Raw genomic sequence first — 95,611 nt, forward strand, 5'->3', positions numbered from 1 at the left:
ATGCAGACTGAATTTTTTCCACCTACGTCTGGTAAATATGTCCACCAGTACAGTAAAACCAAGACCCCCGAAAATAATCAAGGCAGCAATCATCAAATTTACCACAACATCGTCGGCGAAAGACGTCAGACTTCTAAATTCGCCAAATAAGTCAAAACCCGCATTGTTAAAAGCCGATACGGCGTGAAATAACCCGTAATAGAAGGCCTTGGCCGGGCTCATATCCTGCATGAATCTTAGACCGAGAACAATCGCGCCAAACCCTTCAAAACAGAAGGTCATAATAAGAATGTACTTGGTTAGCCGGACCACACCTTCCATGGTCAACTGATTCAAAGCTTCCTGCATAATCAGGCGTTCCTTGAGTTTGATGCGCTTGCCCATCAGCAATGCAAATAAAGTAGCTGTGGTCATAAACCCCAATCCGCCTATCTGGATAAGAAACATGATAACCAACTGTCCGAAAATAGAGTAGTGGGTTCCTGTATCCACAACAACCAAACCTGTTACACAAACGGCCGATGTAGCGGTAAACAAAGCATCCAGAAAAGGAGTGGGTTTACCGTCAGCTGCCGCTGCAGGCAATGATAAAAGTATGGCGCCCATCAATATGACTGTAGCAAAACCGATTACCAGGACCTGGGGGGGACTTAGTTTTATCTTTGGTTTATTAAGATCCATCTGGAGGTCCCCTTTCAATTACTCTCAATAAGTAAGTATTGTCATAAGTCGAAAAAAATAAAATCTAGTTTATCATAAATCGTATAATTTAAAATGTCCAATCTTAATTTCAACGAAATTGTTCACAATTTTCAGCATTAAGCAACCCTTTGGCAATTTAAGGAGATATTCTTAGCAATACTTATTATTCCATCATTTTACTTAACATAGCTTTTTAAACGGAAGATGTCCACCGGGTTGTTTGGAAAAAGGAATAATAAAAAGCATGGGTAATATATCCCATGCCTCATTCTGATCTTTTGAATTTACGCGTTAACTTTGGCTTTGGCAGCTTCCACGAGCTTCCCAAAAGCCTGTTGGTCGTTCACAGCCAGGTCCGCAAGCATTTTACGGTTTACTTCAATGCCTGCCTTTTTCAAGCCGTTAATAAGTTTGCTGTAAGAGATGCCGTTAATTCTGGCTGCCGCGTTAATTCTGGCGATCCACAGCTTGCGGAATTCTCTCTTTTTGGTCCGCCTGTCTCTGTAAGCATAAGCCAAAGATTTAAGCACCTGTTCGTTGGCAGGCCGAAACAGTTTACTTTTTGCACCCCGGTAACCTTTAGCCAGTTTAAGTATTTTTTTATGTCTTTTACGGGTTGTAACCCCACCTTTAACTCTCGGCATTCTATTACCTCCTTTGTACAGATTATTTCCGGAACAATGCCCTTCTAAGCCGCGAGATTAAGCGTAAGGAAGCAGAAGTTTTACCTTTTTGGTATCTGCAGCGCTCACCAAACCAGGCTGCCGCAAATTACGCTTTCTCTTGGCGGATTTCTTTTCCAGAATATGGCTTTTATAAGCTTTCGCTTTTTTCACCTTTCCGGAGCCGGTAACCTTAAACCTTTTGGCTGCGCCCCGGTGAGTTTTCATTTTGGGCATAAAATTTCCTCCTCTCTAGTCTTGTTTTGGTGCTAGAATCATTACCATGTTACGGCCTTCCACCTTAGGCTGTCTTTCCACAATGGTGATATCTTTTAACTGATCAACCACTTTATCGAGAAGCTGCTTCCCCAAATCAGTATGAGCCATTTCACGGCCTCTGAACATGACAGTCACTTTCACCTTATCGCCGTCTTTGAGAAACCTGACGATGTTATTGGTTTTAGTAACCAAGTCATGGGCCTCAATATTGGGCCTCAGCTTGATTTCCTTAACATTAATAATTTTTTGTTTCTTACGGGCTTCTTTTTCGCGTTTGCTCTGCTCATACTTATATTTCCCATAATCCATGATTCGGCAAACAGGAGGCTTAGCGCTGGGAGCTACCTCGACCAGGTCAAGATCCTTTTCCTGGGCAAACCTTAAAGCTTCTTTAAGGGGAACTATCCCTAACTGTTCCCCGTCAGAGCTGACCAGCCGTACCTCTTTAGCTCTTATTTCCTCATTAATTCGCAAATCCTTGCTAATAATTGTCACCTCCTGGATTATTACCCATCCAAAACTAAAAACGGATGGACATACTCCATCCGCTGCAAATCAACAGTTACAACTAAACAAATGCTGTACGAACCTTATTAACAACCGTAAGGCGTCATAAGGTGAGAAGCGGATGGCTTCTGCTTAAAATGATTATTATTTATTAAATTTTACTTTGTTATTATAGCATTGCTCCCATTACTTGTCAAATATTTTGTCACCTGACTTTTTCTTTTATTTCTTTGGTTATTAGGGCCACAAAATCATCTGCACTTACAGCGCCTTTGTCGCCTTCGCCACGTTTTCTGACGGCAACGGTCCCGGTTTCCATTTCCTTATCCCCAACAACCAGCATGTAGGGTACTTTTTCCACCTGAGCTTCCCTGATTTTATACCCGATCTTTTCATTACGAGCATCAACCTCAACCCGGACGCCCTTTTCTTTTAACCGGTCGGCTACTTTTTCGGCGTATTGTTTACTCCTGTCTGTTACCGTCATGATTTTTGCCTGAACAGGTGACAACCAGACAGGCAGAGCTCCGGCAAAATGTTCGATTAGAATCCCGATAAAGCGCTCAATACTGCCAAAAACAACCCTATGAATCATGACCGGCCTGTGTTTCTGTCCATCTTCACCTACATAAGTCAGGTCAAATTTTTCCGGCATGAGGAAATCCAATTGGATTGTACCGCACTGCCAGGTTCTGCCTAGGCAGTCCATCAGATGGAAGTCTATTTTGGGTCCATAGAAGGCACCGTCACCCTCGTTAATCTTGAAATCCATACCTTTGGCTGCCAGTGCTTCTTTCAAAGCATTTGTGGCCAGGTCCCAAATTTCATCGGAACCCATTGCTTTTTCCGGTTTGGTACTCAGCTCCACGTGGTATTTAAAACCAAATACTTTGTAAAAATTATCTATCAGATCAATAACCCTAATGATTTCATCTTTTATCTGGCTCGGCAGCATAAAGATATGGGCATCATCCTGGGTAAAGCATCTTACACGCATCAAACCGTGCAGCACGCCGGACATTTCGTGCCGGTGCACCAGACCCAATTCTGCCAGCCTGATCGGGAAATCCCGGTAGCTGTGCAGCCTGGTTTTATAAACCAGAATACTGCCGGGACAGTTCATGGGTTTAACGGCAAAATCAATGTCGTCAATTTTGGTAAAGTACATATTTTCACGGTAGTGGTCCCAGTGGCCCGATTGTTCCCATAAAGACCGGTTCAGGATTATGGGAGTCCTGATTTCCTGGTATCCGGCCTTTTCATGCTGTTCGCGCCAGAATTTCTCCAGTTCGTTCCTGACAATCATCCCCTTGGGATGGAAAAAAGGAAAGCCGGGCCCTTCTTCCTGAATGGAGAAAAGGTCTAACTCAGCGCCCAGTTTGCGGTGATCACGTTTTTTCGCCTCTTCCAGGCGGAATAAGTATTCATCAAGTAAACTTTTCTTGGGGAAGGAAGTTCCGTAAATCCGTTGCAGCATTTTATTCTTTTCACTGCCGCGCCAATAAGCGCCCGCCAGGCTCATGAGTTTAATTGCTTTAAGTTTTCCGGTACTGGGTACGTGCGGACCGGCACACAGGTCAACAAAATCTCCCTGTTTATAGCAACTGATAACGGCGTCTTCCGGGAGGTCATTAATCAGTTCTACTTTATAGGGTTCCCCCATTTCGTTAAACAGCTTCAGGGCTTCTTCCCTGGACAGTTCGGACCTTTCAAAGGGGAGGTCCTGCTGAACGATTTTCTCCATCTCTTTTTCTATCTTCTCTAAATCTTCCGGAGTAAAGTTTTCTTTCACATCAAAATCATAATAATATCCGTCGGTAATAGCCGGGCCGATTCCCAGTTTTGTTTCAGGAAACAAATGCTTGACTGCCTGTGCCAACACGTGGGAAGAACTGTGGCGAAATACCTCCCGCCCCTCTTCGTCATCGAAAGTAAGAATTTCCAAGGTACTGTCTTCGTTAACCGGTCGGGACATATCCACCAATTTGCCGTTAAGCCTGGCAACCAAAGCGTTCTTGGCTAAACGGGGGCTGATATCACCTGCTATATCGGTAATAGTTGTGCCGGCTTCATATTCTCTTATACTACCGTCTTTTAAAGAAATTTTGATTTTTGCCATTTTTCTACCTCCAGGTCCTCAAATAATGAAAATATTAAAACCTCCCGCCACTGAATTATAATTCCAGGGACGAGAGGTATGTTTCCCGCGGTTCCACCCAGGTTCCTAATAACCCCTGCGGATTATTAAGCACTCATCACAGGATAACGGCCTGTCCGTCCCGGTTTAGTGTTATTTCCACCGGGATGCTCCAAGGCGGTTCTTCGATATTTCCCCCCTACCGGGGCTTCCAGCCTCGACCCCGGCTCTCTGTAAGGTTAAAAATATCTACTCTTCCTCTTCCTCGCATTTGATTACTTATCAACCACTTTCAATGCCTTCATTATAATCTCTGGTCAAAGGGCTTGTCAAGCTCGTATCTGCAGTAAAATAACCTGCAAACACCCAATAAAGAAGCCCAGTACTCCGCCTAAAACTTCAATATGTTTAAGTTCCCTGGAAGCAATGCCAAAAATAAGCTGTTCAAGTTCCTGCAGGTTGAAATTATTCACCTTTTCCTCCACTATCGGAGCCACATGTAAATCCTCCCTGAGATGCTCCGCCATTTTATCCATAACACGGTCAATAATTTTCGGCATTTCTCTGTCCAAAATTTCCTCGGCCGCCTGTCCCAGCAAATGGCGGATTGAAATAGGCAAGAAATTCGGGATCTTTTGCATGATACGGCTTTTGATAATTTCCTTAGCCGATTTTTCAAAATTGGCCGTTACCCGGTGGCTGCTGAACTGGGCCAGTACATCTTCAACACAGAGCAATTGTCCTTCAATTATCTCGCCCAGGTTTTTGGCCATCTCCTTTTGTCTTTTGGGAATAACCCCCTGAAAAACCCAATTAGTCAAAGGAATTTTAACAGGCTTATATGGCCAAAACAGCATTTTTATGGCCAAAACATTGGTAATCCAGCCGATTAAAGCGCTGATCACGGGTATCGTTAAAAGCTTCCAGTCCATATCCATTCCTCCGGCTTCCGATACTGACTAAACTATACCAGATATTCAGAAACCGCGCAATATGTCGAAACAAACCAAAAGAATTACCGCTGTAAGGTAAAACAACCGTTGCTCTGAAGCTCCGGGCAAAGACAGTGTAAACTTCGTTCAGTTGAAATCACTGAACCCGGCCAAATCGTCGTCCGTGACTCAATGGCCGGGTTTCCTGCGTCCATGCCGGAAACAGTGATTTCAAGCCTTCACTGTCGTTAACACTGTCTACCCTCCCTCCGCCAGGTCACAACTTATTGTTTTACCTCCACAGCATTATCTGCGACTACAAGACACTGGCTGTTTCACTAATAAAGCAGCTACCCACAGGAACGGAAGGATGGAAGGGGTGCTGAGGCTACCGTTAAGGAGCGACTGCGTTCGCAAAACCGCAGGCAGGAAGGCGGGGAGTTCCCGCATGTTTGAAGATAGCGAAGGCCGCCGGGAAGTCCGGCGCTCAACTTATGTTGAGTGCCTATTTAGAAATATGCGGCATCGGTCAATGTTTCTGCAAATGCACCTCGTTTTCCCGGCAAAGTTCACAACCACCACAATACTTGACCCGCTCCCCGAAAACACCGACAATTGTGTCAATACTGGTTAACATTTTATCCTCTTCCCGGCAATGTAGGATTATGGTAGTAGGCGCTATTGTTATCAAGGCGCTTATCAGCAGGTCTTCATAATTAAGTTCACTGTCCCCAAGCTCGACAATAAATCCATCCAGGTATTCGCAGTTAATGCTTTTGTTTGATGCGTCCAGCAGTTTAAACATACCTGAAGGTTGGATAAGCACCTGTACCACATCCAGCCGGGGTTCCTGAATATCTACAAAGTATTTGAGCAGGCGAAGAAATTCTTTATACTCTTTATCCAACAGATAATCGTCAGCAGCTTTTTCCGCGATTTTCGTCAATTCCTCAATATACTCTTTTAAGCGAAACCTGATAAACCCTTCGATAACTATGTTGTTGTTCGTCTGCAGGTATTCCAGAACCCGTCTTAAAATGAGACTCTTCCGACTTAATTGCTCATACATGGCTTCTCCGTTTTCGTGACCTAAATTTAAATGTTTTAGGGCAAATTCAGAAATAGTCTGCTGTTCTTCCTTGGAAAAATAATAATAATTCTCCCTAATTATTTCTTCTAAAAGGGTGCGCTCCCAGTTATTTACAATAATATCAGAAACAGCATTAGCCACATAATGCTTGAAAATATTTTTTGTGTCTTCTTCAGAGTAACCGGCATCTCCATAATCAGCAATATTATATTCCAGGAATACGTAGTCGCCCTTTTTTCCCTCTTCACAGGAAATTTTTATACCGTCATTTTCCAATAACCGAAATTCTTGATCCAGTTTTTCCTTTACATAATCTATATGGTTAGCAGCACCAATACAGAATGATGCCGACATCAATATCACCACCCCCATCTTTGCTACTAGTATATGTGTAAGATTTTTTTTGTATACAGTAGCCTTTCAGGGGAAGAATGGAATAAAAAATGACAAAAATAAAAGCTCCGGAAATCTCCGAAGCCTTGATTTTTTATGGTGGGCATACGTGGAATCGAACCACGGACCTCTTCCGTGTCAAGGAAGCGTTCTCCCTCTGAACTATATGCCCATTTTTTTGAACCACGTATATATATTATAGCTGATTCAAATTAAAAGTCAAGCTTGCAATTGTAATGATGAGACAATGAATTTATTCCAACATTAGCATGGTTTCCATTATTTCCCTGAATACCGGCGCCGCCGATTTGCCTCCGCTCTCGCCGCCTTTAATCAGCACTGTTACTGCATATCTGGGCGCATCCAGGGGAGCATATCCCGTAAACCAGGCATCAACGATGCCCTGGTTCTTGTCAACCTGGGCCGACCCTGTTTTACCGGCGCTGCCCCATCCGGGTACATACGCCAGTTTTCCCGTTCCCATAGTAGTTACACCCTTAAACATCTCCCGTAGGGTACGGCTGGTTTCCGGACTGAGTGCCCGTTCACCTGCATCAGGCGCGAAGGCCTTTGTCAAATTATAATTGCTGTCAAGAATTCCCATAACCAGGCGCGGCTTTTTGTATATTCCGTCCCCGGCAATAGCCGCCATCATGGCCGTCACCTGGACAGGCGTAACCAGCACAGGTCCCTGTCCAATACTGCTGTTAACAATGGTGTAAGGTTCTGTTAGTTTGGCCAGGTTTTCACCGGCATCCCCGGCGTGTGGGATACCAATGATCCCGTTCTCGGCAAAGCCCAATTTGCGGGCATACTCAATCAAGTTAGCGGCGCCGATTTTCTGTCCTACCCGGGCAAAAGCAGGATTGCAGGAATAAGCCATTGCTTCCGCAAAACTGATCAGCCCATGGCCTTCCTTACGGTAGCATTTAACCGGTTCATCTCGTTCACCCAGGCACAAAAACCTGGAATCGGGCCTGACAGCTCCCAATTCCAGCGCCGCTGCCGCGACAACAGGTTTAAAGACAGAACCCGGCTGTAAAAACTGGAGGCAGTTATCCAAAAAAACATTCCCCTGATCATTGTTTTGTAAAGCGGAACTTATGTTATTCGGGTCAAATACAGGTCGGCTGGCCAAAGCCAGGATATCGCCGCTCCGGATATCCATTACAACTACGGCGCCTGCCACAATTTTATGCCTGTCCAGAGCCTGTTCCACAATCAACTGGATGCGCTTATCTATGGTTAATATTAAATGATTTCTTCCGGGGTCTTTTACCTTGTTAACTTTCACGTCCAGCCCTTTAAGCGGCCTGTTTTTAGCATCAGTTGGAATTTGCAGGTACGTTTCGTAACGGGTACCTTTTAACCAGCGTTCATAATATCGTTCCAAACCGATTTTCCCTACCAAATCAGTCCTGGAGTAGGCTTTTTGCATTGGGTTGCTTGCATACCTGGCCAATTCCGCCCCGGAAATTTTCCCTAAATGGCCAATCAGGTGGACGGCCAGGGGATTTACGTCGTATCTTTTCTTTATATAATATACCTGTACACCCTCCAGCCTCATCCTTTTTATGGCCTGGGCCTGCCTTAATGAAATCTCGTTCGGAAGCATTCCCGGCCGGCGGGCAAACCGTTCCAACAAAACCTGGGGGTCCGCCTGCAGTATGCTGCCCAGACGTTGAGCTGTGGTCACCTTGTCTTTCATCAAATAGGGTAAGACTATTACTTTAGGTACAAAACCGCTTCCCGTTAGAGGCACTTTATTTCTATCCAATATATCTCCCCGCGCCACTTCTTCCAGGGGGATAATCTGGTTTTGCTGGGCTTCGGCCTTGGCGGCATAATCGGCGGCATGCCGGATTTGTACAACAAATAAACGGCACAAAAGCAGAGCAAAACAAAAAATAAAAATCCAAAAGGTCTGAATAATGCGTTTTTGTCTGCGGAATTCCATTCCGTCAACCCCCTTGCCTAATTTTAGCATCGGCAAAAAGGCTGTTTTTTAAACAAACATTAAATAAAAGGGTTGGGTTGTTTTACCGGGTTTTCTGGCTCGCCGCATGTTTATCTAACTGCAAATTCTTCCGCAACAGAGCCTTTCCCCGAACTCGACGGCTGATCAAGCATTCTAAAAGGTCAGGCCGCCTCACGTTTCGGATAAACCGAAACTTCCCGGCGGCCTTCGCCGTCTTCAGACAAGACGGGGAATCGAGCCCTGTTACGCGGAACTTTTGCAGTAAGATGCACCACAGCGGCAACGCAATGAAAATCCTTTTTAAAACAACCCAACCCTTTATAGTGCCCTCGGACCCCTGCCTGCTGCCCGGACAGGTTGCAACTATTTCCTCAATAATGCTATACTTTGATAAGGAATGTTAACCAAAAACGGTTTTTTCACGGAGGCTCGGCATGGTACGTTTATCAGGCTTGATTAAAACCAAAAGCCCTTACATAGTCCTGGTCCTGGTTTTCTTGCTATGTTTAATTTTATTGGTTGTCGTTGGCGGCCGGGTAGCCAGCGATGGGTATAATTATTTCGCTTATCTCCGTTCTGCCGTAATTGACGGGGATTTGGATTTTCACAATGATTTTCAGCACTACCCCAAAGCCTTCTGGCTTACTTATAATCCGAAAGATACCGTAACGGGCCATTTTACCAATGTTTTTTCCGTTGGGCCAGCCATCCTCTGGTCGCCTTTTTACCTGGCTGCCCACCTTTTTGTGCTGGTTATAAACCAACTGGGCGGTTCCATACCCGCCGACGGGTTTTCCGCGCCATACCAGTTGGCCGTATCTTTGGCCAGCCAGGCCTATGCCTTTGCCGGCATCCTTTTGGTTTACCGTTTGCTTACCAGGTATTTTTCGGCTTCCATTTCACTGCTGGCCACTCTGACGGTCTGGCTGGGCAGTTTTTTGCTATACTACATGATTTTTGAACCGTCTATGTCCCATTGCGTTTCCTTTTTTGCCGTAACCCTTTTCATCTACCTCTGGCACCGGTCCCGGAAACACCGGGATATCCGGGACTGGTTTTGGCTCGGGCTGGCCGCCGGTTTAATGATGCTGGTCCGATGGCAAAACGGTATCTTTATGCTTCTACCGGCCCTGGACGCGGCAGTTGACTATTATAAGCTACAGCAACAGCGCAATTATGGCGATATCAGGCATCTGTTGGCCGGTCATATGGTGTTTCTGGCCTCAGCCATAGCAGCCTTTCTGCCCCAAATGATTGTCTGGAAAATTATTTACGGAGGGTTTCTGACCATTCCCCAGGGCAGTTCCTTTATGAAATGGACAACTCCCTTTATGTTGGAAACCCTGCTTTCCTCCAGGCACGGGCTTTTCAGTTGGCATCCCGCTTTATATCTCGGCGCTTTGGGCTGGTTTATCCTGTTCAAGCGCGACAAAGGATTAACCATAAGAATCTTTCTCCTATTCCTGGCCATGACTTACGTAAACAGCGTGGTCAAGGACTGGTGGTCCGGATGGGCCTTCGGGATGCGCAGGTTTGACGGCTTCCTGCTTTTCCTGGCCCTTGGGCTGGGCAGCCTTTTAACGGCAGTCACCGATTACATAAAGAAAAGGCCTGCCGTTGCGGTGTACCTCTGCATGGCAGCCTTAATTGCGGGCAATATCCTGTTCATGAATCAGTTCAGGGGTCGCGTTATCCACCAGGGCGGTGTGGTGGCTTTCGATACGGTTTTTAAGAACATGGTTGAACAAATATACAAAAGGACGGGTAATCCTTTTTCCTTCCCGGCCAACCTGTATTTTGCCGTTAAATACGGCGAACCGCCGCGGCGCTATGATTCCCTGGTTGGTGTTTATGTGGACGACCCTTATTTCTTCGGCCCGAAAATGGACCTGGGACGCCAGCGTTTTTACCTGGGCAAGGGCTGGTCCCAAACTTCGGAAACCTGGCAGGGACAGTTCGACTACCTGCGCAGCCTTGCAGTCAATCCCACAGTATACATGCCCCTCCGCAGCAAAGGCAACTATGTGATGCGAATACGTATGGCGCCACTTCAGGAAAACCTTGTGGGTGTACAGGCATTCAGTGACAATTTTTCTTCTCTGAGAATAAAAATCAATAAAAAAGCCAGTGTGGAAATCCGACTGGACAAAGCATGGAAAACCTATGAGATTTCCCTGCCCGAGCAAAACCTCTCGGCGGGAATTAACGTGCTGGAATTTTCCCTGCCGAAAGGCCAGGTAATAGGTATCGATTACATCGAATTTTCCCCCCGCCCTTCTCTGTCCAGGGAATAAACAAGCGGCCTGGGGAAATTTTGCAAAATTTCCAGCACCTCATCCCTGGTATCAGGCGTCACATGGATATATACTTCACCGGTTTTGGGGTTGCCCGTACTGACTATGCCCAAGCCGTCAAACCCCTCCATAATATTGTCCAGGTATATAATGTCCCGAGGGTCCATCTTGATATAAATCTTATTTTCCATCATTTACCCCCTTTAGGGCAGTTTGTGTTCCGCTTCCGGCTTGGCCCGGCGTATCAATGAAAAGGGCTCTACCCTGACCGGCATTTTTATTTTCACAATTTGCTGCGGGTGTGGTGCCGCTTCAATCGGTTGTCCGTCCTCATCCCACATCTCATTTATTTCTACTTCCATAGGCCCCATGTTAGGTCCCACAATCTCCACCCGGTCTCCCCGAGCAAACCTGTTCCGTTGTTCAACAACGGCTGTCTGCTCCTCCGCAAGGTACTCTTTGACCAATCCGACAAAATCATAGGTCCGTTTATAGGAACAGGAATAGTTTTCGGCTGCCGGCTGCCGGCCAAAATAGAAACCGGTCGTATATTCACGGTGGCTTACCTTCATGATTTCCTCCAACCATTCTTCCCGAAAACGATACTGCTCAGGGTTTTCCATAAAAGTATCAATAGCTTGCCGGTAGGCCTTGAGCACCGTGGCCACGTAGTGAATACTCTTCATCCGGCCTTCTATCTTAAAGCTCCTGATACCGGCAGTCACCAGTTCAGGGATGTGCCGAATCATGCATAAGTCCTGCGAATTAAAGATATAGCTGCCCCGTTCATCTTCCATAATGGGGAAATATTGTCCCGGCCTGTTTTCTTCCACCAGGGCATATTTCCACCGACACGGCTGGGTACATTCACCCAAATTGGCCGACCGCCCGGTCATGAAGTTGCTCAAAAGACACCGTCCGGAATAGGAAATGCACATGGCTCCGTGTACAAAGGCTTCCAGCTCAATATCCACCCTGTCATGAATCTCTTTTATCTCTGCCAGGGACAGTTCCCTGGCCAATACTATTCTTTCTACTCCCTGCCGGCGCCAAAAGTCCGCGCTGGCCCAGTTGGTGGTATTGGCCTGAGTGCTCAGATGCACAGGTATTTCCGGCGCAATATCCCGGCAGATGGCAAAAATTCCGGGATCGGACACAATCAGGGCGTCCACGCCTATATTCCTTAACTGCTTTAAATATGCGGGCAAACCGGGCAGGTCCCGGTTATGGGCAAAGATATTGACGGTAACATAAACCTTGACACCTCTCGTATGGGCAAATTCCACACCCGTTTTCATGTCTTCAATGGTGAAATTACCCGCTGCTGCCCGCAACCCGTAGCGGTGTCCTCCAATATATACGGCATCGGCTCCATACATAATAGCAATTTTCAGTTTTTCCAAATCTCCTGCCGGAGCTAACAGTTCAGGTTTGTTAAACACATGCTGAAACCCCTTTCCGTTAATACTTGGTTAGCCCGTTTTATAGCCCACTACCAACCCGTCCCCCATGGGGATGACTGACGCTACCAATCCGGGGTATCCGGTAATCATTTTTAAAAATTCACGTAAACGGCGTACCATCGTCCGCTGCCGCCTTTCGATATCTTCATCATTGCATACAACCAGGCCGTCGGCCAGAACATTATCGAATATGATCAGGCCGCCTGTCTGCAGCCTGGGGTACAGTTCTTCAAAAAAGCTGCTGTACTGGCCTTTGGCGGCGTCAACAAAAATAAAATCATATGTCCCGCTTAAGGTGGGCAGTATGTCGGCTGCGTGGGCTTTGATAACTGAAATTACGTCCTCCAGCCCGCTCTGTTTGATACTGTTTAATGCCTTTTCATATCTCCTCTGGTTAATTTCTATAGTCGTCACCCGGCCGCCATTCTGTTTGGCAACCCGGGCCAGCCAAATCGTAGAGTACCCTATGGCGGTCCCAATCTCCAGAATATTTTGGGCCCGGCTCTGCAAGGCCATCAAATGCAAAAACTGCGCTACTTCCGGCAAAACAATAGATACATACTCCTGTTCAGCTTTTTCTTCCAGTGATTTCAAGAGCAGGTCCCGTTCCGGAACCAGTTGCCGAAGGTAATTTTCTATTTCCCTGTTTACAACGTGCGCCAATTAAACCACCCATTCGTCAGTCCCATACATGGAAAATGTGTGGCCCAAACCACACACTCAGCCACATTATTTATATTATACCACAGTTCGTCAGGATTACCAGCAACACTAATCATTAAAGGTTTCCTTTATATATTTGGCTTTAGCCCGGTTGTGTTCGGCCAGGGTCCTGCTGAATACGTGCCGACCATCCTGCGAGACAACAAAGAAAAGATAATCCACATTGGCAGGATTCACAGCAGCCTGCAAGGAAGCCCTGCCCGGCGAAGCAATAGGAGTCGGTGGCAATCCGCTATATTTATAAGTATTATATGGTGAATCTATCTGCAGGTCCTTGTTCAGCAGCCTGGCCTTTGGCTGGCCCAAGGCATACTGTACCGTTGCACATGATTCCAGTTTCCATCCCTTTTTCATGCGGTTTAGAAATACAGCAGCCACTTTGGGCCGTTCTTTATCTACTTTGGCTTCCCGCTCCACAATAGAAGCCAGGGTCACGGCCTGGTGCAGGGTAAGGCCCAGTTTCTGAGCTTTTTGCCTGAATTCGGGCGTAGCTTCACGGGCAAAACGGGCCAGCATCATATCAATTATTTCTCTTTCTGTGGTTGTGGCCGTAACTTTATAAGTATCAGGAAAGAGATAGCCTTCCAGCCTTTTTTCATTGTTGGGCAACCCGTTTAAAAAATCATAATCAAAGTCACCGTTAGCTACCAAATCAAAAAACACTTCTTTGTTAATCAGGTTTTTGGCAGCCAACCGGTCAGCTATCTGCCTGGTATTGAACCCCTCAGGAATGGTAAAAGTGATATACTCCACCGAACCCCCAGTTATTTTAGACATTATTTGCGGCAAACTCATAGAAGTATTCAGGGTATAATTCCCTGCCTTCAGTTTACCGTCAAACCTGTGCAGCCTGGCATAAACCCGGAAAATAAATGAATTTTTGATCAATCCCTTTTCCTTAAGAAGGTCAGCAATTTGACCCGTTGTGGCCCCGGTGGGAACAGTCAGCTTAATCTCAGCGCCATGATCTGAAGCAACGGGTTTTAATCCATTTACATATTGGTTATAACCAACACCGGCGGTTAACCCTAAAAATAGGGCCAATAAAAAAAATGTTTTGGTCACTAACCTGAAAATAAACTGCGGACCCTTTTTTACAGGGGCTTGTCCCAAATGTGCCACCAATATCACTTCTTCCACATAAATTCGATTTTCTACATTATTATACAATGTTCGGCACTGGTAAACAATGAAAAACCACAAAAAATCGCCCATCGATACCCTGCCCTCTCGGGGCCACAGGAGATGGACGAAGGAATAATCAGGCCTCGTTAACTTCTTCTTTTTCCTGCAGGTCCAACAGTAAAAGTGGATCAATAAACCGCTTCAAAAGTTCATCAAGCACCAAATCCATATGTACACCCTGCGTGGCCACTACAGGTATAATTGGTTTGTGGCTGTAGATTCGCTTTAACAGTTTTAATGTGGTAGTCACAACATCCCGCGGAGTTTCATCTATTTTGGTGACCACAATGATATCGGCTTCGTCTAAAAGAATGCTTCCCGTTTCCATAATAATTTCATTTTTAATTCCGGCCGGTACAACCGTAACAAGGATATCGGCCAGTTTTCTGGTAGCTGTTGATTTATAACCGTCATTTATTCCTACAGCTTCTATCAGGGCAATATCAGGTAAAGCAGCCTCCCTGGGGATGTCTTTTTGACTTAGTGCTCCCAAATCCAGTACCGACCTGACTTTGTTCAATTCATCCAGGGCTTTTCTGGCGTGCTGAATCAGCGAGTTCCGTTCCTTAATCTGGTTGACAGCGTTTTTCGTTACGCGTTCAATATCTCCAACAACATCTTCACCCGGTGCCGGTATGGCAATGGTAAGATAAGTGGCATCAATCCCTTTCAATAAATAGGGCTTTTCATCCTGCACCCCGGATCCTATAGCCAAAGGCTGGATATCCTTTGCTTTCAGGCCTTTATACAACTCACCCAAAATGGTAGATTTTCCACTGTCATTTCGACCGGCTATCACTATTTTTTTCATGGCCGCACTCCTTTCAAACAGGTCGTTATCATTAAAGTATATGCCGGCCGCAAAAACTACATGCAAAAAATGCTTCGCGAACGCGAAGCATTTTTTAGCCTGCCGAATTGACCACGCCCGTATTGTTTTGGTTTCCTTGCGGCGCCTCGGGCTGGGGCCCATTGGCAGGCGGTGCCGCAGGAGGCTGGCCGGGTGATAGGGTCCCCTGGCCGGCCACGGGCTTTTTATGGTTATTGGTATTAGTAGAAATGGAAGTTTTGGTTTTAGCCACAACTTTTTTGGTTCCAACCAGTATGATCTGGTCCAAAGGCTTATAGTAACTCGAAGGCAATTTTTCAGCCCGAACTTCCTTTCCGTTTACGAATATGTGCCGCTGAGAAGCGACCTTGTACCCGTTGACGCCCTTTTGTTTAATTACCTGCTTACCTTTATACATTGTCGCATCTTGTTTATAAACCACCTTAAAGGGATAAGTCTTCAATATCTGATTGGTTATTCGAACATCTTTTTTCAGGGCAGTGTCTCCAAATATCTTGACAGTCAGCCTGTTGCCGACCACTTCCGTTTTGAGAACAACCCAGGAGGACAGGTTATTTTTGAATTTAAAGTCCTTTCCCCCGTAAGCTACCGCCGCGTCCTGCCCCATAGGAACGTAACTGACCACCAGGGAATGGTTGGCCCTTTCTATAATGGGCAAACCGGCCAGCAGGACAGCGTTGTAAAGGGTAGTCGATGCCTGGCATACGCCCCCGCCCAGGCTGTCAATAAACTCATTGTTTAAAATGGTAGGCGCCAGTTTATACCCTGCTTCTTTGCTCCTTGGTCCAACTACCTTGTTAAACGAAAAGGTTTCGCCGGGTTTGATAAAAGTCCCGTCTAAAGCGCCGGCGGCAACTTTAATGTTATATACCCTATTGGTTTTCTGGACATTGAAAAAGGTGGAAAAATGGGAAATAATGCCGTTTACATGCATGTTTTCCACCTCTTGAGTGGTCATTTCGGGCTCTTTGGTTTTCAGAACCAGGTTTAAAACAGGTTCCTGCTTTTTATTGAGTATGTCTTCTATTTGCGCCAGGGCATTCTGGGTATCAATAACTTTTCCCTGTTTTCCCGGAATAATCTGTATTGTATCCTGCCGGGTAATAACCAGTTTGGCATCCTGCGGCTCTATTGTGGCGCCAGCCCCCAGTTTTTGGGCCAGCTTTTCAAACTTAGTCCTGGAATAGTTAATTTTTAAAGGAATAATTACCCCCTCACGGGCAATCCTTCTTCTTTCCTGCCATTGGTCCAGAAGAGACCCTTTTCTGCCATACTCCCAGGCCTTTTTTAAAATTCCCTCAACGTCAATGGAGGCATCTATTTCTGCTAATTTAAAGGCCGCTTCTCCTCCAGGGTATTTGACCTGAACCTCTTTTCCACGAATTTGATCATTCAGCTCTTCTAACTTATTCCTGGCTTGTTCCCTGGTTAACATCCCCAGACTGATATCTTCCACCCAGACCCCGGAATAAATTTGGTCTTCCTGAGCTGAAACCGCTATAGCAACAAAAAAAGACAGAACAGCCGATATTGCCACGACTATTGTTGTCAACAAGAAAACTTTTAGTGTACTTAATGACACGGTTTCACCCCATTTCTACAAAAAACATAATTTTTGACCAAATTTCATTTTTATTATATTATACGCCGGTAAGAAAATTCCTTTTATAATTGGGCTATCATACTTCTAATTGGGGTATCATACTTCGGCATGAAAAAGGCGCTGATGACAAAAAATAAAGGCCTATGTATCCGGCAGGATAACAAATGCCTTAATTCACTTAAAATAATTTATTTGCCATATGGCGTAACTATTATTCGTCCTCTTCAACCATGCTGGCCCATGTATCTGCTACTTCTTCCCACTCTTCGTCATCTTCGATATCGACAAGAATTTCTTCTCCGTTCTCATCCTTTGTGATCTTCAGAATTATTGCCTCCTCGTCCTCATCGTCACCCATAGGTAGAAGAATAGCATATTCGGAATCTTTTACCTCGATTACGTCAATAACCGTAAAATCATGCTCTTGCCCTTCTTCATCCGTAAGGGTGATGACATTGTTATCTTCGGTCATTTTTATCACCTCAATTCACTTTAATATAAGTATTGTATATTAGATAATAATAAGTGTCAACAAATGGCAGTAAAAAGTGTTATATTGCTATTGTTTCCTATTGTGGCCCCTTTCATACTAATTTTGGCAATTTCATCTTGTTGAATCCAAATAGCCCTGTAATATTAACACAGCCGCAGTCTTGTCTACTACCTGCCTGCGTTTGGCCCTTGATAAGTCGGCCTCCAGCAGTATCCGTTCCGCTGCTACCGTTGTCAAGCGCTCATCATAGGTATGAACGGGCAGTTGTAAAGTTTCCCTTAACTTTTCAGTCAATTCCAATATTTCCTGGGCTTTTGGCCCCAGGCTGCCATCCATGTTTTTAGGTAAACCCACCACTATTTCGCTTACTTCCATTTGTTCGATTATCCTGGGCAGTTCGGTTAATTCCTCACCCTTTTTGATAACCGTCAACCCCTGGGCTGTCAACCGCAAGGGGTCACTGACGGCAACCCCTATTCTTTTTGTGCCTACATCCAATCCCATTACCCGCATATTTCCACTCCATTTTTAATTTTGCAAACCACAGAGTACACAAAGCACACAAAGATTAAAGTCTCTAATTATTATGGTAATAGTATTTCAATCAATTAAGGTGGGAATTCAGTTTACCCTTTTCTCTGTGTTTTCTCTGTGCTCTCTGCGCCCTCTGCGGTAAAAGCCGAATTAAATTATCTTCAAACAAAACTCCGGGCACACGGCGCCACAATATCCGCATAACAGACATTTTTCCCTATCCACGGAAACTTTCCCTTTTCGGATGGCCAGAGCTCCTACGGGACACTTTTCCGTGCATCGTGCGCAGCCCTGGCACCAGTCTTCCACGTGGAGCCGTTTTGGTATCTGTTTTACCTTGTGGTAAATCTCGTTGGTCAACGGCTCGCCGTTAAAGATGCTGACGTTCATGTCCACTTCCTCTTTAGTATACATGCCCAAAGCTATGGAATGCAAACAATCCTGCTGCAAAACAAAGGCCAGCGCCTCCGGTACCCGTTTATACAAATGCCCTCCGCCCAACGGCTTCATGCCATATATACCTTTGCCCGCCGCAGCAGCATCCTTTATGGCCTGCAGCATGTCTTGCGCTGAACCGTCAGAAATACCGATTCCGTCTCTGTTAATTAACGGGTGGATGACGTCTATTTCCTTAATCCGCGTTGCAGCATGAACACCGGCCACCTTGTGGGTAGAAATGCCTACAGCCCTGACGATACCTTTTTCTTTGGCCTCCAAAAGGTATTCAAAGGCCTCCCAATGGCCTCTGATGGTGAGTTCCGATTCCTGTTCGTGCAGCATAAAAATGTCTACCACATCCCGGTCCAGTTCCCGGCGGGCTTTTTCTACACTTTTCCGCATTCCTTCACGGGTATAATCGTAAGACTTGGAAGCAACAATGATTTCTCTGCCCATACCCCTCAAAGCTTCCCGAATATAAGGGTATGTTCCATACAGGTCAGCCGTATCAATGAAATTAACTCCCATGCGGAAAGCATGCCTTAAAACCTCTGCTCCCTCCCGTAGGGGCAGGTTGCGCTGCAGCGGCCCGATGGTCAAAGCGCCGAAACACAGGCGCGACACCTGAAGACCGGTCTTGCCAAGCTCTCGATATTCCATGCCATCCTCACTCTTTTCATCAGACATCAAGAAAGGGCGGTTAAGCCGCCCGCAAGCTTTCTATAAGTATTCTAACCGTTACTTTTGCAAATAACTCCTTACCAATTCCTCCATCAGGTCATCCCGCTCCAGTTTTCTGATTAGACTCCTGGCATTTTTATGGCTGGTTATATAGGCCGGGTCGCCGGAAAGCAGATAGCCCACAATCTGATTTATGGGATTGTATCCTTTTTCCCTCAAGGCTTCATAGACCTGAAACAATATATCTTTGGCCTCATTAATGTCTTCAATTTTGGCCTTAAATAACATGGTTTCCTCGAAAGATCCTTTGTTCATGGTCGCCCCCTCCATTCTGAAACTGGATAATATAAACTAGTATTCTCCAATGGGGAACTATTTCCTCCAGCTCGCTGAAAAATTTGTTATTTTGTTTTCTTGCATGCCTCCACCCCAATGGCCGTGGCAAAAAGGATTTTAGCAGTACCTACATTGCAGGAAAATCTTGTTTAAACTAGAAAATAATATTAAAGGAAATTGCTTGAGAATGTTTTCTTTAAGGAGTGATTAACTTGAAGAAAAAACTATTTTTCAGTGTGGCAATTATTGCTATCCTCACTGTAACCATATTTTTAAATAATTCGTCCACTAAAGTTGTTCAGGCTGGATTAAATAACGATATTAATCAAATGATGGAGGAAGTTGCCGATAATTCCGCAGATCCCAAAATTGCCATGAGTTCCAATCCCTACGATTATATAAAAAATAACGAAGGGTTTAATAACTTGGTTGCGTACGGTTTTGACGGTCTTCCAGAATTAAGAAATAAGATAAGAAACAGTCCGAACAATGGTTTAGAAGAGTACCTGCTGGCCATAGCAATAGAAAAAATAACCAAACTTAACTTAAAAGGAGAAAATTATGGCTGGACCAATGCCAAGGAATTTTCTAAAGCCTTTGACAATCATTTAAAATCAATCCCAAACCAGGTAACAAATATAGTCAAATCTTCCGATCCCGATGATATTAAGATTAAGAATCTCATTAGGTTGGGTACTCCGGCAATACCGTACATAATGGACCAGATTGAAGCGGGAGACCTGGTTCAATCAGCCAATCAATAAACCGTTGGTAGTAAAAACCCTGTCCGGTCTATTACCGGGACAGGGTTTTTGCGTGCTTATTTTCCTTGCAACTGCTGTTCAATAACCTCGTAGGCCTTCTGTAACGCTGCCTCCAGCTTCGCCGGGTCTTTACCGCCGGCCTGCGCCATATCGGGCCGGCCGCCGCCCCCTCCACCGGCTACCCTGGCTACCTCTTTGATGATATTGCCGGCATGGGCCCCTTTGGCCACCAGGTCCTTGGTAACCATAGCCACAAAGTTTACTTTATCGCCTAGAGTTGCACCAAGCACGACTATACCACTGCCCAGTTTGTCCCGCAGCATATCCCCCATATGGCGCAAGGCATCCATATCCGGTGCGCCGGTAGGTACCGCAAGTACTTTTACTCCGGCGACCTCCTTGACCTTGTCCATCAGGTTTTGGGATTCTTCCCTGGCCAGCCTGGCTTGCAGTTGTTCCAATTCCTTTTCCTTTTCCCTGAGGTTGTCCACTATGTTCTCTACCCGCTTCACAACTTCGGCGGGAGACGATTTTACCAGTCTGGCAATATCTTTTAACCTGGCTTCTTGTTCAGCAATATACCTTAAAGTCCCTTCGCCGGTAACAGCTTCAATCCGGCGTAATCCAGCCCCTATACCGCTTTCGCTCAAAATCTTAAACAGGCCGGCTTCACCGGTACTGCGCAGGTGGGTACCACCGCAAAGCTCCATGCTGTAGTCACCCATCTTGACAACCCTGACCTTTTCGCCGTATTTTTCGCCAAAAAGGGCTGTGGCGCCCAGGGCCTTTGCCTCATCGAGGGAAGTTTCAAAAGCATGCACGTCCAAATTGGCCAATATCATTTCGTTTACCCGGTCCTCTACTTTTTGCAGCTCCTCGGGCGTTACTGCCCGGAAGTGGGTAAAGTCAAAACGTAAGCGTTCGGGTTCCACCAAAGACCCGGCTTGGTTTACGTGGTCGCCAAGTACTTCCTTCAGGGCTTTGTGCAGCAGATGAGTAACGGAATGGTTCCGGGCAATCTGTTTCCTTCTCCGGGCGTCAACCCTGGCATCCATCACGTCGCCAAAGGATACACTACCCTTTTCTACCACACCCAGGTGGACTGTCAGCCCGTTAAAGGTCTTTTTAGTGTCAGTTACTTTAATTACCGCGCCACGATTGGACTCCAGTATCCCCCGGTCGCCCACCTGACCGCCGCTTTCCCCGTAGAAACAGGTCCTGTCCATAATCACTTCGACTTGTTCGCCTGCCCTGACTTCATGCCGGAACTTTTTGTCAACAATCAAGGCCACCACATTGGCTCTGGTTTCCAATTCACTGTAGCCGGTAAATTCTGTAGCCCCCAGCTTCTGACCCACCTCGGCATATAACTCCTGACCGGCAAGCATGGCTTCATCCTGGCGGGCAGCCCTGGCCCTGGTTCTTTGCTCCTCCATAGCGGCGGCAAATCCGTCTTTATCAACAGTCAGCCCATGTTCTTCAGCAATGTCTTCCGTCAAATCCAGCGGAAACCCATAAGTATCGTACAAGAGAAACGCTTCCTGCCCGGAAATGGATTGCCGGCCTTCGGCCTTGACCTTCTCAACTATGTCGCTGACCAGCCGCATACCTTCATGGAGGGTTTCATGGAAACGTTCCTCTTCAATTTTGATAACCTGCTCCACGTAAGTCTGCTTTTCCCTGATCTCAGGATAAGCATCACCCATCAAATCAGCAACAACGCCAACCATCTGGTAAAGGAAAGGCTTTTCTATACCCAGAACCTTCCCAAATCTTACGGCCCTCCTGAGTATCCGGCGCAGCACATAGCCACGGCCCTCGTTGCTCGGGAGTACGCCGTCGCTGATTAGGAAGGTGCAAGCCCTGGCATGGTCGGCAATCACCCGGAACGGAAAGCCCCGTTCGTCTTGATAATATACAGAGCCGCTCAATTCTTCGACTTTGGCCATGATGGGTTTAAATAAATCAGTATCGAAATTGCTATTCACCTTTTGCATAACAGAAGCAATTCTCTCCAAGCCCATGCCGGTATCAATACTTGGTTTCGGCAGAGGCGTCATTTCCCCGGATTCGTCGCGGTTGTACTGCATAAATACCAGGTTCCATATTTCCAGCCAGCGGTCGCAATCACATGCGCCGATAGCGCAATTATCGGCTGCACACTTGAACTCTTCACCCCGGTCAATAAGCACCTCGCTACAGGGCCCGCACGGTCCTGTATCGCCCATGGACCAGAAATTGTCTTTCTCCCCCAGCCTGATAACCCGCTCAGGCGGTAAACCGGCGATTTCCTGCCACAGTTGGGCTGCCTCCTCATCATCCCTGTAAACAGTCGCATAAAGCCTGTCCTTCGGCAGACCCAACTCCTCCGTCAGGAACTGCCACGCATATGTAATGGCTTCTCGCTTAAAGTAATCCCCAAAGGAGAAATTACCCAGCATCTCAAAAAAAGTATGGTGTCTGGCCGTACGTCCCACCGTGTCCAGGTCGTTGTGCTTGCCCCCGGCCCTTACACACTTCTGGGAAGTAGTGGCTCTTTTATAGGGCCGCCGGTCCAGGCCCAGAAATACTTCCTTAAACTGGTTCATACCGGCATTAGTGAACAATAGCGTTGGGTCATCATGGGGAACCAGCGAAGAACTGGCGATAATGGTATGTCCCCTGTTCTCAAAAAATTTCAGGAATTTTTCACGTATTTCATTTCCTGTCAAAACCCATTCCTCCCTTACCAAGACATTGAAAAAATTTCAAACTAAAAAACCTTTCGTCTGGAAGGGCAAAGCCACTCCAGGGACGAAAGGTCTGTTTCGCGGTACCACCCTGGTTACCGGCTGCGGCCGGTCCCTCTGTTGGCTGTAACGTGCCACCACGTTTATACCTAACTTTCGTCTTTTCGGCATAAAAACTCAGAGCCTGCTTCCCCTGACCCGGTATAGAAGCCTTTCAGCATTTAGCCTCCTCTCTGGGATACCAATGGTAAGAGTACTCCTGCCCGTCATAGCTTTACCTATTTCCAGTTCGGTATCAATTATACAGAAAAGGCCAATTAATGTCAATTTTCAATCCACTAATTTCAGGTACATATATCTTATGAGGCATTTTAATACCGCAGTAACCGGAACAGCCAGAAGCAGCCCCAATAGGCCGTACAGTTCCCCGCCGGCCATGAGAACAATAATGACTACCAGCGGAGACAACCCCAAACTGTCTCCGATAATTTTGGGGGAAATTACAGAATTCTCTATTTGCTGGATAACCAATACCATAATTAACACTTTCAAAGCCATTACCCTTGATTCTAATAAAGCCAGCATAAGAGCAGGCAAAGCCCCTATAAAAGGTCCGAAATATGGAACCAGATCGGCAATGCCCGCAAAAATGCCTAATATAAAAGCATATTCGAGGCCTACCAGAGCATAGCCCACACCCGTAAGAAACCCTACTATGACACAAACCAGCAAATGCCCCCTGATGTATTTGCTGAAGATTTCGTTTATGTCCACCGTTAAGGCCTGCACGTCATTTCTCCATCCCGCCGGCAGCAAAGCGAGGAAATTTTTTTTAATGTTTCCCGAATCTTTGAGCAGGTAAAAAGCAAAGACCGGGGCGATAATAAGGCTGAAAAGGTGAGAAAATATGCCGACCACTCCTTCGGCAAGTTCCCCGGTCAGTGAGATAAGTTGAGCTTCCACCAGTTTTATCTTTTGGTCAAAAACCTTTTTTACCGGGTCCGGCAGAACAAAACGGGAATACCTGGCTTCCGCTTCGTGCACAATCGACTGTACCTCCCCGGTAAAGTGCGGTACTGCCCGGGCAAAGGAAGTCAATTCATCCATGATGGCCGGAATCCCTACAGTAACCAGCCCGGTAATAAATACAAATACGAGGGCATATACCAACAGAATAGCTATCCCTCTGGGGAGGCGCCTACTTTCAAGCATGTTGACAAATGGGTTTAACAAATACGCAATTAATACGGCCAGGGCAAAGGGTATTATGATCCGCCGCACCCTGTATAATAGGTAACCCGTTAATACCGGAACTGTTATCAAGAAAATTAATCTGTAAATTTTTTTCCTGGTTAACTGCAATCCCTTCACAGCCTTATCCCCGTTGAAAAGAGGTGAGGATAACCCCACCTCTAAGATTTATTCCAAGAAATCTCTGAAAGTTTTTTTCATTCCTTTCATCGTCCTGCGGGCCTGTCGTTTAACAGTTCTGCCCTCAGCCAAGATATCTCTTTTCAGTTGGGGCGACATAAACATTCCCATGATCGCGCCTAAAATTCCGCCGGCAAGTAAACCGTTGAAAAAGCCTTTCCGCATCTTTTCACCCCCTTGAAATACTTAACCTTCGAATTTGTCCTGGCCATAAGCAATTAAAGACCCGTCTTCCGCAACTTCAAAAATGTTGAGTTCGTTTTTGTTTTGCCTGAACTCCACACAGCAATCCCAGCAATAATACTGATCCATGCCTACCTTGCCAACTGCTTTGCTTCCACATACAGGACAGCCCATCCGGGTACACTCCTTTCGAGACTAAATACTATTTTTTACATTAGTGCCGGCGGTGACGATCACCACATCATCGGAAATAACCATATTATCAGGAACCGCCAAGACTTTTCTGCCCTTCAGGATATCGTCAATTACTCCGTTGGAAAGTTCGTAACCGGTAATCCTTCCCGCAGGGTTTATAATTATATCCTGAATGGTACCCATTATTTCCCCGGCGCCCGATATTAACTGACAACCCCTTATGTCTATTCTATCCTGATACATCTTGTTATAATCAGAATGGTATTTGGTATTATGAATTTTGCCGGCATCACTGACCATCACCATATCCCGCCCAATATAAAGGGCCTCTTCGTAGGGGAGAACTTTGGCTCCCCAGAACCAGCCGTTATCAGCTATCAAGAAGGCCATAACTTTATTTTCAATAGGACTGTATAAAATGTCTTTTACTTCACCCAGGTTTTTTCCCGAATTTAATTCAACTACAGAAAGTCCTATTAATTCACGGCCTTTTCTTAATTTTTCCATAATCGCAAGTTACGGACCCTCCTCTGGTCGGCCGGTACGTTTATCCGGCTTCTGAACAGCAGTAGGATTAACAATGTCCAAACAACATAAGCTATAAACGGGAAGATAATTAATAGCACAGTGGCCGCCAAAGCCAGCAGGTCCATAAATGTTTCGGTTTTTTGTGTATCGCCTACTTTGAGTACTGTTGGAATTACTTTCATAACTGCCAAATAAGAAACCAAGGCCACGGCTCCGCCAAAAAGAAAACCGATAAACAGGGAAAACAAATTGACAAGACCCGCAAAAACTATTGCGCCGGCCAACACTCTGATAACAACTTTTATCCCTTCATAGCCAACAGCGCCTTCAGAAAACATGGCAGCATAAAAGTCCAAGATTAATGCCGTGACCGCCAATAATAAGATAAACCAACTGCCTAAAAAACTTATAGGTTCTCTCAAAAATACCTTATCGGTATAACGAGTCAGCAGGCCCAAAAACAACAGCGGGTACCTGGCTCGAATACCAGCCGCACCGGCCAATCCCAGCCCCATAGCCAATTCAGCCAATACTCCCATAATGTTCTGCCACCATCCTTCAGTGTTAGTATGGCCCTGTAGAAAACAAAACATGCGCTTATAAAAGCGCATGTTTTTGGCACCCTAGCTGATTCGCTGCTTGATGGTGCCACCGCCGACAACGTAGTCATCCTTATAAAAAACGGCTGCCTGACCCGGTGTCACGGCCCGTTGGGGTTTTTCAAATTCTACCCTCACCCCATCGTCGTGAGGATAAATTATGGCTTTGGCCGGCTGGGCGCTGTACCGTATTTTCACCTCTACTTCCATGGGGTCCTTCAATTCTGGAATATAAATAAAGTTATTGTCCGTTGAGATTAATCCCCGGGCGAAGACATCCTCATTACTGCCCAAAATTACCGCATTGCGTTCGGGGTCAATATCTACCACGTACATGGGCTTCCCCAGGGCAATGCCCAATCCCTTGCGCTGTCCTATTGTATAAAAAGGAATGCCCTCATGCCGGCCCAGTACGTTACCTTCCAGGTCCAAAAAGGGTCCGGGTTTAATTTCCTGGTCAACGTTTTCTTCCAGGAACCGGCGGTAGTTGTTATCAGTAACGAAACATATCTCCTGACTATCAGGTTTATTGGCAACTCTAAGACCTAATTTAGCCGCCATCTCCCTGGCCTCGGCTTTTGTATAATTTCCCAAAGGCATAAGGGTATGTTTCAACTGGTACTGGGTGAGGTTATACAAGGCATAGGTCTGGTCTTTACCTCTGTCCAGGGCACGCCTCATCAGATAACGGCGCCGGGCCTCATCATAAGATAGCCGGGCGTAATGCCCCGTAGCAATGTACTCGGCGCCCAAAGCAAGAGCCTTTTGTAACAAGGCTTCAAATTTGACTTTACGGTTGCAGACAATGCAGGGATTAGGCGTTCTCCCCGCCATGTACTCAGCACAGAAATCGGCAATCACCGTTTTCCGGAACAGATCCCGGAAATTCATCACATAATAGGGAATTCCCAAAGTGTCGGCTACCCTGCGGGCATCTTCAACAGCCGCCAGGGAACAGCAGCCGCCCTCGGCCTGTTCTTCAGCAGGCCAGATCTGCATGGTGACACCGATGACATCATAACCCTGTTCCTGTAAAAGAGCAGCGGCGAGAGAACTGTCAACACCGCCGCTCATAGCTACAACCACTTTGCTTTTTGGCATAATACCTCCTGTCACTGGCCACCGGCCGCTTTGTTCTTATAATCTTCAATTGCCTTATGTAGGGCGTCAGCCGCCAGGTTAGAACAGTGCATTTTTTGCGGCGGTAACCCGCCCAAAGCTTCGGCCACCGCTTTATTGGTAATTTCCAGCGCTTCATCAATGGTTTTACCTTTAACCATTTCCGTTACCATGCTACTGGTGGCGATGGCCGCGCCACAGCCGAAAGTCTTGAATTTTATATCCTTGATTATGTTGTCCTCTACTTTTATAGAGATGCGCATAATATCGCCACAGGTAGGGTTGCCGACCTCGCCAATTCCGCTGGCCTCTTCAATTTCTCCCACGTTCCGGGGATTGGTAAAATGGTCCATTACTTTTTCATTATACATTCGGACAACACTCCTTTTTCTTTTGGTATAAAGGAGACATGGCCCTGAGACGGTCCACAATCTCTGGCAAAACCTCCAAAACGTAATCTATCTGTTCCTCCGTATTATCTTTCCCAAGGGTCATCCGTACCGACCCATGAGCTATTTCATGGGGCAGTCCTATGGCCAGCAAGACATGCGAAGGGTCAAGAGAACCGGAAGTGCAGGCCGAACCACTGGAAGCGGCTATTCCTTTCATATCCAGGCTTAAAAGCAGAGATTCGCCTTCAACAAATTCAAAACTCATATTAACATTGTTCGGCAAACGTTTGGTCGGGTGGCCGTTGAGCCTGACGTGCTCTACCCGCTCCATAATGCCTTTGATGAGCTTGTCTCGCAGTCTGGTCTGGTAAGGGATCTGCTCATCCAGGGAATTTACGGCTTTTTCCATAGCCAGGGCAAACCCGACAATCCCCGGAACATTTACTGTGCCCGGGCGCTTGTTACGCTCCTGGGAACCGCCAAAGGTAATCGGTAAAACCCTGGCGCCTTTGCGCATATACAAACAGCCAACCCCCTTGGGTCCATAGAACTTGTGGGCAGAGACGGAAAGCATATCCAAATTTAATTCATCAACATTAACGGGTATTTTACCTACTGTCTGTACGGTATCGGAGTGAAACAATATTCCCCTTTCCCTGGCTAACGCCCCGATTTCCTTAATAGGTTGAATGGTACCGATTTCATTATTGGCATGCATGATAGTAATCAAAATTGTCTCATCGGTGATGGCCTTTTCCACGTCAGCGACATTTACCAACCCGTGTTCATCCACGGGAATATAGGTTACCTTAAATCCTTCTTTTTCCAGTGATTTGCAGGTATCCAATACGGCGTGATGTTCTATGGTTGAAGTTATGATATGGTTACCCTTTTTCCTGTTGGCATAGGCCGCGCCTCTGATAGCCAAGTTGTCAGCTTCCGTACCGCCGCTGGTAAATATTATCTCGCTGGGTTCGGCCCCAATACACCTAGCAACTCGTTCCCGGGCATCTTCCAGGTGTTTCTTTGCTTCCCGCCCAAAGGAATGGACGCTCGCCGGGTTGCCAAAATGATTAACCATAAAATCACACATCACTTTGGCCACTTCGGGGTCAGTTTGTGTTGTTGCACTGTGGTCAAGGTAAATCTTTTCCAACGTAGTCAACTCCTCCTATAATATTGGGTCTCATACTTTAAATATAATACATGTAACCCTGAGCCATTTGGGCTTCTTCTGCATCCTTTAGCATATCTGCCAATGTGATTGAATCCAACACTTCCTCAATACTTTTTTTTACCTTTTCCCAAACACTTTTCGTCACACAAAAATCAAATTTCAGGCAGTGTTCCGGGTCATCCTGGCTAACACACTCCACAGGAGCTATAGGTCCTTCCAAAACCCTGATTATGTCTCCAACTTTAATATCTCTGGGCTCCCTGGCCAAAATGTAGCCGCCCTGCGCACCCCTTACACTTTTTACCAAACCGGCCTTACGTAAAACGGCAATCAACTGCTCCAAATAAGGCTCCGAAAGCCCCTGTCTTTCGGCAATGCTTTTCAGGGAAACGGGGCCTTCACCGAAATGTTGCGCCAGGTCAAACATTGCTTGCACCCCATAGTGCCCTTTAGTAGAAACTTTCAAGGCCTCTCCCCCTTTTAATCGTTTAATTCCTAGTGTTGCACTCGGTTATGGTTTTAGCAATATATTAGCATACAGTTATTTTCTGGTCAAGAAAAATTCCAACTAAAATACTAAGATTTTTTATAATTGTTCAATCTTATTTTGGTCATCTACGCTTTTTCTTATCCAAAGACATCGTCAAGATGTCTCATGCTGTTGACAGTCGTTAGGATAAATCTGGGGAGGTTAAATGTTGTCCAAAACCATTTAACCTCCCCTGTTTCTACAAACTTCTTTGCCATTAATCGGCGGAGATCAGCAAAATGCCTTTAACTTTGTTTATAAATGCCGTCCAGCCGTTCGTCACCGGAACCCTTTCTGACAAAGGTTTTACAACAGGTCTCCATACAATTGCCCGTTGGCGTCTGGTCCAAATTTACGGCCTGGGTGGCATCAACCCTGTCTGGCGTTGCAGCAGCAAAGGCATCGGAAACCACCACTATCTCACTGGCATCGCACTTGTTCCCTGAAGCCCAGTAATGGCAAGTATTCACAGTACAGTGAATATGCTGTTGTTGTGGCATCTGTCATCACCTCCTGAAAAGTAGGTTACCCCTTTTCAGGGTGAGTGATGCCTCCTTTTAATCTCCAAAGCCTTCCTTTTATTTCTACCTCCAGCCCCTGGTCTGACGGATGGTAATATTGCCTGCCCACCAGGTTATCGGGCATGTACTGCTGGTCAACATAATGTCCGGGATAATCATGAGGATACAAATATCCCTTGTGCCCCAATTCCCTGGCGCCTTTATAATGGGTATCCCTTAAGTGCGGCGGCACCTCCCCGGCCCGTTCTTTTTCCGCATCAGCCAAAGCTTTGTCAACGGCGCATATAACGCTGTTGGACTTGGGGGCGGTAGCCAGGTAGATGATACACTGGGCTATCGGAATCCTTGCTTCCGGCATACCCACAGTTTCCAAAGCATTCCAGGCCGCATGAGCCATCAGCATAGCCTGCGGATCGGCCATGCCGATATCCTCCGAGGCATGTACAATCAGCCTGCGCACAATAAAACGCTGGTCTTCGCCGGCATGAGTCATCCTGGCATACCAGTACAAAGCGGCATCGGGGTCAGAACCCCGGATACTTTTGATAAAAGCCGAAATAACATCGTAATGATAATCGCCCGATTTATCATAAAGTACCGCCCGTTTCTGGATAGATTCTTCCGCCACTTCCAGAGTAATTTTGCGCACGCCCTTTTCATCGGGAGCCGTAGTCAATACGGCCAGTTCCAGGGCATTTAATGCTGTCCGCGCATCACCGGAGGAAATGTCTACCAAGTGTTCCAGGGCTTCTTCCGTCAGATCAACTTTGTAATTGCCTAAACCTGCTTCTTTATCCTGCAAGGCTCGCCAAAGCAATTTACGAATATCATCATTGGACAGGCTTTCAAATTTAAATATCCTGGAGCGGGAACGCAGAGGCGCGTTAACTTCAAAGTAAGGGTTTTCTGTAGTGGCACCTATCAAAATAATAGTCCCGTCCTCCACATAAGGGAGCAAAGCATCCTGCTGTGATTTATTGAAACGGTGTATCTCATCAATAAAAAGGATAGTTCTTTGACCGTACATGCCCAATCGTTCTTTGGCATTTTGAATAACTTCCCTTAATTCGGCTACGCCGGAAGTTACGGCATTTACCTGGACAAAAAAGGCCTTGGTTGTATTGGCAATGACTTTCGCCAGCGTAGTTTTTCCCGTTCCCGGCGGCCCGTAAAAAATCACCGAACTCAACTGGTCCGCCTCGATTGCTCGGCGCAAAAGCTTGCCGGGACCAACTATCTGTTCCTGTCCCACAAACTCATCCAAAGTACGGGGCCGCATACGCACGGCCAAAGGGGCTTCTTTTTTTAACTGATTCTGCCGGTTTAATTCGAAAAGGTCCATCTGTATCACCACTGTCAGTATTATTTGTCCCTTAATTTTTAAGTATCTACTTTTTTCGCTGCCGCAAACCAAAACCCTGCTAAATTTTTCATGGTCTAAATCATGCAATTTGGAAGGATTTACAATTTAAATGCAGAAATGTCAAAATATATAGACATATTACAATTAACTACCGGCCTATGAGGAGGTGACAAATTTATAAGGCCGCCACTTTTGTCTATTGCCAAAATCAATTGAGGGAAGGGATCTTTCTTGGACGGAAATTTAATTCAGGCTCTACCGGGGCCGCATAACCTGGACAACTATGAAAAAGTATACAAAAACTTTGACTTTGCCTCCGTGGAAAAAGAATTCAGTTGGTTTGAAACGGGGCGCATTAACATAGCATACGAGGCTCTTGACCGCAATGTGACGGAAAAAGGATTGGCAGACAAAACAGCCCTTTACTATACCAACGGGCCGCGCGTAGAAGAATATACTTTCGGCCAACTAAAAAAATTATCAGATAAATTTGCCAATGTCTTAAAAAAATTTGGCGTAAAAAAAGGTGACCGGGTAGGTATGTTCCTACCCCGGAGCCCCGAGCTTTACATCAGTTTTCTGGGCATTTTGAAAATCGGCGCCATTGTGGTTCCCCTGTTTGAAGCCTTTATGGAAGAAGCATTAAAAGACAGACTCGGCGATTGCGAAGCTGTCGCTGTAGTAACTTCACCGGACCTGAAAAGCCGCCTGCCTTTACAACACCTGCCGGCCTTAAAACATGTCTTTGTAGTTGACAATGAAAAAGGCGGCAATGTCAGCGCCACTGAGATCGACTGGCATCAGGAAATGCAGGCAGCGCCTGATACAGAAGCTATGGTCTGGGTGGACAGGGAAACGCCCATGCTGGTCATGTATGCTTCAGGAGCTGACGGCAAAGCCAAAGGCGTCATTCACGTCCATAATGGTATGGTCGGCCACTACATAACCGGCAAATGGGTGCATGACCTGCAACCGGACGATGTTTACTGGTGTACCGCCGACCCCGGCTGGATAACGGGGATAGTTTACGGTTTCTTAACCCCCTGGATGTTTGGCCTACCCATCGTTATAAAAGGCGGGCGGTTTAAAGCCGAAGACTGGTGCGAAACCCTGGAAAAGTACGGCGTCACCGTTTGGTACAGCGCGCCTACCGCTTTCCGTATGATCATCTCCGGCGGAGACAAACTACTGGAAAAATACGATCTCTCCAAACTGCGGCACATTTTAAGTGTTGGTGAGCCATTGACTCCGGAAGTTATGGAATGGAGCATGGCCAAACTGGGCATCCCCATTTACGATACCTGGTGGATGAGCGAAACAGGCATGAACATGATCTGCAACTACCGCTGCCTGCCCATTAAACTGGGTTCCATAGGTAAGCCATTTCCGGGCATAACCGCCGCCATTGTCGACGATGATGGCAACGAATTGCCACCAAACAAAATCGGCAACCTGGCCCTTAAGGCCGGCTGGCCTTCTATGTTGCGGGGCATCTGGGGCAGTGAGGAAAAATACAAAGAATATTTTAAGTTTCAGCCCTGGTTCATTTCCGGCGATTCCGCTTACAGGGACGAAGACGGCTACTTCTTTTTCCAGGGGCGGGTGGACGGCGTCATCAACACCGCCGGTGAACGGGTGGGCCCGTGGGAAGTGGAAAACAAACTTCGCGAACACCCGGCCGTGAAAGATGCCGGCGTGGCAGGCAAACCCGACGCCCTGCGGGGAGAAATTGTCAAGGCTTATATTGTGTTAAACGAGGGCTACGAATGGAACCCCGATTTATCCGAAGAACTGCGCAACTACGTCAAGAAAGGCCTCGCCGCTCACGCTGCCCCGCGGGAATTTGAAGTAGTCCCGGGCATACCGAAAACAAAAGAAGGCGCCAACGACCGTAAAGCCCTCAAAGGATGGGCCCTTGGGTTGAAATAAACTGTACGCCAATTTAAAAACACCGGCAGAGCTGTGGCTTTGCCGGTGTTAAGCCATACTGTTCATAAGGTTTTGGGCTAAGTTATAAAATCAAAACCTCAGCAAATGGTGTCTTTATACTTGTATTCAAAAACATTGTCTTGGGTTTTATATGATCAGGATAAAGTGCAGCCCCCCTATTAGCTTCGAAGCCTTACTTATTTCCATGTGTAGCGCGTTCTCAAGTGAGTATACTGATTGAATTTCAAAATTTTATCATGCTGCAATCTTCCAACCACTATACCACTATGAATATTTAGCTTCTCGGCAAAAAATATAATGCTGGATTCCGTAATCTTCCCTTTAGCAAGGAAATTTCTATATTCCTTATCAGGAATTAGCTCATTCGCAGCAAACTTATCAGCTTCTTTTTCCTGTTGTTCGTTTTCTGCATTTTTTTCTTGGGTGACAAAAACCTGTTTCTTACTATGCAACAAAATATGGCCCAATTCATGAAAAAAACTAAACCAAAAAATATCAGCAAACGAACCTCTTAAGCTTAACTGAATCATTGCTTTGTTCGGAGTTAACCATTTGGTTGCGCCATTGGCATAGGTTTTTTTGAAATGCGGGACAAATACCAACGCCACTCCGCATGATGCACATATTTCTTGAATTACAGGACAGAACTCATCCGGAGGTTTTATGCTAAGTTTCCGAAATTCAATAATTGCGTTTTTTAATTTATCTCTATCAAAAGGTTTTGTATTAATCTTTTGAGCCAGTATTTCTCCACATCTTAACCAGGCTGCAAGCGAAAGAGCAGAAGCATCTTTAATCCCCGATTTTCTAAATGCTACCGGCATAACATCAGGGATAAGATTTAAAGATGCAACGCCAAAAAAATTTCTTAAGTTAACCACCCTATCCCTGATTCTTCTAGTAGGTTCCACCCAATTCAACCTGGCAATTTCCGAGTATGGGATTTCTTTCGCAATTTCAATTTCTTCGTTTATTTTTTCCTCCGCTTCTATCCGCGCTTTGGTTTCTTGATAGTTGGCCTCTAACTTATTCCAAAAAGATGCCGGAATTCCCAGTACATTTTCTAATTTAAGAGACGTTTCCTGACTTATGGATGCTTTTCCATTAATAATTTCGCTAATATGCTTTTCAGTCAAACCCATTCTCTTAGCTAATTCCTTTTGAGACATACCTATATCTTCTATATGTTCTTTTAGGGTTTCCCCGGGCGGAATTGCTATGCATGCCCTGAAATTTTGATTACTGGCCATGGTAATCAAACACCCCCACCACTCTTACTTTTTTCACTTTATAGTAATCCACCTGATTCAAATTAGCCTCCTCTTCAAAAATTGGCTCAAAAATTAGCCTCAAGGGATGCTCTAAATCCAATGCAAACATGCCCTTGAGGTTCTCCTTCAATTGGTGACAACGTCCTATCCTGAACTCCAACATCAAACCTAAAGATTCTATAGCCGTTAATTCGTTCATCCGCTGGACAATTTTTCTGGCGTTTTGGGGACCGTACTTCCTTATCAATTTTCGCTTGTCCTGGCAAAGCTTTTCAAACTTTTTATCTTTATAATCAATATACACCAAAATCCCCCGTTTTGTCAATTTTTATTAACCTAATGGGTTAATTATTTTCATGCTCATACCGTAAAGCCAGAAATTAGCACATACCGGGTACAGCCCCCAGAGGGTAGCTCACCCCAGAATCTTCCTCACCATCTTTTCAATATAACTGGCCCTGTCGTCTGCCTGAAACAGAATATTCCGCTTCTCCATCTCCTCTTTGCTGAGTTTGGTGCCGGTGTTAATCAGGTTAGCATATTCGGTGTTGGAGATAATAAAAGAGTTCAGGACAATGCTACTGTCGCCAATTTCCTTTTCTTTTTCTTTGATTGTTTTATGAAACTGGATTTTAGGGTCATCTATGGACATGTTGCGGATGCCTTTCGGATCAACAAAGGTAATGTACTGCTTTCCGTTGTAAAGAATCCACAGGATAAAATCCGGAAAGAAATTACCTGCCTCAAAAAAGCCTACCCCTTTACCACGCGTCTGGTTCCTCAGCAGATACAGTTCCTTGTCCTTAAAGAATTCCCGGTTGGTCTCGCAGAAGGCGCGCAGATCAGTAACAAATTGATACTCACCTTTGTTTAACGGCGCGGGGGAGACGGTAGCAACACTGCCTTCCTGATAGGCCAGAGGCTTGTACAAGTGCTGTTCAAACTCAAAAAGCTCCAGTCCGGCAAAGTAGAAATGCTCCATTTTCCTCGATTCAAGAAGCTGCTTTAGGTACTCCAGTTTTTCCTTCAGCGTGGTCTCCGCTACATCATAGGTAACTCTGTACTCATGGATAAAGTTTCTGTCCGCTTCGTTTAAGTCCCGGTACTCCATAAAGGGGGCTTCCCATTCTTTTTTACGGTACATGTAATAACGCTCGCAATATTTTTTCAACAGGGCAACGGCAATCTCCTCCCAGTTTCGGACCCTGGAAAACCTGCTACCAAATTGCAGTTCTTCTTCTGGAATATAAAGGATATACCAATCCTGACGGTACAGCAGTTCTTTGATTTTTTCCCTGGACAGGCTCAGGTTATACCAGGCCCGCTCGTTTTTAAATTTCTGCAGCTCAAAATATATCCGCTCCAGGTTCATAAAGGCCACGTGTCTGGCCTCCAGCTTGCCTTCATTCATCACTTCGGGCGCGGCTTGTGCAGTGGCCTTTTTCCGGCTTTCAGCCCTTTGTATCCTGGGGTACCAGTTGACCATTACATGGCCTATTTTCATGCCTGGCGCCGGGGGCTCCAGCACCGGCCGCGGCCCCTTCTTTTTAAAGGAATTGATATCAATATCCTTCAAGTCCAGGGTTTTTAATTTCAGGCCCCGTCGGGTGTAATCCTTGATGACCGGCAGTTTGATAATTTCCGTATCCTTTTCGGTTTTAATCCCTTCACTTTCCAGAATGTCCCTGAACTGCTGCATGTAGTCGGAACGAACGCCAAAAATATTCAGGGTTTCCAAAACATCAATATGGGCCGGCTTTTTTATGTCAAGCTGCAGCGCTCCACTTCGTTTTAAGGACATGCCATAGCCCTTGAGGCGGACTCCGCGGCCAAACATCTGGATAATTTCCGACCCTTCGCTGCGGCCAATGTTCATCAGGCCCATGGTGCTGACCCGCCAACTGCTCCAACCCTCGGTGAATTTCTTGGATCCGATGAGGACGTTAATCTTTGAATCCCGGTTGTTCAGCCGGTGAAACAGGGATTCGGAAAACTGTTCTTCAGTTACATTCAGCTCAGAGTAATTGTCGCACAATTTGCACAGGGCAGAAGTATCCCCCACGTTAATTACCCCGAAGGGCGGATTATCCCCCAGGCGCAGGGCAATTTCGCTGTCCACTCCTTTCAGATTTACTACGTGCAGCGTGGCCCCGGAATGGGTTGCATGAAAAACAGTCTGGAGTAAGTCGGAGTACAGGGCTTCCGGAGTCATTGCCAGAGACGTCAGATATGTAAAGGCATTCCGGAAAATCTCTCGCCCTTTTTCATCCAGTAGCCCCGGCCTGCCACTCATAAGCCTCTTTATAATTTCAACACTCTCTTTTTCTTCCCTGGCAAAACGGGCTATAAAAAGCAGGATATCAGTGACATCGGACACCTTACGGCCCCGTTCCGTCCGGACGGCATTGACACTGCTGCCCACAAAAACCAGCAACGGTTTTTCCAGCAGAAAGGGACGCAGCGCACTTTCCCGCTCACCGTAAAGCTTCAACTGCTGATAAAAAGTGAGCAGGCAGGCGGTAAGGTACAGGCGGCGGACATCTTCATTGGAATCATCGGGCAGGTTGAGAATATGAAAATCTTTTCCGTAACCATCGTTATAAAAATACCGGTAAGAATAATCAAATAAAATGCACCTGGCATATTCCTGCTGGAGTGCCCGGTTGCCCGCCACGGCCTGGCCGAATGTGGCCGAATACTCAAAGGCAAAGCCCTGTTCGCTCAGGCGGTCCCGCATCTTTTTCCACTCTTCGCCACTGGAACCCCGGTGCCCTTCGTCTACCAGGACCAGGTTATTGCCCTCAAATACCTCTACGGCAACAGTCTTTTCCCCTGATTCTTCCCTGATGCGCTGGATATTGATAATGGACACGCTCTGCTTACGGAACAGGCTGCCCTGGTTCTTATCAAAGAGTTCAGCCTCAATGCCGGAAAGCTCAAACTCACGCAGGTGCTGGACAGACAGGTCTTCCTTGGGGGTCAGCAGGATAACCTGGTTAAGTTCCTTTTCCCTTCCGTGCTGTTTCAGGTAGTGCAGGTACTGAAGGATATTCACATGCATAAGCAGGGTTTTGCCGGAGCCGGTGGCATTCCAATAAGCCAGCTTTTTCAGGTCAGCCGCTGTATATTTTTCGATCCCAGCATTTTCCTGCTCATTAAACTTCTCTACAAAGGCATTTAAATCTTCAAGTAGCCCTTCCGGGTCGGAGAAATAACGGTCCAGGTAAATCTCGGTAAACAGCAGGGACAGGTACTGGAAATATTTCCACCGTACCGGTTCTTTCCGGCGCCGGTTAATGTGCATGGTATGGCGGACAATATTCTCATCATAGCGGCGGAGCATGTCAGCAGTAAGCTTTTCCCGGTCAAAAAGCCGGTTCGTCAGGTAATGGCAATAGTGCGACACGTTATCACTGTCCAACCATTCCAGCTCCGGCCCCTTCATCCCGGCCACCAGGTCATCAAAATTGCTAACTTCAAACAAACTGAGCATATATCTGTTAAGGACCAGCCGCCTGTTAAAGGGAACGGTCTGATTCCCCGGCGATGTTGTTCGGCGAGTCGTTCTGGGCATTTGCTTCCCCCCTTATACGTCCTGTACGTCAAACATCAGGCGTTTGAATTCTTCCTCGATAAGCCGGACCTTCCAGTTGTCCTCGTCCCGTCTCATGTTTTCCAGGTGGTTATCCCCGTTCACATAAATATAATCAAACTCATTGTCTCGCGGATTATACTGGCTTTTGCTTAAAAACCTCTCCAGGTCTTCATTGGTCTTTTCCTTAAGATTGCGCCAGATAATCAGGGCCTTTTCTCCGGAAGGCAGTTCTCCTTTGACCACCTTGAATCCCTGGACCATCTCCGTCTGCCGCACCGTAAGACCAAGCAGGTAGTTAAAAGTCTCTACCAGGTCCACTGTGCGGACCACCGTTTCCGAACCTTCAGTAACTTTCAGCTTGTAGGCAAATGGATTCTCAAAAGCGTCCAGGTTGAGCAGGGAAGCACTCTCCTCAGCTTCAATGTCCAGCATATAGGACAGGATATAGTCCTCCCTGACCTCCTGCGGCATCATATCAAAAGTCACCTGCTGCTCTTCGGTGCGCTGTAGGTCTAGGTTGTTCAGTGTATCCTCGTAGGACTCCAGGCGGATGTATTTGAACATATGGCTGGAACCTTCACGGGATACGGGTTTACCGTTTTTCCAGTCCTTGGAGTAAATTACTTTTTGGATGCGGGGTTTGAGGACGGTATTGAAGTACTCGCCCATTTCAACAAGGATGTATTTGCGGTTGCCCCCGTCTTCGCGGTTGAGGTTGATTACAGCATGCGCGGTAGTGCCAGAACCTGCGAAATAGTCGAGGATTATTGATTCTTCATCTGAAATAAGAAACAGGGCATCATATACTGTGTAGAATGATTTTGGATAACTAAAATGATTCCCTAATCCAAACATGTTTCTTAAAAGCATTATCCCATGACTTGAAGCATCGTATTTCGAATCAGCCCAAATCGTCTTGGGCTTTTTTCCTGCTCCTTCTAGTCTTCGTTTCTTGAATATCTTGTAATCTTCTCCATCTTTTTTTACAACCAACTCAGTTTTACATTTTTCTAGAAATGTTTCCTTTCCCCAGCGCCAAGTTTTTTCTTCTCCCTTAGAATTTATCGGAAGTAATTCTACCCAGCCATCTTTTCTCTCCAAAGATAGTTCGTCAGATTCTGGATTATAGTATATTGGATAGAATAAATTTGGCCTTTCAAATCGATATGAATTATTTCCTGTTCTAATGTAAGGTACAGTGCTATAATTCGATAGTCCATCTGTCTTATTATAAGCAGAAATATCGCTTTCACTTAGCTTAAATAAACCTATCTCAGCACAATCTATATTTTTAGCAAACACAGTCATATATTCATGGGAAGTACCAAAGAACTTGTCGTCGTTTCTTCCTCTTGGATTATGTACTATTACTATGTTAGCAATAAAATTATCTTCTCCGAAAACAGTTTCTAATAATAACAAAGAATGTTTTAGTTCATAATCATCAATGGCAAATTCAATAATTCCATTTTCCGGCATTAATTCCTTTGCTTTTATTAACCCATTAAAAATCATCGTATTCCAAGATGAATGTTTGAAACCATTTTTATACATAATCTCACTTGACTTTGCATTATACGGCGGGTCAATATAAATACACTTCACCCGCTCCCTATACCTCTCCTGCAGTAAATTCAGCGCCTGAAAATTCTCACTGTGTACCAGTAGCCCATCCAACTGCCCGTCAATATCGTCAAAACTCATCAGCAGCTGGTCGATAAAGTCCTGCTCGAAAAACTTCGTATCCAGCACAAGGTACGGATTGGCCTTCAGGAATTCCACAGTCAGAGGATCAGTATACCCCGGTTTAATCTCATTTCCCTCGATTTCCTCAATGGCAAAAAGCCGTTTCCATTCTTCTATCTGTTCCCGATTTTGCACAATTTCGGGGTAGAGCTCTTCCGGTACCCGGTCCAGGGTCACGCAGTAGTTGGTCTCGATGACGAATTTCTTCTTCAGCCACAGCTTTTTCTGGAAGTTCTCCAGTTGTTCCAGGAACCTGATGATTTTGTGGCCAATACTTTTGATTACCCTGATTTTGGACAGATACTGCTCAATCTTGACCTCGTTTTCCGTATCCAGGTCGTCCAGGTGCATGATTTCATTCTTGATGTAGAAATCCAGCTCCCGGCGCAGGAAACCTCCCAGGTCCTTGTGGATGAAATAGTCAAAGGTGTTTTTGGCCGTGTAGTCATTCAGGTGCTTTTCCAGCAGGGTCCGGTCGCGGTTCTTTTCGGTAGGCGCAGGCGCTCCCAGTTCTTTCACCCATTCGGCAAATCCTTCGGTCTTCAGAATCCGCTCCACAGCTTCCTGGTTGAGAGCAGCCTGCTTGTCCGGGTGCACCCGGTACTCAAACCTGATGTGCAGCTCCCCGTCCACCTCAGCCAAGGGATTCTCGTTACAAAGGACAAAGCGGCGTTCTTTGCCTTCCTGCTCCTTGTTGTTATTCTGCTCGGTGGATGCCTCTGTCAGGATAAAATGCACCTTTTTCCCTGAGGGCAGTTTGAAGGAATAGTCACGGAAATACTCCGACGTCTTTATGTAATACTGGTCGTGGTTGGCCCAGTAGAGCTTGACTTCCTCACCTTCGTAGGGAATAGCATAAACGTCTTTCTTGTATCGCCGTTTGGACAGAAAATCACCTTTGTCATAATACCGGCTGAAGAAATTCACCAGGTCTGAATAAACTTCATTTTCCAGGGCCGTCAAATCCACGCTCCCGGCCAGTTTCTCCTGCAGTTCCCGGTACTTGGCAGAGCTTTCCGGGGGCACACCGGCATCCTCCAGGGTTTTCCTGAGCTGCTCCATTTCCTTTTTGATATTGGCCGTATCAATACTGTGGTACTTCTCAAAAGCCTGTTTGACCTGAGGCAATAAATCTTCATGGAGAAATTTTGTTATTTCTTCCCGCTTCTGATTCATTATGCGGTAAATGCCAAAATCCAGGTCCTGATTGTCAAACTGAAACATACTTTCCAATAAACTGATTAACTGTTGGTATTTCGTGCTCATTCCCATCTCCTGCCTTTGTCGGAATTTGTCTTATACAACACACCAGCGGATCATAAAAAGGGTTTCCGCTTCCGTTTCCTGCTTCATCCTTTTTTCCAGCTCATCAATAAGCCGGTCCCTTTTTTCCATGATTTCGTCCTCGATGTCAAAAATCTGCTGTCTCTGCCGGCGCTGCAAACGTTCCGTCTCTTTGATTTTGAGCTGTATCTCATGCTGTTCCGCCAGGGTCTCAGCCTGCCGTTCCCGGCGCTTCAGCTCTCTAAGCCGGGCCTTGGTATCAGCCAGTTCCTTTTCTGCAGCCAGTATCATATCATCGGCCCACTTTTCCAGGCGTTCCCGTTCCTCCTGGAAATGGCGGTTGTTGTTCTCCATGGATTTGGCAATTGTGGCGGCAATGTGGCGTTCAGCCTCCCGCCGGAGCCGGTCCGCTACCGACGGAGCCAGGCCGGGTATAGGACGGTAATCGGCAGAACAGTTGAAGAGTTTTTCGCAGACCTCCTGGTCCAGGGTAACGCCATCGTCAGAAAAACCGTTAAAAAGCAGGTATTCCTCTTTTTCATAGGATTCAATGGTTAACCTTGTCAAGACAAGATAGCCGCTTTTACCCCTCAGTTGTTCCACCACGCTTATTTTTACAGGGTGTCCGGTAATGTGAAAAGTAACTTCCGCCGTTGGAGTGGAATAAGATTTGGCTGTTTCGGTCACATACTCCCCGAGAGGATGTGAAAGGCGGTAAAGAAAGGCATCGTCAACAGGGGGTCTGTCTTTGGTTATCAGCCGGTACCGGCCTGTTTTAATGCGGTTCCGGTCAGGCGAATCAAAAAGGTGAAATGAGAGAGATTGGTCGTCAAACCTCGCTTTGTTCCGGAGTACATAGCGGGTCAAGCCCCAGAACATTTTACCGAACCGGTCCAGTTGTGCTCTGGCGTCCTGCAGGTTTATCCGCAGGCGGGCATGAACATCTTCGTCAAAGTTCTCCAGCAGAGCCCTGCGGGTTTCGGCCATTCGGGAAGCGATCGACTCCTCCAGTTCCTCCTGCAGTTGCCGGAAAGCCTCCTGAATTTCTTCCGGGGTACGGCATTGCTGGTAAATGGCCAGAATGCGCTTTTCAAAATCAACCCCCGATTCTATAGAGCCAAGCACTTCATCAGAAGCCCCCAGCACACCGGTAAACAGTTTGAATTTCTCTTCCAGAAGTTGATAAACCCTTTGGTCCGCCTCGTTGCGCTGATTCAGGAAGTTTATGACAACTACATCATGTTTCTGGCCGTAACGGTGGCAACGCCCGATACGCTGTTCTATTCTCTGGGGGTTCCAGGGCAGGTCATAATTTATCACCAGTGAACAGAACTGCAGGTTAACACCCTCAGCAGCCGACTCTGTGGCAATCATTATCTCCGCATGGTCCCGGAAATGTTCCACAAGGGCAACACGCATGGATGCTGCCCGTGAACCGCCGGATTTTTCCTCGGTGCTGTAATTATGCCTTTCCAGCCAACGCTCTAGAATGGCTTTTGATTCAGGGTCAGTATTGGTTCCATTGAACAACACTATTTTACCGGCATACCCGTTGGCTTCCAGGAACTTTTTCAGATATTCCTGGGTTCTCCGGGATTCAGTAAAAATAAGGGCCCGCCGTTTTGCTCCCATTTCTTCCATCTGGGTAAAACCCGCTTCCAGAGCTTTGAGCAGGACCCGGGACTTACTGTCAACCTGGATAGAACGGGCCCATAAAATGTATTTTTCCAATTCCGCAATTTCTGCTTTTATCTTTTCCCTGTCTGCTTCCAATTGTCCCTGCGTCCCGCTGTTGTCACTGGTCTGCCAGTCATCATCTGGCGGTTCTACTCCTTCATCAATTAAATCGGACCCCATTTCATCCCGGTCAATAATATCTTCAATCCATTGTTCGTCGTCCTGGGCAAGGCCGTCTCTGAGTTTCTCCAACCTCAGTTTCATAGTTTCCAGGGTCCCGGCCACAGCCTGGGATGATGAGGCCAATAACTTTCGAAGAATCAGTGTAGTGAGAGTTTTTTGTTGTCGGGGAATAGCATATGTATCATCCCTTTTCAGGAACGCAGAAACAGCCTCGTAAAGGGCATGCTCATCGTCAGCGGGGGTAAAGGGAAAAGTAATGGCCTTTCTTTCTGTATATTTTATATATTCCAGGACCTGTTTCCGCAAAGTCCGGTGGGCAAAGGTCTTCAACCGGGCTTTTAATGCCTGAAGGTCACTTCTGCTGTTCATGTACTGAGCTCTGAAGGAAGCCAAGTCCCCAAACAGGTAATCATCTATCAGTAGGGACAGTCCATACAACTCATGTAAAGAATTTTGCAGGGGTGTGGCGGTAAGGAGCAGTTTTTTCCTGTCCTCCAGGGCCCATTTTATACCCCGTCCCATCTTATTGTTACTCTTATAAACATTGCGCAGTTTGTGGGCCTCGTCAATTACTACCAGGTCCCACTGTACCAGGCGCAGTTCCTTTTTCATCTTATTGGCAAACTGAAAAGAAGTAATCATTATAGCATCCTGAATAAACGGGTTAGCTATACCCTGTTTTTCCGCTTCCCGGTAAGTTTTTGCCTCCAAAATGACGCTGGGCAGGTTAAACTTTTCTTCCAGCTCCATGCTCCACTGTTTCCGGAGGGAGGCCGGGCAGATTATGAGCAGTTTGCGCTTTCTTTCCGCCCAGTACTGGCATAATACCAGGCCTGATTCAATGGTTTTCCCCAATCCCACTTCATCTGCCAGCAGCACCCCTTTGGCCAGCGGCGACCGGAAGGCAAACAGCGCCGCTTCAATCTGGTGGGGGTTAAGGTCAACACTGGCGTCGAAAAGGGAACGCGACAGCTTCTCAACACCTTCTCCCGTTGTGTGGCGGGTCAGTTCATGGGCATAGTATTTGGCATGGTACGGTGTAGTCACTTATCTACAACTCCTTTGCCAAACTGTCAATACAATATAATTTTCAACAAAAACAGGCTCCCCCCTGCTTGCCGATACATTTTTTTATAATTCATAGCCCCACAGTTCAGGCATATACAGTTTGTTTAAACGTGTCCAAAATAACGGCGATTTTATCGAGCTTATTATAAAAGGAGGGCATATTATTCCGCGGAGCAGGGACTAAAATCGTCCTCCGGCCCGCAATCCACATAGTGGGAGCAACTGCCGGAAGAGATTTTATCCTTGAGTGGAAGAATAATATGCCCTCTTTTTTTACCTTGATTAAAATGATGCTCCTACTTATAAAAATACTGAATAACTATTCCCGAAATAACGCTGGCGGCGTAAAGGATACCGATTATCCGCAGGGTATCCTTCAAATTCCTGTTTTCTTTGACAAGAACCAAAATACCCAATCCGGCGCTGGCGGACAGTCCCGCCACCGCAGCGCCAAATCCTATACCGCCGCTTAAAAATATCTGTGTCACGGCCAGGGATGCAGCACAGTTGGGAATCAAACCTACCAAAGCGACAATTACCGGCTGCCATATACTATTCCCCAGGAGCAGGCCGTGCAGGTTTTCTTCCCCAATTTTAAAAATCAGGAAATTCAATAGCAAAGTCACACCGAACAGAAACACAAATATTTTCAGAGTATGAACCAGAGGGTGTATTATGATTTCCCTGAAGGGAGGTTTTTCAGCACCGCAACTGTGGCCGCAACAGCCCTTCTCATCACTGTCCTCCCCAGGTAAATGGCCGTCTTCTAAAGCCGCACATATTTCACTTTCCATATATGCATTGCTCAAACGACCGCCTACCAAATCAATACTGTATCCGGCCACCACTCCGATGATAATTTTAACCGTTAATAAAGGCAACAGTACTCCCACTTTGTCCGGCTGGGCCAAAATAATCGGTATTGCTTCATCGGACGTAGACAGGTAAACAGCAAGTAAAGTCCCCGTTGTAATAAGCCTTTGCGTATAAAGAGCCGTTGAAATAACAGAAAAACCGCATTGCGGTACCGATCCTAAGGCTGCTCCCACCAGGGGTCCCGCTTTTCCGGCTGTCTTGATTTTTTCCCTGATTTTGCCGCCGAATTTAAATTCTATAAATTCAATTGCCATATAAAAAACAAACAGCCACGGCAGCATTTTCGCCGTATCAACCAACGCATCCACAAAAAGGTCAAACATACTTATCCCGCCTTAATAACTTTTTAGTAAGCGTAGCACCGTCCTTTTTCAACTGCGGCAATCTTTGCAGTAACCGAACAATTCAAACCGGTGGTTTGTTACCTTAAAATCAGTTGGTATATTATTTATATTCAGATTTTCCATGGGACAACCGTCAATTTTCCAGGCACCGCCGCATTTGAGGCAGACCAAATAATGGTGATGTTTCGGACCGCGGTCTATTTCAAAGCGGCTTTTTCCATCGTGAAAATCTAACTGACGGACCACCTGCAGTTCCTTTAAAATAGCCAGGTTTCTATAAACGGTATCAAAGCTCATCTTCGGATTTCTTGTCCTCAGCCGGTCAAAAATTTGTTTTGCGCTCAAGGGAACCTTTGCCTGAATAAGGGTCTTAATTATTTCTCTGCGCTGGGGAGTGATTTTGCAGTTGTGAGTAGCCAGTTCTTCCAAAATTCGCTGATATATCAAGGTTTCATCATCCCCCAATCAGAATCATTCTTATTTAGATTATAGGATTACCCTGACATTAGTGTCAACCAATGTTTATCCAAAAAAAAATTCGTATTTCGTCAATCTTCTAAAGGTTAACCCAATTTCCCCCAATTTAAACAAAGAGCCGGGCTTTTTACACCCGGCTCTCTGTTTAAACATATTTATCCAGTTCTTTTTTCAGGTCTTCCTTGGGCCTGAAACCGACCAAACGGTCAACTTCTTTGCCTCCCTTAAACACCAGTAAAGTAGGGATACTCATAACACCGTATTTGGCAGCAGTAGCCCGGTTTTCATCGACGTTGACCTTACCAATCTTCATCTTACCGTCATACTCTACGGCAAGTTCGTCGATAACGGGAGCAATCATGCGGCAGGGCCCGCACCAGGATGCCCAGAAATCCACCAATACAACGCCTTCGTAATTTTCCACCTGTTCGCCAAAATTAGCGTCAGTTAAAGTAAGTACCTTATCACCGGCCATGATAAACACTCCTTTCTGGTTTTGTTATTTATTCAGCAAACCTGGTTAAAATCTTAACCAGTTTTTGAAGTTCTTCCAATTTACTTTCCATATCGTCAGACTGCATTGACTTGGACATACATTCAACGGCATAATGATTTAGAATCAGGTTACCGACCATTTTCAGCGCAGCCCTGGCGGCAGCCACCTGAGTCAGGATATCCTGGCAGTTTTTGCCTTCCTGAATCATTTTCCTGATTCCTTTGACCTGTCCCTCGACTCTTTTCAGGCGTTTTTCCAACTGGTCTTTAACATCAAGGTTCTGCATCTGGAAATCCTCCTCCAATATCCACCTACCCCTACAGGGTATGCAGGTAACTTTATTATAATAGCTTAGTCTTTGTTTGTCAACGTTTGTTGGCACTTTCTGCCTGCGTACTCCCTGACAGTCATACTCTTTGCATCCCGAGCAAATCCCTGACAACTTCCCCGGCTATGATAAGGCCGGCTACAGAAGGTACAAATGAAATGCTGCCCGGAATCTGCCGCCGCAAGGTACAGTTGGCCGTTTCTTTATTCGTACATATACAGGCCGTTTTGCAATCAATTTCCGTAGCCCGGGGCGTAAGCGGCGGTTCCTCAGAATAAACCACTTTTACACCCCCAGTTATACCCCGCTGTCTCAATTCCTTGCGGATTACTCTGGCCAGGGGGTCCACTGAAGTTTCCGAAATATCCGCCACCCGAAAACGGGTGGGATCCAGTTTATTACCCGCCCCCATAGCCGATATAACCGGCACTCCCGCCTTTAGTGAACGTTCTATCAGATCCAGCTTCCCCGTTACGTTGTCAATCGCATCAACTACATAATCGAGGCCCCGGGCAAAGAATTGCCCGCCATTTTCAGGAGTATAAAACTCCCTGATAGCATCCACCTGAATCCTGGGATTAATATCCTGAACCCGTTCTTTCATTAATTCCACCTTGGGCTTACCCACCGTTGACTGTAGGGCATGCAATTGCCTGTTGATATTGGTAAGACATACATCATCATGGTCAACCAGCACCAGGTGGCCAATGCCGGCCCTGGCCAAAGCCTCAGCGGTGTAGGAGCCTACCCCGCCTACCCCGAAGACGGCCACCTTGCTTGCAGCAAGCCTGTCCAAACCCTCCTGGCCAATAAGCAGTTCCGTTCTTGAAAACCTGTGTAACATCTGTATCCTCCGGTTGTATTGGAATGAAGCGCAATAAAATAACCCCACACATGTCGTGAGCCGCTGTAAATTGAACCTGTCTCTCACAGGTGGGTGCCCTCCTGCCTGCTTTTTGTGTCCACTCGAAGGAGGCATACAAGCCACAGACAGAGTCAGGCTCCCTTAGTATTGGTGTTGGCTCAATACTAATCGGCTTTCACGAACATAGTAGGGTGTTGCTACAATTTGGATATATTCGATTACACTATTAATATATCATACATGTTTTGCCCTTATCAAGAGCCAATAAATGCTATTTTATGGTCTATATATATTATTTCTCTAGGGCTCGCCGATTATTCCACCGAATTGCACTGTTAATTCAGGGAACCACAGACTATTTTGGGGCCACCACATTAAGTTTGATATGTAGTTCTCTTAACTGTTTTGCCGTAACCTCCGAAGGAGCCTGCGTCATCAAATCTGTAGCGCTTTGTGTTTTGGGGAATGCGATTACATCCCTGATAGAATCCCGACCGGCCATAAGCATAACCATGCGGTCGAGACCAAAAGCAATACCGCCATGCGGAGGCGTTCCGTATTCAAAAGCTTCCAGCATGAACCCGAATTTTTCAATAGCTTCTTCCGGCGACAAGCCAAGGAGAGTAAACATTTTTTCCTGTACCTGCCGGGAATGAATCCGGATACTGCCACCACCGAGTTCCACCCCATTGAGGACCACATCGTAAGCCTTGGCCCTGACCACCAACGGATCGGAATCCAACAGGGGAATATCTTCATCCATCGGAGAAGTAAAGGGATGGTGGATGGCCACATACCTTCGTTCTTCCTCGTCATATTCGAGCAGGGGGAATTCAACAATCCATACAAATTTAAATACCTTACCGTCAATCAGGTTTAGCCTCCTGGCCAGCTCGACCCTCAGATGACCCAGGGCATCTGCCACTATCGACGGCTTGTCGGCAACAAAGAAAAGCAGGTCTCCCGGCTCTGCCTCGAACCTTTCCAAAATGACTTTAATTTCTTCTTCTTTAAAAAATTTCAAAATCGGCGACTTGAGTCCGTCTTCCGTTACCACAATATAGGCAAGGCCTTTGGCGCCGTATATACCCACAAATTGCGTCAGGTCATCAATTTCTTTGCGGCTGAACCCGGCACAGCCCTTGGCATTAATTCCTTTGACCTGACCGCCACCGGCAGCTACGGAAGCGAAAACCTTAAAATCAGAGTCTTTGGCTATATCGGTAAAGTCTTTCAGTTCCAGACCAAACCGCAGGTCGGGTTTATCTGAACCATACCTGTCAATAGCTTCTTTGTATGTTAGACGCTCAAAGGGCGTTGTAATCTCTATTCCTGCCGCCCTGAAGGCATGGGCCAGCATTTCTTCTGTTAAAGCCAGGACATCATCTATATCAACAAAAGACATCTCCATATCTACCTGGGTAAATTCCGGCTGGCGGTCGGCACGTAAGTCCTCGTCACGGAAACAACGGACTATTTGGAAATATTTTTCCATGCCCGCCACCATTAAGATCTGCTTGAATATTTGCGGCGACTGGGGTAAAGCGTAAAATTTCCCGGGATTAACCCGGCTGGGAACCAGATAATCACGCGCTCCCTCCGGCGTACTCTTGGTAAGCATCGGGGTCTCAATTTCCAGGAAACCGGCCTTGTCGAGAAACTCCCGGATCGCCATGGTGGTTTTGTGCCTTAAAATCATATTCCGCTGCATATCGGGCCGCCTTAAATCCAGGTAACGATACTTCAGCCTGAGGTTTTCATCCACATCAACATCTTCTTCGATGTAAAAAGGCGGAGTCTTGGCTTTATTTAAAATGCGCACTTCCAGGCAGTTAACATCTATTTCGCCGGTAGGCAGGTTTTCATTAACAGTTCCTTCCGGCCGCGCCACCACCTGTCCCCTTACTGCCAACACATATTCAGACCGGATGATCTCTGCCTTGGCAAAGGCTTCCTTATCCACATCGGGGCTGAAAACCACCTGGACCAAACCAGAACGATCACGCAGGTCAACAAAAATCAGGCCCCCATGGTCCCGCCGGCGTTGTACCCAGCCCATAAGCACAACTTCCTCGCCAATGTTGGTCTTCCTTAATTCTCCACAATGATGGGTCCTTTTTAATCCTTTCAGCGATGCCGTCATTCCTTCTCCTCCTTGCACTTTTCCTGGTCAAAATTACCTTTAGTCTATCTTTTTTAAATAATTTATTAATTCGTCAAGGGCTATTTCTTCCTGCTGCCCGTCGGCCATGTTTCTGACAGCGGCAATTCCCCGGTTCAGTTCGTTTTCCCCGAGGATAACCACATATTTAGCCTTGAGTCGGTTGGCAAATTTCATTTGTGCCTTGAGACTGCGGTTCAGGTTATCTATTTCAGCAGCAAGGCCGCTCCTGCGCAGGATATCCAGTATCCGGAAAGACTTCAGTTTAGCCTCCTCGCCCAGAGGAGCCAGGTAAATGTCACACCTGTTTTCCACAGGAATTTCGATACCCTGCCTTTCCATGGTGGCCAGGATTCTTTCCAACCCGAGAGCAAATCCTATACCGGGCGTGGGCGGCCCACCCACCTGCTCTATCAGGCCGTTGTAACGACCGCCACCGCCAATGGAACTTTGGGCCCCAATATCAGCGGCCATAATTTCAAAGGCCGTTTTTGTGTAGTAGTCCAATCCCCGAACCAGGCGGTCATCAATTATGTATTCGATACCGATGGCATCTAGGTAATTTTTTACTTTTTCAAAATGCTCCCGACAATCGTCGCAAAGACAGCTCAGAGTAGTTGGCGCCCCTTCGCTTACCAACCGGCAGGCTTCTTCCTTGCAGTCAAGAATACGCATGGGATTGCGGTCGTACCTGGACCGGCATAAAGCACAAAGCCTGTCCAATTTCCCAGCCAAAAATTTCTGCAGTTCCTCTCTATGCTTCGGTCGGCAAACAGGACAGCCCACACTGTTGATATGCAGCTCCAGGTCCCGCAAACCTAACCGGTTGTAAAAATCCATGGCCATACTGATTACCTCGGCATCAACCACCGGGTCATCGCTGCCGAAAACCTCCACTCCAAACTGGTGAAACTGCCTGTATCGCCCGGCCTGCACATTGGCATACCGGAACATAGGTCCCTCATAATAGACCTTTATGGGCAGCGGCTGGGCATAAAGCTTGTGTTCCACAAAAGCGCGTACAGCCGACGCCGTCATTTCCGGACGCAGGGTCAGGCTGCGTTTTCCCTTGTCCTGAAAGGTGTACATTTCCTTTTCCACTACGTCAGTGGTATCGCCAACCCCGCGTAAGAACAATTCCGTATGTTCAAATATTGGCGTTCTGATTTCTGCATATCCATACTCACGGCAGATTTCCTTGATAATTTTCTCTAGGAAATGCCATTTTTCCACCTGCCCGGGCAGAATATCATTTGTCCCTTTAGGACCCGTTGTTAACATTTATGACACCTCGCTTACCGAATAATGTGCCGATAACAAAAATTAAACTCCCGTCTCTGACAATAACTATTTATTGACAGGGACGAGAGTTAAAAACCCCGCGGTACCACCCTGGTTGGACAATTTGCATTAATTGTCCCCCTCAGACTTTTTAACGGTAGTCAACCGGAAAAACCTACTAAAATAATGTTCAGTATTCGACTTCCGGGTGTTTTTTCGCTGACATTTTTTAAAGATACTTTCAGTCACGGTATCTTCTCCCTGAAAAAAAGAGGTCAGTTACTCTCCCGTTCATCGTCTTTGCTCTTTATTAATTTACAGATTCAATTTCAATTATAAATTTTATCCAAATATACAGCGCTTGTCAACCTGACCCACGTATGTATTTCCTTGGCCGCTTAGAGGCTCCAACGCCACTTTATCCGGTCGCCCTTTAAAACACCCTTATTTACCGGGAGCCAGGCAAAGTGGGACGGAATTTTATGAGTCGGGTTTTTTAATACGATATGAATTGCTCCTACACAGGCGCCAAAATAGTCGTAGCGCAACATTATAATGTCTTCATCAGGTACCGGTAAACTCTCCCTGAACTTTTTTAAAATCTCTTCTCGGGTGGCAGCTCCTATTTCCGGCCGCCTGGGGTTCCAAACAGATTTATAAACGTACCTCTTTTCGTCATCGGTCAAACGCATCCATTCCTCAAAAGTCAAGTCTTTTGCCAGCTTCGCCCGGTCCAACTGTGTACTTCCCTCAAGCATAGTCAGACTCATAAAATCACACTCCTTTGTGTGGATTTGCCCGCCATTTGTTCTCATTTTCACAAACTATGTAAAAATTTAACCTGAATATCCCGTAATATCTTATTCAAGTACCTTCCAATTAAATGCAAAATGAACAAAAAATATATTACAGCCACTTAGTTTGAAAATGACTTGTCATATTTATACAAATTTTCTTCTTCATAGAGCTTTCTACAAATGGCCATCATTTTCCTTCCCTTGCCTGGTATTTATTTTTTACCTGTTCAAGCCTGGATATCTTTTTTTCGAGCAGTTCATCCACGCGATTTATATAAGCTTCCGGGTCTTTCGGGTTATAAAGATTTGTCAATGTCCAGTCGGCAGGGTTGACAAATTTGGAACCGGCTCCTGCTCCCAAACCGATAACGGTCTGTCTTTCCTCGATAACCTGGATATTATAAATACAGTCATAACCCTCCACAGCATATCCCCTGTTTTCCGTTGGACCGACCATATATTTCTGCCTGTAAAGGTAGTAAGGGTGCATACCCCATTTCTCCGTATATTCCTCTGTAATTGCCAGCATTTTGGTTATTTCCGTTTCTTCAGGCAATTCGTACCGTTCCCTGTTCTCCCGAATCTGGGACGCCCTTTTCACAGCCAGGGTATGTACCGTAAGATTTTCCGGCGCCAGGGGTTCAATTTTCAGTAAAGTATTTTCCACATCAGGCGCTGTTTCGCCGGGTAAACCAATGATGATATCCATATTAATATTATTAAACCCTGCTTGCCTGGCCATTTTAAAGGCAGATTCAATATCTTCGGGCGTATGCAGCCGGCCGATGTTATTTAACGTCCTGATGTTCATGGACTGGGGGTTAATACTTAACCTGGTAACCCCCAATTTCCTGCTTACAGCCAGTTTTTCTCTGGTCAGCGTATCAGGACGTCCGGCTTCAAGGGTTATTTCCCGCACCGTAGTAAACGGAATTGCTTTATCCAAGGATTCCAGCAGTTCTGACAGTATTTTCTCCTCCAGGGCAGTAGGCGTTCCGCCTCCTAAATAAATGGTCTGCACCTGCCAGCCTTCCGCCCGCAGAAAGCCGGCAATCCCAGCAATCTCCTTTTTCAAAGCAACCACAAAAGGAGCAATCATACCGGCGTATTTACTTACCGGGTACGCCGGGAAGGAACAGTAGGCACACCTGGTGGGGCAAAAAGGAATCCCCACATAAAGACTGACGGTTTGTTCCGCCTCTTCAGGCCCTAAAATGTATTTGCGGTTGTTTAACGCCACTTTTAAAAGACCCTCAGCTTTGACTTCGTCCATATCATAACTTTTCAACAGATGTTCTCGTATTGTCTCTTTGTCCCATCCCATATCCAGCAGGCGGTGAACTATTTTCGTGGGACGAATGCCTGTAAGGATTCCATAAGGTAGGGGTTTCAACCCGCATACCTTCAGCACAGACCTGTATACGGCCTGTTTAACCATGCGTTTGAGCTGGTTATGAGCTTCCCCGGCAATCAAAACGTCTTCTTTAATACATTCCATGTCCCGGCTCCCGCCTTTTACTGCCGTTGCCCCGGCGAAAAGTTTCCGCCCGGATGTTGCGGTAATACTTATATCCAGGTCAGCCTGGCTTAAAAAACCAGGCGCCACAAATTCAGCGGGCCCCAGCAGCGCCCGTAATATATCATGGCAGACCCGGTCGAAACCTTTTTCCGCATTAATTCTGACTTTCATGCTTTTTCCCTTCCCCCGGTCCGACCGGGATACCCACTATCGCCGCCAATTCTTTTCGCCGCTGCAGAAAATCTTTTTTCAGCAAGCCCATTAGGATGATATCAATATATGTACCGTTTTTGTAAAGTCCTTCCCGCTGGACTCCTTCCTGGACAAAACCAAGTTTTTCATAGAAGCGGCGGGCCCGTTCGTTATATCGAAATACTTCAACTCCTACCCGGTTAAAGCCCAGCTTGTTAAATAAATAATTGATAACAGTAAGAAGAGCGTCGGTACCATATCCCTGGCCCCAATATTTTTTTTCTCCGATAAGCATACCCAATTCTACTTTCCTGTTAAATTTATCGATTTCCGTTACAGACATAAAACCGATGGGAACACCCTTTTCATTCTCAATTATCAACCGCAGGACGCTGTATTCTTCCAACTGGCGTTCAAATCGCTTCTCTTCCAGCTCCAGTGTAGTTATGACTGGATTGCCACACACCATTTCCCCAATTACCGGGTCGTTTTTCCATTTCACCAAAAGTGGTAAATCTGGCCTGGCTATTGTACGTATCGACGTCTTCTTCCCTTCCAGGTGCATGTGCTGCCTCTCCTTTTCTTGGGAATGTAATCGAAGTTTTCTCATAATTATAGTATATGAGGTCCAGGTCTTTTTTTATCGGAACTTTAATATTAGCTTTAGCTGCGGGCATCAACCGCCTAATGGGGTTCGTGTTTCAGGCGGCAGTTTACCGCTTGATAGGGCCGGAGGGAATAGGCCTTTTCAACTTGGTTTATCCTGTTTATATTCTTATTTTAATCATTACAACGGCCGGAATCCCCCTGGCCGTTTCCAAAATGGTAGCTCAGCATCTCGCCCAAAACAATTTCCGGGCCATCAAAAAAATATTTCGTGTTGCCTTGTTCCTGGTTTTCTTCAGCAGCATCTTTTTTACAACCGTTACCCTGGTCCTTTTCCCTTACCTGGTAAAATACATCTTTTACGACCCCCGTGTATCCCTTTGTTTTGCCGCCACTATTCCAGGGATATTCATTGTATCCCTGAGTTCTGTGTTCAGAGGTTACTTCCAGGGCTTACATGATATGGCTCCCACAGCCACAGCCCAGGTCATTGAGCAAGTAATCCGCATCACAAGCGGGCTGCTTCTTGCCTATTACTTGCTGCCCCGGGGAATAACACTGGCCGCAACCGGCATCGCAGCAAGCGGAATTATCGGTGAGTTTTTTGGTTTCGGCGCCTTAATAGTCATGTACCTGAAACGCCATAGGGGAGGTTTGTCCGGGAGCGGCGCCTATCTGCGCACAAAATATATTCTGCACGAATTTTTTAATTTGTGCGCACCCATTACCGCAGGCAGGTTTATCTCCACATTACTTGTTTCCGTCGATGCTTTTGTAATTCCCAGGCGGCTGGCTGCAGCAGGTTTTACAAGCGTTGAGGCCACCAAGACCTTTGGTCAGTTTACCGGTGTGGCTTTAACATTGATCTCTATTCCCACGCTTTTAACAATCTCCCTGGCTACATCTCTGGTTCCGGCAATTGCCGATGCCGAGGCCAAGAATAACCTCACTTTACTGCGCAGCCGGTCAGATGATGCCATCAGGGTAACATTTTTGGCCGCCCTGCCTTTCTGTCTGTATTTTTACCTGTTTGCCCAAGAATTAACTCAATACATTTTTAATGCCCCGGAAGTCGCCGGACTGGTTCGGATTCTGTGCTTAGGAGCACCTTTTCTGTATATTATACAGACAACAACAGGTATCCTGCAGGGATTGGGTAAACCCCTGGTCCCCGTAAAAAACATGATCATCAGTTCCGTCCTCAAACTGGCAGGCATCTGGCTTTTGACGGCCAATCCTAACTTATCAATCAGAGGTACCGCTTATTCTTTTGTCTTGTTTTTCGTCTCTGCTGCATCCTTAAACATCATGTCCCTGGCACGCCTGTCCAGGTTTCAGTTACCCAGAGGCGTTACCCTGTCCAAAAGCGGTTTAGCGATATTGTGCCTTTGTTTAGTGTCGGCCATATTAAGACAACTATGCTTAACCTGGGACCTTTGGCAACCCGTCTCCCTGGTTATCGTCGCTATCCTAGGTTTTCTGATTTACTTTTTCATCTTGCTGCTAACGGGTTTAATAACCAGACAGGACATCAGGAGGTTCTCTTTCCTGCGCAAATATCTACCCTTCCAGTGAAAGATTCCATTCCTGCAACTTCTTTATGAGCTGATAATTGGTAATGTCAAATACAATCGGTGTAACGGAAATTTCGTTACGTTTAACAGCGTTAATATCCGTATCCGGATCTCCGGCCAGGTCCACTGCCTCACCGGCCATCCAGTAATAATCCCGTCCCCTGGGGTCTTTTCTCTTTTCAAAAGTATTTTTGTATATCCTTTTTCCCAACTTGGTGACGGTAATGCCTTTAATTTCCTTTTCTGGCACAGCGGGAACATTAATATTTAGCAGGGTTTCATCAGGCAGACCCTTCTCGACAACCGCTTTCACAACTTGTATAGCTGCTCTGGCCGCCAGTGTATAATCTTCCTTCTCGTAGCTGGCCAAAGAAACAGCAATGGAAGGTATACCGTGGATTACTCCTTCCAAAGCAGCCGAAACAGTACCCGAATAAAGAACATCGGTTCCCAGATTTGGTCCAAAATTGATACCGGAAACCACGATATCCGGCCTTTTCGTAAGCAATCCTTCCAGGGCCAGCTTTACACAGTCAGAGGGGGTCCCGTTAACTGCATATCCTTTGGTGGAACTGTTGGAATACCTTATTTCGTCAACTCTTAACGGTTTATGCACGGTAATGCCATGCCCTGATGCACTTTTGGGCCGGTCGGGGGCAACAATAACCACTTCCCCAACAGTTTCCATGGCTTCTCTCAAGGCCTGAATCCCTGCCGCATTAATGCCGTCATCATTACTCAATAAAATCTTCATTTGACCACCTCTACGCTAAATGCTTGGGGAAACCCCAAGCATTTTCTTTTAAACTTCATATATAGATATTGTCATAGTTTTCTTTTCTGTATTCTTGGTCAGACCAAACATTACCTTTTTATGTTTCAAGGTTTTGTTTAAAAAATCAATTACCTTGTACATCTGGTCATATTCATCAAAACTTTTAGCCGCAATTAATTCCAATTTATCCTTATCTTTTTTCTCAGTATTTGGATTGGCCTTTTCAAGGTTTTCGTTGTTCGTATCCATGTCACCCTCCGTTTATTTTATTCCTGATATATTTCATTATGCTACTTTTGGCTCCTGATTAATGCAAATGCCTCCGCCCTTGTAGCTTCCTGCGTCTTAAACAGACCGCGCACAGCGGAGGTCACTGTCATGGAACCAGGTTTTTTGACCCCCCGCATGGTCATACACATATGCTCAGCTTCCACAACTACAAGGACACCTAATGGATTAAGGCTTTCCATAATGGCTTCGGCTATCCCGCAGGTCAGCCTTTCCTGAAGTTGAGGCCGTTTGGCAATAGTTTCGACAGCCCTGGCTAATTTGGACAGGCCGGTAATTTTCCCTCTACGGGGAATGTAAGCTACATGAGCCCGCCCGAAAAAGGGCAGTAGATGGTGCTCGCACATGGAATAGAAGGGGATGTCTTTTACCAATACCATTTCTTCATGATCCTCGGTAAATAACACCTTCAGGTGATCTTTCGGATCTTCTTCCAGCCCTGAAAATATTTCCTGGTACATCCGGGCCACCCTTTTGGGGGTATCCACCAGACCCTCGCGGGTAGGATCCTCTCCAATGGCTTCTAAAATCATTTTTACGGCCTGCTCCAGCTTTTGTTGGTCAAACATATTATCCTCTCCTTATTTTAACTGTCCTGGTGGGTCCGGTATAACGCACAGGCAACAAATTTGCGAAATATTTTTACTTTTTCTACGAAAGAATAATATTTCCTCCTGTTTCGCACCGAAAAATTATTGAAAGAAGGAAAATGTCATAAAGAATCGAATATTTTAGGTAAGTACTGGTAAAAGGAGGAATTAAAGTGGTCAGCGCATTTTTCGAGCAAGTAAAAACCTGCCCGGTATGCGAAAAAAAGTTTACTGTTACCAGGGTAAGGAGTTCTGCCTGCTATGTCATGAAAAGAGAATCGGACTTCAATACCATTTACAGGGATGTCAACCCGGTCCACTATACCGTTTGGGTTTGTCCCCATTGCCAGTACGCGGCACCGGATAAAAACTTTTCCGACGAACTTCGCCCGGCCGAACTGGAAAGGCTAAAAAAGGGGTTGGCGCTCCTGCGCACCAATGAACCTGATTTTAGCGGCGAACGGACTCCGGCAGTTGCATTAAGGTCATTCGAGCTGGCTATCCGCACCGCTCAGATAAGGCAGGCGGGTCCGGGTTTTAAAGCCAGCCTCTATTTAAGGGCAGCCTGGATCTGCAGGGAATTGGGCAAAGAAGAACAAGAAAAAGAAATGCTAAAAGAAGCTTTAAATCATTACAAAGAATCTTTTGAAAAAGAAGTGAATCTTGCTTCCAGACTAAGCGATGTCAGATTAATGTACATTATCGGTGAACTTAACCGCCGCCTGGGCTATCTTGACGAGGCTATTCAATGGTTTAGCCGAGCAGTAATGAACAAGGATATTAAACACGAACCTGAGCTGGAAAGAATGCTGAGAGACCAGTGGGACCTGGCCCGTGAGGAAAGAAAAAAAGTGGACAGCGTACCGTTAAAGAAACAATCTAAAGATAGCCAATTCGGTGATAACCAGGCAGAAAAAACAGAAGAGCCATCCCAACCCCTGACTTCTGCCACCCCTAAGCCCAGGCACCGGAATAAGGTAAAGATGTTTGCCAGTATTTATACGGACCAGGTAGAGTGGTTAAAGGAAATGTCCAATTTTTGCTATAATAAAACCCAGGTACTGTTGGGAAAAGAAGCCGTTTTACGTGCCGTCCTTGACGCCATTATAGAAGCAAATATACAAATTGAAGGTTCTGATACCGAAGAAGGCCTGAAGGAACAGATACTGAGTGTAATAAAAAAATAGCCGGTTCATCGGCTATTTTTTTAAGGGGTTTCGGGGTTATAGGGTGGGAGCTTGATTTTCTGCAGTTCTTTATGGTATCCCTGCAGCCTCAGGAAAGCGTCTTCTGCTTCTCTGCCGTTAAAATCAAGGCCCGGCTTGATTAAAGTGGCGTATTCTGTGACCATCCGGTCCAGGACTCGTACTGTTTCATTTAGAGTCTTGATCTGCTGGGGAGTTACCGGTTTTCCTTCATCAATCTGCTTGTTTAATGGTTCCAGCAAATCACTGTATAGGTGAGAAAATACATCCCTTTTTTTCATCACTATGTTCAACATAGGCTGAGCAATAATGTCTTTTTTCATCGCCGGTGATATGCTTTCCAGCTTCGTCAGCCGGTCATATTCGTATTCAGTAGGAAAAACCATCGCCTGCAGTGCGCCAATGGTGATGCCCAAATACTGCGGTTTAGACGGATTAATACTGTATTTATAAAGTGAACCCCTGATAATTGTCAATTGAGTATAATCTTCGGCGATAGCGCCACTGAGTCCTTGAACAGCATCATCTTTTAATGCTTTTTGATAATCCAACTTCTCTCCGTCACCGTTACCGGAGCAGCCAAATGAAAAAAAGAGAAATAAAAATATCAAAAATACTTTTAAAAATCTTTTTCCAGTAATCAAAAATGACCCTCCCCGGGGATACTAGTTTTAATATTCTATTTCTGTGTCTTACTGGCAAACTCCTCTTTTTGCAACCATTACTTTTGGAGGCCCTGACTACATATGAAACCGTTGCCGGAGAACAGGTCCGAACTTTTCATTACCAGAATGCGATGGCTTGTCGTATTGGGAAGTCCGCTTCTTTTTTACCTTTCAGGTTTAAATACAGGCTTGGTTTTATGGGGCGTGGTAATTGGCACTGCTCTGGTTAATTTTTATGTTCATTTTTACATGCTGTCGCAGCCCATTAGCCGAAACTGGTCGCACCTTCTGTCCGTTTTAGATACCCTTTTTGTATCGACCATGCTTTTTTTACGGGGCCAACACCAGACTGACCTCCACCAGTTATACTATTTTCTGATCCTGGTATTGGGAATCCGTTACGGAGTAAAGAAATATTTCGGTCTTGTTTTCGTTATCAGCATTATTTACCTGGCCGTTTCCTTGACAGGCGCAGCTTTTTACCGTACCGGCATTGACAAAGTACAACTGGCTACCCAGTTAATTTACTTTATAGCTTTCGGTATCCTGGCCTCTTTCATTTTGCAGCGGGAATACGAACAACAGCAGGAAAAAGAGGAACTCATCAAAGAACTGCAGGCGGCATACCGCCAGTTATCTGCCTATAATGCACAAGTGGAAGAAATGGCCACCAAAGACCCTTTGACTGAATTATATAATTACCGCTATTTTGTTGGCCGTTTGCGCGAAGAAATCCAGTGGGCGCAAAAGTACAACAAACCTCTTTCCTTAATCCTGCTGGACATTGATTATTTTAAGCAGTTTAATGATACCTATGGCCACCCGGCAGGAGATGCCGCGCTGAAAAAAGCGGCCAAAATCTTCCAGGAAAACATCCGTGACCGCGATATAGTGGCCAGGTACGGCGGCGAAGAATTTTTTGTACTGTTACCGGATACTGCCGTCGATGAAGCTTATCTCTGTGCGGAACGAATCAGGAAAGCCATCGAAAAAACCGATATAAAGGTGGAAGAAAAAAAAGCCACTGCCAAAATTACTGTTAGCGCAGGTGTGGCAGCTCTTTCAACCGGGACCCGTACTGTTAAAGACCTTCTCCAAGTGGTTGACCAGGCCTTGTACCAGGCAAAAAAACTTGGCCGCAATAAAACACAAATTTATAGGCCCGAGGGCTTTTAAATCCCCGAGCCTTTTTCCGCCTTTTACGACGCCTTCCCCGTGAGGCCGAAAGCGCTATTATAACAGTCAACGGCTTCCTTTACCCGGCCCAGCTCTTCCATGAGCGCCCCTTTACTGGTCCACGCCCCCGTATGCCTGGGGTTAAATTCTATAACCCGGTCAAAACAGGCCAGCGCTTCATCATATTTATTCATTTTCGCCAGGCATTCTCCCTTATTTAATAACAGTATATCGTTGCGTGGGTCAATTTCCAGTGCCTGCTCATAAAATCCGAGGGCTTCCTCATGCCTGCCCATGGCATCAAGGCACAAGGCCTTATTATTAATAAGGGTAACGTCTTTAGGTGCAATCTCCAAGGCTTCATCAAAGCATGCCAGCGCTTCTTCATGCCGCCCGGCTTTGCCAAGGCACGTTCCCTTGTTGCTCAGCAGGTCCACATCCTTTGGCGCCATTTCCAACGCCCGGTCATAACAAACCAGAGCCATTTCATACCAACCCAGTTCCACCAGGGAATAACCTTTGTTATTCAGCAGGTCCACAGTGCAATACTCCGCCTTTTCGGCTTCTTCATAATATTCCACCGCTTTTTTGTGGTAACCCACCTTGCTTAAACAAAATCCTATATTAGCCTTCAGAACAGGTCCGTTATCCTTGAGCTGTTCCAGCCGCAGGAAACATTCCAGGGCTTCCCCGTACTCTCCCAGTTCAATCAGGCACAATCCTTTGGCATGCAGGGCTTCCTTGTTTTTCGGGTCATAAATAAGAGCTGTATTGTAACAACTCAGCGCCTCCTTCACCCGCCGTTCAAGGTAATAGCAGTTGCCTTTGGCCAACAAGGTCTTGACAGATTTCGGTTGCAGCACCAAGGCCCGGTTATAGGAACTTATGGTTTTATCCGATGAACCCAGGTTGGAGTATACCTCTCCCAGCCACATGAAATATTTGGGTTTATCATTTCTGATTTCGGCCGCCCTTTGAAAATATCTGGCTGCTTCCCGCAGTTGGCCTTTTTTCAGGTGGACATGTCCCAGCCGGTAGTGGACAATTGACCATGAAGGAGCCATACTCAAAGCTGACAGGTAATTTTCGTGCGCCTTGTCTATTTCGCCCAGGGCTTCATATACAAACCCTGCCATAGTAAGATAAGCCGGTTTACTGAAAATACTCCTGGCCAGCAGGGCTGACTTTTGCAGCACGCCCACCGGATCAGGCTTGAACTCTTCCTTGGAAACCTTACTTTCCAGCACAGATTTATCTCTCCCTTCCATAATTGTTGGGGAGAATTTCTATTGTTTTAGCAAGATTCCCTGCTGATTTTTCCAACTTTCGTACGTCAAATTCTTGCCTGAAACGATAGCAAAAACCCCCGAAAAGTGTAGCTTTTCGGGGGCAAAACCGTTCCTGGCTATAAGGCACCTGCAAATTTGGACGCTGACAATTTTGGATAATTAATTCGGCCCATACAAATTTCATCTTTATATGTCGATACGTCAACCTGTTCTTTAACCAGGGCAGACAAAATTCCCGCTTTTTCTGTGCTTCCCAGCAGTATGAAACCAACCAGCTTGTCGTCACGGAAAACAATTCTCCGGTATTCCGGTTTTGCTGCATTTAAGTACTCGTATATTTTCAACTCCTGACCGGCCCCATTGCTTAAGCCCGCAGCAATAATGGACAGGCCGCCCACATTTACGGAATTCATAGTCAAGGCGCCGGTATATTTTTTCCGCCTCCCGGCCATATTCATACCGGCGGTTTTTCCTTCCTCAACAGCAGCAGGCCATAAAGGAACCAATTCGGCTGCACCGGCGAGTATCTTCCGCTTTTGGGCCACATCTCCGGCGGCATATATGTCGGGTATATTGGTCTCCATGTAATCGTTAACCGGTATTCCCCGGTCACATTTAATAGGAGTGTTCATTACCGGTTCAATATTCGGTCGAACTCCGACAGCCAGGATGACAGCATCTGCCTGCAGGCGGCTACCGTCGGATAACTCCACTTCATTTATGTTGTCGGCCGCATCCTTGGCCACTTTATTGATGGTTTTTCCAGAGTAAAATTTAATACCGACCTTCCGGGCAAGGCATTCTTCAATTAACTTACCGGCCTTCTGATCCAAAAAACCCGCCAGTAAATGCGGAGCCAGGCCCACCAAAGATACATCGATGCCTCGTTGGCCCAATGCCTGAGCAGTAGTTACCGCCACCAACCCATCACCTAAAACTACCGCCTTTTTTATTATTGGCAGGTTCTGTTCTAAGGTTTTGGCATCGTCCAGGGTCCGCAGGGTATAAATCTGTCCTGCTCCCTCAAAGGTCGCCCTGGGGACTATGGCTGATGCTCCTGTGGCAAGCAACAGTTTATCGAACTTAACCGTCTCCCCGTTGGACAGGAGCACCTCCTTTACAGAAGGCCGCACCTGTACCGCCCTGACACCGGTTTTCAAAGTAATGTTTAAAGCCTTAACCTCAGCCTCGGTCAATAAAAACATCTGGTCTTCCCTCACCCGGCCGGACAGATAATAAGTCAACAGGCACCGGGAATAAACGCTATGGGGTTCCTCTGTTATGACGGTGATTTCCGCCCTGTCGTCTGCTGCACGGATAGCCCGTACGGCAGCCAATCCGGCGGCACTAAAGCCAATGATAACGTGTCGCATGGGAATCCCCCCATCTTATATCCCGAGCTTGGCGCGTTTATCTTTAATGTGCGCGATGATTCCCTGGGCCGCAGCTATGGGGTCAGTCTCCACATAGAATTTTCCACCCAGCAGGTTTTCGGCCGTTTCTCCCGTGAGCGCGCCGGCCACCACCTGGCTGCCCAGTACAGGCGGAACAACACCCAGGTGGGTAAATACTCCCAGTGCCACTGCCCAGGTGCCGATAGCAATAGCCTTTTCATGCTGGTATTCGGGGGCCGATGCTGCTACCGGCAGGTCTTTGACGGCTACATTCAGGTAAGCAGCTAATGCTTTGAGCAAGTCGCCGATACGGGAATTATCCACACAACTGCCCATATGCAACACCGGCGGCAACGGCGCCTTTAACCCGGCTGCCTCGCCCACCGCAGTCAGTACAGCCTTAAGGCTGTCACCGGCGTACTGCAAAGTGGCCTCCGGCGTCAGGAAACCTGCCTTCCCAAGGGCATGGGCGGCACAACCGGTGGCAACAACCAGCACGTTGTTTTTCAATAACTCCTTCACCAGGGCTACATGGAAGGAATCCTGCACCACCTTGGCGTTGTTGCATCCCACTACGCCGCAAGCTCCCAGAATATTACCGTTAGCAATATTATCAACCAGCGGCTTTAAAGGATTGTCAGCGTTCAGTTTGGCCAGGGCGCCTACCACAGCCTCTACGCTAAACCCGGCCACTACTTTGGACCTATGACCTGGAATCCTGACCTTCTCCGGGTCTCTGTTTTTAAAAGCTTCAATAGCTATGCGCACTATTTGCCGGGCTGTTTCATCAACTTTTTCTATATCAAAGGGCACGTGCTCGGCACCGGGTACTTTGGCTATGGGCATGGTCGTAATCAGTTTGGTATGATAGCAAGCCGTTATGTCAGCCAGGGACGGCATGATGCACTGTACATCCACCACCATGGCATCAACCGCTCCCGTTGTTACAGCCAGTTCCTGGGCCAGAAAGTTGGTGGCCAGGGGTACCCCCTGCCGCATCAAAACCTCATTGCCCGTACAGCAGATTCCCGCCAGCTTAATCCCCCTTGCTCCGGCAGCTATGGCCTCGTTTTCCAGCTTCCGGGCCCACTCCACCACTTTTTCCGACAAGAGGGGAACATGACCGTGAATAATAATGTTAACATAATCTGCATCAAGCACACCTAAATTTGCGTCCGATACCACAGGGCTGGGTGTCCCAAAGAGGATGTCCTGAATATCAGTAGCCAGGTGCAGTCCGCCGTAGCCGTCAACCAAACCCATTTTAACCGTAGCCAGGATCAGGTTGACAGGGTCAGAATCCACACCCATGCTGGTTTGGTGCATGGCCGTGCGGATCTCCCGGTCAGGATTTTTGGGTAATAAACCCAGCTTACCCCATGTTTCCACTCGCTCGGCGGGAGCAGTGGCAGTTAGCCATTTCATGGGCGCAGCGCCATGGTTGGCAAAATCAGCAAAGGCTGCCTCCGCGACTTCTCTGGCCAGGGTATTTTTGTCTTTTCCATCCACAGAAATACCTAATTTACCGGCAACAGCCTTTAATTTTGCCTCATCTTTTATTTCATAGGGCGCCTTCCCCACGGCAGCTTGGTATAAAGCTTCTACTGCCTCATAAGCGTGGTCAATATGGGCCGCTGCCCCACCTGTCGCGGAACGCAACAGGTTGCGGGCCACCATCAGGTCGGCATTGGCGCCGCATATGCCCTTTTGCGGTCCTTCGCCAAAGGGATCAATACGGCATGGTCCCTGCACGCAATTTCTACAGCAAATACCCAGCAAACCAAAGCCACATTGGGGCTGTTGACTTGCAAATCTATGCCAAACAGTCTCTAATCCGTCATTCTCCGCTTTTTCAAGTAATCCCGGAACTGCCGGATCGATAGAAACATCTTTAACACTCATTTATTTCCCCTCCTCCTGATAGAAAATGTTGGTCAAATAACTTACCCGCCTGTTTTTACTGAAGTCATCAACAGGTAAATACATAATGGCCTTAGTAGGACAAGCCTTTACACATTGCGGATCCCCTGTTTCCGAACACCGGTCGCACTTGACCGCCACCTTGCCTTGCTTGTCCTGGCCCAGGGCGCCAAAAGGACAGGTCATCACACACATCCAGCAGCCCACACACCTATCGGCATCATGTATAACCACACCTGTTTCCGCATCTTTCTTCAAAGCTCCGGCCATGCACGCCTGCACACAGGCAGGTTCCTCGCAATGCCGGCACTGCACAGGAAAATTCAGGCCGTTCCCCTGTTCAACAAAAACCCGTTTCCGCGGCTTATGCGTTTCCACGATGGCGGTAAACAGGATTTTGGTTACCGAATGTCCAACAGCGCAGGCAATTTCACAAGATTTACAGCCAAGGCATCGTTTTACATCGACAAGAATTTGTTTCAAGAAAACCCCTCCCTTCCGTTTTCAATTCAATAGGCGATTATTTTAGGTTAATTATCTATTTTCTGTTTTCTTTTACATTTCCTGTCTGAATTCAACAAAATATTTTTATTTTTCACATAATACAAATTAGGGCGTGTTTTGTGACCAGCGTTTTTTCAACAAGAGAATTTTTTCTTCCAGTGACTGGCCTTCTTCCAGCCCCGGACCAACACCCTTTTCGGTTATTTCCTTCACATAACCCGTTCGTTCCAGATATTGCCGTGCCTTTTTATGGCCGGGTAACCGCTTTAGCACGGCCACAAAGTTTTTGGCAGCCAGTTCTTTTTCCTGCAGGCAAAAATAAGCATACCCCAGGTAATAATAAGCTGCCGGGTTCCGCTTGTTCAGTTGGATGGATTTGTGCAAAGCGGCTACAGCTTCCCAGTATTGTTTATTTTTTATATAGGAAATACCCAGGTTTTTCCACAAGTAGGCAGCTTTGGACGAGCACTGTACAGCCTTCCGGTGATTTTTAATTGCTTCAGTGATGTTATTGGTACGCCAGTGAATGCGACCAATCTGGTCATAGATGTATTCCAGCTTGGGGTTTATTTCGAGGGCTTTTTGGAAAACAGCCAGGGCTTCTGCCGTCTTGTTCATACCCTGAAACGCCAGGCCCAGTTGGTACCAGGCAAAATCAAAATCAGGATTATAAGCTACCGCCTTTTCCAGGTATTCTTTCGCCTTATCCCACTGACCTAAGGTATTATGTACCTTGCCCAGGTAAAAATGTGCCTTGGCGTGGTTACTTTCCAAAGCAATAACTTTTTTCAAAAGTTCCTGGGATTTATCCAGGTCCTTTATTTCCCAATACAGATAACCGAGCCGGTAATAGGCCTGTACGTAATCAGGATTAATATTGATTGCTCTTTGGAATCGAAGAACGGCATCGTCATATCTTTTCTCTTTTAAATATATGTAACCCAGCCCGTACTCCGCCAGGTAGAGGTCCGGTTCCACGGCCAGGGCTTTTTGGTAGGTTTCTTCCGCCTCCCTGTACATGCCGGATTTTGCCAGGGCATACCCTAACCGGAGCAAAGCCGCCGTATCATTGGGGGCATTGGCCACCGCCGTTTTATAAAATTCCACTTGTTGCTTTAAGGAGTTTTCCTTTGATTCTCTCATAGGCCAAAATCACCTCCCTAAAGCATATTAGGCAAAGACCGAAGTTATGAAAGAAAAAATAAACGTCAGGAAGACGTTTTTTTAAGCATTTTATGCAGGGTCTTGTAAAGGGCCACAAACAGGCCGCTGCCCATGATGATCAGCCCGGCGGCTATAAGAAGAGCAATGACGGATACAATTTGCACCCAAAGCATTCGCAACACCTCAATGCTATATATCGGCATTTGCGCAAAATACTTTAGCCATGAAAATTAAGGCGACAAATTACCGCTGTACCGGTGAAACAACCGTTGCTCTAATACTACGAAATGCCGCTGTGGAGGTAAACAACCGTTGATTCACCATACAGCGGCTATTGCTGTTACAAAACAACTTACGGCTACTCAATCCAGACGTTTACTCAGGCGGAGGGCGGCCATGGTAATGATGGAAACACTGAAAGCCGCAAGGATAGAAGCGTTTTTCCAAATGTACTCCAGACCGACACCTTTTAAAATTATGCCTCGCAAAATTTCCAGGAAATACGTAAGCGGCAGTAAGGCACCCAGGAACTGCACAAAAGGCGGCATAGAATCCCTGGGAAACATAAACCCCGACAGCAGTACACTGGGTAACATCAGCAAAATACTCATCTGCATGGCCTGCAACTGGGTTTTTGCTACCGTGGAGATGAACATACCGAAACCTAAAGCCGCCAGTAAAAATACAAACGACAAAAACAAAAGAAGGAAAAGATTTCCCCTTACAGGAACATCAAACCAGAAGGTTCCCACCATGAGGGCCAGCAGGACATCCATAAAGGCTATCACCACGTAGGGAACCAACTTTCCGGCAACAAGTTCAACGGGCTTTACCGGGGTAATAATCAACTGCTCCAGTGTTCCCCGCTCCCTTTCCCTCACCAGGGCAAATCCGGTGAGCATAACGGTAATATTCTGCATAATCAAGCCGATCAACCCCGGGATATTAAATTTTACACTTTCCATGTCCGGGTTATACCATATTCTGTAGCGCAAATCGATGGACTGCCGGGCATCAACGGGCAGCCCCGTTTTTTTGATATCCTGCAGCTTCAAAACAAAGGATTTATGCTGGGCTATTACCTGAGCCGCAGACAGGGCCGTCCTGGCCACCAAGGGGTCGGACCCGTCCACCAGCAACTGCACCTGAGCGCTGTCCTTCCGCTTCAACCGTTTGGTATAATCGGGCGGAATAATCAGGCCCGCCTTGGCCGTACCGCTGTCGATCTTGCTCTCCACATCCCTGTAATATTCAACAAACTCCTGGATAATAAAATATCCCGAATTGGTAAAGGCATCCACTAACTGCCGGCTTTCCGCTGTTTTGGCCTGGTCAAATACTACTATAGATATATTCTCTACGTCTGTCGTAACAGCATAGCCAAACAACAAAAGCATCATTACCGGCATAACAAAAATAATGGCTAAACTGGCCCTGTCCCTTTTTATCTGGATTATTTCTTTCACTATGATAGAACGCAGCCTTTGCCAGTTCATAAAATTATCATCCTTCCCGCCGGAACCTTTTCTGTACGGCTTCCAATTCTTCTTTACCCACAAACGAGATAAACACACCTTCCAGGCTTTCTTGTCCAAATTTCTGTTTTAGTTCTTCAGGCGTGCCAAATGCTACCAGATTGCCAAAATGGATTAATCCAACAGTATCGCATAACTCCGCTTCATCCATATAATGGGTAGTTACAAGAATGGTCATTCCTTTACCGGCCAGGTCCTTGATAATTTCCCAGAAAATCCGCCGGGAAACGGGGTCCACACCGGCTGTAGGCTCATCAAGAAACAAAAGAGACGGGCTATGCAGCAGGGCGCATCCAAGGGCCAGTCTCTGCTTCCATCCCCCTGACAAATTACCGGCTAAATGTTTTTCCCGACCGTGCAAGTTGGCTAATTCGATAATTTCCTTTTTCCTTTTTTCTGCCGTTGCCCCGGAAAGTCCGTATATCCCGGCATAAAATGCGATGTTTTCTTCTACGGTCAGGTCTTCGTAAAGACTGAACTTTTGGGACATATAGCCGATATTCTGTTTAATCTGTTCCGCTTCCCGCACAATATCAAACCCCAATACCCGGCCCTCCCCTGACGAAGGGGTAAGAATGCCGCACAACATGCGGATAGTGGTTGATTTACCGGAGCCGTTGGCGCCCAGAAAACCAAAAATCTGTCCCCGCTGGACCTGAAAAGAAATATTATTTACTGCCGTTAAAGAGCCGAATTTTTTGGTCAGGTTAATGACTTCAATTGCCTTCTCCATCTTACCAACCCCAATCCAAACATGGGCCTTTTTCGTTACGGTTATGGCTGACGCCTACAATTTTATTGTTATATCTGCGGGTAGGCCCGGTTTAAACTTCTCAATTCCTTCTTTAATTTGAATTTTTACGGCAAAGACTGTCTTGACCCGTTCCTCCTTAGTCTGCAGATTTTTGGGCGTGAACTCGGCCTCCGGTGAGATATAGGAGACTTCCCCAGCAAAACTCTGATCAGGATAGGCATCTATGGAAATCAGCGCTTTCTGGCCTAATTTAATTTTTGGTATATCCTTTTCAGGAATATAAACCTGCACCCATAAATTCTCCGGTTGAAGCAATGTAACCACGCTAGCCCCAACAGCGGCAAATTCCCCTTCTTTGAAATTCACGCTGCTTACCACCCCGTCCACCGGAGACGTAATAATTGTCTTCAACTGCTGCACCTTGGCCATTTCCAACGCAGCCTGGGCCTGAGCCACCCCTGCATCGGCCATGTTAATTGTTTCCGCCGTAGCGCCGTTGCGCAGCAAGGATAACTGCTGCCTGGCGGCATTCATTTGCGAAACATAAGCCTCAAGCTGGGCTTTTACATTCTGCAGTTGCGCTTCAGCGTTATCAAGCTGCTGCTCAGTGGCCGCCCCGGCTTTATACAGGGCCTTGATTCTCTGGTAATTTGCCTCGGCATTCCGAACCATAGTTTTAGCTCCGTTCACAAGGGCCGCCACCTGCTGCACATTGGCCTCCGCCTGTTTAATAAGTTCATCCCTGCTGCCGCTTTTTGTCTCCCGCGCCTTAGCTTTAGCGGCCGCAACAAGGGCTTCGTTTTGCTTAACCTGCAAATCATAAACAGAAGTATCTAATTTGGCCAAAATATCGCCTACTTTTACTTTTTGGCCTTCTTCCACTTTTATTTCCTTCAGTTTGCCAGGCACCTCGGCCGCCAGGTCTATTTCGGAAGCTTCTACTGTGCCGGAAGCAAAAATCTCCTTGTCCCCTGTCTTTCCCGCACCGCTCACTTTATAAAGGGCGCCTAAACTGATAAAAAGGACAATAATTAAAATAATAACAAGCGGTTTCCTAGGCATGACCCATTTCCCCTTTCTTTGCCCGCGGGCAATCTTACCCTATCCTTCTTTATTAAACAAAAATACAGCTATGAATATTGCTAACATGCAGAAAACGGCCAAAACAACTATATCCTGGCCTATACCCATCTCATTGGCCCCTATCAGCACCCCTTTAAGAGCATCCACACCGTAAGCCATGGGGTCAATGCGGGCCATCAATTTCATCCACAATGGCAGGTTGTGGATTGGAAACATGGCCCCGCTCAAGAAAAACATTGGCATAATCAAAAAGTTCATGACCAATTGAAAACTATGAAAGGATTGCATTTTAGCCGCAATTACAATGCCACCGGATGTGACGGTGAAAGAAATGAAAAGCAGCAGTAAAATTGTTTTTATAATCACTGGCGCCTGTAAGTTTACCCCTATCAGGGGAGCAAAGAGAAGTACCATTACCCCCTGCAAGGTAGCTGTAGTACTGCCGGCCAGGGCTTTTCCAATTACCACAGCAGTCCTTGGCACAGGAGCCACCAGCACTTCCTTCAAAAACCCAAACTCCCGGTCCCAGACGATTGATATTGCTGAAAAAGAGGCAGAGAATAATACCGTCATGGCTATGACTCCGGGAAACATGAACTGTACATAGTCCACATTCATAGGCCCCCGAAAAGTAGACCCTATCCCCTTGCCCATAATAAACAGCCATACAGCGGGCTGGACCAGCGAAGTAACAATGCGGGCCTTTTCACGCCAAAACTTTATTATCTCTCTCTGCCAGATAACATAAATGGCCCTCAGGGCATCACTCATATTTATCTCCTCCTGGCCCTTCTTTTCTGAATCATTATTTCCCTGCCGGAGGTCAGATTTTCATCTCTGATATTTCGCCCCGTGAGATTCAGGAAAACATCGTTCAGGGTAGGTTTATGTACCAGGACAGAAATAATGTTTCCCTGTAAAACCGCGCCAATTTTATATAACGCCTTTTCCCCTTCACTGATACCTAAAATAATTCTATCCCGGTCCAAAATTACCTTGTCTCCGAATTGCTCTTTCAATAATATAAAGGCGGCCTCGTTATCTATTGCCTTTATTTCAAGAAACTCTGACCCAAATTCACGTTTCAGCTTTTCCGGAGTGCCTTCGGCCACAATTTCACCGTTATCAATCACCGCAATTTGACTGCAGTTTTCGGCTTCTTCCATATAATGGGTAGTTAAAAAAATGGTGATGTTTTCTCTTTTTTGCAGCAGGCCGATATAATCCCAAATATGAGCCCTGGTCTGCGGGTCCAGGCCGATAGTAGGTTCATCCAAAAACAGCACCTTGGGATAGTGCAAGAGACCCCTGGCAATCTCCAATCGCCGCTTCATGCCCCCGGAAAAGGTCTTCACTATGCTATCTTTTCTGTCATAGAGCTCCACCAGGTCCAAAACTTGTTTAATCCGCTCCCGGATAACACTTCTGGGAACGCCGAATAGTACGGCATGAAAAAAAAGGTTTTCCGTGGCCGTAAGGTTTTCATCGAGACTGGGGTCCTGAAAGACAATACCGATTGACCTGCGGACAGCCTTTGGATTTGCCACAACATCGCAGCCATTAAGTATTACCCTGCCCCGGGTAGGTTTCAATAGGGTGCATAAGATCTTGATAGTAGTAGATTTCCCGGCGCCGTTGGGACCAAGAAAACCGAAAGTTATCCCCTCAGGCACATGAAAGGAGACGTTTTTTACCGCTTCCACGTGACCAAAACTTTTCGATAAATTTTCTACCTCAACGATATTTTTCGGCAAGTGTTATCACCACTTTTCTGTAGTTAAAAGAATTAACAATTATTCCACTTCTTTATGACATATTTGCCGTCATTTTTAAATAGTAATTTTTAAAAAGCACAAGGAGGTGACACTTTGTTGACAAAATTTTCATCCCCACCTGTATCAAGGCCCTTCAATTTTAACTCAACTCTTTTAGGTACTGCTCTAGCTTTTATAGTAGCTGTTTTGTTGATAGTTGTCAGCGGTACAATATTATATTTTTCCCCGGCAACGGACAAATGGATTCCTGCATCGGGCCTGTTAATATTCTTCCTGAGTGTTTTTTCCGGCAGCTTCTTTGCAGCCAAAAAGGCCGGGACTAAAGGTTTGTTCCACGGTTTAGGCGTAGGTGTCCTGTTTTTTGTTCTTTCCCTGATAATTGGGCTGTTTCTGGGAGCAGAAATTATGGGCCTGGCCGTAGGCAAAAAACTTATTACAGCCCTTTTGGCAGGAAGTTTGGGCGGCATTTGGGGAGTAGGGGATAAAAGCTGATGGCTCTTATTAACACCAAATGCTTGCTCCCGTTTTTCACTAGCGCTTAAAAACCTTAGTTTTTCAAAACTAAGGTTTTTGTCTTTATATGTATACCACTGCTACTCATTTCACAGCTATGTAAGGGGCAGAATAACCCTGAAGGTTGTACCTTTACCTACCTCACTCCGTACTTCAATCTTCCCTTCGTGGTTTTGTACTATCTTGTAAGATACGGTCAACCCCAATCCGGTACCGTCAGCCCTGGTTGTAAAAAAGGGGTCAAAGATTTTCTCCAGTGTGAAGGGGTCAATTCCCTGCCCTGTATCAGAAATAATAACATGTACTTTGTTCTGGACAGCCTCATATTCTGTCTCTATAGAGAGCAGTCCCCCGTTGGGCATGGCATAAATTCCGTTTTTGCATATATTTAATAAAACCTGCTTAATTTGTTCCCGGTCTATTGCGACCAAAGGTAGCCCCTTGGCATAATTCGTTTGTATCTCAACCCCGTAATGGCCCGCTTCAACCTGTAACAAGCAAACTACCTCTTCTATCAGTTTGTCCATAGCTGTGCCCTTTTTTATTGGCAGTACAGGTTTAGCCAGTAGCAAAAACTGTTTGACTATGGCGTTAGCCCTGTCGATCTCTTTTTGCATTATTTCCAGGTATGCCTTTTTAGGATCTTCCGGGCCAGTATTTTGGGCAAATAATTGTAAAAAACCCTGCACAGAAGTGAGTGGGTTTCTTACTTCGTGGGCTATACCGGCAGCCAACTCTCCGATAGCAGAAAACTTTTCCGTCTGATACATCTGTTCCTCCAACTGCTTTTGCGGTGTAATGTCCCGTAAACTCAAACAAGCTCCAATGACCTGACCTTCGGAGTTTTTCACCAGATCAGTGTAAGCCATAACGTTAATAGGACCGGAAGCGGACTCAATCACAGCCTCCACATGTTCATAAACGGACCCGCTGTGCAGAGTGCTGAGAAGTAAACTGTCCGTATTACCAGTCATATTCTGCAGAACGGAAAAAGGCCGGTAAAGTACCTCCCGCGCAGAAACACCAAATATATTCTCCGCGGCCTCATTAAATATGACCAGGTCTTCATCATTATTGATAGCTACAATTCCAGTACTCGAACATTCAATGGTATAATAATAAAAATCCTTAATGTTAAAACCATCCCGTTTTGATGGCATGGTTAAAGGCCCCCCACCAAAAAAACTCGTCTACAACATTTTCTCCTTTTTTCTACATTCTCCTTCCTATGCTTGGCAATTTTATTAAACTCCCTTTAAATAGGCCGCTGGTCACTTACCATCTTTGCAAGAAAAAATTAATTAATAAAGTGGCCACACCACCGATAATAAAGGCAAATCCCAAATAAAGACGAAATGATCTGGCAGTATATTTTCTTTCCGGACGTTTCTTGGTTTTGGCTAAACCACCCATATAGTCACCCCTGCTCAAATGTTTACTAAACAATATTCCGTTTGGTGACGTATATGAGTAGAAATGTGAAACAATCATTTTACCTCAAAGCATAAGTTTCTAAATACTAAGAAATAGGGCTGTTCTAAAATTTACTGTTAGAACAGCCCCGTGTTTTTCTTTTTAATATTCAGGTGGCAACTTCTGAATCTGGGCCGCGTTAAATACCGGTCCGTCAACGCAGATATACTTCTCGCCAATGTTGCAACGTCCGCATTTACCTACGCCGCATCTCATGTTCATTTCCAGGGTAGTGATGATTTCCTCAGGTTTAAAGCCCATCTTTTTGAAGTTCTCAAGCTGCAGCTTAATCATTATCGGCGGTCCACAGGTCACGGGAACGGTATTCTCAACAGAAGGACAGATTTCCTGCAGCCAGTCCAGGGTGATAAATCCAACCCGCCCGTCCCACTTGGGGTCTTCCCTGTCTAAAGTTACATGCACGTGGGTGTCTTTAATCTTAGGCCACCGGTCAAAAAGGTCATACTTAAAGCACAACATATCATAACACCTGGCGCCATAGACTATGTCCACCCGTCCGTAATCATCACGGTTATCCAGTACGTAATCTATGAGGGAACGGAGGGGTGCCAAACCAACACCACCGGCGACGAAGAGGCAGTTCTTACCTTTCATCTCTTCGAAGGGGAAGTGGTTCCCGTACGGACCACGAATGGCCATTTTGTCACCCACTTCCAATTCGTGGATAACGGAGGTCAAGCGCCCAACCTTCGCAATAGTAAATTCCAACATGCCTTTCCTGGTTGGCGAAGAGGTAATGGAAATCATACCTTCGCCCACACCAAGGATGGATAGCATAGCGCACTGGCCGGGTTTATTTCCAAAGTTTTCCAAAATCCCCGGTTCATCAAAAGTAACCTGAAATGTTTTGATGGTAGGAGTTTCCTCAATTATTTTGTTAACAGTAGCAATATAAGGCAATAAAGGACTGGCTACTTCTCTGGTATTGCAATTGCAGGACATCTTAGCCAACCTCCTTTACTTTGGTAATGATTTGCGCAATGTCGAGGTTGACAGGGCACTTTTCGAGGCATCTGCCGCATCCGACGCAGCCAAAATCACCGTATCTGTCAACAAAGTAACGCAATTTATGCAGGAATCGCTGCCTGATTCTTTCCTTCTTGCTCGGGCGGGGCTGGTGTCCACCGGCAGCCCGGGTAAAGTTAGAGAACTGGCAGGAGTCCCAACAACGGTACCGGTAACCCTCGGCGCTCTGGTCATTGTAATCAACAATGTCGAAGCAGTGGCAGGTCGGGCAAACATAGGTGCAAGTACCACATCCTATGCAGCGCAGAGACTCGTTATCCCAAATGGGATGCTCCCACATGTTGTCTAGTTTCTCCTTAACACCTTCCAGGCTGATCTGCATCTGCTTGGCCTTGGCCATTTCTGTAGCCTTGGCTTTAGCTCCTGCTCCACTGCCATCGTCATCAGCAAAAAATTCCTTGGCAGAGTTAACCAGTTTCTCGCCTTTCTCCGTTAAAACTTCCACCAGGTATTTATCGCCCAGGTCGGTAAAGAGCAGGTCAGCTCCCTCCGCTGTATCGGGGGATATACCAAAGGCGCCGCAGAAGCAGGTATGGCGGCAGTCATTGCAGCTCAATGCCACAATGGTTGTTTTGTTCCTTTTATCCAGGTAGTAATTGTCACGAAACTCAGCATCAAAAACTTTGTCTAACAACAGGATGCTTTTTACATCACAGGGCCTGGCCCCAAACAGCACCCTTTCGGGAACCCCTTCTACCTCCCTGATGTCCCATGTTGGGTCATTGATATTATAAGTGAACATCTTTTCGCTTTGGGGGAAGAAGAAATCTTTCGGCGGAATAACGCCGTTCTGGTAATCCAATACCACTGCCTCTGCCGAGCTCACCGGTCTGAAGGTGGTTATACTGTCACTTTTGATAGGAGCGATGAGCTGGCTACTTTGGGCTACTTTGTTTAACAGGTTTTTGATCTGGTCTTTCTGAACAATCTTATTCGCCATGGTTCTCACCTCTCCACTCTACATAAATTCTTCCGGATCTTCGAGGCGGTACTGTCCCAGATAGGAGCCACCTTCCTCAGTAGAACCGGGAGTTGGCATATTGAACAATTCTTTGCAGTCTTTCAGCAGTTTTTTGTTCAGCAGGCTGATGGGAATGTCCATAGGACATACCCGGTCGCATTCGCCGCAGTCCACACACCGACCTGCTAAATGGAATGCCCTGGTCAAATGGAAGGCTTCATTTTCTTCCACATTAACTTCCTTACCAATCCAGTCTGGTTTGATGGCATCAAAGATACATTCGCGGCAACTGCAGCCCGGGCAAATGTTCCGGCAGGCATAGCACCTGATGCAACGGTCAAATTGCCTCAGCCAGAATTTTGCCTTCTCTTCCGGGCTCATAGCTTCTATTTTCTTGATTTCCTCATAGTTGTCCTGCACATCGGCAACATTAACCTTATCGCCAAGCATGTGGTCAGCAACAACAGGGTTATGGGATTCGCAGAACTTACATTTATCTAAAATGAAGTCTGCCTTTTTCGCGGTAAAGTCACCTTTCGTTGTTTTGATGGCAATTTCGTCGCCCTTGTCTTCAAAATCTATCAACTGACCGGATACATCGAATTTTTCGGCCAGTTTGGCATAAGAGAGCTGACCGCTGCAGGGCGCTCCCAGCACAACAATTTTATCTCTCGGAATGATATTATCTTGAGTAAGCCTGTAAATACCCCTGGAATCACATCCCTTAACAACAACGGCAATTTTGCCGGGGCGCTGTTTCATATCAATCAGGTACTTGGTTAATCCATTTACAGAAAATGGATTAAAAACTAATTTGTCCACATCATCGGGGGAAGTTATGAAGACCGGCTGGGTTCTGACTGCCTCAGAACCGAGGCCGTAACCTATTACTACTTCCACCTCTTTATCCTGTAGTAACTTAGCGGCCGTTTTTCTAAGATTTTCCGTAATCTTCTTCATCAGGCATCCCTCGTTTTCTATTTAGACTCTTTAAATTTCTTGAATCTCAGATTAGGACCCAGGGCCTTGATAGTCTCGGTCATTTCCTTGGTATTATCGGCCCATTTCTGTCCTTCCGATCCTGAAATCCAGCGGGCTTTGAAACGGCCGGGTTCATAGCCCACGTATTCCAGGAGACGTTTCATAACCAGGAACCTTCTCCTGGTGAAGTAGTTGCCACTAACATAGTGGCAGTCACCAGGGTGTCAGCCACCCACCAGCACACCGTCAATGCCTTTCTGGAAAGCCCTGACGATAAAGTGAGGATTAACCCTGCCCGAACAAGGGACTCTGATTACCCTCATTGTGGATGGATGCTGAAAACGGCTGACGCCGCACACGTCAGCGCCTGCGTAACTACACCAGTTGCAGGCAAAGCCTATGATTTTTGGCTGCCAGTTGGAAAGATCCCGTTCTTTTACAGACATGCAGCATCCACCTCCGCCATCATTTGTAAATTAGTGAAGCCTTTAAGGTTAATGGAACCGGAACGGCACTCAGCGGTACAGGTACCACAGCCCTGGCAAAGAACTGAGTTCACCGATGCGACAACACGTTCTTCTTCCTTGCCATGGTTCCAAACTTTAATGGTTTTAGCATCAATAGCCTTATATGGGCAAAGCGGTTTACACAATAAACAGCCCACACAGGTATCTTCATTAACAAAAGCAATCTGTGGGTTGGTAGCCAACTTATCCTTGGAGAACAGGGCTGCAACCTTTGCTGCCGCAGCGCTGGCCTGGCCAACGGTATCAGGAATATCTTTCGGGCCCTGGCAGCATCCGGTCAGGAATACGCCGGCTGTGGTAGTTTCCACCGGTGCAAGCTTCGGGTGAGCCTCGGTGTACCAGCCGTCCTTGTCGTAGGAAAAGCCGACAATCTGGGCCAACTGAGTAGCATTGGCCTGGGGTACCATGGCTGTCTCCAGCACAACCAGGTCAGCTTCCACCTGAACGGACTTGCCAACCAAAGTATCTTCCCCGCAGACAATAACCTTTTTGCCATCCTGGTAAATCTTCGATACCTGGCCACGGATATACTTGGCACCATGTTGTCTTGTTCTCATATAAAATTCATCATACATCTTTCCAGGTGTACGTACATCCATGTAAAAGACGTAGACATCGGAATCCTTGATTTTTTCAAGAACCTGGGTAGCATGCTTGGCAGTATACATACAGCATGCCCTTGAACAATAGGACTTACCTTTCAGTTCATCCCTGGAACCTACACACTTGATAAACACAACAGTCTTCGGAATTTCATGGTCAGAGGGCCGCTTAATCTTGCCGCCGGTCGGGCCGGAAGCATTCACGAGGCGTTCAAAATGCAATCCGGTGATTACATCGGGAATTGTCCCTCCACCATATTCCCCGTAATACTGCGCCCAATCGATCATATCAAAACCGGTGGCTACTACAATAGCACCAAATTTTTCTGTTACCACTTCATCCTGGTCTTCGTAGTTGATTGCGCCGGCAGGGCACACTTTTGCACAAACGCCACACTTGCCCTCAGTAAGCTTACGGCAGCTTTCCTTGTCAATAACAGGTTTATTGGGAACAGCCTGCTCAAAAGGTTTGTAAATAGCAGTTCTTGTTCCAAGTCCCAAGTTGAACTCACTGGGCACCTTTTTGGGACACTTGGTTTCACATAAGCCACAGCCGGTACACTTGGTATAATCGACGAATTTGGCCTTTTTCCTGATGGTCACGTCAAAGTTACCAACGTAGCCCTCTACTTTCTCAACTTCAGAGTAAGTCATAAGAGTAATGTTGGGATGCTGCGCCGCAGCACCCATCTTAGGCGTGAGTATTCAGGCGCCGCAATCCAGGGTGGGGAAGGTTTTGTCTAACTGAGCCATCTTCCCACCGATTGTCGGCAGTTTTTCAACCAAAACTACCTCATAGCCTGTATCTGCTATATCAAGAGCCGCCTGGATACCGGCAATACCTCCGCCAATAACCAGGGCTCTCTTCGTTATTGGCACATATTCTTCGAAGAGGGGTTCCAGTTTGGCAGCCTTGGCAACGGCCTTCCGTACCAGTTCAATTGCTTTTTCAGTGGCTCTTTCGGGCTCAGAAGCATGAACCCAGGAGCAGTGCTCCCTTAAGTTAGCCATTTCAACCAAGTAAGGGTTCAGGCCGGCACGCTGAATAGCTTTTTGGAATGTCCCCAGGTGCATCCTTGGTGAACAAGAAGCAACTACAACCCGCTCGAGATTGTGTTCTTTGATAGCCTCAACTATGGCCTTTTGGCCGGGTTCAGAGCAGGTGTACTTGTTTTCTTGCACAAAGACGACGCCCGGGAAGGTGCGGGCTACTTCGGCAACTTTGGGTATATCAACCACACCGCCGATGTTGGAGCCGCACCAGCAAAGAAAAACGCCAATCCTTCTCATAAGCATCGCTCCCCGTTTTCTTTTTGTATTTTTGCAAAATCTTAAAAGATTTTTTAACCGATCTTAGCAAGAGCTGCTTGGTAAGCAGTATAATTCTTATTCATACCAAGGTCCTGGTCGGAGAATCCCATGGCGTAGCCCATCAACTGGGAAATATACGCAACAGGCATGTTGAAATTGGTGCCCAGCACCTTATTGATATGGGTTTGCTGCATATCAAGGTTTAATTGGCAAACAGGACAGGCGGTCACAATAATATCCGCCCCCGATTTAACTGCCATTTCCACCACTTTACCACTCATTTTATTAGTGGTCTCCAAATCAACAAATGACAAAGACGCTCCACAGCATTCTGTTTTAAACGGCCAATCTACCGGTTCCGCGCCCAAAGCCGCCACGATGTCATCCATAATATGTGGATTCTCAGCATCGTCCACATGAGCTACTTTAGGTGGCTTAACATAGTAACAACCGTAATAGGATGCAACTTTCAAACCCTTTAAAGGCTTCTTGACTTTCTCAGCAATTTTCTCCATGCCTTGATTGGCAAAGGCCTCGAAAACAGTCAGTACTTTGCTGGTACCTTTTAGCTCCGCCCCAATGGCTTTGTTTATTTTCTCTCTCATTTCGGGGCTGGTATTTATTTCATGGTTAACCCAGATTAAGCGCTGCCAGCATGCCGCACAAGGCGCCACAACATCAAGCCCTTCTTTTTCCGCCGGAACCAGGGTTTTCGCCGGAACAGCCAGGCCAAGAAGATGTCCAAAACTGTGGGCCGAACTCGCACCACAGCAAGCCCAGTCCGGAATTTCCCAAAGTTCAATATCGAGAGCCTTACAGACAGCCTTTACTGACATGTCAAAACCTTTAGCCGTTGAGTGGAGAGAACAGCCGGGATAATAGGCGTATTTCACTATTTTTCACCCTCCATTCTCTCGATGTTCTCCATTATTTCTTTGATTACGCCGCGGTTCTTCGTTTTGGGCGGGAAAAACGCAAGATTCCCTTTCAGGAGAGTTTGCGGCCCGAGGTCCACCAGGCTTAATCCATAGCCGGTTTTCAAAGTATACCCGACTATAAAGCTGAACTCATACATACGCCCCCATTTGGCAATATTGTCCATAAACATTTGATGGAAAATATTTGCCGTCTTAGCGTATTCGGTAATATTTTTCTTCTTGGACATAATTCGCAAAGCATCCATCACCCGTGCAATATCAATATCACGCGGGCACCGGGCTGTACATGTGGAACAGAGTACGCAAGTCCAGATGGTTTTGGTCCTTAAGACCTCGTCTTCCATCCCCAACTGCACCATCCTCATGACGCGGTTCGGTGAGACGTCAAATCCCTTGCACCGGTGTACCGCACAGCCGGCCGAACATTTGCCGCACTGGTAGCATTTGCGTACATCCTGACCACTCATCCTGTAAACCCGTTCAACGAAGTCACTGTGGTCTCTTTGCACCTGAGATAAATTTACAGTTTCACTCATCTCCCCTAACCCCTCTTTATAGAAATTTGTTAAGCAAATACATCCGTCTTCCGGCGATCCCCCCTTAAAAGGTTAAATTTTAATATTTATAAGTTTTTTCCATGTGAAATGATGTACATGGTTACCAATTGGGACATACTGTCCTTATATTTCTATTCTATATGGGCCGAATAATTCCTTTTTTATTTTCGATAATTTTGCGAATATTAAATAAAATTGTAAATAAAGCAAAAAAATCCGGTTTTAAACAAGAATTTACATGGTCTAATTTGCAATTTGAAGCAAAAAAATTAGAGGGAATTCCCTCTGTGAAATAAAGTCAGCTCTTAATTGAAAACCTTCATCAGAACCTTTCTCAGAAATTGCGGCAATCTTATAAAGTAAACTCGCAACTCTCTCACCCCTTTTCAGTACGTCTGGATATATAATATTACAGATACGTTTTCGGGGTGACTGTCCAAACTATATGGATTTAATTTTGCAGTTTAAATTGCAGCGAAAACTCTCCGTTCACCCAGTCCCCATCGTCCCACATTCTTTCCAGTTTAACGGTGCTGCGGCATCTATCCCAGAGTTCGCAATGACTGGGGGCTACTGTCAAATAACCGTAGTAACAAATCTCACAAGGATTGATTTTTAACCTCTCTCTAAGTCTCACTGTATCAAGTTCAAACAAACGGGCCAGTATTTCGTTACATTCCGCTTCGGCCGCTTCAAGTTCTTTCTGGACCCGAAGAAGTTCTTCCAGCAAGCCTCGGTATGTCTTTAAGTATTTCAAAGTCTTTCCCAACGAACCCACCTGGCTTCCGGTATTGTCAATATTTTGGTGCTTTGATGTTAATATTTCGGTACTTTGATGTTGCTCACCATGAGAAACGACAAAATTACCATCGCTACAGGATAAACCAACAGAGGCAGTTTATTGCTTAACAGAATCAATAAAGCCATTAAACTGCCTGCCGCCGTAATAGGCACTCCTACAAAATAGGTAGAGATGTTCAATACATTAAAACGGGCCAGGCGAATTGCCCCGCACAGCGAAAAAGCCAAAGCCAGCGCTAAACCCACAAAGCCATGCGGACCCAGTCCCTGTAATTTAGCGGCATAAACCATGATTGCCGGCGCAACACCAAAAGAAACCAAATCAGCCAGAGAATCCAATTCTTTCCCAAAAGGAGAAGCCGCATCCAATCTCCTGGCCAAACGCCCGTCCATAGCGTCAAGAACCATGGAAAACAAAACCATGATAGCAGCCAGTTGAAAATCCCCGGCCATGGTATAAACAAGGGACAAAACACCAAACAAAAGATTGGTTAACGTAAATAAGCAGGGGATGTACTTAGTATTCATTTTTTAACCTCCCAATAACAGTTATGCCGCCGACAACCTTTTGCCCCGGTTTAACTTTTATTTCCACATTTTCAGGTACAATCAATTCTGTGCAGGAACCAAATTTAATTAGTCCGAATAGATCCCCTTGAGCCACTTTATCGCCCGGTTTAACCCAGCAAACTATTCTTCTGGCAATAAATCCTGTAATCTGCGTAACCATTATTTTCAGACGGTCGTTTTCAATCCCCACAAAATTTTTTTCATTTATATCGGAAGCATGGCTTTTAAAAGCGGGTATAAATTTCCCCGGCCGGTAATTTATATATTTAATTTCACCTTCCATCGGACACCTGTTGAGGTGAACATTGAATATTGACAAAAATATACTTACCTTGATAGCCTTGTCACGCAAAAATTCTTTTTCTTCTATTTCTTCTATAGACATAACGGTTCCATCAGCCGGTGAGACAAGCACTTCCTTATCAGTAGGTATAATTCTTTTGGGATTCCTGAAGAAAAATGCAACAAACAAAAATAAAATTCCAGGTATAATGGCAAGCCAAGGGCGGAAAAGATATGTAGCTACCGTTACAACAGCCAGGATGGCCAGACAGGGGAACCCTTCTTTGGCTATAATATAAGGTTGGTTCATATATTTTGGCAACCTCCTGTAAAGTTGATTAAATCTATTCTATCATCATTTCTAAGCATTTAAAAGGGTATAAATCTGTACAAAATTTACATTGCCGTAATTCTACATCGTCTCTTTCTTTTTCAACCTTTGTTTGAGAAACTGATTAATTTCATTAAAGTCGTGAACATAATTAATTGCGTCAATATCAGGCCTTTCTCCCGCCATCCAGTCCCGAATTTTTTGCATTACCGCATAACGGTCGCCTTTAAAATGCCTTTTCACAGGCAAAGAACGCAAAAAGACTTTTCCATATTTCTTTTGTACAATTCTCTTGTCCAGGACAATAACAACACCGGTATCATTCTCTTTCCGAATCAGCCGACCAAAGCCCTGTTTGAACTTAATGACAGCCTGGGGAACCGAATAACTGTAAAACCCGTCCACATTATCTGACGCAAGCTTTTCAACCCGAGCCTGCAGAGTAGGTATGTTGGGCGGTGAAAAAGGCATTTTCACGATTACAACGCAGCTTAGCAAGTCTCCGGGTATATCAACTCCTTCCCAAAAACTACTGGCGCCCAAAAGAAGGCTCTTCCCATTCTTTTTAAATTCTTCAACAAGCCCCCTTCTTCCTCCATCAATGTTATGCCCCAGTACAGTAATCCCTTCCTTTTCCAGTAAAGGAACCAAAAGGTCATAAGTCTTCCGCAGTAGACGGTGCGAAGTAAACAAGCATAAGGTACGACCGTTAAGTATTCTGGCAATCTGCGCCAAAACCGGAGCTATGGCCCCGGCAAACTCCATATCCTCCACTTCCCCGGGACTTGGCAGATCATTGATCACGCACAGCAGCGCCTGTTTTTCATAATTGAAAGGAGCAGCCACATGCAATAATCTTAAGGACTCTTCCGAAGCCAGGTTGAGACCGATTTTTCCAAGAAAATGGGAAAAACTCCCATCCACGCTTAAAGTGGCGGAGGTTAATACCACGCTATTCTTTTCCCGGAAAAACTTTTCCCATAAAAGATTACCAATGTTAATGGGCGCAGCTTTCAAAATAACAGCATCGCTCTTAGTTTCATTAGTCTCGAGCCAGTATACGTAATTAGGTTCCGAACCGTTAAGAATGAACTTGATTTCCTTAACCTTATTTTTTAATGTCTCAGCCAGACATTTGGCTTCTCTTGCCAGGGCAGCCGTTTCCCTGGATTCTTCCTGCATTTCTTCCGAAAAGAAGACGGATAACACTTTGTCCAAATGGCCGCTTAACCGGTCTAACCTGAGGCTTAGATTTTCCCCGGTAATAAGTACGGACTGCCACAATTCATCCTGCAGGTGATAATCCTTAATCCGCACCACTCTTACGGTTTGTTCCGTTTCATCTTCCTCTGCGCCATAGCGGGAGGCGAAAATCCTGGCCCGTTCAGCGAAATCTTCCCCGGTCAACTCCACTTCTTTGCCGGTGGTAATAATACCCTCTAATAACTCCGTGGCTTTTCGCAATAAATCATTGTGCCCCTGTAGGATTTGACTTAAACAATCTTTCATACGGGCTATAAGTCCGAAGCGGCCCCCCCGCCGGTCCTTTTTCAAAATCCTCAACAACCTCTGTAATTCGGCGAAGGAAACCTCATATCCCAGGTAGTCAGTAGCGCTATCCTCAATATGGTGGGCTTCGTCAATAATAATATATTTATAATCGGGTAAAACGTTGTTTTCGCTTTTCATATCAGCGAAAACAAGTGAATGGTTGACAATCAGCAAATCAGCGGCTTCAGCCCGGCGTTTCGCTTGCATAACAAAGCAGCCCCGGTTAAACCACCGGCACTCTGTTCCCAGGCAGGCATCGGGGTCACCGCATACATCCCGCCAATATTCCTGTTCTTCCCCCTGCAAATTGATCTCGGTTTTGTCGCCTGTAGCAGTTTCATTCAGCCATATCAGAATCCTCAAATAGAAGTTTATTTCCCGGTCACCGGACCAATCCCTGTCTTTTATTCGCTGATCCCATTTGCGCAGGCAAAGGTAATTTGTCCGGCCTTTGACAAGGGCAGCATTTATTTTAGCCCCTATAACCCGCTCCAGGTTTGGTATGTCCTGGTTCCATAACTGCTCCTGTAAATTGATGGTATGGGTAGATACAACCACCTTGGCACCCGTTGATTTGTTCCAGTAGAGGGCCGGCAGGAGGTAAGCCAACGATTTTCCTGTGCCCGTACCGGCTTCAATAACCGCGTAAAGTCCCGATTTAAAACAATGTAAAATCTCTTTCAGCATTTGCACCTGCTGCGGCCGGTACTGATAGTTCGGCATCACCTTCCCCAGGCGTCCTTCCGGTCCAAAAAAGGCCGACAGGTCTTCTTCACTTAACCCTAACTCTTCCTGGGCATCGACTGGGGAATTTTCTGCAGAGTCCGCATTGGGAAAAAGTGAAGCGAATTCCTTTTTCCCTTCAAGCAAACCGGCCAGAAACGGATAAGAATACCCCTTTTTAGCCTGGCCGGCTCCTTGCAATGCCAAAGCAGAGATGATTTCGTAGTATGGCCAATCGCTTTTAGCGCCAATAATCTCTAACATCCTTAACAGGTTTTCCGTTCCCAGCCCACGTAAAACTTCGAGGGCAAGGCAAAAAACCTCTTTCGCGGCCAAGGCATCATGAAAGGCCCGATGAGGGCTTCCGTTCAACTGAATTTTCAATGCTTCAACCAGGTTTGCCAGTCGGTAACCGTGCGCTTTGGGCCAAACTAAACGAGCTAATGGCAAAGTGTCATAATATTTGGCTCTAATAAAAACGGGGTGGTAATGCTGCAGAAAATTCAGATCAAACCCGATGTTATGTCCTATAATGATGCTGTCATGAACAAATTCAGCCAGCATCCCGGTTACCTCAGCACAGGCCGGGGCATCAGCAACCATAGATTCGTTAATCCCTGTAAGCTGCTGGATTTTCAATGGTATTTTTTTTTCCGGCTTAACCAGCGACTGAAAGGTTTCCAGTACCCGCCCCTCAGCAAAACGCACAGCCGCCACTTCAATAATTTCCGAATCTGCCGGGTTTAAACCCGTCGTCTCTATGTCTACGGCCACAAAAGTATTTTTTGACATTAAACCACCCAATCAGCGGACTCGTTCTTCCCATCAATTTTATAACATTCCGCAGACAATTACCAGAAGAAACTAATGTTTTCCTCCCGGTTACTTCTCCATACTGCCGTTTAAGGGCTATTTTTTTCTGCTCAGGAGTATTTTATGGTATCCGGTGGAAAAATACATTACACTATAATCAGATAACTTGATCCCAATGCCTAATCTCCTCTCCCTATTTCAGAACTGTGCCTTTGCTAGTACAGTTCTTTTTTTGTCATGCTAAGAAGGGATTATTTTCACAAATACTTTTCTGTTTCTGGGGCCGTCAAATTCACAAAAGTATATGCCCTGCCAGGCGCCCAGTTGCAGGTCCCCGTTACGGATAATGACCATTTGGGAAAAACCCATCATGCTGGCTTTGATATGGGCAGCTGAATTGCCCTCCATATGCCGGTAACCATCGTTCCAGGGCACCATCTTATCCAATTCATATAATATATCCCTGGTTACGCTTGCATCAGCATTTTCATTAATGGTTATGCCGGCTGTCGTATGCGGCACATATATATAGCACACTCCTGATGTAATACCACTGCTTTGTACAATAGCACGGACGTCAGTGGTGATATCGAGCATCTGGTCCCTGGCCCCTGTCCTAATACTTAATTCTTCAAACATATTTTCCACCTCCATGTTTGCTTCTAACCTTACTATACCACTCCTGCATAAAAAAACCTTCTTTTAAAAAGAAGGTTTTAATAACTCTTTATCAAGTTCTGCCAATAATTTAAAAAGAATAATTGGTCCCGCCCAAACAAACCTCTCGTTCAAACTAACTATGGGCAGAGGAATCTGCGGATCATCTATATACTTGGTTATATTCGGAAAATCATCTACTCTTTCATCGTCTATATCGATATATTCCAGATCCACTTTATCAGCATAATCTTCATACTTTTGCTGGATTAATTCCCTGAGGATACGTGCAGCCTCTTCCTGAGACCGTTTAGGACCTCACCTATAATTTTTACACTCATCAACTACTCTTGAGCCGAAAATCCTGATCACAACCCTGTTATCCACTTTCATCCTCCGCTTTTCTATTTACCTGCAGGTTTTTTAGCCTCGGCCTCCTGCCGAGCATTATACACCTCAACCGAAAGTTCTGCTGCCGCAAGTATTGCAGTTATCGCCGCCTGAATCTTTCCCGACAGATACCGGTGAGAAAAGTTGTTTTATATTTTTACTCCCGCATTCCGGGCATTTCACTTTATCCCTTTCTGCTATGGAAATGGCAACGATAAACTTGTTTCCGCAGCTTTGGCAATTAAACTCGTATCTCGGCATATTAGCACCCCCTGTTTTAATTCGTTGTTTTCCACTGCTCAATATATTTTTCCGCCGATACAGCCGCTACAGCTCCATCGCTAACAGCCGTAACCACCTGTCGCAAAGGAGTCACCCTGACATCTCCCGCTGCAAATAAACCAGGCAAGCTTGTCTGCATATTTTGGTCAGTAATAATGTACCCTCTCTCATCCAACTGTACCATATCCTTGACCAGTTCAGAATTTGGCTTTTGCCCGATATAAACAAAAACCCCGTCCACAGCTATAGCTTTTTCTTCCCCGGTGGCCAGGTTCTTTACTTTTATGGCTTCTACCTTGCTATCCCCCAGGATGGAAGTAACCACTGAATTAAGCACTAACTCGATTTGGGGGAATTCTCTTAAACGCTCCTGCACAACCTTGGTGGCGCGAAACTCATTGCGCCTGTGCACCAAATACACCTTTGAAGCAAAGCGGGTCAGGAACATGCCTTCTTCCAAAGCAGCATCCCCTCCGCCAATAACTGCTACTTTCAGACCTTTAAAGAACGCGCCGTCGCAGGTTGCACAGTAGGATACACCTCTGCCCCTGAACCGCTGTTCCCCTTCTACGCCCAAGTTCAATGATTCTGTTCCGGTGGCTATAATAACAGACCTGGCTTTAATATCTTGCCCGGAAACATTGACGAAAAACCACTGTCCATCTTTTTTCAGTTCATTAACTTCCCCAAATTTGGTTTCCAGGCCAAATTTCAAGGCCTGCTGGTGCATGTTCATCATCAGGTCGGGACCGCCAATCCCTTCGGGAAAACCGGGATAGTTTTCTATTTGGTCCGTGGTAGCAGCCTGTCCTCCGGGCATACCCCTTTCAATAAGTATACATTTTAAAGCCGCCCTGGCTGCATACATACCGGCTGTGAGACCGGCCGGCCCACCGCCGATAATTACTATATCATAAACGTCCATCATATCACTTCCTCTCTTTAATTATACTCTCTATTATACCTAACCGTTTCCAATCGACAAGTCTTCTTCGGCAGTGATAATAAAAGCAAATCCTTAAAAAATGGTTATTCCAGGATTTAAACCAAAATTCCTGCTAAACTAAGCAAAATAAAAGAGCATTCCACCATGAATGCCCCAATAAACCAAAAACCAAATCACTAACTTTCAATTATTCCGTCCTAACTTAGTTTTTAACAATTAGTTTCTTTTTACTGACCGGATGAACAAAGCCTACATCGCTGATATCCCTGCCACACTTGGGACAAATCCAGACACTTCCGGCACAGGATGAATAAGAATACTCCAAACAATACGGACACTGCTTCGCCAACAAGAAACCTCACTCACTTTCCAGGCAATACTGGGCAATTTGAACATATAATAACTTTGTAACCAAACCACGTTGCTCCTCTTGAAATTGCCAAAAAGAAAAGAAAAAAGAATAAATTCATTATTCTTAAACCATTATAGGGTTGAAGGAGGGATTTGTCAATGACAAAGGAAAAATTTGTTAAGTATGGTGGGGTAAAGTTTACCAACAAAGTGGAACCAAAGGAAATTAACAACTTCGTCCGCAATCTGCCAGCCGAAAAAAAAGACAGTCTTTTTGAGGTGATTCAGGAACTGGATAAAGCCGGATTGATATCGCTGGAACACGAATTTTCCACCATTGATGATGAGACACTTGAATGGCAGCGGTAAAATTTAAATAGATATTGCGGCGATATTGGAAAATAATACGGTTTCCTGTATAATAAAATGGAGCTCCTCGTTCGGAGCTTTTTTACCTTGGTTAGGAAGTGTTTTGGCCAATGAATTTACCAAATTTGATTACCATTGGACGGATATTATTAATACCGCTGTTTCTGCTGGTCTTTTGGTCAGGGCGGCCCTACAGCATACAATGGGCCATGCTTGTCATGGCCTTGGCCGGCGCCTCCGATATCATTGACGGGTATCTGGCCAGAAAACTGAACCTGATTACATCGATCGGCAAGATTCTCGACCCCCTGGCCGATAAATTAATGATAGCGGCCGCGCTGACTTCGCTGTACCTGGTCGGTTTGGTCCCTCTCTGGCTGTTTTTACTAATAATATTAAAGGAGCTCATCCTGGTACTGGGCAGCGGTTTTGTGGTCTACAAAAGAGAGTATGATGTAAGCGCCAATGCCGGCGGTAAAATTGCAACGGTATCAATTTATGCCGCCCTCTTTTTTGTATCTTTTGGCCTGCCAGCCCAAAATTTATTCCTGTACATGGCCGGCATCATGGCGCTGCTATCTTTCATTAATTACCTGTACCGTTATTATTGTTTCATACACAGAAAAACAAAATCTTAGCCACCGTTTTTCCTGGTCCAACGGTTGATATCCCGAACCCGGTATTTCTGCATCATAGCTTTAAAGGCACTTTCCAGATCCAGATTTAGGGAATTGGCCAAACAAATAATAATAAACAATATATCTGCCAGTTCCAGGGCGATACTGCCTTCCGGCTCAGAATCCTTCTTTTGTTTCTGTCCATACCGATGATTTATTTCTCTGGCCAGTTCGCCTACTTCCTCAGTCATGCGAGCCAGCATGGACAAAGGATGCCAATAGCCTTCTTCAAACTGGCTGATCCATTCATGAACTTCTTTTTGCATATCTTTGATATCCATTTCCAAGCCTCCTCTTCACCAAGTATACCACTGTTTGACAGGGTTAAAAGGGAAATTTAATTTAAATATGTAAAATATTTTACTGAAAAATGCGTAATTTACATCCTAGACTGTTATTAAATATTTTAAATAGAATGAGGTGTCCTATGAAAAACAACATCAAATGTATGAAAGACTTAGATTTATTTCAAGCTCTGGACGAAGAAGACAAAATACAGGTCATGAGACTTGCCAGGCCAAAATCATTCAACAAAGGTGAAATAATTTTTTCGGAAGGAGACCCTGCCGATACGATTTATCTTATTAAAAGCGGCCGGGTGCTTTTATATAAGATGTCCGAAGACGGTAAAGAAATAGCTTTAGACATACTTCAGGAAGACGACATTTTTGGCGAAAACACAATTTTTGAAGATATTCGCCATACCATGAACGCCAGGGCTCTAAAAGATACCTTCGTCTGCACTTGTTCACGCAATGATTTGCCAAATCTCTTAAAAAATCCAATGATTGCATTAAAAATAATAAAATTTTTGGGTGATAAACTCAATAATTACACAGAGCAAGTTGCCGCTATGGCATTTAGAGATGTTAAAGGTCGGGTACTAAACACTATGGTCCGTTTGGCAAAGAATTATGGCGTTATGACCCCAAAAGGCATAAGAATAGATATAGTATTGAATCATCAAGACCTGGCTAATCTTGTGAATGCCTCCAGGGTTATGGTCACTAACATTGTAAATGAGTTAAAACGCGAAGGAATAATTGAAGTTAATCAGCGCCTGTACTACCTGCTGGACCAAAAACTCATTGAGGAAGTAAATCGTTATGCATAAGCCAAAAAATGATGAGGGATTTTTGAAAAATACTTTATGTAGCCTGATTTGGAATACTGAAATTTCCAGGTGGGCTATTTATGAAATAAAAAGCAATTCTGAAAAAGGTAAAATACTCAAAGAAATCATTTATTGGTTTTGCAACAACAATGTATCCGAACTTACTTTTACACCCGAAAACACTTCATGGATTACCACCAGGTTAATTGAACTTGGATTTGATAAAAATTCGGTAGAACAAGTTATACTGTTATTGGCTTGCAAGGCATTGGAAAATTAAACGCCAAATTGTCTCAACTGTCTCCAGACAGCTTATTTTTTACAGGAATTTTTTTGTAAACTGTTTTACAGAAATTTTTTTCATCAGACAGTAACATATACTCAACAGAAACAATCGTTTCTGTAAAAAACTTTTGAGGAGGAGATAAATATGTCTGTACGCGAAACCATCAAAAACCAGATTATCAGTGCTCTGCAGGGGGCTAAATTTCCAATAGGCTCTCCAGAGGAATTGCTGTCAGCATTCCCCGACGGAGCCAAAACCACCTGCCGGGCTGAAGGAATTGAAGTTACAGCAGGTGAAGCAGGGAAACTTCTAACTCCTGAGGATTTTCCCTTCCAAAGCGCGGAACAAGTAGCAGAAACAATAGTAAGCAGGGCTAAACTTTAATATATGAATATATGCTGCAGTGTATTAGCCAAGCCTTATTTAGACTTGGCTTTTTTGTCATAACGGAGGTGATAACCATGGAAAAAGTATTTATAGGGTGTTCTATGCTTAAGGAAGAGATCAACAACGTCATGGAAAACCTAAAACTGGAGAACAATATCTTTTTTATAGACGCTGCTTTACATGTCAACTTGGATCAATTGGAACAGGCTTTAAAGGAAAAACTTGATAAAATAGCACATCAATCACAACCTATAATACTTGTAGGAAACAAATGTCATCCAGACATCCAGAGTTTGGCCGAAAAATATAACGGCAAAATTGTTAAAGCATCAAATTGCATAGAGCTTCTGCTCGGTGACAAAATGAAAGAGCTTGACCAGGAAGCTAAAACCTTTTACTTAACCAACGGTTGGCTAAAAAGGTGGCGAGATATTTTTGTTAAAGGCCTGGGTTGGGATAAGGTCGATGCCCGCCAAAACTTCGGATATTACGACAGGATTGTGTTAATTGATACCGGTTTAACTGAAATATCAGAGGAAGATATCTTGAACTTTTTTGAATATACTCAAGTTCCGGTGGAAGTGTATCCCACGACATTGGACCATTTAAAATCAGAACTTTTATATGTGCTAAGTTGAACACACAATATTCCTGGCAGGAGATACAGATGCTACAGTGAAAACTGCACCATCGAATATAACTCATCCTTTTGATCCTGCGAAATGCCAATGTACCGTAAGGTTACTTTCTGGCTGGAATGATTAAACATATCCATAATCAACCCGATATTATATTTTGATGCCTTATAAGTCCAATACCCCCATGATTTCCGCATGGTATGGGTCCCAAAATGCTCTATACCAACCGCATCAGCAGCCGCTTTTAAAACTCTGTATGCCTGAACCCGGCCGATAGAGCCTCCTTTTTTTGAACCGAACAGATAGTCATCTCCGGACAGATTCCGGCTTGTTACATAAGACTTAATGGCTGCCTTCAGGGCATCATTAAGTTTTATTTTTTTCTCCTTGGCAGTTTTTCGTTCCCTAATAACCAGATGCTGCCGGAAGGAGCCATTATCGGTGAAAATATCGCTGTACCTGATAGGGAGAATATCGGAAATCCGGAGGCCGGTATTTATCCCAAACATAAAAAGCAGGCAGTCTCTTTCATTTTGACTATTAAGCTGCTTGAGCATAGCTTTAATTTTTTGCAGGTCCCGGATAGGTTCGACAGTCATATATAATACCCCCCATAATGCAACATATTATTAATTATATCACTAAAATGTAACTTATAACAGCAGAGTTTTACATGAAGTTCAATTCTTTACTGGCTGCTTGGCGGCAAAAAAATTCCTACCTGGTTGCTTTTTGACCGGGTAGGAATTTTTTTCTAATCGCTGGGCTTTTAACAAAGGCTGGAAAACGTTTGTGAAATTACACAACATATTTCTTAAAATGTAGCATACCAAAAATTACTATATATATGTTATACTACGCCAATATAATTAATCCTCCCTCTTAACGACATATTTCTTAAAAATAATTGCTAATCAGGCATAGTTCTACATTTTGTCCATTAACAAAGCTTTTCCGGTATTGATTTGGTCAAATTGTACAAGAAAATATACTGGTCCCATTGGTCCTTACAGATACTTAAATATCTAGAATTACCATCTATAAGGGATTACAAACACCGGCCCAATGTAACATTTTAAGAAATATGTTTCATTTAAACAGACTAACAAATATGAAGTTCATACCAGGGCAAACCTGTCGAAAGACAGGGACGCAAAGCCAAGGGCCTAAGGACAAATTCTAAGGCAGCCGGTTGCATTAAAGAATTAACTTCATGCTTCCGGCATGGAGTTTTTTTAATGAGGTGAAAAAGTGGCGGAAAAATTAATACAGGAACTGCTCGGCCATGTGCCATGGGGGTATGCTTACCACAAGCCGGTACTAAACAACCGGGGGGAGCCGGAAGACTATATTTTTCTGGAGGTTAGTCCTGCTTTTGAAGTAATGACAGGACTGCAAAAGAATGACATTCTCGGCAAAAGGGTAACAGAAGCCCTGCCCGGCATCAGAAGTGGCAATTTTGACTGGGTAAGCTTTTACAGACAAGTTGCCCTGGCGGGCGTAAAACAAGAAATTATCCATTATGCCGAGCCTTTGAACCGCTGGTACAGAATAACGGCCATTTCATCCCCAAAGCAGCATATTGTCACATTTTTGCAGGACATATCCGACGAAATGAAGCAAATCATGGAAAGAGAAGACCTTTTGCAGCGGTTGCAGGCCATGTTTAACGGACATACCGCCGTCATGCTCCTGGTCGAACCTGTTACCGGCCAAATAAAGGACGCCAATCCCGCAGCCTGTTCCTTTTACGGCTATACCAGGCAAGAACTCCTGAGCATGCGTGTTCAGGACATTAATATGCTCCCCGGAGAAGAAGTAGAAAGACGCCGTCTGATGGCATTAAAGAAAAAACAAAAGTATTTTCTGTTTCCCCACCGTTTAAAGAATGGCGAAATCCGGCTGGTAGACGTTTATTCATGCCCGATAGATTATAGCGGAGAAAAACTGCTTTTCTCCATCATCATTGATGTCACCGAACGGGAAAAGTACAGAGAAGAACTGTACCGGGAAAAAGAACTGCTGCGCACTACCCTTGTATCCATCGGCGATGCGGTGGTCTGCACAGATGAAAAGGGCCTGATAACCATCATGAATAAGGTTGCCGGGGAAATCACAGGCTGGAGCGAAGAAGAGGCAAGAGGCAAAATGTTTGACCAGGTTTTCCGACTGGTCAGCGAAGAAACTGGAGAAGTTATTGAAAACCCTGTAGCCAAAGTGTTGCAGACCGGTAAAACAGCAGGTCCGGCTCCCCGTACAGCTTTAATCACCCGAGAAGGGCGGCAGGTACCCATAGTCAACAGCGCTGCACCCATCAAAGATGAAAAAGAAAATATTTTTGGCGTGGTCATGGTCTTCCGTGATATTACCAGGGAGAAAAGGAAGCAGGAAGAAATCCTCTACCTGAGCTACCATGACCCCCTGACCGGACTGTACAACCGCAGATTTGCCGAAGAAGAAATAAAAAGGCTCGATACATCACGGGAGTTACCCCTGGCTGTGATTATCGGAGATGTCAACGGTTTGAAACTAACCAACGATATATTTGGCCATGAAGAAGGGGACAGGCTCCTGAAAAAAGCAGCCAAAGTAATTAAGAAAAGCTGCCGTAAGGAGAACATCATCGCCCGGTGGGGCGGGGACGAATTTTTAATCCTTTTGCCCCGGACCGATGCCAGGATGGCAGAAAAAATAGTCGGCAGGATAAACAGCAAGTGTGGCAGAGACGTAAAAAGAAATATCCGGTTAAGCATATCCCTGGGATATGCCGTGAAAACCAAAGCAACAGAAAACCTGTGGCAAAAAATGAAAGAAGCCGAGGAAAGGATGTACCATCAAAAGCTGCTGGAACAAAAAAGCTACAGGAATAACCTGATAAATGCCCTGCTTACAACCATGGCAGAGAAAAGCACAGAAACAGAAGAACACGCCTGGCGTTTAAAAAAATACTGTCTTGAACTGGGCAGGGAATTCGGACTTTCCGGGCTGGAAATGGAACAACTGGCTCTTTTGGCCATGCTGCACGACATTGGCAAGGTAGGCATCAGTGAGAGTATCCTGAAAAAACCCGGACCCCTTACCCCGAAAGAATGGGCAGAGATAAAAAAACATTCCGAAATCGGCTGGCGCATTGCCCGGAACATCCCGGAAATGTGGACTGTGGCCGAATACATCCTGTTGCACCACGAACGGTGGGACGGTCAGGGGTATCCAAGGGGTTTGAAAGGCGAAGAAATCCCTTTACTGTGTCGCATCCTGGCCGTAGCTGACGCATACGACGCCATGACCGGCAACAGGTCTTACCGCCCGGCCCTGAGCAGTGAGGAGGCTTTGGCAGAATTACAACGGAATGCAGGGACACAGTTTGACCCGGAGGTGGTGAAAAAATTTATTAATTGCCGGCAAAATATTAAAACGCTTTTGAAGTCCCGGGAACTAAAACTAAGGAGGAGGAATACTATTGAAACTCAATATTAAGGCCAAGTTAATGATTTCTTTTCTGGTTGTTGTGGTTTTAACTGCGATTATTGGTTTATTAGGTATTAATTTAGGGGCAAATACTTACAAAAAAGTAGAAGATCTGACAAGTAACAGAATGCCAAAAACGGAGGGACTGCATGATATTAAAACCGGGTTGAGTGATATCCGGCGGTATGAAGTGCAGGCTATTTTCGGCGCCAACTTAAATGATTCAAAGGAAGTGCAGGAATATCTGGGCAAATATAATAAAGGCGCAGAAGACTTGCAAAAAACTTTTGAAGCACTGTTTCCCAAGTTTAAATCCGATTTTGCCAAAAGTAAAATTGCCGAGTTTAATTCGGCCTGGAGACGGTATCAGGATATACATGTTAAGATGCTCAGCCTCATGAACCAGGGAAATATTTCCGGCGCGGTTGCCGTTCAGCGGGGGGAATCAAGGGACGCCTATAATAAGTGTATAGCAATTTTGGATGAATTGATAAAGTATAATGATGAACAAACCCGCCAGACCAATACTGAGTCAGAAGCCAACTATAAATCAGAACGGACACAAATAATTGCAATTCTGGTGGCTGCATTGATTTTTAGTATCGTCATCAGCCTATATATGGCCACTTCTATCTCCAAGGCAGTACGGCTTGTAGCCACGGTAGCCGAACGGGTTGGCAGCGGAGACCTTACCGTAGACAGGTTAAAGGTTAATACCCGGGACGAAATCAAGGATATGGCCGATTCCTTCAACAAGATGGTGGACAACTTGAAGCACATTATTCAACAGATAAATACCACCAGCCAGACCGTTGCTGCCACCAGCGAAGAATTAGCATCCAACGCAG

The 95,611-nt window shown here is 45.7% G+C and carries 94 protein-coding genes, 1 tRNA gene, 1 other RNA gene, 1 riboswitch and 4 other annotated features (1 of these 101 running past the window's edge); of the genes, 15 read left to right on the top strand and 81 right to left on the bottom strand.

The features are described 5' to 3' along the window. The 9 genes from Tfer_RS05110 to Tfer_RS05150 all read right to left on the bottom strand — a co-directional run. Window positions 1–681 carry the 5' portion of a TrkH family potassium uptake protein gene (locus Tfer_RS05110; RefSeq protein ID WP_052217174.1) on the bottom strand. Its footprint begins 660 nt before the window's first position, so only the first 681 of its 1,341 coding nucleotides appear in the window; it begins with the start codon at window positions 679–681; the stop codon falls past the left edge of the window. A 305-nt stretch (window positions 682–986) separates the two neighbouring features. After that, window positions 987–1,346 (bottom strand): 50S ribosomal protein L20, encoded by a 360-nt coding sequence (gene rplT, locus Tfer_RS05115; RefSeq protein ID WP_013120736.1) that lies wholly within the window; start codon window positions 1,344–1,346, stop codon window positions 987–989. A 57-nt stretch (window positions 1,347–1,403) separates the two neighbouring features. Then, window positions 1,404–1,601 carry a 50S ribosomal protein L35 gene (gene rpmI, locus Tfer_RS05120; protein WP_013120737.1) on the bottom strand — a complete coding sequence of 66 codons (198 nt, stop codon included), beginning with the start codon at window positions 1,599–1,601 and terminating at the stop codon, window positions 1,404–1,406. A 15-nt stretch (window positions 1,602–1,616) separates the two neighbouring features. Next, complete coding sequence (infC, locus tag Tfer_RS05125; protein WP_013120738.1) at window positions 1,617–2,138, bottom strand: translation initiation factor IF-3; 522 nt, start codon at window positions 2,136–2,138, stop codon at window positions 1,617–1,619. A 17-nt stretch (window positions 2,139–2,155) separates the two neighbouring features. Next, window positions 2,156–2,290 (bottom strand) — a sequence feature (ribosomal protein L20 leader region). A 65-nt stretch (window positions 2,291–2,355) separates the two neighbouring features. Next, window positions 2,356–4,269: a threonine--tRNA ligase gene (gene thrS / locus Tfer_RS05130; protein ID WP_052217175.1), complete on the bottom strand. Its 1,914-nt coding sequence runs from the start codon at window positions 4,267–4,269 to the stop codon at window positions 2,356–2,358. Between the two features lie 62 nt (window positions 4,270–4,331). After that, window positions 4,332–4,562, bottom strand: a binding site (T-box leader). Window positions 4,563–4,616: 54 nt separating this feature from the next. After that, window positions 4,617–5,219 carry a DUF445 domain-containing protein gene (locus Tfer_RS05135; RefSeq protein ID WP_013120740.1) on the bottom strand — a complete coding sequence of 201 codons (603 nt, stop codon included), beginning with the start codon at window positions 5,217–5,219 and terminating at the stop codon, window positions 4,617–4,619. Window positions 5,220–5,748: 529 nt separating this feature from the next. After that, the gene (gene ytxC / locus Tfer_RS05140) at window positions 5,749–6,663 is read right to left on the bottom strand and encodes a putative sporulation protein YtxC (RefSeq protein ID WP_052217176.1); all 915 of its coding nucleotides are present in this window, start codon (window positions 6,661–6,663) and stop codon (window positions 5,749–5,751) included. A gap of 136 nt (window positions 6,664–6,799) precedes the next feature. Next, window positions 6,800–6,874, bottom strand: a tRNA-Val gene (locus Tfer_RS05145). An 81-nt stretch (window positions 6,875–6,955) separates the two neighbouring features. Beyond that, window positions 6,956–8,659: a peptidoglycan D,D-transpeptidase FtsI family protein gene (locus Tfer_RS05150; RefSeq protein ID WP_052217177.1), complete on the bottom strand. Its 1,704-nt coding sequence runs from the start codon at window positions 8,657–8,659 to the stop codon at window positions 6,956–6,958. 455 nt (window positions 8,660–9,114) lie between these two features. Between Tfer_RS05150 and Tfer_RS05155 the strand changes: the two genes are divergently transcribed. Then, window positions 9,115–10,974 (top strand): glycosyltransferase family 39 protein, encoded by a 1,860-nt coding sequence (locus tag Tfer_RS05155; protein ID WP_052217178.1) that lies wholly within the window; start codon window positions 9,115–9,117, stop codon window positions 10,972–10,974. Here the strand turns inward: Tfer_RS05155 and Tfer_RS05160 are convergent. The 10 genes from Tfer_RS05160 to Tfer_RS05205 all read right to left on the bottom strand — a co-directional run bounded on the left by Tfer_RS05160 (window position 10,932) and on the right by Tfer_RS05205 (window position 19,259). Continuing rightward, window positions 10,932–11,165: a DUF4911 domain-containing protein gene (locus tag Tfer_RS05160; RefSeq protein ID WP_013120752.1), complete on the bottom strand. Its 234-nt coding sequence runs from the start codon at window positions 11,163–11,165 to the stop codon at window positions 10,932–10,934. The genes Tfer_RS05155 and Tfer_RS05160 overlap by 43 nt on opposite strands. Window positions 11,166–11,177: 12 nt before the next feature. Further along, window positions 11,178–12,353: a peptidase U32 family protein gene (locus tag Tfer_RS05165; protein WP_052217240.1), complete on the bottom strand. Its 1,176-nt coding sequence runs from the start codon at window positions 12,351–12,353 to the stop codon at window positions 11,178–11,180. A 93-nt stretch (window positions 12,354–12,446) separates the two neighbouring features. Next, window positions 12,447–13,100: an O-methyltransferase gene (locus Tfer_RS05170; protein WP_052217179.1), complete on the bottom strand. Its 654-nt coding sequence runs from the start codon at window positions 13,098–13,100 to the stop codon at window positions 12,447–12,449. A 108-nt stretch (window positions 13,101–13,208) separates the two neighbouring features. Beyond that, window positions 13,209–14,375, bottom strand: coding sequence for an endolytic transglycosylase MltG (gene mltG, locus Tfer_RS05175; RefSeq protein WP_052217180.1), 1,167 nt, complete (start codon window positions 14,373–14,375; stop codon window positions 13,209–13,211). A 46-nt stretch (window positions 14,376–14,421) separates the two neighbouring features. Then, complete coding sequence (locus tag Tfer_RS05180) at window positions 14,422–15,156, bottom strand: P-loop NTPase family protein (RefSeq protein ID WP_013120756.1); 735 nt, start codon at window positions 15,154–15,156, stop codon at window positions 14,422–14,424. A 94-nt stretch (window positions 15,157–15,250) separates the two neighbouring features. After that, complete coding sequence (locus Tfer_RS05185; RefSeq protein ID WP_152908975.1) at window positions 15,251–16,777, bottom strand: VanW family protein; 1,527 nt, start codon at window positions 16,775–16,777, stop codon at window positions 15,251–15,253. A gap of 232 nt (window positions 16,778–17,009) precedes the next feature. Beyond that, a complete protein-coding gene (locus Tfer_RS05190; RefSeq protein WP_013120758.1) occupies window positions 17,010–17,270 on the bottom strand; it encodes a DUF1292 domain-containing protein in 261 nt (86 codons plus the stop codon). A 132-nt stretch (window positions 17,271–17,402) separates the two neighbouring features. Continuing rightward, window positions 17,403–17,804, bottom strand: coding sequence for a Holliday junction resolvase RuvX (gene ruvX, locus Tfer_RS05195; RefSeq protein ID WP_052217182.1), 402 nt, complete (start codon window positions 17,802–17,804; stop codon window positions 17,403–17,405). A gap of 171 nt (window positions 17,805–17,975) precedes the next feature. Beyond that, window positions 17,976–18,923, bottom strand: coding sequence for an aldo/keto reductase (locus Tfer_RS05200; RefSeq protein ID WP_052217183.1), 948 nt, complete (start codon window positions 18,921–18,923; stop codon window positions 17,976–17,978). Between the two features lie 78 nt (window positions 18,924–19,001). Then, window positions 19,002–19,259 (bottom strand): IreB family regulatory phosphoprotein, encoded by a 258-nt coding sequence (locus Tfer_RS05205; protein ID WP_013120761.1) that lies wholly within the window; start codon window positions 19,257–19,259, stop codon window positions 19,002–19,004. Between the two features lie 233 nt (window positions 19,260–19,492). On the opposite strand from Tfer_RS05205, the gene Tfer_RS05210 reads away from it, so the two are divergent. Then, window positions 19,493–20,044: a hypothetical protein gene (locus Tfer_RS05210; protein ID WP_052217184.1), complete on the top strand. Its 552-nt coding sequence runs from the start codon at window positions 19,493–19,495 to the stop codon at window positions 20,042–20,044. Window positions 20,045–20,100: 56 nt separating this feature from the next. Here the strand turns inward: Tfer_RS05210 and alaS are convergent, their stop codons facing one another. The 12 genes from alaS to Tfer_RS05260 form a co-directional block, all read right to left on the bottom strand. Beyond that, window positions 20,101–22,755 carry an alanine--tRNA ligase gene (gene alaS, locus Tfer_RS05215; protein WP_052217185.1) on the bottom strand — a complete coding sequence of 885 codons (2,655 nt, stop codon included), beginning with the start codon at window positions 22,753–22,755 and terminating at the stop codon, window positions 20,101–20,103. Window positions 22,756–22,830: 75 nt separating this feature from the next. Next, window positions 22,831–23,052, bottom strand: a binding site (T-box leader). A gap of 51 nt (window positions 23,053–23,103) precedes the next feature. Further along, window positions 23,104–24,144, bottom strand: a complete 1,041-nt coding sequence (locus tag Tfer_RS05220; RefSeq protein ID WP_052217186.1) for an AI-2E family transporter — start codon at window positions 24,142–24,144, stop codon at window positions 23,104–23,106. Between the two features lie 48 nt (window positions 24,145–24,192). Beyond that, window positions 24,193–24,369, bottom strand: coding sequence for a YtxH domain-containing protein (locus Tfer_RS16510; protein WP_160315528.1), 177 nt, complete (start codon window positions 24,367–24,369; stop codon window positions 24,193–24,195). Window positions 24,370–24,390: 21 nt separating this feature from the next. Beyond that, entirely contained in the window at window positions 24,391–24,561 is a 171-nt protein-coding gene (locus tag Tfer_RS16700; RefSeq protein ID WP_013120767.1) for a hypothetical protein, read from the bottom strand. Between the two features lie 21 nt (window positions 24,562–24,582). Beyond that, window positions 24,583–25,089, bottom strand: coding sequence for a PRC-barrel domain-containing protein (locus Tfer_RS05225; RefSeq protein WP_013120768.1), 507 nt, complete (start codon window positions 25,087–25,089; stop codon window positions 24,583–24,585). Next, window positions 25,077–25,721, bottom strand: coding sequence for a DUF4126 domain-containing protein (locus tag Tfer_RS05230; protein ID WP_083436801.1), 645 nt, complete (start codon window positions 25,719–25,721; stop codon window positions 25,077–25,079). The genes Tfer_RS05225 and Tfer_RS05230 overlap by 13 nt, the downstream gene beginning before the upstream one ends. Before the next feature lie 12 nt (window positions 25,722–25,733). Next, complete coding sequence (gene mnmA / locus Tfer_RS05235; protein WP_013120770.1) at window positions 25,734–26,810, bottom strand: tRNA 2-thiouridine(34) synthase MnmA; 1,077 nt, start codon at window positions 26,808–26,810, stop codon at window positions 25,734–25,736. 11 nt (window positions 26,811–26,821) lie between these two features. Continuing rightward, window positions 26,822–27,199, bottom strand: a complete 378-nt coding sequence (nifU, locus tag Tfer_RS05240; RefSeq protein ID WP_013120771.1) for a Fe-S cluster assembly scaffold protein NifU — start codon at window positions 27,197–27,199, stop codon at window positions 26,822–26,824. Then, window positions 27,192–28,376: a cysteine desulfurase NifS gene (nifS, locus tag Tfer_RS05245; RefSeq protein WP_052217188.1), complete on the bottom strand. Its 1,185-nt coding sequence runs from the start codon at window positions 28,374–28,376 to the stop codon at window positions 27,192–27,194. The genes nifU and nifS overlap by 8 nt, the downstream gene beginning before the upstream one ends. 37 nt (window positions 28,377–28,413) lie before the next feature. Further along, entirely contained in the window at window positions 28,414–28,863 is a 450-nt protein-coding gene (locus tag Tfer_RS05250) for an RrF2 family transcriptional regulator (RefSeq protein WP_013120773.1), read from the bottom strand. Window positions 28,864–29,171: 308 nt separating this feature from the next. Next, the gene (locus tag Tfer_RS05255) at window positions 29,172–29,426 is read right to left on the bottom strand and encodes a DUF1540 domain-containing protein (RefSeq protein WP_013120774.1); all 255 of its coding nucleotides are present in this window, start codon (window positions 29,424–29,426) and stop codon (window positions 29,172–29,174) included. Between the two features lie 25 nt (window positions 29,427–29,451). Further along, window positions 29,452–30,789: an AAA family ATPase gene (locus Tfer_RS05260; protein ID WP_013120775.1), complete on the bottom strand. Its 1,338-nt coding sequence runs from the start codon at window positions 30,787–30,789 to the stop codon at window positions 29,452–29,454. Window positions 30,790–31,041: 252 nt separating this feature from the next. Here Tfer_RS05260 and acsA point away from each other — a divergent pair, with 252 nt between their 5' ends. After that, window positions 31,042–32,739, top strand: coding sequence for an acetate--CoA ligase (acsA, locus tag Tfer_RS05265; RefSeq protein ID WP_052217189.1), 1,698 nt, complete (start codon window positions 31,042–31,044; stop codon window positions 32,737–32,739). Window positions 32,740–32,936: 197 nt separating this feature from the next. Here the strand turns inward: acsA and Tfer_RS05270 are convergent, their stop codons facing one another. From Tfer_RS05270 to Tfer_RS05340, 16 genes are all read right to left on the bottom strand, one after another. Further along, window positions 32,937–34,010 carry a HigA family addiction module antitoxin gene (locus Tfer_RS05270; protein WP_052217241.1) on the bottom strand — a complete coding sequence of 358 codons (1,074 nt, stop codon included), beginning with the start codon at window positions 34,008–34,010 and terminating at the stop codon, window positions 32,937–32,939. Next, a complete protein-coding gene (locus Tfer_RS05275) occupies window positions 34,000–34,335 on the bottom strand; it encodes a type II toxin-antitoxin system RelE/ParE family toxin (RefSeq protein ID WP_200901008.1) in 336 nt (111 codons plus the stop codon). The genes Tfer_RS05270 and Tfer_RS05275 overlap by 11 nt, the downstream gene beginning before the upstream one ends. Before the next feature lie 111 nt (window positions 34,336–34,446). Continuing rightward, window positions 34,447–37,605 (bottom strand): DEAD/DEAH box helicase family protein, encoded by a 3,159-nt coding sequence (locus Tfer_RS05280; RefSeq protein WP_052217190.1) that lies wholly within the window; start codon window positions 37,603–37,605, stop codon window positions 34,447–34,449. Window positions 37,606–37,617: 12 nt separating this feature from the next. Then, window positions 37,618–40,638, bottom strand: a complete 3,021-nt coding sequence (locus tag Tfer_RS05285; RefSeq protein WP_052217191.1) for a site-specific DNA-methyltransferase — start codon at window positions 40,636–40,638, stop codon at window positions 37,618–37,620. 30 nt (window positions 40,639–40,668) lie between these two features. Beyond that, a complete protein-coding gene (locus Tfer_RS05290; RefSeq protein ID WP_052217192.1) occupies window positions 40,669–43,563 on the bottom strand; it encodes an SNF2-related protein in 2,895 nt (964 codons plus the stop codon). A gap of 317 nt (window positions 43,564–43,880) precedes the next feature. Then, entirely contained in the window at window positions 43,881–44,783 is a 903-nt protein-coding gene (locus Tfer_RS05295) for a putative manganese transporter (RefSeq protein ID WP_052217193.1), read from the bottom strand. A 48-nt stretch (window positions 44,784–44,831) separates the two neighbouring features. Then, the gene (locus tag Tfer_RS05300; RefSeq protein WP_052217194.1) at window positions 44,832–45,251 is read right to left on the bottom strand and encodes a Fur family transcriptional regulator; all 420 of its coding nucleotides are present in this window, start codon (window positions 45,249–45,251) and stop codon (window positions 44,832–44,834) included. A gap of 175 nt (window positions 45,252–45,426) precedes the next feature. Then, window positions 45,427–45,756: a thioredoxin gene (trxA, locus tag Tfer_RS05305; protein WP_013120779.1), complete on the bottom strand. Its 330-nt coding sequence runs from the start codon at window positions 45,754–45,756 to the stop codon at window positions 45,427–45,429. Window positions 45,757–45,784: 28 nt separating this feature from the next. Continuing rightward, window positions 45,785–46,063 (bottom strand): metal-sensitive transcriptional regulator, encoded by a 279-nt coding sequence (locus tag Tfer_RS05310; RefSeq protein WP_013120780.1) that lies wholly within the window; start codon window positions 46,061–46,063, stop codon window positions 45,785–45,787. Between the two features lie 121 nt (window positions 46,064–46,184). Continuing rightward, the gene (locus tag Tfer_RS05315; protein ID WP_052217195.1) at window positions 46,185–46,949 is read right to left on the bottom strand and encodes a tRNA threonylcarbamoyladenosine dehydratase; all 765 of its coding nucleotides are present in this window, start codon (window positions 46,947–46,949) and stop codon (window positions 46,185–46,187) included. A 37-nt stretch (window positions 46,950–46,986) separates the two neighbouring features. Next, window positions 46,987–47,166: non-coding RNA, 6S RNA (ssrS, locus tag Tfer_RS15925), on the bottom strand. 159 nt (window positions 47,167–47,325) lie between these two features. Continuing rightward, on the bottom strand, window positions 47,326–49,113 hold the full coding sequence (aspS, locus tag Tfer_RS05320; protein WP_052217196.1) for an aspartate--tRNA ligase: 1,788 nt from the start codon (window positions 49,111–49,113) through the stop codon (window positions 47,326–47,328). Between the two features lie 39 nt (window positions 49,114–49,152). After that, window positions 49,153–50,412, bottom strand: a complete 1,260-nt coding sequence (gene hisS / locus Tfer_RS05325; RefSeq protein ID WP_052217197.1) for a histidine--tRNA ligase — start codon at window positions 50,410–50,412, stop codon at window positions 49,153–49,155. A gap of 75 nt (window positions 50,413–50,487) precedes the next feature. Continuing rightward, window positions 50,488–50,716: a binding site (T-box leader), on the bottom strand. A gap of 94 nt (window positions 50,717–50,810) precedes the next feature. Beyond that, entirely contained in the window at window positions 50,811–51,182 is a 372-nt protein-coding gene (locus Tfer_RS05330) for a hypothetical protein (protein ID WP_013120784.1), read from the bottom strand. Window positions 51,183–51,396: 214 nt separating this feature from the next. Continuing rightward, complete coding sequence (gene hemZ, locus Tfer_RS05335) at window positions 51,397–52,899, bottom strand: coproporphyrinogen dehydrogenase HemZ (RefSeq protein ID WP_052217198.1); 1,503 nt, start codon at window positions 52,897–52,899, stop codon at window positions 51,397–51,399. Further along, on the bottom strand, window positions 52,883–53,485 hold the full coding sequence (locus tag Tfer_RS05340) for a GNAT family N-acetyltransferase (protein WP_052217199.1): 603 nt from the start codon (window positions 53,483–53,485) through the stop codon (window positions 52,883–52,885). Before Tfer_RS05340 ends, hemZ begins: the two co-directional genes overlap by 17 nt. Window positions 53,486–53,541: 56 nt before the next feature. On the opposite strand from Tfer_RS05340, the gene spoVB reads away from it, so the two are divergent. Next, window positions 53,542–55,101 (top strand): stage V sporulation protein B, encoded by a 1,560-nt coding sequence (gene spoVB, locus Tfer_RS05345; protein ID WP_052217200.1) that lies wholly within the window; start codon window positions 53,542–53,544, stop codon window positions 55,099–55,101. Here spoVB and surE read toward each other — a convergent pair. From surE to folE, 3 genes are read right to left on the bottom strand one after another with little or no spacing between them, the layout of a single operon-like run. Next, on the bottom strand, window positions 55,087–55,854 hold the full coding sequence (surE, locus tag Tfer_RS05350; RefSeq protein WP_052217201.1) for a 5'/3'-nucleotidase SurE: 768 nt from the start codon (window positions 55,852–55,854) through the stop codon (window positions 55,087–55,089). The two genes, spoVB and surE, sit on opposite strands and share 15 nt — an antisense overlap. A gap of 48 nt (window positions 55,855–55,902) precedes the next feature. Then, a complete protein-coding gene (locus tag Tfer_RS05355; RefSeq protein WP_052217202.1) occupies window positions 55,903–56,124 on the bottom strand; it encodes a YpmA family protein in 222 nt (73 codons plus the stop codon). A 41-nt stretch (window positions 56,125–56,165) separates the two neighbouring features. Then, window positions 56,166–56,732 carry a GTP cyclohydrolase I FolE gene (folE, locus tag Tfer_RS05360; protein WP_013120790.1) on the bottom strand — a complete coding sequence of 189 codons (567 nt, stop codon included), beginning with the start codon at window positions 56,730–56,732 and terminating at the stop codon, window positions 56,166–56,168. A gap of 194 nt (window positions 56,733–56,926) precedes the next feature. Between folE and Tfer_RS05365 the strand changes: the two genes are divergently transcribed. Continuing rightward, complete coding sequence (locus Tfer_RS05365; RefSeq protein WP_052217203.1) at window positions 56,927–57,940, top strand: DUF2225 domain-containing protein; 1,014 nt, start codon at window positions 56,927–56,929, stop codon at window positions 57,938–57,940. Between the two features lie 20 nt (window positions 57,941–57,960). Here the strand turns inward: Tfer_RS05365 and Tfer_RS05370 are convergent, their stop codons facing one another. Then, window positions 57,961–58,602 carry a hypothetical protein gene (locus Tfer_RS05370; protein WP_013120792.1) on the bottom strand — a complete coding sequence of 214 codons (642 nt, stop codon included), beginning with the start codon at window positions 58,600–58,602 and terminating at the stop codon, window positions 57,961–57,963. Between the two features lie 102 nt (window positions 58,603–58,704). On the opposite strand from Tfer_RS05370, the gene Tfer_RS05375 reads away from it, so the two are divergent. Continuing rightward, on the top strand, window positions 58,705–59,799 hold the full coding sequence (locus tag Tfer_RS05375; RefSeq protein WP_052217204.1) for a GGDEF domain-containing protein: 1,095 nt from the start codon (window positions 58,705–58,707) through the stop codon (window positions 59,797–59,799). 23 nt (window positions 59,800–59,822) lie between these two features. On the opposite strand, the gene Tfer_RS05380 is transcribed toward Tfer_RS05375, so the two are convergent. The 11 genes from Tfer_RS05380 to Tfer_RS05425 all read right to left on the bottom strand — a co-directional run bounded on the left by Tfer_RS05380 (window position 59,823) and on the right by Tfer_RS05425 (window position 71,196). After that, window positions 59,823–61,046: a tetratricopeptide repeat protein gene (locus tag Tfer_RS05380; RefSeq protein WP_052217205.1), complete on the bottom strand. Its 1,224-nt coding sequence runs from the start codon at window positions 61,044–61,046 to the stop codon at window positions 59,823–59,825. 158 nt (window positions 61,047–61,204) lie between these two features. Continuing rightward, window positions 61,205–62,461, bottom strand: coding sequence for an NAD(P)/FAD-dependent oxidoreductase (locus tag Tfer_RS05385; protein WP_052217206.1), 1,257 nt, complete (start codon window positions 62,459–62,461; stop codon window positions 61,205–61,207). A gap of 15 nt (window positions 62,462–62,476) precedes the next feature. Next, the gene (gene cooS, locus Tfer_RS05390; RefSeq protein WP_052217207.1) at window positions 62,477–64,384 is read right to left on the bottom strand and encodes an anaerobic carbon-monoxide dehydrogenase catalytic subunit; all 1,908 of its coding nucleotides are present in this window, start codon (window positions 64,382–64,384) and stop codon (window positions 62,477–62,479) included. Further along, window positions 64,385–64,885, bottom strand: coding sequence for a 4Fe-4S dicluster domain-containing protein (locus tag Tfer_RS05395; protein WP_052217208.1), 501 nt, complete (start codon window positions 64,883–64,885; stop codon window positions 64,385–64,387). Between the two features lie 126 nt (window positions 64,886–65,011). Continuing rightward, window positions 65,012–66,049, bottom strand: a complete 1,038-nt coding sequence (locus Tfer_RS05400) for a tetratricopeptide repeat protein (RefSeq protein ID WP_052217209.1) — start codon at window positions 66,047–66,049, stop codon at window positions 65,012–65,014. Window positions 66,050–66,114: 65 nt separating this feature from the next. Then, window positions 66,115–66,243, bottom strand: coding sequence for a hypothetical protein (locus Tfer_RS17105; RefSeq protein WP_282432056.1), 129 nt, complete (start codon window positions 66,241–66,243; stop codon window positions 66,115–66,117). Window positions 66,244–66,432: 189 nt separating this feature from the next. Then, complete coding sequence (locus tag Tfer_RS05405; RefSeq protein WP_052217210.1) at window positions 66,433–67,566, bottom strand: ABC transporter permease; 1,134 nt, start codon at window positions 67,564–67,566, stop codon at window positions 66,433–66,435. A 7-nt stretch (window positions 67,567–67,573) separates the two neighbouring features. Then, window positions 67,574–68,338 carry an ABC transporter ATP-binding protein gene (locus Tfer_RS05410; protein ID WP_052217211.1) on the bottom strand — a complete coding sequence of 255 codons (765 nt, stop codon included), beginning with the start codon at window positions 68,336–68,338 and terminating at the stop codon, window positions 67,574–67,576. Window positions 68,339–68,392: 54 nt separating this feature from the next. Further along, window positions 68,393–69,421: an HlyD family secretion protein gene (locus Tfer_RS05415; protein ID WP_052217212.1), complete on the bottom strand. Its 1,029-nt coding sequence runs from the start codon at window positions 69,419–69,421 to the stop codon at window positions 68,393–68,395. 39 nt (window positions 69,422–69,460) lie between these two features. Further along, window positions 69,461–70,213, bottom strand: coding sequence for an ABC transporter permease (locus Tfer_RS05420; protein WP_052217213.1), 753 nt, complete (start codon window positions 70,211–70,213; stop codon window positions 69,461–69,463). A gap of 2 nt (window positions 70,214–70,215) precedes the next feature. Further along, complete coding sequence (locus tag Tfer_RS05425) at window positions 70,216–71,196, bottom strand: daunorubicin resistance protein DrrA family ABC transporter ATP-binding protein (protein ID WP_013120804.1); 981 nt, start codon at window positions 71,194–71,196, stop codon at window positions 70,216–70,218. Window positions 71,197–71,310: 114 nt separating this feature from the next. Between Tfer_RS05425 and Tfer_RS05430 the strand changes: the two genes are divergently transcribed. Then, on the top strand, window positions 71,311–71,709 hold the full coding sequence (locus tag Tfer_RS05430; RefSeq protein WP_052217214.1) for a TIGR04086 family membrane protein: 399 nt from the start codon (window positions 71,311–71,313) through the stop codon (window positions 71,707–71,709). 116 nt (window positions 71,710–71,825) lie between these two features. Here the strand turns inward: Tfer_RS05430 and Tfer_RS05435 are convergent, their stop codons facing one another. From Tfer_RS05435 to trxB, 17 genes are all read right to left on the bottom strand, one after another. Beyond that, window positions 71,826–72,890: a two-component system sensor histidine kinase NtrB gene (locus tag Tfer_RS05435; RefSeq protein ID WP_052217215.1), complete on the bottom strand. Its 1,065-nt coding sequence runs from the start codon at window positions 72,888–72,890 to the stop codon at window positions 71,826–71,828. 115 nt (window positions 72,891–73,005) lie between these two features. Beyond that, window positions 73,006–73,143 (bottom strand): hypothetical protein, encoded by a 138-nt coding sequence (locus Tfer_RS16515; RefSeq protein WP_160315529.1) that lies wholly within the window; start codon window positions 73,141–73,143, stop codon window positions 73,006–73,008. Between the two features lie 162 nt (window positions 73,144–73,305). Next, window positions 73,306–74,166 carry an FAD/NAD(P)-binding protein gene (locus Tfer_RS05440; RefSeq protein WP_013120808.1) on the bottom strand — a complete coding sequence of 287 codons (861 nt, stop codon included), beginning with the start codon at window positions 74,164–74,166 and terminating at the stop codon, window positions 73,306–73,308. A gap of 1 nt (window position 74,167) precedes the next feature. Next, window positions 74,168–75,190, bottom strand: coding sequence for a 4Fe-4S dicluster domain-containing protein (locus Tfer_RS05445; protein ID WP_052217216.1), 1,023 nt, complete (start codon window positions 75,188–75,190; stop codon window positions 74,168–74,170). Between the two features lie 18 nt (window positions 75,191–75,208). Next, window positions 75,209–76,171, bottom strand: a complete 963-nt coding sequence (locus Tfer_RS05450; RefSeq protein ID WP_052217217.1) for a Coenzyme F420 hydrogenase/dehydrogenase, beta subunit C-terminal domain — start codon at window positions 76,169–76,171, stop codon at window positions 75,209–75,211. Between the two features lie 17 nt (window positions 76,172–76,188). Next, entirely contained in the window at window positions 76,189–76,638 is a 450-nt protein-coding gene (locus Tfer_RS05455; RefSeq protein WP_013120809.1) for a hydrogenase iron-sulfur subunit, read from the bottom strand. Beyond that, on the bottom strand, window positions 76,629–78,611 hold the full coding sequence (locus tag Tfer_RS05460) for a CoB--CoM heterodisulfide reductase iron-sulfur subunit A family protein (RefSeq protein ID WP_013120810.1): 1,983 nt from the start codon (window positions 78,609–78,611) through the stop codon (window positions 76,629–76,631). Before Tfer_RS05460 ends, Tfer_RS05455 begins: the two co-directional genes overlap by 10 nt. Before the next feature lie 53 nt (window positions 78,612–78,664). Then, window positions 78,665–79,525 (bottom strand): CoB--CoM heterodisulfide reductase iron-sulfur subunit B family protein, encoded by an 861-nt coding sequence (locus Tfer_RS05465; RefSeq protein WP_013120811.1) that lies wholly within the window; start codon window positions 79,523–79,525, stop codon window positions 78,665–78,667. Next, window positions 79,525–80,106, bottom strand: a complete 582-nt coding sequence (locus Tfer_RS05470) for a 4Fe-4S dicluster domain-containing protein (protein ID WP_052217218.1) — start codon at window positions 80,104–80,106, stop codon at window positions 79,525–79,527. The genes Tfer_RS05465 and Tfer_RS05470 overlap by 1 nt, the downstream gene beginning before the upstream one ends. 472 nt (window positions 80,107–80,578) lie before the next feature. Beyond that, complete coding sequence (locus tag Tfer_RS05475; protein WP_052217219.1) at window positions 80,579–80,896, bottom strand: hypothetical protein; 318 nt, start codon at window positions 80,894–80,896, stop codon at window positions 80,579–80,581. A gap of 47 nt (window positions 80,897–80,943) precedes the next feature. Further along, window positions 80,944–81,456 (bottom strand): CDP-diacylglycerol--serine O-phosphatidyltransferase, encoded by a 513-nt coding sequence (gene pssA, locus Tfer_RS05480; RefSeq protein WP_052217220.1) that lies wholly within the window; start codon window positions 81,454–81,456, stop codon window positions 80,944–80,946. Next, window positions 81,446–82,090 carry a phosphatidylserine decarboxylase family protein gene (locus tag Tfer_RS05485; RefSeq protein WP_052217221.1) on the bottom strand — a complete coding sequence of 215 codons (645 nt, stop codon included), beginning with the start codon at window positions 82,088–82,090 and terminating at the stop codon, window positions 81,446–81,448. The genes pssA and Tfer_RS05485 overlap by 11 nt, the downstream gene beginning before the upstream one ends. A gap of 102 nt (window positions 82,091–82,192) precedes the next feature. Continuing rightward, complete coding sequence (locus tag Tfer_RS05490) at window positions 82,193–85,177, bottom strand: helicase C-terminal domain-containing protein (protein ID WP_052217222.1); 2,985 nt, start codon at window positions 85,175–85,177, stop codon at window positions 82,193–82,195. 261 nt (window positions 85,178–85,438) lie between these two features. Continuing rightward, window positions 85,439–85,837: a secondary thiamine-phosphate synthase enzyme YjbQ gene (locus Tfer_RS05495; RefSeq protein ID WP_052217223.1), complete on the bottom strand. Its 399-nt coding sequence runs from the start codon at window positions 85,835–85,837 to the stop codon at window positions 85,439–85,441. A gap of 63 nt (window positions 85,838–85,900) precedes the next feature. Beyond that, window positions 85,901–86,092, bottom strand: coding sequence for a hypothetical protein (locus Tfer_RS05500; RefSeq protein WP_052217224.1), 192 nt, complete (start codon window positions 86,090–86,092; stop codon window positions 85,901–85,903). A gap of 219 nt (window positions 86,093–86,311) precedes the next feature. After that, the gene (locus tag Tfer_RS05505; RefSeq protein ID WP_013120818.1) at window positions 86,312–86,506 is read right to left on the bottom strand and encodes an FmdB family zinc ribbon protein; all 195 of its coding nucleotides are present in this window, start codon (window positions 86,504–86,506) and stop codon (window positions 86,312–86,314) included. Between the two features lie 16 nt (window positions 86,507–86,522). Further along, on the bottom strand, window positions 86,523–87,455 hold the full coding sequence (trxB, locus tag Tfer_RS05510; protein ID WP_427916554.1) for a thioredoxin-disulfide reductase: 933 nt from the start codon (window positions 87,453–87,455) through the stop codon (window positions 86,523–86,525). Between the two features lie 528 nt (window positions 87,456–87,983). Here trxB and Tfer_RS05515 point away from each other — a divergent pair. Together Tfer_RS05515 and pgsA are read left to right on the top strand one after the other, a co-directional pair. Then, window positions 87,984–88,193: a hypothetical protein gene (locus Tfer_RS05515; protein WP_052217226.1), complete on the top strand. Its 210-nt coding sequence runs from the start codon at window positions 87,984–87,986 to the stop codon at window positions 88,191–88,193. A 110-nt stretch (window positions 88,194–88,303) separates the two neighbouring features. Continuing rightward, complete coding sequence (gene pgsA / locus Tfer_RS05520) at window positions 88,304–88,831, top strand: CDP-diacylglycerol--glycerol-3-phosphate 3-phosphatidyltransferase (protein ID WP_052217227.1); 528 nt, start codon at window positions 88,304–88,306, stop codon at window positions 88,829–88,831. Here pgsA and Tfer_RS05525 read toward each other — a convergent pair. Next, window positions 88,828–89,151: a nucleotide pyrophosphohydrolase gene (locus Tfer_RS05525; protein WP_052217228.1), complete on the bottom strand. Its 324-nt coding sequence runs from the start codon at window positions 89,149–89,151 to the stop codon at window positions 88,828–88,830. The genes pgsA and Tfer_RS05525 overlap by 4 nt on opposite strands. Window positions 89,152–89,297: 146 nt before the next feature. Here Tfer_RS05525 and Tfer_RS05530 point away from each other — a divergent pair, with 146 nt between their 5' ends. The 4 genes from Tfer_RS05530 (at window position 89,298) to Tfer_RS05545 (ending at window position 91,295) form a co-directional block, all read left to right on the top strand. After that, the gene (locus Tfer_RS05530) at window positions 89,298–89,984 is read left to right on the top strand and encodes a Crp/Fnr family transcriptional regulator (RefSeq protein ID WP_052217229.1); all 687 of its coding nucleotides are present in this window, start codon (window positions 89,298–89,300) and stop codon (window positions 89,982–89,984) included. After that, window positions 89,977–90,264: a hypothetical protein gene (locus tag Tfer_RS05535; protein ID WP_052217230.1), complete on the top strand. Its 288-nt coding sequence runs from the start codon at window positions 89,977–89,979 to the stop codon at window positions 90,262–90,264. Before Tfer_RS05530 ends, Tfer_RS05535 begins: the two co-directional genes overlap by 8 nt. 150 nt (window positions 90,265–90,414) lie before the next feature. Further along, on the top strand, window positions 90,415–90,654 hold the full coding sequence (locus Tfer_RS05540; RefSeq protein ID WP_052217231.1) for an MTH865 family protein: 240 nt from the start codon (window positions 90,415–90,417) through the stop codon (window positions 90,652–90,654). Between the two features lie 77 nt (window positions 90,655–90,731). Then, the gene (locus tag Tfer_RS05545; protein WP_052217232.1) at window positions 90,732–91,295 is read left to right on the top strand and encodes a DUF1638 domain-containing protein; all 564 of its coding nucleotides are present in this window, start codon (window positions 90,732–90,734) and stop codon (window positions 91,293–91,295) included. A gap of 32 nt (window positions 91,296–91,327) precedes the next feature. On the opposite strand, the gene Tfer_RS05550 is transcribed toward Tfer_RS05545, so the two are convergent. Next, window positions 91,328–91,894 carry a site-specific integrase gene (locus Tfer_RS05550; RefSeq protein WP_052217233.1) on the bottom strand — a complete coding sequence of 189 codons (567 nt, stop codon included), beginning with the start codon at window positions 91,892–91,894 and terminating at the stop codon, window positions 91,328–91,330. 518 nt (window positions 91,895–92,412) lie between these two features. Further along, window positions 92,413–92,495, top strand: a riboswitch (cyclic di-GMP riboswitch). 51 nt (window positions 92,496–92,546) lie between these two features. Here Tfer_RS05550 and Tfer_RS05555 point away from each other — a divergent pair. Next, a complete protein-coding gene (locus Tfer_RS05555; protein WP_052217234.1) occupies window positions 92,547–94,772 on the top strand; it encodes an HD domain-containing phosphohydrolase in 2,226 nt (741 codons plus the stop codon). After that, the coding region (locus tag Tfer_RS05560) for an MCP four helix bundle domain-containing protein (protein WP_152908976.1) at window positions 94,756–95,611 on the top strand (856 nt) is incomplete at its 3' end. The genes Tfer_RS05555 and Tfer_RS05560, both read left to right, overlap by 17 nt.

This window comes from Thermincola ferriacetica (assembly GCF_001263415.1).
In the GTDB taxonomy this organism is placed as follows: domain Bacteria; phylum Bacillota; class Thermincolia; order Thermincolales; family Thermincolaceae; genus Thermincola; species Thermincola ferriacetica.

Coding starts and splice junctions, on each gene's coding strand:
- rplT (WP_013120736.1), bottom strand. CDS start 1,346: ATGCCGAGAGTTAAAGGTGGGGTTACAACCCGTAAAAGACATAAAAAA.
- rpmI (WP_013120737.1), bottom strand. CDS start 1,601: ATGCCCAAAATGAAAACTCACCGGGGCGCAGCCAAAAGGTTTAAGGTT.
- thrS (WP_052217175.1), bottom strand. CDS start 4,269: ATGGCAAAAATCAAAATTTCTTTAAAAGACGGTAGTATAAGAGAATAT.
- Tfer_RS05135 (WP_013120740.1), bottom strand. CDS start 5,219: ATGGACTGGAAGCTTTTAACGATACCCGTGATCAGCGCTTTAATCGGC.
- ytxC (WP_052217176.1), bottom strand. CDS start 6,663: ATGTCGGCATCATTCTGTATTGGTGCTGCTAACCATATAGATTATGTA.
- Tfer_RS05150 (WP_052217177.1), bottom strand. CDS start 8,659: ATGGAATTCCGCAGACAAAAACGCATTATTCAGACCTTTTGGATTTTT.
- Tfer_RS05155 (WP_052217178.1), top strand. CDS start 9,115: ATGGTACGTTTATCAGGCTTGATTAAAACCAAAAGCCCTTACATAGTC.
- Tfer_RS05160 (WP_013120752.1), bottom strand. CDS start 11,165: ATGGAAAATAAGATTTATATCAAGATGGACCCTCGGGACATTATATAC.
- Tfer_RS05165 (WP_052217240.1), bottom strand. CDS start 12,353: ATGTATGGAGCCGATGCCGTATATATTGGAGGACACCGCTACGGGTTG.
- mltG (WP_052217180.1), bottom strand. CDS start 14,375: ATGGGCGATTTTTTGTGGTTTTTCATTGTTTACCAGTGCCGAACATTG.
- Tfer_RS05180 (WP_013120756.1), bottom strand. CDS start 15,156: ATGAAAAAAATAGTGATAGCCGGTCGAAATGACAGTGGAAAATCTACC.
- Tfer_RS05190 (WP_013120758.1), bottom strand. CDS start 17,270: ATGACCGAAGATAACAATGTCATCACCCTTACGGATGAAGAAGGGCAA.
- ruvX (WP_052217182.1), bottom strand. CDS start 17,804: ATGCGGGTAATGGGATTGGATGTAGGCACAAAAAGAATAGGGGTTGCC.
- Tfer_RS05200 (WP_052217183.1), bottom strand. CDS start 18,923: ATGGAATATCGAGAGCTTGGCAAGACCGGTCTTCAGGTGTCGCGCCTG.
- Tfer_RS05205 (WP_013120761.1), bottom strand. CDS start 19,259: ATGAACAAAGGATCTTTCGAGGAAACCATGTTATTTAAGGCCAAAATT.
- Tfer_RS16510 (WP_160315528.1), bottom strand. CDS start 24,369: ATGCGGAAAGGCTTTTTCAACGGTTTACTTGCCGGCGGAATTTTAGGC.
- Tfer_RS16700 (WP_013120767.1), bottom strand. CDS start 24,561: ATGGGCTGTCCTGTATGTGGAAGCAAAGCAGTTGGCAAGGTAGGCATG.
- Tfer_RS05225 (WP_013120768.1), bottom strand. CDS start 25,089: ATGGAAAAATTAAGAAAAGGCCGTGAATTAATAGGACTTTCTGTAGTT.
- Tfer_RS05230 (WP_083436801.1), bottom strand. CDS start 25,721: ATGCGCTTTTATAAGCGCATGTTTTGTTTTCTACAGGGCCATACTAAC.
- mnmA (WP_013120770.1), bottom strand. CDS start 26,810: ATGCCAAAAAGCAAAGTGGTTGTAGCTATGAGCGGCGGTGTTGACAGT.
- nifU (WP_013120771.1), bottom strand. CDS start 27,199: ATGTATAATGAAAAAGTAATGGACCATTTTACCAATCCCCGGAACGTG.
- Tfer_RS05255 (WP_013120774.1), bottom strand. CDS start 29,426: ATGCCACAACAACAGCATATTCACTGTACTGTGAATACTTGCCATTAC.
- Tfer_RS05260 (WP_013120775.1), bottom strand. CDS start 30,789: ATGGACCTTTTCGAATTAAACCGGCAGAATCAGTTAAAAAAAGAAGCC.
- Tfer_RS05270 (WP_052217241.1), bottom strand. CDS start 34,010: ATGGCCAGTAATCAAAATTTCAGGGCATGCATAGCAATTCCGCCCGGG.
- Tfer_RS05280 (WP_052217190.1), bottom strand. CDS start 37,605: ATGCCCAGAACGACTCGCCGAACAACATCGCCGGGGAATCAGACCGTT.
- Tfer_RS05285 (WP_052217191.1), bottom strand. CDS start 40,638: ATGAGCACGAAATACCAACAGTTAATCAGTTTATTGGAAAGTATGTTT.
- Tfer_RS05295 (WP_052217193.1), bottom strand. CDS start 44,783: ATGTTTGACCTTTTTGTGGATGCGTTGGTTGATACGGCGAAAATGCTG.
- trxA (WP_013120779.1), bottom strand. CDS start 45,756: ATGGCCGGTGATAAGGTACTTACTTTAACTGACGCTAATTTTGGCGAA.
- Tfer_RS05310 (WP_013120780.1), bottom strand. CDS start 46,063: ATGCAGAACCTTGATGTTAAAGACCAGTTGGAAAAACGCCTGAAAAGA.
- Tfer_RS05315 (WP_052217195.1), bottom strand. CDS start 46,949: ATGTTACACAGGTTTTCAAGAACGGAACTGCTTATTGGCCAGGAGGGT.
- aspS (WP_052217196.1), bottom strand. CDS start 49,113: ATGACGGCATCGCTGAAAGGATTAAAAAGGACCCATCATTGTGGAGAA.
- hisS (WP_052217197.1), bottom strand. CDS start 50,412: ATGTTAACAACGGGTCCTAAAGGGACAAATGATATTCTGCCCGGGCAG.
- Tfer_RS05330 (WP_013120784.1), bottom strand. CDS start 51,182: ATGAGTCTGACTATGCTTGAGGGAAGTACACAGTTGGACCGGGCGAAG.
- hemZ (WP_052217198.1), bottom strand. CDS start 52,899: ATGAAAGTCAGAATTAATGCGGAAAAAGGTTTCGACCGGGTCTGCCAT.
- Tfer_RS05340 (WP_052217199.1), bottom strand. CDS start 53,485: ATGCACCTGGAAGGGAAGAAGACGTCGATACGTACAATAGCCAGGCCA.
- spoVB (WP_052217200.1), top strand. CDS start 53,542: ATGAGGTCCAGGTCTTTTTTTATCGGAACTTTAATATTAGCTTTAGCT.
- surE (WP_052217201.1), bottom strand. CDS start 55,854: ATGAAGATTTTATTGAGTAATGATGACGGCATTAATGCGGCAGGGATT.
- Tfer_RS05355 (WP_052217202.1), bottom strand. CDS start 56,124: ATGGATACGAACAACGAAAACCTTGAAAAGGCCAATCCAAATACTGAG.
- folE (WP_013120790.1), bottom strand. CDS start 56,732: ATGTTTGACCAACAAAAGCTGGAGCAGGCCGTAAAAATGATTTTAGAA.
- Tfer_RS05375 (WP_052217204.1), top strand. CDS start 58,705: ATGAAACCGTTGCCGGAGAACAGGTCCGAACTTTTCATTACCAGAATG.
- Tfer_RS05385 (WP_052217206.1), bottom strand. CDS start 62,461: ATGCGACACGTTATCATTGGCTTTAGTGCCGCCGGATTGGCTGCCGTA.
- cooS (WP_052217207.1), bottom strand. CDS start 64,384: ATGAGTGTTAAAGATGTTTCTATCGATCCGGCAGTTCCGGGATTACTT.
- Tfer_RS05400 (WP_052217209.1), bottom strand. CDS start 66,049: ATGAGAGAATCAAAGGAAAACTCCTTAAAGCAACAAGTGGAATTTTAT.
- Tfer_RS17105 (WP_282432056.1), bottom strand. CDS start 66,243: ATGCTTTGGGTGCAAATTGTATCCGTCATTGCTCTTCTTATAGCCGCC.
- Tfer_RS05405 (WP_052217210.1), bottom strand. CDS start 67,566: ATGAACTGGCAAAGGCTGCGTTCTATCATAGTGAAAGAAATAATCCAG.
- Tfer_RS05410 (WP_052217211.1), bottom strand. CDS start 68,338: ATGGAGAAGGCAATTGAAGTCATTAACCTGACCAAAAAATTCGGCTCT.
- Tfer_RS05415 (WP_052217212.1), bottom strand. CDS start 69,421: ATGCCTAGGAAACCGCTTGTTATTATTTTAATTATTGTCCTTTTTATC.
- Tfer_RS05420 (WP_052217213.1), bottom strand. CDS start 70,213: ATGAGTGATGCCCTGAGGGCCATTTATGTTATCTGGCAGAGAGAGATA.
- Tfer_RS05435 (WP_052217215.1), bottom strand. CDS start 72,890: ATGCCATCAAAACGGGATGGTTTTAACATTAAGGATTTTTATTATTAT.
- Tfer_RS16515 (WP_160315529.1), bottom strand. CDS start 73,143: ATGGGTGGTTTAGCCAAAACCAAGAAACGTCCGGAAAGAAAATATACT.
- Tfer_RS05440 (WP_013120808.1), bottom strand. CDS start 74,166: ATGTCCTGCAATTGCAATACCAGAGAAGTAGCCAGTCCTTTATTGCCT.
- Tfer_RS05445 (WP_052217216.1), bottom strand. CDS start 75,190: ATGGCGAATAAGATTGTTCAGAAAGACCAGATCAAAAACCTGTTAAAC.
- Tfer_RS05450 (WP_052217217.1), bottom strand. CDS start 76,171: ATGAAGAAGATTACGGAAAATCTTAGAAAAACGGCCGCTAAGTTACTA.
- Tfer_RS05470 (WP_052217218.1), bottom strand. CDS start 80,106: ATGAGTGAAACTGTAAATTTATCTCAGGTGCAAAGAGACCACAGTGAC.
- pssA (WP_052217220.1), bottom strand. CDS start 81,456: ATGAATACTAAGTACATCCCCTGCTTATTTACGTTAACCAATCTTTTG.
- Tfer_RS05485 (WP_052217221.1), bottom strand. CDS start 82,090: ATGAACCAACCTTATATTATAGCCAAAGAAGGGTTCCCCTGTCTGGCC.
- Tfer_RS05490 (WP_052217222.1), bottom strand. CDS start 85,177: ATGTCAAAAAATACTTTTGTGGCCGTAGACATAGAGACGACGGGTTTA.
- Tfer_RS05495 (WP_052217223.1), bottom strand. CDS start 85,837: ATGTTTGAAGAATTAAGTATTAGGACAGGGGCCAGGGACCAGATGCTC.
- Tfer_RS05505 (WP_013120818.1), bottom strand. CDS start 86,506: ATGCCGAGATACGAGTTTAATTGCCAAAGCTGCGGAAACAAGTTTATC.
- trxB (WP_427916554.1), bottom strand. CDS start 87,455: ATGATGGACGTTTATGATATAGTAATTATCGGCGGTGGGCCGGCCGGT.
- Tfer_RS05515 (WP_052217226.1), top strand. CDS start 87,984: ATGACAAAGGAAAAATTTGTTAAGTATGGTGGGGTAAAGTTTACCAAC.
- pgsA (WP_052217227.1), top strand. CDS start 88,304: ATGAATTTACCAAATTTGATTACCATTGGACGGATATTATTAATACCG.
- Tfer_RS05525 (WP_052217228.1), bottom strand. CDS start 89,151: ATGGATATCAAAGATATGCAAAAAGAAGTTCATGAATGGATCAGCCAG.
- Tfer_RS05530 (WP_052217229.1), top strand. CDS start 89,298: ATGAAAAACAACATCAAATGTATGAAAGACTTAGATTTATTTCAAGCT.
- Tfer_RS05535 (WP_052217230.1), top strand. CDS start 89,977: ATGCATAAGCCAAAAAATGATGAGGGATTTTTGAAAAATACTTTATGT.
- Tfer_RS05540 (WP_052217231.1), top strand. CDS start 90,415: ATGTCTGTACGCGAAACCATCAAAAACCAGATTATCAGTGCTCTGCAG.
- Tfer_RS05545 (WP_052217232.1), top strand. CDS start 90,732: ATGGAAAAAGTATTTATAGGGTGTTCTATGCTTAAGGAAGAGATCAAC.
- Tfer_RS05550 (WP_052217233.1), bottom strand. CDS start 91,894: ATGACTGTCGAACCTATCCGGGACCTGCAAAAAATTAAAGCTATGCTC.